Origin of the sequence: Peribacillus sp. NJ4 (genome assembly GCF_030348345.1) — a bacterium.
Lineage (GTDB): Bacteria > Bacillota > Bacilli > Bacillales > DSM-1321 > Peribacillus.
Window position 1 is genome coordinate 4,231,714 of the sequence record NZ_JAUCFQ010000001.1, and the last position, 115,343, is coordinate 4,347,056.

Consider the following 115,343-nt stretch of genomic DNA (forward strand, 5'->3'; position numbering starts at 1 on the left):
TTTTCAACTCGCGTCTTTATATCTGTCTGCCTCAGTAGCTCACTATACATCCATACCGTATAGCCCCAAATATTTTCCCAAAGTACAAGTTTCGAAATTTTAGTGGTTCCAGAAAATAAGCGAATGGCATCCGCACCAAAGCTGCTTAATATGGAATGTAGGGCGGAAGAGCTTTCCTTTTCCGTAACACTGCTCCACCTGTTATTTTTCAGCAAAAAATCCGGAAGCCACTGTTCATCTTCCGGATCATCCAAAACGCCAATGTCCTGAAGTGTGCCTTCCCAGATAAGCCGATGTTTGCTGAACATGTAAAATTGTGCCGTGACAAAAAAAGCATAACGTCTGAACCACATTGAAATTGCTATTCTTGCCGTTTCCGCCCCAGAGCGGGCTTGTGCATACTGAATCAGGTCTTCAACATGATTGAAGGTCTTGGAAACGTTGGCTTCATCTCGAAAGGATATGCGATATCCTTTCAGCGCTTTTTCAATAGTTGGTGAGAGGTTATGCATTAGCCAGCGCTTTCATATGACGTTGAGCGTATCGGCCTTTACCAAACGGGATGCACATGGGACTGCCAAAAATTGGATCAAAAGAAATTTGACATTCCATGCTGAATACATGCTGCACCAATTCAGGCGTAATGATATCCTCTGGCCGACCTTGAGCATGTATCGCTCCATCTTTAAGTGCCACCAGATTATCCGCATAACGGCAAGCTAAATTCAAATCATGAAGCACCATCACGATCGTTCTGTTCTCAAACTCATTCAAGTCGAACAATAAGTCCAAAATCTCGATTTGATGGGTCATATCAAGATATGTAGTCGGCTCATCCAACAAAATGATGTCCGTATCCTGAGCCAGCGTCATCGCTATCCATGCCCGTTGCTTCTGGCCTCCCGATAATTCATCGACTGCCTGATCCTTCAATTCGGTCAGGTTCGTTGCTTCAATTGCCTTTTGAACTTTTTCTTCATCCACGGAACTCCACTGTTTCAACCAACTTTGATAAGGATATCTTCCTTGTTTAACAAGTTGATAGACTGTAAGTCCTTCAGGAGCAACCGGCGATTGTGGAAGAATCGCCATCTTTCTTGCTACATCCTTCGATGACATGGTTGAAATCGCTTTGCCCTCGAGTAAAACTGAGCCGGATTGAGGTTTTAACAAGCGGGCAACCGACCTTAGAAGTGTTGATTTTCCACATCCATTAGCACCGATGAACACGGTGATCTCCCCATCGGGTATTTCTATATTCATATCATTTATTATTAATTTATCACCATAACCGAGCGATAAAGACTGTGTGTTAATAGCTGGTCGCATAAAAATACTCCCCTTTTAGTCTAATAATACCAGTTTAATGAAAATGATTCTCACTGTCAATCTAAAAAAAGAATATAAACCAAAAACTCCGTGGCCCATACCTCTCAAATGATTCATTAAAGTGAACACTCGATTAAAGATATGATGTTTCCTTTGGAAACATTAATGTTAAAAAATTTAGTCCAGTGTATTAACTTGCCCTACAAACGATTCAGTCCTTGCTCCCCCTCCGGGAAATCCTTTGTCGAAATCTCCTAACTAGATTGGGCGGAAAATAAAAAAGCCCTCCATTTGGAGAGCCTTTTATCCGACCAGCAGGCGATTTGTACAATGTGCCAGGGATTCATCTCTAATGAAGGTAAATAAATCCTGATTGATAAAAGGGACTAAACCTTCTGCGATGTTCCAGGCATTGACCTCTATTTGATAAAGGATTTCTGATTTTTCTGTACTGTATAGCTCCTCACTCAGTACAGCAAGATCGGGGTCTAGCGCGTGGCCCATCTCATGTGTGAGAATCACCCATGTATATTCTTCAAGCCTTTCAAGAGAGCCTAGGGAGCGTTCACACTGAATTTCGATATCTCTACTATATAAAGTGATGGTATGTCCTTTGGCAGAATATTTTCCCCCAACACATCGTTTATCAGGAAACTCCTTTTCGATGATTAACTCTAAAGAAGAATCATGGTGGCTTACAAACTCATTCATATTCAATGACTTCACTCTCTTTTTTTATAGTATAAATCCCATTATATTTCGGGGATGATCAAATCATTCATATTTTGGCGCAATACGGGAGTGGGTAGACGAATTACTTGATTTTCGGTAAAATGTTCCATTGCATATCGATGACAAGTAAAAAAGAAAATTTGCCGCTTTTCCGATACTTTTTTCAATAACTCAAGCATCCGTTTTGTCCTTTCCGCATCAAAATTGACGAAACTATCATCAATGATGAGAGGGAATGAATCATTTTCAAAAGTATGATCAGCAAGTGCAAGCCTTAGGGAAACATATATTTGCTCTGCTGTCCCGCGGCTGACCTCTTCAACCCTGAAACTCAAGCCATCACTGCGCTGTACCCAAATTCCTTCTCCCGACTGATCAAGGATGATTTTCCGATAGCTCCCATTCGTTAAAAAGGCAAAATGCCGCTCGGCATCAGCGATGACCTTCGGAAGGCGTTCCCTTTTATATCGGTCCAAAGTCTTATTCAATAAGCTTTTGGCTATTGCCAATTTCGTCCATTCCTTTGCTTCTTCGTTAAAAGCAGCTTTCTCTTCATAAAAACGATGAAGTAAGTCATCATGAATCCCTGAAGCTTCAAGCTGTTTTATCCTATGCTTCGCATCCGACTGCTTCTCTAATAAAAGTGATTTCACCTTTACAGAATCCTTCCGTTTCCGTTCCAAGTTTTCAAATGTATATGTGGTGATCCCTTGTTTTAAGTATGTTTGGATTTGTTCTGGCTGCATTCCGGATTGCCCAATTTGAATGATAATCAAATCAAGTTGTTTTTGTAAAGTGACTTTCTTTTCGGACAAGGCAGCGTCATGTCTGAACTCTTCCTCATCCCTGACCTTCGCTAACTTAAATAGCTGTTCCATTTCCGCATCAAGATAATCCTTTTCCATCGTCAGCTGCTCGATTTCGTTCGTCAAACGACTTTGTTCCTGCATCCATTGTGCTAGTTGAACGGAGAATTCAACCGTCTTATTCATTTCCCGTTTCAAAAGCCCAATCGCTTCCCGCCATGTTGATGGTTCAAAATCAATGCTGTGTGCAAAATGGAATAAAGCCTTCGATTTACCTTCAAACTCAGCATATAGAAATTGGTATCTCTTGATCGTTTCATATTTCCTGTCAACGGCTTCCTTCCATTTCTCAAGCAGTTCAAATACAGATTCAAGATTGAAATCAACTCCGGGATAAGAAAGGCCCCAACCGCTTAAAATGCCTCTCACCTCTTTATCCAATCGGTCCCTGCCAGCTTCCCATGCGGCATATTCCTGAATGGTCGATTCAAACGCTTCCTCCCTTTCTTCATATTTGAACCTTTCACTTTCAAGCCGCCTTTGAAGTCGTTGGTCCAGTTCAAGCAACTGTCCCATCGACTCTCCTTCACTCACTCTATTGGTTTCACTCCCAATTGTAGCCCTTTTCCTTTTCAGCTCATCCAATTGCCGGATATACCCGGACAATATATCATCTCCTTTGAAGAGAGACCTGGAAACCGCAAACAGAACAGCCATGGCCAGAAGTATAATTCCCACCAAAATCTGTTCACTGAAATAACTTCCGATCGCACCTACACATAGAAGGACCATCAAACTGCCATTCATTATACGTGCACGTTTGCGGTGATGCGCTGCCTTCTTCCTCTGTAATGCCAATTGCTTTTCAACTTCAAGTATTTGTTCATCAAGAATATGGCTTTTGGCTGCTTCAACTTCGGTGTTATGCTGCTTGGTGTATAAGGCTTCCAGTTCTTTTCTTTTTTCTTCTGGCATTATCTGGACCTTTATCTCCTTCAAGCGGGCTTCTGACGTTTCCAGACTTCCCTTTTGAAGTCCATATTTCTCATCAAGCTGTTTTTTATCATTTTGAAGTCGATGCTTTTCCCGCTCCGCCCTTTTGACCTTTTCCTTCATGAATGTACTGATATCAAGTTTTCTTATTTCATCATCAGAAACATCCAAGAATAATTCCTGTTTCACCTTTTCGATATTCTTTTCTTCCATCAGCCTTTCATGTTCCGCTTTTCTTATATCCAGCTCGAGCTTCTCCAGCAATGATCCTTGATCGATCGCATGTTCAATCTGCTCTTTATTTTCCTTGATGAACGGATTGATTTCGATTTCCGTGAGATTCCCCTCAAGTTTGGCCACTTTATCCGTCAATGCGGCCAGTTGGGCTTTCATGGGCATTCCGACTGCCTGTAACTGTTCAAGCCTTTTTAAACCATCAACAGGAAAACTCACATCCTTGATTTTACCAATTCCAGTTTCAAGTTTCCCCTGTTCTTCAACCAAGGGTTTAATTCGCAAAAAAGTATTCATGTTAACAAGTGTTTCTTCAATCTCTTGAATATCTTCCGTGATTTCAGAAAGGTCCTCCTTAAGCTTTGCCTCTTCCTGAAGTAATGACGTATACGACTGCTGTTCTTCTTCTGAAGCTTTTACTTTTTTCTGCAATTCCTTAAGTTCTTTTATTCTCACATTCAGCTGAGGTTTTTGGCCTGATGGCTTGAACCTTAAATCCAGCTCTTTTTGCAATTTCGTTTCTGCTTCAAGAAGTTTATCATTTCCAATCAACCCAGCGGAAAGAAGATATTTACTCATGGTCCCTTCACTTAGTGTATGTAAACCCTGCAGACCTTGAAGGTCGAAAGAAAAAATGGATTGGTAATAGTTTTTATCCACGCCATGGAGAATCTCATTCAGTTCTTCCTCGCCGCCAACCCTTCCATCTTCGAAGGTCAATTTCACATCTCCAGTAGCTTTTCCCTTCACTCGTTCAATAATGACTTCCCCATCTTTTTTTGTTATGAGACTAAGCCTTCCCCCATATTTGGCATGCATTTTAGGCTCGTAACGCGGTTCATTTTGAACCTTTGTTGGAAAACCAAAAAGCATACTATGAATGAAGGACATAATGGTTGACTTGCCTGATTCATTTTCCCCAAAGAATATCTGCAGCTGTTCCAATTCAGGAAAACGCTGATTTTCCAGTTTGCCGTAACCATAAACATGGAGGTCTTTAATAATCAAAGCCGTTCCTCCTCCCTACACTCATTTATTCGGTTCAAACACATGCAAAAGCCATCTTTCCGCTTCTTCCAAAAGCTCCCTCTGCTCTTTCAGCTCAATTGAATCAAGAAACCTTCTTGCACCCGGATGATTATAAAGCGGGGCCAGAGCAGCCTCCGTATCATCAAATTCAGAGGCAAGCATCGATACCTCAGCCATAAATGGCGATATCCTTTCATTGGACCTAAACATTGGCATGGACTGGATGACTTTTATTTTATACACCCATACAAACGATTCACCCTGCTCCTCTTCCTGCAAAATCCGGGTCAATTCCCCAAGATATTCCCCAAAAGCGTCTGCTGCGTCCCCAACATCCAGCTTCATTTCCAAAAGAAAGTTTCTCCCATCGAAACTCTTCTTTTCAATCACTTCCTTGCATTGCTTGAACAGGGCATCAAATCCACCATCCGCGGATATTTCAATTGTTTCACTTTCCCATATCACTTCCGAGGTTTCAATAAAGGTATGGCGCTTCGTGTCCCCGTCAAGTTCGACGAGCAGACACCCTTTAACGCCAGACTCCTTTCTGTTCCTGCCTTGAATGTTTCCTGGGTAAATCACTAGCGGATCTTCTGAAACTACCTGATGCTTATGGATATGGCCTAATGCCCAGTAATCAAAGTCTTTAGCAGCTAGTTCCTTCAATGAAAAAGGGGCGTATGGGCTATGTTCGGAATTGCCTTCCAAATTCCCATGAAGCAGACCAATATGATAATCAGCCCCTTCGGCTTTTATGTAGGTTTCAATCATTCTCTCCCTTACATGACGGCGTGGATAACTGAATCCATACAGGTGAACAGTCGTCCCACCGATTTTTTCAAACAGTTTCACTTCGGTTTGCCCTGAAAATACGTGGACATTATCCGGTAGCTCCACAGTAATCCATGAGCCGCTGAGATGATCATGATTACCATGGATGATATAGGCAGGGATCTGATGTCGCTGAAGTTTTTCCATTTCCCTTCGAAAGCGGACCTGTGTCCGGAGACTCCGATTTTCCCCATCAAACAGATCCCCCGATAACACGATAAAGTCAACCTGATGGGAAATTGCTTCATTAATGATATTTTGAAACGCTTTAAACGGGCTTTCCCTCAATTCCTTTAATATAGTTGAAGGCAAATCCTTCAACCCTGAGAAGGGACTATCCAAATGGAGATCCGCCGCATGAATGAACTTTACACCGCTCAAAAGTATCACCTCGATTTCTATAAACATTTCACATTTAATTTTACCATGAATAGAACATACTTTCCCATTCATTATTATTTTAATACGTCATCATGAAATCCAGTATGGGCAAATTCAACAGGAAAAAGACCGAATGGCGTGAACATTGTTCCATGCACGGCATTCGGTCTTTTTCATTAATTAAAAATATCCATACTTAAATAGCGTTCGCCATTATCCGGTGCAATGCATAATACCCTTTTTCCACTTCCAAGACGCCGAGCTTCCTGCAGGGCAGTCCAGACAGAAGCACCGCCTGAAGGTCCAATCAATATACCTTCCTTCGAAGCCATATCCTTCATGGTAGAAATGGCATCTTCATCAGCCGCTTGAACGATTTCATCAAATACCTCTGTATTTAAAATGCTTGGGATAAAACCCGGGCTCGTACCCACTAATTTATGAGGGCCAGGCTTTCCGCCCGAAAGAACAGGAGAACCCTTAGGCTCGACTACGACAACCCTTAAATCCGGCAGCTGTTCTTTTAATGCTTCACCTGTACCGGTTATCGTTCCTCCCGTTCCAGCAGTAGCGACAAACACATCCAGGTTTCCATCCATCTGATTTAGAATCTCGACTGCAGTCGTCACTCTGTGAATATCAGGGTTTGCTTGGTTTTCGAATTGCTGCGGAATAAAGCTATTGGGAATCTCCTCGGCGAGCTCCTCAGCTTTACGAATGGCTCCAGGCATCCGCTCTGATGCAGGGGTGAGGACAACTTCCGCTCCGTATGCCTTTAATATATTGATTCTTTCTTTTGACATATTATCCGGCATGACCATAATGGCCCGATAACCCTTTGCCGCGGCATTCATTGCAAGCCCAATGCCTGTATTTCCTGATGTTGGCTCTATGATCGTGGCCCCTGATTGAATGATTCCATCCAATTCAGCCTGCCTAATTAAGTTGAAGGCAGCCCGATCTTTTACACTGCGGCTCGGATTGAAATATTCAAGTTTCACAAATACTTCCGCGTCACCCTCCGCTGTTAAATGATTAATTCTGACAACAGGTGTATCTCCTATCAATTCCGTGATATTATTAACGACTCTTACTGTCATTCAAAAAAAACTCCCTTCGATCCATACACTATCCCTCAAGATTATTATATCATTTATGAATTTTCATTAAAGAGAGAATTCCTCTAGTATAAATAGGTTTTATTCTCATTCTAAAGGAAAAAAACTATAAAGTTTGTTCGGTATAGTTATTTTCCATCATTATTGAAGATATTCAGTTACTCTTCAATATTCTCAGTGTTAATACATTTCTCTCACATAATAATAGTCAAAATTAACAGATAATGATAAAATTTTTATAAAAGTACCTATCTTTAGACAGTAATATATTGAAAAGGGAGTTTTAAAAGTGAACAGAATATACAAATTAACCGTTTTTGAACCGTCAGGGGAAAAACTATTGGATGAATCATTTACAGCCGAGAATGATGAACAAGCAAAAGAATTGGGACAAAATCTATTGAATGAAAAAAACTATCAAGATCAAACACATCGCTGTACATCACCTTCAGGTGCACTATTACTTTTTCACCGCTGATTAATAATGGGAGCGCAATCATTTCAAACTAGATAGAGAAAGGCCGTCACAATAAAGTGACGGCCTTTCTCATTCATTTTCCGATGAAGTTCGGTTTTCTTTTTTCCACGAAAGCTTTTATTCCCTCTTGGTGATCCGCTGTTTGACGCATTTTCATTTGAGCGGCTTTTTCAATCTCAAGCATTTTAATTAATAGTGGGCGATTTTTTTCACTAAGGATCTTTTTCGTTTTTATCATGGCTTGAACCGGGCTTTGCAGCCACGCTTTCACTTTCTTCTCTACCGCATGTTCCAAGGTTCCGTCTGCCACTTCATGAATGAGGCCCTTTTCTTTAGCTTCGAGCGCTGTCAGCACTTTACCTTCCCAGATCAACTCTTTTGCACCTACTTCACCAAGACGACGCTCAAGGAAAAAGTGTCCGCCGCCATCAGGAATTAATCCAATTCCGATAAAATTCATTGCAATTTTACTATCCGAATCTGCAATAAGATGGTCGGTTGCAAGAGCTATACTCAATCCAAGCCCTGCAGCTGCACCATGAATGGCACTGATGGTTAGTTTAGGCATGAAATATAAGGTGGTGACCAATTCACTGATTCCATCCATCAGGACATCGAAAGCGTTTTCTTCGCCAGGCGAGAGCATCATCTTAATATCCCCGCCAGCGGAAAATGCTTTCCCATTTCCTTTTAAAACGACGACGTCCACTTCTTCATTCTCACTTACTTCCTTAAGTGCATAAATAAAGTCATGCAGCATTTGTGGATTCAAAGAATTCATGGCCTCAGGACGGTTCATTGCAACAGTAGCCGTCCGGTCCGAATATGTGACTAAAACAGTGCCTGCAGGTGATGTCGATTCAATACTCAATTTATTTCCTCCTCTTTCCTTCTATAACTCTATTATATATTTTTCATCCGTTATCAGAATAGGGCGAAAAGTTACAATTAAACAAACATACTATTTCTTGATATATTTATCCTGAAGCTGATCTCGCAAAGCCCTTTTCAAAAACTTCCCAACACCCGTTTTCGGAATATCATCCAAAAAGACCACTTCATCCGGCAGCCACCATTTTGCAAACTGCGGCTTTAAAAATTCGATGATTTCTTCTTGAGACACTTGTCCCTTGTATGCGTCCTTCAAAACAACACAGGCAATCGGTCGTTCCTGCCATTTTTCGTGAGGCACTGCAATCACTGCCGCCTCAAATATTCCTTCATGGGCCATTAATGCATTCTCTATATCTACGGAAGAAATCCACTCACCCCCGCTTTTAATCAAGTCTTTAGTCCGGTCGACGATTTTCACGAATCCTTCTTCATCAATCGTGACAACATCCCCGGTATACAGCCAGCCATCTTTAAACGTATCCCCTGACCGCTCATCCTTAAAATATTCATTCGCTATCCAAGGACCCCTGATTAGTAATTCGCCCATTTCTTTTCCATCAGGTTTTACTTCGCCTTCCTGACCGATCACTTTAATTTCAATCATTGGCGAGACAAGCCCCTGCTTAGCCTTCAACTCATAAAGTTCTTCTTCAGGGAGGTCTTCCTGATAGCTTTTTGGTTTGGAAACAAAAACGAGCGGGCTTGTTTCAGTCATTCCATAGGCATGCAGGAATGGTATCCCATACTTTTGTTCAAATGTTTTAATCATGCTTTTCGGGGCAGCCGACCCTCCGCATAAAACAGCGCGAATACTGCTCGTATCATGGCTGCCTTCTTCTAGCTCCTTCAATAATCCCATCCATATCGTCGGAACCCCTGCTGCAATTGTGACCTTCTCCGTTTCTATAAGTTCAGCCAAAATCTTTGGGGTGAAATAAGGTCCCGGCAAAACCATCTTAGTGCCAAACCAAACACTGGCAAAAGGCATGCCCCAAGCATTTACATGAAACATGGGCACTACAGGAAGGGCCACATCACGTTCACTTAAAGCTGTAGAATCGGCAAGCCCCAGTGCAATCGCATGCAACAAAATTCCGCGATGTGAATAAACCACCCCTTTTGGATTCCCGGTCGTGGCGGAAGTATAACATATGCCGGCAGGAGCATTTTCATCCAAGGCTTGAATGAATGGCTGTTTCGGATTCCCTTCGGCTAATAGTTTTTCATAATGATAAATAGGTGAAAGGGTCGTTTCAGGCAGCTCATCTTTATCCGTCATTATGATATATCCTTCCACCGTCGTTAACTCATCTTTAATCGCTTCCAACAGGGGGATGACATCCGGATCTATCAGTAATAATCGATCTTCCGCACTATTGACGATATAAGAAACATGTTGAGGGGACAGGCGCATATTAATTGTATGTAGGACAGCACCATGACAAGGAATCGCAAAATAAGCTTCTAAATGACGATGATGGTTCCAAGCGAGCGTTCCAATACGGTCACCTGTTTTAATACCGAATTTTTCAAGGTTACTAGTCAGCCTTCTTGTACGCTCAGCAATCTCAGCATATGTAAAAGTGTGAATTCCACCATCCGTACGCGAAACTACCTCTTTCTTCGGAAAATATTTTTCAGCCCTCTCAATGATTTGAGTCATGATCAATGGTGTATCCATCATTACAATCTCCCCCTTATATTGAAAACGTCTTCATTATATATTCGACCAGAAAAAAAATAATCCTTTTTCCCTAGGTGCGTTTTACGATTATTTTGAATTTGGGGTTATCTTGAAGATATTTCAAATAAAAAAAGGATCTAAACCAGATCCCTTTTTTTGATATTCTATTTGCCTGATTTCTTAGAATGCGGAAGCTCGTCAATGTTCCGTTTTAGGATTATCCATTCGTCCATCTGGCTTAGAAATATAAACCATCATTAGTCCTTATCCAAAAAAACAAAATCTACTTCCTGTAATGACTCTACCTTCGATCCATGGAAAGCTCTTTTAAATAGAGTAAGGATTCTTCTGCATAGGTATAAATTAAATCGATTGCGGGATAACCTTTACTTGCTTGAAAAGGATCAGCGCCCGGTGCCATGCATTCCACTACAATATGTCCATTGAATCCAGATCGGTTAATACCGGATGTGATTTCCCCAAAATCAATATGCCCCCTACCCAGGGCTTGTCTATTGCTATCCGCTACATGGACGATTTCAAGATATTCTTTTGTTTTCAGGAATGGGGTTTCCAAATCTACTTCTTCAATATTCATATGATATGAATCCAATAGCATCCTTACCTTTGGACTTCCCACTTCCTGTACGAATCGCAAGGCATCTTCCCCACTGTTCACAAGGCAACTTTCGTACCTATTCAATGGTTCAATCACAAGTGTGATATTTAATTCACATGCCTTTCCCACTAATTCCTGAACTGAATCAACTGCCCATTTCCAGTCATCACCATTTAATCCCATTGGTGAAGTCTTTCCTACAGCGGAAGGACACACAACAAGATATTTCCCCTCTACCGCCTTCACTGCCTCCATCTGCCTTTTAAAATAGTCTATGGCTTTGCGACGATTTTCAATATGGGCATTAGCCAAGTCATGTGCTTGATTGGGCCAGGCTGAATCGCCTGTCAACCCTCCAATTTCCAAGGACAATTCTTTGGACAGATGTAAAATGTCTTTCCAGTCATAGTCGTTCACGGCTGCCCGTATTTCTATTGCATCATATCCTGTTCCTGACACGAATCGCATGATCTTATCTATAGGCATATCTCCAAAAATCCAGCTGCATATTGAAAATTTCATATCATTTACTCCTTATGCGGTTAGTAAGAACACTACCGAATTGTATCCCCTTCTCTCATTTAATTGTTCTAGATGGAACTGTCCTTGATCTTCAATAGGTGATAATAATGCTGATTTCACTTTCAGCGAATAACATGTGTTCCAGGTTGTTCAGCCTGCTTTAAACTTACTGGCATCCTTGTTTCTAGCGACCGTTTCGCGGCCCTAGCAATCCGCTCAGCTTGTAAACCGTCAAATCCATTACAACTCACCTCATGGTTCTCTAGGCATGCCGAGGCAAACTCCGTCACTTCATCCATATATGCCTGGGAATACCGTTCAAGGAAAAAGTGAAGCGGCTTTTCTTTCTTCACGTGATCATTTGTAGAGATTTCAACAGTTGTTGCTCTGTTGTTATTAACTTGTGCAGAGCCCTTATCCCCGAATATCTCAAGGCGCTGATCATATCCATAGACTGCACGACGACTGTTATCGATGACACCAAGTGCGCCATTTGCAAATTTCATCGTAATGACCGCGGTGTCAATGTCGCCTGCTTCACCGATGGCTGAATCCACAAGTACAGCTCCATATGCGAATACCTCGACAACTTCACTTCCCATTACGTACCGGGCCATATCAAAGTCATGGATGGTCATATCCATGAATAAACCGCCTGAATCCTTAATGTAATCCGCACTTGGCGGTTGAGGATCACGGGAAGTGATTCGCAGGATATGTGGTAATCCGATTTCACCTTCTTGAACAAGTTTACTAACCTTTCGAAAACTTGGATCAAAGCGACGATTAAAACCCACTTGAAGCTTTACGCCCGCCCTTTTTACTGCATTGAGTGCTTCTTCCGTTTCTTCGACCGAGAAGCTGACAGGCTTTTCACAGAAAATATGCTTTCCGGCTTCTGCCGCTTCTTTAATGATTGCTGCATGTGTATTAGTAGGCGAACATATGAATACCGCTTGAATCTCAGGATCATTCAGCAATTCATGGTAATCTGTTGTGAACACTTCGATTCGTTTCTCCATCGCCCATGGTTCTAGATGTTTGGCTGCAACATCAGAAACGCCTTTAATCCGGATTTCCTGAAGTCCCTTCAAATTATCTACATGTAATCTACCAATGCGTCCAGCACCAATAATTCCAACTGTCAGTGTCATTGACTCTCCTCCTGATTAAGCGCTTAACTTTAAATGCAAATCCACTGGGTCATAACCGGTGGAATATTTATTTCTATATACTTTTTATATTTTGTTTAAGTCTCTTACTGAATTACGTTCTATAAGTAATGGTGCAAGCATGATTCTATGTCCAGACCTGTTCGGTTGCTCAATCGACATCAACAGCTGGTTAATTGCGTAACATGCCAACTCATCAATTGGCTGAGCTATTGTCGTTAAACCTGGATCAGCTAATTCTGCATGTATGGTATTATCAAAGCCAATAACCGATATTTCATTCGGAATGAATACATTTTCCTTTCTGGCTTCATTCATGAAAATTGCTGCTATTAAATCGGTTGCAGCGAATATAGCAGTGGGTCTATCTTCTAACCGCAAAATTTCCTTGGCGGCCTTTCTTGCTTCTTCAATTTTCGATTTAGAGTGAATTACATGTTCTTCATTTAAACTGATCCCCTCATCGAGCAATGACTGTTTAAATCCCTCTAAACGCAAGCAACCGCTCGCCCTGTTTAATTCGGCAATCACTGCAACATGCCGATGCCCATTAGCCAATAAATACCGTCCGGCAAGATATCCGCCCCGAACATCATCCGTGGTGACAACATTGGTTTCGACGAAAGAGGGGTGGTCCACCGAAAACATCAAAAGTGGAATATTCCTGCTTTGAAGCTTCTTGAAAATCTTTCGATCCTTCGGTTCAGTGGCGATTATGATTCCATCCACCTGTTTTTTAATAAGAAGCTCTAAATAGTCATGTTCCCTTTCCAGTTGATAATCCGTACTGCATAAAATAATGGCATACCCGATTTCACGAGCATGGTTTTCCAATGCCCTGGCAACCTCAGCAAAAAAGGGATTTGAAATATCAGGGACAAGCACTCCGATAGTGAATGTTCTCTTACCTGTCAGCGCAGCTGCAACGGTGCTTGGGTGATATTCAAGTTCTTGCATGATTTCCGTTACCTTACTTCTCGTTTTATCGCTAATTCGGCCAGTATTATTGACCACCTTCGATACCGTGGCAATTGAAACGCCGGCTTTTTCTGCTACATCGTAAATCGTAGGCTGCTTCATGTGTTTTCAAAACTCCTCCAAATTATCCTTTACTTTATTTTAGCATGAAGGAATTTTACAGGTACTATAGATTTCCTTATTTTGAAATACTCTTTAAGAATTCCAATTTTTCTTCCGCATTTTTTATTGTTATGATGTCAATTCCGCTATCTAACCGCTTATCGACCTTATCCCCATTTATAGCTTTCAAGGCATTTTCAACACCTTGATAACCCATGTTATATGGACTCTGGGCTATGGTGCCAGTTAGTTTTCCTTCCAAAATGGATTCAACCGCTTCTTCGGTTCCATCAGTGCCAATGACTTTAATATCCAGTCCTTTAGCTTCAACGGCGCGTAAAACCCCCAATGCCATATCATCATTTGCTGCAAAAACTCCCTTAACATCTCCATTTTTTTGCAGAATATTTTCCATTACTGACATCGCTTTCGTTTTATCACTATCACCAGGTTGTTCTGCAACAACTTCCAGACCTGCCTCTTCAAGAGCTTCTTTTGCACCTTTTATCCGCGCATCCGTAGCCGGATTGCCAAGTGCTCCCGAAATTAAGACCACTTCATCTCCCTTCTGAAGCGTAGAAGCCAACAATTTCCCGCCTTGCAGACCTGCAGTTCTGTTTTCTGTACCGATAAAAGTCGTTTTCCCTTCAAAATCAGCATCTGAATCTATAAGTATCACAGGTACATTCTGCGCTGCGGTTTCTAACACCGGAACGACCGTATCCGGTTGCGAAGGTGCGACGACGATGGCGCCAGGTGACTGGTTTATTTGATCCTCAAGCATATTAACCTGCTGGATCACTTCCGACTCCGCAGAAGGACCTACCACTGATACCGTAACTCCAAGGTCCTTACCAGCAGCTTTGGCTCCTGCCTCAACATATTTCCAATAAGGGCTTGATAAGGTTTTTAAAACGACTGCGACACTTTCCTCTTCACTGCCGCCCGCTTTTTTATCCCCATCACCGCAGCCAGTCACTAACGCCATACACGATATCACTAATGCCGCTCCAAACCATTTTAGTTTCCCATTCATCCTGTTACCTCCAAGTTTCATATTTGAAATGAATTAACGATCGATCACCTTTTTTTTCCTTTGCGTTGTCGGAGTACGTCTACAAATACGGCTGCGATGATGACGAAACCGATTACTGCCATTTGGAAATCGGCAGGAACGTTCAGGAGGTTTAATCCATTTCGGAGCACAGCTATGATCATTGCACCTATCAATGTACCCCAAACAGTTCCGACACCTCCCATGAAGCTTGCTCCTCCAATGATGACTGCCGCTATTGCATCAAGTTCATATGATTGACCTGCGAGAGGGAAAGCGGAATTGACGCGTCCGACCATTACAAGCCCTGCAAGACCTGCCATTAAACCACTGATCGTATATACAATGATCAATACACGATCAACATTGATACCCGAGAGACGGGCCGCTTCTTTATTACCACCGATCGCATATATATAACGCCCTGTCTGGGTCCTTGTCAGGAATATATGAAAGATGATATATACCACTATTACTAACAGGAAGCTAACCGGAATGGGACCTACAAATTCACGCCCCAAAAATTGGATCAAATATGGAAAACCGGCAATCGGGGCTGCAGCCGTGATGATCAACGCGATTCCACGTGCAATGTTCATCGTCCCCAGTGTCGAAATGAACGGATGCGGCAAACGTAATTTCGTTAATAGCAGACCATTGAGTAAACCGAATCCAGCTCCTACGACCAGGCAGGCTAGCAGGCCCAAGATCGGACTGAATCCCATCGTGACTGAAACGATTCCCATAACCATGATGGAGACCGCAAGAATGGAACCTACAGATAAATCGATGCCGGCTGTTAAAATCGGAAGAAGCATACCGATTGCAAGTATGGCATTTATGGAGGACTGACGGGCTATATTCATGATATTGTTCAATGTCATGAACTTGTCCGACAAGAATGTCAGTACCGTCGTTAAAAGGATAAGACCAATTAATGGCCCGAACTTACTTACGTAAGTCTTAATGGTTCTACTTTGTTTCGGTAAATCATTCTCTGGTTTTTGCATGACTGCTTCATTCATAATTTCATCCCCCTGTTGCCGCTTTCATGATCCGTTCTTGAGAGGCTTCTCCTATCTCCAGGTCAGCGGTCATTTTCCCCTCACTCATCACTAAGACCCTATCACATATACCAAGGATTTCCGGGAGGTCCGAAGAAATCATCAGTACAATGGCACCGCCTTCAACCAACTGATTCATTAAGCGATAAACTTCAACCTTTGCACCAACATCAATCCCTCTTGTAGGTTCATCAAAGATATAAACCTTTGCCTGTGTGCATAACCACTTGGCAATAACGACTTTTTGCTGATTTCCCCCGCTTAGATTTCTGGCATGAAGATCAATATTATTTGGACGCACCTTCAATTCCCTAATATAATTGTTTGCTTCTTCACGCAGACCTTTCAAATCAATGAGTCTGAATTTATTCGTGAATTTATTCATATTTGCCATGGCAATATTGAAATCAAGCGGCTGATCCAATAAGAGACCTTCGCTTTTCCTATCCTCCGTAATAAAAGCAATGCCTGCATCAATTGCATCCCTGGGTGATTTGATCCGAACCTCCTCCCCATGTATGTAGACCTTACCTTTTCCCCTATCATCTGCACTGAAAATGGCTCTTGCCAATTCTGTCCGTCCAGCTCCGACGAGTCCGGAGATTCCGACGATCTCACCGTGTCGGATTGAAAAGCTTACAGGTTCTTTGGTTCCGGCCACTACTATGTTTTCGACCTTGAACCCTTCACTGCCAAGCGTAAACGATTGCTTAGGATATTTTTCATCCAGCGCCCGGCCCACCATCAATTCGATCCAATGATCGGTTTCCGTTGTCTTGACCGGCAGCGTTTCAATTTTAAATCCGTCTCGAAGGATGGTAAGCCTATCACCCATTTGCCTGATCTCATCCAACCGATGGGAAATGAATAAAATCGCTATGCCCTTTTGAGTAAGTTGTTCTACACATCGATATAACTGCTCCACTTCCGTTCCGCTAAGGCTGGACGTGGGCTCGTCCATAATGATTAATTTCACATCTAGGGTAAGCGCTTTCGCAATTTCCACAAGTTGTTGCTGCCCGATTCCTAGCTCCCCCAATTGCTTATCTGCAAGTTCAGGGCTTTGACCAAGCATTTTCAAACAGCGTTTTGCTTCCTGACGCATTTCCTTTTGATTAAGTAAAGAGAATTTTCCGCCACGCTTCAATTCCCTTCCGAGGAATATATTTTCATATACCTTTAATTCAGGAATGACATTCAATTCTTGATAAATAGTCGCAATCCCTAGATTCATAGCATCAAGAGGTGTATCAAGTTGGACAGAATTACCTTCCCAAAAAATTTCTCCGGAATCTTTTTCGTATGCTCCCGTTAAAATTTTTATGAGTGTGGATTTGCCTGCACCATTTTCCCCTAGTAATACATGAACTTCACCTGCCATTACATCTAAATCAATTCCTTTTAAAACATGGTTTTGACCAAAACTTTTTTTAATCCCTTTCATTTCAAGGAGATTTCCTGAATGATTAATCATGGGCAACCTCTTTTCGTCATTTACCATCAAAGAAAGCGCTTTCCTAACTAAAGTATAATTTTTTTATATTTACTTTTCAATATATTTATTGAATATTTCGTATTTTCTGAATTATCATCACAGAGATAATGAATTAAGCTCAACCTTTTTTCCCGTTTGATAGGATTCACGTGCTGCAAATGCTATTTCAAGTGCCTTTATGCCATCGTCCACTGTTACACTTGGTATTCCCCTATCCTCAACTACCTGGAAAAAACTCGCGAGTTCCAAATGGTAGGCATCGGTAAAACGAGTTGGAAAATCGGGTAAGATATCATGCAGGTTACCCGATTTCGTTAAAATCTGTATATCATGATTTCGAAGATTCCCTATAAAGATCGACCCCTCCGTCCCAATGACCTCTCCACGGATATCGTAGCCATAATGGGCATTACGACTTGCCTCTGCATCTCCTGCAGCCCCAGATGAAAACTCCAAATAGGTAAGAGATTGATCAACATCTTGGTATTTTTCCATGAACGGGTATTTTAGGATTCTTCCATGAGCATGAACTGAAGTCACTTCGGAATTCATTAAGTACCGGGCAATATCAAAATCATGAATGGATACATCGACAAACATACCGCCGCTATGTTGGATAAACGCTTCATGGGGTGAATGTGGATCACGGGAAATACCGCGGAAGTAAATCGGATCACCTATATCACCGGCATTGATCCTATTTTTCGCTGCAACATAAGCGGGATCGAACCTGCGCATGAATCCCACCTGGCAAATGGTATTGTTATTTTCTATTATTCTTTTAATTTCATTTGCTTCACTTAAATCTATCGTAAGTGGTTTTTCGACAAATATGGACTTGCCTGCTTCTGACGCTTTTTTCAACAAATCAAAATGTGTGCTTGTAGGAGAAGCTATGATCATTACTCCGATAGTATCGTCTTTAAGGATATCCTCTGGGTCGGTCGTGAAAAATGGCACTTCCAATTCAGTTGCAACACGCTTTGCCGTCTCCATATCGACATCACATATTGCCGCAAGTTCTGCGTTTCTAATTCTTGTAACTACATTCACTGCATGCCAATAGCCAAGTCTTCCAAGTCCAAGTACAGCTGCTCGAATTTTTTTTGACATATTATTTTTTCTCCTTTTAGTTAACTTCCGTCAACACGGACTCTCTGTTCAATGATTGGTAACTTTTTTCAAGATAACGGGCCATTTGAAGCGAATGATCGACATTATAATCAGGGTTCTTCCCTTCTAAAATACAGTCATGGAAATGTTCAATCTGATTTAAATATTGATCATCTTTATATCTCTCAAAAAGGATTACATTACCATTATCATCTTTTACTGTTATTTTTCCGTGTTCATCATTCGATACGTCGGGTCGAAATGCAGAATCGACTGTAATGCATCCTTTAGGGCCAAAGATTTCATAACGATTAATAAATGGAAGTTCCAATGAAGCTGTAACTTCAGCAGTCCTTTTCTGAGCATCCAACAATAAACAGGTCGATGTCATGTCAACACCATTGCCTTGATTCATTTTGCCGCTCATTGTGATTTGAACAGGTTTAAAGCCAACGATTTGCGTAACTGCATGCAAGCCGTAACATCCGACATCTCTCATGGCCCCTCCCCCTAGTTCCGGTTTCAAACGAATATCCCCAGAGTCTTCAAGCATCCAGGAAAAATGCGCTTTAACATGGTTGTATTCCCCGATCTTGTCGGATTCAAGTAATTCCTTAACTCGTTTATGCTGACAATGAAACTGATACATGAAGGCTTCCATGAAGACAACATCATTTTCTCGGGCTGCTGTTTTAACAGCGTGCATATCGGCTTCCGTTAAAGCTGCTGGTTTTTCAAGAAGAACATGTTTTCCCTTTTTCATGGCCTTCACCGCCCATTCTGCATGAAGAGAGTTAGGTAAAGGGATATAGACTGCGTCAATAGATGAATCTTCAATAAGATGTTCATACTTTTCATAAATATAGGACGAATTGAATCGCTTAGCCTTTTCTAAGCTTTTCGATGCTACGGCTATTAACTCTGCACGGTTTGAACGGCTTATGGCTGGTAAAAATTCATCGAAGGCTATATTGGCAGCACTCACGATTCCCCAACGAATATTTCCCATCATTCACACTCCTCATATATTTTGGGAAAGCGCTTTCCTTTTTGCTATTGTAACTCACACATTTTCATTATTCAATTACATTTACAAAAATGTCAAAAATTATTTTTCAGAATTATCAGTCTAAATTATTTCAGTATAAAAAGCAATCTACTCTAAAGAAGATTAAAGAGACCACGACTTATTTTTTATGTTTCTTTCTAGAAAAAAGAGGAAATAGTAAAGATACAATTATATTTAGAGGGAGCTCATTTATGGTAAACAAAATAAACGAAGAACTAGAGGCTTATTGTGCGAGTGAATATTCAAAGTTATCACGGGTGATCGTCTGTGAACCTCGTCATATGGAAATCAGGGAGATCATTAACGAAACTCAAAAAGAGTTTCAAGAAGAAAATATCGATCAGGCACTTGCCTTGAAGCAGCACGCCCAATTTATAAAGGCTCTTGAACAAGAAGGGATTGAAGTCATAAAACTTCCGCCAGAATTTACATATCCAGAACAAGTCTTTACGAGAGATATCGGTTTCACTCTTGGCAATACCGTTTACGTTGCTGAGTTGGCAACAGGTATCAGGCAGGGTGAAGAACAAATATTGAAATCCTGGCTCGAAACGAATGGTATCTCATTTTTCAACCTCCTCAAAAATCATATTGAGGGCGGGGATGTCCTTATTGACGGAAAGACCATCTATATTGGAATCAGTGAAAGAACGGATGAATCATCCGTCAAGCATCTTCAAACCCTATTACCTGAATACGATATCATCGCGGTTCCTTTCATTGAAACATTCCTTCATTTAGATTGTGTTTTCAATATCATATCACCGACAGAGGCGCTTATTTTTCCAGAGTCCTTTACAAAAAAAGAGATGGATTTATTAGCTTCACGTTATGACATGATTGAAGTGACTAAAGAAGAACAATTCACATTAGGAACAAACGTGCTTTCGATTGGGAATAAAAAATTATTCAGTCTTCCATGTAATAAACAGGTAAATAGTGAGCTTTGTAAACGCGGATACGAAGTCATTGAAGTCGATATAAGCGAAATCATCAAGTCCGGTGGCTCTTTTCGTTGTTGCACAATGCCACTATTGAGGACAACGAATAAGAAGACTGACCCAGCCTGAGCAGAATGAAAGATACCCGACTTGTATTGAAGTCCGGTTTCTCAGGACAGTAGGCAAACTCGATCAAAATCGAGTTTACCTACTGTTTTTTTATGGCTTGAACAATTTGGACGTTGATTGGAAGTCTCGCACCTTCCGCTCCAATCAAATTAAAATTCAGATAGAAACCATACCTGAGGAGTTGAAGGTATTGCTTTGGGTTAAATATAATAAACGTGTTCTATCCCTAATATTTCCCTTTGAGCTTTTCTAATCTTGGATAATAAGTTTATGTAATCAACCTTTTCTGGTTCATTTAATCCGCATTTAATATGGCGTTTAGATACTAAAATAACTAAACCTTCAATGGGATATGCAACGTCTAGGTGAGCATGAAAATATTCAGATTCGACTATTACACCACCCTCGGCTTCTACTTCCCCACTTGTCAAAGCACAGCTTAAACATTTGACTTCAACCGTTTTTCCATTAGACAAAGTAATTTTCCTCATTTACCCCACCCCTTTAAAAGCTGACTATGTTAAATAACTCTGTTGATATTCGATTAGAGCACATGAGAGTTCTATAAATAACAAAGTACTTGGTCTAGAGGTTTTTGAAAGTACATGCATTGCCTATCTCTTCCTTTAATTAGTGCAGCAGTCTTAATATTATTTCAGAATCCTTTCTATTTAACTGTACATACTGGCTATGTTCATCCTTCGTCAATTCTACAATATTTTCATCGGGATTAACCCAAACATAATACACGGCTATTTTACTTTCGTTTTTTTCATCATTAAAATAAAAGATGAAGTCCGCCTTAGAATGATCCTTCTCCAATGCGAATTCTTCCCAATCAGCATTTTTTACTATTTCTTTTGTTTTTTCTGTTTTCCCCATTTCTATCTTTTCTTTATATGCTTCGAATTTGTAGTTTTTTCCTTCATATTTTTGAATGGAAATATGTTCTTGCTTTGTTGTACAACCTGCAGTTAACGTTATTGCTAATAGGCTAAGTGCAAGCAGGAATGGTTTCCTTTTCATTACATGCCACCTCCTCATACCTAAATGGATTAATTATCCAATATATTTCATTATACTAGTCCATTCAAAAGAGTTATAGAAATGTTTATTGATTTATTAGCAGCAAAAAAACCCTCAAGCTTTTGACTTGAGAGTTCCTTACCCCGGTATTCCTTGGGCAGATAGCCTGCATTCAACCAAACCAAACTGAAAATAGTTCCTCGTTGATACCCAGATTGTACATATAATAGATTCCGAAAACCGTGCTTATCACACCTGTCAATCGGATGAGTGAACGATTGACTTTTTTGGAAGAAGAACTTGTGACAAAGGGGATGCTTAAAATCGTCGTGAACAGAAGCATGCCTATACAAGTACCTACACCAAATATGATAATGTAGATTGCCCCCTGCCACGCTGCATCTATCGTACTCATAGTAAGAAGGACCATTGCAGCACTGCCGGCAAGTCCGTGGACGATTCCCACTAACATCGATTTCAGATAGGTAGCCCGTCCTGTATGGTCATGCTGCTCCGTTTGCTTCCAAGAAAAAATCGTCGTGATACCTAAATATACCAACATGATTCCCACAAGAAATTCCAATGACATTGCCCAAGCTTCCGGAATTTCGTTTTTCAAAAGGATCAGGATGACACCGAACACCAAAAGAGTAAGTGTATGGCCGATTCCCCAAAATACGCCTGCAAGTGAAGATTTCCATATTTTCTTGCTTTGGCTCGCAATCGTAGAAACGGCAATGATATGATCGGGTTCCAGGGCATGCTTTATGCCTAATGAAAATCCAATCGCTAAAACCAGCAATAAACTCATTTCCATAAAACCCCTCCTTTCCCTTTGCTAATATTTACGATAAAAGATTGCATCCTCCCGCAGGACCCTCCTTCGGAAGAGATCCTCACAAACAGAAAATACCTTTTCTATCTGTTGAGTTTGATTTGCTAATATCCGCAGTATCAAACCACGTATTGGCAGCCGGGAAAAACCTATTCTAACATTGCTTCTTAACGGGGAAAGCATTTCATCCAGTTCGTTAATGATTTCCCCGTCCACCTCTTCATGTATCAATAATAATGAGCCAAAATGACTGTATCCTTCCAATAAGAGCACAGAGTCCATCTCGTCTGAAGGATTCAGAAGCAAGTGGTCCATTATAAGCCTTTTACCATCATGGAACACGTTTAGTTTGGAGCGGATCCAATCATATGTAAATTCCGTCTTACTTTCTGACCATCCCGGTGTAAATATATCCGTCAGCAACAATCCCGCTCCACTTTCCATATGTATCGTCATATTCTGAATATATCGAGCAGATTCATAGGCAATTATAGGGTCCTGTACATAGGTAAGAAAACTCCTTTTTTTTAATACCAACTCGGTTTCCTGCAATGCCGGCTCACCCATCGTTTTGTATACCTTTGTCGCCGACTGTGTCGTCAACGTCATTGTAGCCCCTTCTTCCAAACAAAAGAGCTGATGGTACCTGTCCCCTCCTACATAGCCGCCCCCAACATGAATGAGAAAATAGGTAGGTGAAAGTTCATCAAGAAACACAGGACGGGACAATTTGAATGCCCCGTCATAATAAGTATCCTTCACTATTGTACGATCATTTTTCAGTACCGCTTTTAAGCGAATGCTGCCTGTCCAGCTCACTGCTCAAGTCCTATAAGAAATGCCTCTGACTTTATCCAGTTCACGACATCAGTCAATCCCTTTTCGTCTTTTAAGTTAGTAAAAAAGAAAGGTTTATCCCCTCGGGTCGTTAATGTATCCCTCTCCATCACTTCCAGACTTGCTCCTACATACGGGGCCAAGTCCGTTTTATTAATGATGAATAAATCCGATTTAATCATTCCCTGGCCACCTTTCCGGGGGATTTTCTCCCCTTGTGCGACATCAATGATATAGATGGAAAAGTCAACGAGTTCAGGGCTGAAGGTCGCGGCTAAATTATCACCGCCGCTCTCCACAAAAATCAAATCCAGTTCCGGATGGAGTTCCATCAATTCATCAATGGCTGCAAAGTTCATCGAAGCGTCCTCACGTATCGCTGTATGCGGACAGCCGCCGGTTTCCACACCGATGATGCGATTTTCAGGAAGTACACCATTTTTCATTAAAAACAGCGCATCTTCTTTTGTATATATATCATTCGTTACAACTGCCATGCTGAAGTCCTTTTCCATTACCCGTGTCAGCTTCTCGACAAGCATCGTTTTTCCGGCACCAACCGGGCCGCCTACACCTATTTTAACTACTTGTTTCATCTATATCGATTTACCTCCATATGAGGTAAATCTGTCACCTCTTTTCTGGTTAACTCATGAATAGTCTTACATGTAATTGCTCATGCCTCATTTGAGCGATTTCCAATCCCGGCAGTGTCCGTCCGAGTTCATCCTCCGGAAGTCCTTTAATGAATGCAACAGCTGTCTGGATAATATCATGTGTCCATAATAACAAGGATTGTCCAGCTGTCTGACCCAAAGGGATTCCTCTTACTGCATTTTGGATCAGCGAGGATACGCCTGCATACAAACAGGCATGAATGGCCATTTCTACGGTAATGTTCAGTTCGGTACATACAAGCGCAAATACAATGGCCGGATGTCCATAACATTGTTTTCCTTGGATTTTCTTCAAGTATGCAGATAACTCTTCGGACGGATATAAGTTCGAGCATAGTTTAGCCATCTGCTGTCCAATTCTTTTCGAGGCCTCCCTGGATTCCCGGGCCGAACATGCGGCATAAAGCTTCTCATCCAGATCCCATATTCCTTCAGCCCTATGACTACTTACGAATTCATATGCAAGCCGGCACCCCAGGCCATCTGTATAGGTTAAAGATTTTGTAATGTATACCTTCAAAAACGCCTTTAAAGAAGCTGCATCATGTACCTTCTCTTCTTGAATGTAGGTCTCCATCCCGAATGAATGGGAGAACGACCCAGAAGGAAAATTGGAATCACAAAGCTGGATCAACGGAAACAAACGTTCAATCATGTGAATGGCCGATGTGACGGAATGCCTGCTTCACCTTTCTCTTTTCACGGCGAAACGGTATATCCAGTTCCATTAAAAGCTCTTCCACCAGGTAATCATATTGAACAAGCATTTCATCGCCATCAAACTGGGCAGGTAAGTGGCGATTTCCCAATTGATGCGCTATATTGCCCATCTGCCCTAGGGTCGTAGGCATGATCGTCAAAATATCGTCATCTATCGTATTGATCACAATCATATTATTTTCATCCATATAAAGGATGTCCCCATCCATCAAATCCTTGTTCTCTTTAAGGCGTATCCCAATTTCATTTCCATGATCCGTTTTAACCCTTAGTATCCGTTTTCTTAATGCATCGCTTTCCAGATAAACCTTTTCCATATGCTTCGCCTTTTTTTCAATAAACTCTATATTTCCCAATACTTCTTCAACTATCATGCCATCACCTCAGAATAAAAAGTATCGTTGCGCCATCGGCAGGATTTCCGCTGGCTCACACGTAATTAAATCACCATCCACCGTCACTTCATATGTTTGCGGATCAACTTCTATAACGGGGGTCTCCCCGTTTAACTTCATATCTTTTTTTGTAAGATTGCGAACGTTCGAGACAGTCTTCACTATTTTTTTCAACCCAAGGTCATCATGAATTCCCGCTTCATATGACGCTTTTGACAGGAACGTAATCGACGTACTCGCAACGGCCTTTCCAAAACTTGCAAACATCGGGCGATATAACACGGGTTGCGGCGTTGGAATCGAGGCATTCGGATCTCCCATCATACTGTGCGCAATCATGCCCCCTTTTAGAATCATGTCCGGTTTAACCCCGAAAAAGGCAGGATCCCATAGCACCAAGTCCGCGAATTTCCCTTCTTCCACAGATCCGACGACATCAGAGATTCCATGTGTGATGGCAGGATTTATCGTATATTTTGCAACATAACGCTTAACACGGAAATTGTCTCCTTCCCCTGCCTCCTCCAACATTTTGCCACGCTGCTTTTTCATCTTATCGGCTGTCTGCCATGTCCGCAGGATAACTTCACCTACACGCCCCATCGCTTGGGAATCGGAGCTGATCATGCTAAAAACGCCCAGGTCATGCAGAATGTCTTCAGCGGCAATCGTCTCTTTTCTTATCCGGGAATCGGCAAAAGCGATATCTTCCGGAACGGATGGATCTAAATGATGGCATACCATCAGCATATCCAAATGCTCTTCCAACGTATTGATCGTGTATGGACGGGTAGGGTTCGTCGAGGACGGGAGAATATTGGGATAACTAGCCGCCTTGATGATATCAGGGGCATGTCCCCCGCCCGCTCCTTCGGTATGATATGTATGAATGACACGGCCGTCGATGGCTTTGATCGTATCCTCGACGAAACCACCTTCATTTAGCGTGTCGGAATGAATCGCCACTTGAACATCATATTCATCTGCCACTATTAAACTAGTATCGATCGCTGCAGCCGTCGTACCCCAATCTTCATGTAATTTCAACCCGATCGCACCAGCTTCTATTTGTTCAACAAGCGGTTCTTTGGCCGAGGAATTGCCTTTGCCTAAAAAACCAAGGTTCATAGGGAAATGATCTGCCGCTTCGAGCATTTTATGTATATTCCAAGCTCCCGGAGTACAAGTCGTGGCATTCGTTCCCGTTGCAGGTCCGGTTCCCCCGCCGATCATTGTCGTGATCCCGCTTGATAGTGCAGTCTCGATTTGCTGCGGGGCAATGAAATGGATGTGGGCGTCAATCCCTCCGGCAGTAACGATTTTTCCTTCAGCTGCAATTATTTCGGTAGCGGCTCCTATCACCATTGTCACCCCATCCATCAATAGGGGATTTCCCGCTTTTCCGATAGCTGCAATATTTCCATCTTTTACGCCGATATCCGCCTTATAAATGCCGGTATAATCGATGATGATCGCGTTGGTGAAAACAAGATCCATCACTTCATCTCTTGTAGCGGTTGGATGTTGCCCCATACCATCACGGATCACTTTACCCCCGCCAAATTTCACTTCATCACCGTACTTTGTAAAATCCTTTTCCACTTCTATGAAAAGCTCGGTATCTGCCAATCTGATTAAATCTCCTGTTGTCGGACCAAACATGTCGGCATATTGCTTACGTGACATTTCATGGCTCATATTTTCACTCCCTATCAAGCGGACCATTCGTTTTATTGCTTAATCCATAAACTTCCCTCTTGCCGCTGAATGGAACCAATTCGATTTCCTTCGCATCCCCCGGCTCAAAACGGACAGCAGTACCGGCAGGAATGTTCAGTCTTTTCCCAAAAGCATCCTCACGATTGAACTCCAGTCCAGGATTCACTTCATAAAAGTGAAAGTGTGAGCCAATCTGTATCGGACGGTCTCCCCTGTTGATGACAGTTATGACCGTTGGACTTTTTCCCTCGTTATATATGACCGGTTCTTTTTTCAAGATATATTCACCTGGTATCATGGGATTCCCCCTTTACTGAATCGGATTATGAACTGTCACAAGCTTTGTACCGTCCGGGAACGTCGCCTCAACTTGAATATCATGAATAATCTCTGGGATCCCTTCCATAACATCTTCACTTGAAAGAATCGTCCTTCCAAATTGCATCAATTCCGATACGGATTTCCCATCCCTGGCTCCTTCCACAATTTCATAGGTAATCAGGGCAATGGATTCGGGATAGTTCAATTTCAAGCCTCGATCTTTTCGCCTTCGTGCCAAATCTGCCGCCACTACAACCAATAACTTTTCCTGTTCTCTTGCTGTTAAACGCATACCCTCTCTCCTTTTACCAATCTATACCGTTAAATATCCCAAATACCTACCCCTTAAGTTCGGATGCAACTCTTTCAATGCATCGTTTCAATTAATCACCATTATCCGACCCAACATTCCGTTCCTTAACTTTACATAGATATGTAAGTTTACCTAACATTATTTTAATTATAATAAATTATCTGACAATTACAACCCTTAAAATGATATTAATTGTAAATTGATAAGGCTTCCCCTTTTGAAAAGGCTTATCTTAAATTTGATAATATTGAAATATCCTTGCTATAATTTCATGAGATAGACGTTTTGAAAAAAGGATTGAAAGGGGAATGTAAAATGAATTATGTAAAAAATCAGCTGACAGCCATGCGCAGCAATCTTTTAAAAGAAATAGAGGGTATCAATCCAGAATTTATGGATGTGCAGCCTGAGGGTTTTAATAATACGATCCATTGGCACCTTGGACATGTTCTTACTGCAGCGGAAAAATTTTTATTGAACTCCAACAGTGATTTGCCAGAGAATTACAGCCAGTTATTCGGATATGGATCAAAACCCGCCGACTGGACCGGGGATGTACCTTCCGTTGAAGTTTTAAAGCAACAACTGCAAGAACAACTTGGTCGACTTCTTGAAATTCCGGAAGAACGATTGACAGAAAAAGCTGCACAGCCTTTCAATGGAATGGAAACAGTTGGAGAATTCATTAATTTCGTAGTCCTGCACGAAGCCAATCATATAGGACAAATTCACGCAATGAAACTCTTCATTAAAAAATCAACTAACTGATCTATCCACAAGCTGTCACTCTGTTTTTCTTGAAAAATGAGTGACAGTTTTTTAGATTTAAGTCGGCAACTTACCAGTCAAATATGATGTTTTAATCACCAAAGTTTCCTGACATGTGAGTATGGGTGCGTTTACTCGTAAGTTTGAACCAAATACTCGTGATTTTGAGCGTTACTCGTGAGTTCCGGGCTTTTACTCGTGAGTTTCCGGCTTTTATTCGTGAGTTCGAGCGTTACTCGTGAGTTTCGAGCTTTTACTCGTGAGTTTCCGGCTTTTATTCGTGAGTTCGAGCGTTACTCGTGAGTTTCGAGCTTTTACTCGTGAGTTTCGAGCTTTTACTCGTGAGTTCCAGGCTTTTACTCGTGAGTTTCAAGCTTTTACTCGTAAGTTTGAACCAAATACTCGTGAGTTCGGGGCTTTTACTCGTGAATTGAGCATTACTCGTGAGTTTGGAAGCTTTTATGGGGCAAATCCATGCAATGCTGCGTGTGTTCGATGCTTCAACTTCAAGCCAATAAACAAATGAAAGCTCCCACTTTAAAGCAGGGGCTTTCATTTGTTCATTCTCTCCCAGTACAGCGAAGTAAACACCACTTCAAGTCATCTGATCGTAGTTATCCATATAATCACTGTATGCTTTTTCCGCAGCTGCTTCCGAAGAGAACAAAGCATCATCATCCTCAATCGTATGAAATGTATCGTTCAGGAATAAGGCTACTGCATTGGGATCTTTAGGATGCGGGACAATTTCCGCTGCCCTTATATTCGAAACGGTAGGAACATGGGGATTATTATAAATTACAAACACCTCGTCACCGACTTGTACTTCTTTCGCATTGATAATACCCATTGAATTCTTCCTTTCCATTACTGATTTTCCTTTAGTTTATGGAAAGTTGCTTAGAATTATTTATGAAAAATACCAGCCTTGCAAAGCGGCATAATGTGAATGAGGCCCCTTCCATATGAAGGAGCCCCACCATTCACTTAAGCATATTCATCTTCTGTAGAAAATCGATTGGATGCTGCTTCCGGAAAAATTCCCTAAGCATATAGGCAACACCATCTTGATCATTGGAGCGCGTCACCCATTTTGCCACTTTCCTTACTTCCTCATCCGCGTTGCCCATGGCAACACCCAGACCGGAACCCGCAATCATCTCCAAATCATCCAATCCATCTCCAATCGAGACGATTTCCGTTCTTTTCACCTCTAAATGATCAGCTAAATACAATACACCGCTCCATTTGGAAACGCCCTTTGGAACAATTGTTAGCTTATGGCCCGGATGTAGGATTGCATCCACCTCAGGGAACATTTCCTTTATCAATTTCAGCATTTCATTTTGATCACTTTTTTCTGAAAATATTATGTCCATTTTCGTCGGGGCCATCGGATTGTCAATAAGCTCTTCACTGATATCATCCACATAATTTTGAGCATAAATATTTTGATCATTCAAATACATAACCGTTTTGCCAAGCAAATTCTCCGGGAGGTTCACCCGATTGCCCAGCGAGTATTTTTCATGAATGAGCAAAATTTGGCATGTGGTCTTTTCAAGCATTTGCACGAGTTCTGCAGTCAGTTCTTCTGAAATTCTTTTTACCATAATGGGCTTTTCAATGGAAGCTCCGACAAACGCTCCTTGTTGAGCAACGATCATCGGATTTATTTTTAGGGCTTTGGCCACTTTTTTTGCTGAGTGATAGTTTCTTGATGTCACAAGTGCAACATGGACACCTTTTTGGTGTACATAATCGATTGCTTCTTTTGTCGATTTATTTAAACGTCCATTTGACTGGAGCAATGTCCCGTCGATATTGACCGCAAGTAGACGATATACCATGTTGATCTCCCCCATCTGTAATATCCTCTTTAAAATTTATGACTAAAATTTAGAGAGTAGAACAAATAGTAGTTCACACCCCTTTCATACGGTACATTTCGGAAAAAAAAAAACTCCCAACCATTATAGAAGGGAGTCTCCAACTGCTTATTGCTGTTGTTCAGGCAAGCCATATAAATCTTCAAGCGGCTTCATGATAATTTTATTGAGGTCTGCGATGACCATGCTCATACGCTGTTCAGCTTCCATCAATTGTGAAATGGTTGGATTTTGTTGGACAAGCTGTACCGTCTTTTGTGCTTGCTCAACCTCTTCTGGAGCAATCTCCTGTCCCATCATTTGCTTTTGCTGCAATGACATTTGAAGATTACGGAAGTTTTCAAACATTCCTTTTGTTGCTTCATCAGAATTTACAAGATCATATAAGCGTTGCAAGTCCGCATATTCATTACTTGCCCTAATCGCCTTTTCCATTTCATACGCTGCATCATATACGTTACTCATGTATTTCCCCTCCCGGTAATCATTGTATTCCTACACCTTTTCAACTATAACAAATCCGATTGCGAATTACACGTCATCCTATCAAAACAGTTACGAAACCTTGAAATAATCCGATGATTCCACCAAGTAAGGCCCCAAGGTATGTGATCATCGACAACTCCTTTTTAGTGATGGAAACGACCATGTCCTCAAGCCGGGACACCGAAAATGACGAAACTTGCTCTTCCACGATATCGTCCAGACGAAGCTTTTGGAAAAGCGGCTGAAAATGTTTGATTAAATACTCGGCACCTTTTTCCACGAAGATCGGGACACCCTTTTCCACAATGCTGTTCGAAAAATTGGCAGTCAATTCACGAACCGGCTTATTCATCATGCCAGCGAGAGGCATCATTTCTGCCGTTTTTTCTTTAATCAATTGTTTTATCATTTCCTTACCGATTATTCCCTCGATTTTCTCTACATCCCATTTTTCGAGATTTCCCCACTCTTTCACCATCATCACTGACAATATATCAATTGTTCGAGAGTGTTCTAAGAATTTAAGGATTTCCGGTTGGATCTTATCAATTAACTTTTCGTTTCCAATGAACATCTGAATTAAATTGATCAGCTTACCCCGTTCCTTGAAAAAATCATCCAACATATCTTCAAGACGGCTTTTGCCTTCTGCACTGTCAAAATACTCTTTTCCCTTTTTCACGATGAAACGTGACAAATCAGGAATCGAGTCGAGGGCTTTTTGCTGAATGTGAGACGGGACGATATCCTTCAGGCTCTTGCTCCGGTTCTCTTCCGACCATGTTTCATATTTACCAAGAATGAATGCTTGTAACCTCTGGTCTAACGTGAATGACGAATTCTTCATTCCCAATTGATCAAGCAATTGAGCTGCACTTTTTTCCGTGGACAATGCTTTCTTTACTTCTGCCTGAACAAAAATTTTCATATTCTGTAAAGAGGCTTCATTGATGACTTTGCTTTGAATGCTATCTGGGGTGATTAAATGATCAACCACCAATTTGCCTAACTGTTTGGCTAACTCATCCTGCCGCTTCGGAATCAACCCTGGTGTCAACGGCAGCTGTTTCCCGAAAATATAGATTGGTTTATAAGGTCTGAACAGCATTCTGATAGCTAATAAATTAGTGAAGCCACCTATTACAGCACCTACGACGACCATAAACAGTATCTTTACCCAAAACTCACCCATGAAATTTCTCCTTTTATTGCTTAAATAGAGGCTTGATGACACCTTCTAATTAAAAAAACATAGAATGTGTTATCCACATTTGCCCATCATTAAAGTATAAAAGGATATCAAACTTAGTGCAAACGGGGAATTATTATGAACCTTAACCATCAGAAAGTTTTCATTACGGTAAATCCCGCAGAGACTAGAAAGAAGGCGCTACTGTTTATCGAAGAAAAACTATTTGAGGAATGGGGCCTTCAATTTGGAGAACCCGTAACGATCATGGCTGGATGTCGTTCCGTTCCGGTACTTGTCCAGCCATTTCCATCATCCCAGCCTACATTGAAACTTTCATATGATATGAACCAAATTTTATCCTTACCTGTTTTTTCCGATCCAATCTCCGTCTCATACCATGCGGAGGGAAGGTCCATTAAAATAGGCCCATTCTTCGCTTCACTCATGAACCAGACTCCCTTGCAAGACGGGACATTCGGCGAGATGGAAAAATTTTATCAGGAAATGAAATCATATTGTAATCAGCAGGGCATCCCCTTCTATTTAGTAAAATTGCAGTCTCTTCAAGATGGAGTTGTGGAAGGCTACCTGCCAGGGCAAGATGGCTGGCAAACCTTGCCCCTCCCCATTCCTGATGTTTTTTATAACCGGATACATTCGCGCAAACTTGAGGAATCGCATTCTTTCAAGCTATTTAAAACTGAACTGGAGGAACGGTCAATACCGATGTTCAATGGAAGGTTCCTCTCCAAACATGATGTACATGAGCTGCTAATCTTAGAAGATGACCTGTTGCCAAATTTGCCAGAGACGATACTTTTTAACCAAAAGGAATCATTCTTGACATTTATAGAAAAGCATTCGGTAATCTACTTTAAACCCGCATCAGGCAGCCAAGGCAGGAATATTTGCAGATTAACGCAAGTGGCTGGAAAATGGAAAATCGAGCAATCCGGACATCTCCAGGATGTACATTTTGCTGATACGGATGAAAAGTTGTACGAAACCTTAAAAATATTTTCCAGAAAACAAGCCTTCATTCTTCAAAAAGGGATTTCCCTATTCGAAACCGATCAGAGAAAAGTTGATTTCCGCATACTTCTTCACCGGAACGATCAGCTTGAATGGAAAGTTTCATCAATGGTTGCCCGGATTGGGGACCCTGGTACTATCGTTTCCAATCTTGCACAAGGCGGATTGATGAAAAATGGGCCGGATTTTCTAAAGGAAGCATTTGACCTTCAGGACGCCAGCCGCATATATCAAAAGCTCGTACGGCTGGCTAACAACACTGCCCAGGCCTTGGTCGAAAACCATGACGATTCATTCGGTGAGCTAGGTATCGATTTAGCACTGGATACCAATACCCATCCATGGATAATCGAAGTGAATTCAAAACCTTCGAAAAAATTTCATGGCAACTATGAAACGTTTCGTCCATCAGTAAAATCCATCATAGATTTCATGCTTGCCCTTAACCGCGAAAACCATCGATAAAAGGAGTTGCTAGCACGTGTTAATAGGATTAATGGCCGCGTCGGATACACATGAAAACAACTACTTCACCGAAATAGCCAAAAACGCTAAATCATTTAATATGAAAGTTTGTAAATTCTCACCAGAAAATATTGATATGGATCTGAAAAAAGTGCGCGGCGAGCGTTTTGATGCCGAGAACGAAACTTGGATCACCACATCTTTTGATTTACCTGATTTTGTATATGATCGCTGTTTTCACGGATTAGTCCGTGAGTCTACGGAAACACGACACAAAATCGATTGGTTAAAAGAAAACTCGAATTTCTTAGGGCTGGGCCTTCCTGGTAAGTGGGAAGTGTACCAAATCCTAAAAAACCATCCACACCTACAGGCATTTTTTCCAGAGACCGTAAAAGTGACGACACCTGAAGATATTACCGGTCATTTGGAACGCCTGGATAAAATCATCATCAAACCTGAATTCGGTGCAGGTGGTACAGGAATCTATCTTCTTTCAAAAACCGAAGACGGGACCTTGGTATCCATGACGAAAAAGGGCACCAAATATGACCGCCAATTCTCCTCCAAATCTCAGCTTAACAAATGGCTGCAGCATTTATTAAATCGATACCGTTACCTCTGCCAGCCATATTTGGAACTTCGCAACCAAAATAACGAGCCATTCGATTTACGGATTTTACTTCAAAAAAACGAGAAGAATCAATGGATGGAACGGGGACGCGGAATTCGCACGGGACAAAAGGACGGAATTACCTCAAATCTTGCCACAGGCGGGGAAGCCATTTCATTGGATACTTTCAACAAAAGGAACCCGGAAACGTTTTCGAATGCTGTCGAACAAAAGATTCAGCATATCCTTCGCACCCTGCCCGTAAAAACCGAAGCTGTCTTTGAAAGGTTATTCGAGTTGGGGATTGATCTAGGCATCGATAAAAAAGGCCAAATATGGATAATGGATATTAACTCGAAGCCTGGAAGGAAAATCATTCAGGCACTTCAGCCGGAGACCATGAAAGATATTCATCGCGCACCGTTTCAATATAGCCAGTATTTAGCCGAACATCTTCAGAAAGCAGGTGAATAGAAAGTGAGAAAGACTTATCCTGCCGAAATTGCCGCTACCCCTGGCAATGTTCTCTACTATCCTTCAGAGCTTGGAGATTTGGCAGAGATTGAATTAATTTATTTCGGACGACATTCATGTCCTGCCATCGTCAAACAAAACCCGGCCGTCAATCAATCAATCGTCCTATCGGAAAGTCTTGCGGAATCGCTTATATTCGATCATACCGATATTCCCCTTCATTTATTCATATACGGCAAGAGCATCCATATCGGACCGCTTGTCGGAATCTTTTCCTCAGGATTCACCGGCCTTTCAAACAAACCATTAGGGGAGAGAACGGAATTTTTCGCAAAGCTCCTTTCGCTTAGCAGGACCACAGGCTGTATCCCCTTTGTTTTTGGAGAGAATGTAATCAATTGGGATGAGGAGACAATCAAAGGTTATGTGTTTGATAACGATGACTGGCACATTAATGAATTTCCTTTTCCTAATGTCATCTATGACCGTCTCCCAAACCGGTTGACGGAAAACCGCGATGGACCTAAAGAAGTGAAGCAGAAATTTCAAAAAGAATATACCATTCCATGGTATAATCCTGGTTTTTTCAATAAATGGGATGTAAATGAAAGGTTATGCGCAGATGAGCGGGCACTGCCTTATTTGCCGGAAACGTATCCATTTAAATCCATGTCCGTGGTGGAAACCCTTCTTTCCCATTACCGTCAAGTTTATATAAAGCCCATTCACGGCAGCCTCGGTCTAGGGATTCACCAAATTCTTTATGATAAGCATGAGGATGTTTACTATTGCCGCTATACAAATGAAGCAAAAGAAAATAAACTGCAAAAGTTTTCCACTTTGGAAGCCATTGTTAAACATATTTTTCACGACCGGCCGCTTGAGAACCTTATCGTGCAGCAGGGGATCCCATTAATTCGATCTGAAAAACGTCCAGTGGATTTCCGGGTCCATACGAACAAGGACAGTAATGGAAAATGGCAGGTGTCCGCGATTGCAGCAAAAATCGCTGGTGCCGGTAGCGTCACGACCCATATTAAAAGCGGGGGTGTCATCAAAACGGTCGCCGAATTGTTTGGAGATGACGATGAAGCGAAAGAAGTCGAACGAAAGCTATCGGAAGCCGCACTGATTCTAAGTGACAGTATAGAAAAGAACTTGGACGGCATCATTGCAGAAATAGGATTTGATTTTGGATTGGATAAAAAAGGGCAGGTTTGGATGTTTGAAGCCAATTCCAAACCTGGACGTTCCATCTTCTCCCATCCAAAACTCAAGGATTTCGAATTGCTGACCAGAAAGCTAAGCCTTGATTATGCCATTTACCTTACGGAACAGACGATTACGAAATCAATCAGTGTGCCGCGATGAACATTTTTTACGATATCCGCACTGAAAATTGGCACCACACTCATGAGAATGCGGATCTTTTCGCCGGGTCTGCCAAAGAGGAGATCAGCTATAAAAAGGACCATTCGAATCACCCCCTAATTCCTATCACCATATTCCCAGGTAACCGGATGCTTGTCGTCGGAATACTGACTGTTTCCAATCCCAAAAAGGAATCAGGTTTGGGTGGAAACCTGACCCTTTTTCGGGACCTATCCTTATATTTATTGAAACACGGGATTTTGACTTATGCATTCACAGGAAATGCCCTGCATTCCGAGTCGTTGAGAGGGTATGTTTTTTCCTCCACTTCAAACAAATGGATCGAGTGTAAGATGCCGCCCCCTGACATCGTCTATAACCGTATCCCATCGAGGGGCTATGAGGCTTCAGAAGAATTCCAGAGTCTCATCAACCACTTTAAAGAATATCGAATTAACCTTTTCAACCCTTGTTTTATAGATAAATATGTAATGTTCGAAGCATTAACGGAAGACGGGGCCCTCACCACTCACCTCCCCCCCACCATGATCCTGCGGAACAGCGATTGCTTGGATGCTTTCCTAGAAACCCACAGGCATATTTACCTTAAACCATGCAAAGGAAGCCAAGGGAAGGGCATTTATACCATCATCAAAAATCCTGATGGGACACTTTTTTTCAATAGCCTAAAGCATAGTGAGTCCTTTCCGGATTTCACTTCATTCTGGGAAACAAAAAAAAGGGATTTATTAAAAAGAAGCTACCTTGCTCAACAGGCGATCATACCGAAAAAAATTTTTGGTCATCGTTACGATTACCGGATTCTCGTCCATTATGAAAAAGGTTTTTATAAAGTGACCGGCAAAGCAGTAAGGATGTCACAAACTCAGGAAATCACCACCCACACTCCCCGAGGGGGTAAGCTTTTTCCTTATCAAGACCTGCAATCAAGAAGCTTAAATCAAAAATTAGCGAATATCGCCCAAAAATGCGGTGAGACTCTTTCGAAAAAAATCGGGTTTCTCGGAGAATTTTCCATTGATATAGGGGAAGATGAATCGGGTTCGCTCTTCATATACGAAGTGAACTCAAAGCCCATGCAGTTCGATGAAGAGGAAATTGAAGCTAACCGGCTTTTGCATTTAAAAAATCTTTTCATTGAATTGACTTTTTCCAACCTGACAATAAAATGACACCTCCAGCTGCCGTTTTACATTATAATGAAATGAAAGACAGCATATATGGAGGTTATACATATGATCACCCATTTTCAGTGGGCACCACTGCATAAGAATCTGCCAGGATGGAAAATTTCATTTTATTTCAAAAAGGAGGCAATCAAAGCCTTGTACCATAAAGATGGATCCATCGAATGGACAGCCAACCCACCTTCCGAAACAGATGAAACCCAACTCAAAAGCATGATCCATGACTTAATGGTCTACCATGTATATGATTGAGCCCTTTCCCCTTTTTCATTCATTAACCCTCTGAACGGAATAAAAATCCCTCCTTTGCCTAAACTAAAGAAAAAGCTAGGAGGGATTTATTTTGGATAAAGAAAAAATGACATTTTTGAAGGATACCGAATATGATGGCAAGGATTCCGTTTTCCTCGATATCGACCGAATCATCAATGAAGGAATGGCAGGCGGAAATGTGTATGAAGTCGCTAACCTTCAGAACATCGAGGAAGCACATGATTTTTATGATGAAACAGATCCCAATATCAATAAATAAACACTCGTGGGCTCTCTTTTTGGGGAGCTCCACTTAAAAAAAGTGAACTTTCGTTCATGCGTCATATTCCCCACTAACAAATGTTTTTTTATGAAAAGCACCCCCTCCATAAAAAAACAACTTCCCGGATGGAAGTTGTTTGAGTGCAAATTAAATATTACAACATGCTGTCTTCTTGCCTTTTTCCAATTCCCGCACTCTATCCCCCGTAGGCATTTGATATTATGCTAAAAGCATTAATATCTTTCAATATCTATTGTTAATTCAAATAGTTCCATTCTCACTGGCATTCAAAACATTTTCGTTTAATATCGAAGTTATGATATGCTCTGAATCCCATTCATGTCCAGATATCTCGATAAGGGGATAGCGATTCGGTAAAACGACTTGCTGGATTTCATGGACTGTATGCCCTTGATCATGTAAGCGTAAAATTTCACCTTGGAGGTTTTCCAAATAATCGAGTTTATTTCGAAACATTTCCTTTCCGTCAGGCACATGCCCAGCATGGCAGCAAAACACTTCCCCAAAGTCATATCGGAGTAATTTTTTTATGGAATCGATGATGATCGGGACAGACTCTTCCCGTAAGATAAGCTTTGTTTTTGGTGTTACGAAAAGGTCTCCAGAAAAGAGCATGCCAGTGCTGTGATTCAAATACACCATATGGTCCTTCGCATGACCAGGGGTAAAAATCGGCTCCCACGTTTGGGTGCGGGAATGAATGGCCTTGCCTAGCGGCTCAGCCTTAAAGGCGTCTCTTTTTCCCCAAAACATTTTACGATATTCAGGATATTCAGCATCCTTCGCACAAGCATCAACCGACATCGGATGAATGAATATCGGAACCTTTTTATGTTCCTTTATCCAGGCAGCGCCTCCCGTATGGTCCTCATGATAGTGCGTCAGGGCAACTGTTTCGAAGTCTGCGGACTCATAGAATGGAATAAGTCCTTCCAATAAAATCTGTGCGCCAGTATCTATCAATAGCCCATCCGTTAAAAAAACATAAACACTCATCCCCGACTTGACCCCGTCAGGAGTCCCGTGCACACAAACCACATCATTTACCGTCTTAATCTCTATCATGCATTTCCACCCCATCATTGTACAAAAATAGTTTTTTCTCCCTTTTTCACTTTATTATAATAAATGTATTATCTCTTTACCCTTTTGACAAGTAAATAATGGAATATCTGGATGTAAAAGACGGATTATTGACTAAGAGCCCTTTTGACAGGAATGGTTTTAATGAACCGCACGGAACATTATCGACAAAAAACCATCACCAAATCACAGAAACGATTGACATTGTGGAATTTTACAAATATTATAGATTATATTATAAAACTTGAAATATTCTAAAATAATAGTTTACTTATCAAGAGTGACGGAGGGATCAGGCCCTGTGATGTCCGGCAACCGCCCTTCGGGAACGGTGCCACTTCCTGCAGAATGTTTGCATTCTGAAAGATAAGACGAGATATAATTTCGCTGCCTCTTTCTGAATGATAGAGGCAGTTTTTTATGTTTAAGGGGGAAGGATCATGATTGAAATCCGTTCAGTCCGAAAGGAATACATCACGAAGAAAAACCGAGTTATCGGAGTGGATAACGTATCTTTAACCATTCAAAAAGGCGAAGTGTATGGAATTGTCGGCTACAGCGGAGCTGGAAAAAGCTCATTACTCCGCTGCTTGAATTTGCTTGAGCGTCCGACAGCCGGAAATATCATCATTGACGGCATTGATTTAACCTCTTTATCAAGTAAAGAGCTTCGTAAACAACGTCAAAAAATCGGAATGATATTTCAACACTTTTCCCTGGTCAGTTCAAAAACCGTTTATGAAAATGTCGCTTTCGCCTTAAAGGCCGCGCATCAATCGAAGGACGCCATCAGGTTACGTGTATTGGAATTGCTGGAAATCGTAGGGCTCAGTGATAAAAAAGATGTCTATCCGGCACAGCTTAGCGGTGGACAGAAGCAACGGGTCGGCATAGCCCGGGCCTTAGCAAATGACCCCACCGTACTGTTATGTGATGAAGCGACTTCAGCCCTTGATCCAACAACAACAAAAGCGATTTTACAGTTATTAAAAAAAATAAGCAGGGAGCTCGGGATCACCATCGTGTTGATTACACATGAAATGGAAGTGGTCAAAGAACTATGCCACCGAGTCGCCGTCATGCAGGATGGGCGGGTAATTGAAGAAGGTTCCGTTTATGAAATATTTTCACAGCCAAAGCAGGAGTTAACGAAGCAATTCATCAGCAGTGTATTGGATTTCGAACTTCCCTCACATTTGATTGAGGGAAGTAAAGGAACGATTATTAAAATTCAATTCGAAGGGCAAACCGCCGGTGAATCGATTCTCTCCGACGCTCTCCAATCCCATTCAGTAAAGGGGAATATCCTGCACGGTAAAATTGAGTATATTCAGGATGTCCCTTTAGGCATCTTGATCATTGAGTTAATCGGTGAGGCCGCTGAAATTCATTCGGCATTGGAATATATAAAAAATCGTTCCAGTTCTGCGGAGGTGTTAAAACATGTCATTTCTTGATTCCATCGTCAATATTTTACCTGATCTTAATAAAGCCTTTCTTGAAACGATTTATATGGTCGGCGTTTCCCTTGCGGTAGCCCTTTTGATAGGTTTACCACTTGGAGTATTGCTGTTTACGACAACCAGGAATTTATTCTTTGAAAATAGCGTCGTGAATCGATCACTCGGTTTCGCAGTCAATATTGTCCGTTCAATCCCGTTCATCATTCTCTTGGTCGCCCTCCTTCCTTTAACGGAACTGCTTACTGGATCGACGATAGGGCCAAGAGCGGCTTCTGTTTCCCTGTCCGTATCCGCGATACCTTTTTTTGCAAGGATCGTGGAATCGGCATTACGTGAAATAGACAAAGGAGTGATTGAAGCTGCAATTGCCGTGGGGGCCACTCCATGGATGATCATTAAGGATGTACTTCTTCCGGAGGCAAAACCGGGAATCATTCAGGGGCTGACATTAACGACCATTTCACTGATCGGTTACTCAGCAATGGCAGGGACAATCGGCGGAGGTGGAATTGGTGACCTGGCCATCAGGTACGGTTATTACCGTTATGACAACACGGTCATGATCACGACGATCGTCGTGTTGATCTGCCTTGTACAAATCATTCAAATGGTTGGTGACAAAGCCTCATACTTAGTTAACAAACGATAGAATCAGTCATTTTTTCAATGATTCAATACATATCATTTCAGGAGGAATTTCAAATGAAGAAAATAGCTTCGTTATTATCAGTCTGTGCACTTGCCCTTGGCTTGTCAGCTTGCGGAAGCGATGATGCATCCCCAAAAACTGAAGACAAAAAAGAATTGAAGATCGGGGCGACTACCGGGCCATACGCCGATATGGTTAAAGAAGCAATCCAGCCAGGTCTGGAAGATCTCGGTTACAAAATAGAGATCGTAGAGTTCACCGACTATATCCAGCCGAATAAGTCGCTTGGCAACAACTCAATCGACGCCAACCTATTCCAGCATAAAGTGTACATGGATAACTTCGCTAAAGAAAATGATCTAACGCTTTCCGACCTTATCATAGTTCCAACAGCACCAATGGGCATATACTCGAACAAATATAAATCGTTGAAAGAAATTAAAGACGGTACATCCCTTGCATTGCCCAATGATCCGGTTAACCTTGCACGTGCACTTAAAGTGCTGGTGGATGAAGAATTGATTGAGGTTGACCCAGATGTCGACCCTTTAAAAATATCTGAAAAGGATGTAACGGAAAATCCAAAAAACATCCAATTTAAGCCATTGGAATCCGCTCAATTGCCCCGCGCAACAGACAGTGTTGACCTATCAGCTGTCCCTGGTAATTTCGCTCTCGCAGCGAAAATGGACCTCCAGGATGCCCTTGTTTTAGAAAAGATGCCAGATATGTATCGAAACGTTGTTGCAGTGAATACAAAAGATGTAGACGCTCAATTTGCCAAGGATATTAAATCAGTAGTGGAATCCGCCCAGTTTGAAAAAGTGATTGATAGCAAATTTGCCGGATTCGGAAAACCAGATTGGATGAAATGATCAAATAATCGAGGCCTGCTTTCCCTTTTCAGGGAAACAGGCCTTTACATTAAGGAGAACGAATATGAATACCCTACTGGAAGTCCGCAGCGGCCCAGCCTATTATGCCTGTAAAGCTAATGTCCTTGAAACACTGGAAGCAAAACTGAGTAAAGCGAACATTCGTAAAGTGCTCGTTATTCATGGAAGAAAATCATGGAAAGTTGCTGAACCATTTTTTCCTTCTTTCGAAAATATTGAGACGATTTTTTTCACATACGACGGGGAATGCAGTGACCCGGAAATTGAACGCGTCAAGAAGTCAGCTCTTGAACAAGGTGTGGATGCATTAATCGGCATTGGAGGCGGTAAGCTGCTCGATCTCGCCAAATCGGCCGGAAACTCGCTTCAAAAGGAAATCATCCTCATTCCAACCCTGGCTTCCACCTGCGCTGCCTGGACACCGTTAAGTGTCATTTATGATGATAATGGTTCCTATGTCCGCTATGATATTCATGAAAAAAGCGCTTGGATGTTATTTATCGAACCGGGAATTCTATTGGATTCGCCTATTGGCTATTTACGGGCAGGAATCGGCGATACATTGGCGAAATGGTATGAGGGCAATGCACTGGTCGAAAAACTTGCCACAAAGTCCGTTTGTATTGAATTGGCACATATGGCCGCAAGGCAATGTCAGGAAGTATTATTGACATATGGCGAGGAAGCCCTAGCGGATTTGGAAAAGGGCAAATGGACAGACGCACTAAAGCGTGTAATTGAAACGAACATCATCACCAGTGGTCTAGTTGGCGGCTTTGGTGACCAGTACCTGCGCATTGCCGGTGCCCACTCCATTCATAATGGCATGACTTCCATTACGCAAACTCATCATTTACTTCACGGGGAAAAAGTGGCTTATGGCATTTTAGTCCAGCTTATGTTGGAAGGGAAATTCTCAGAAATAAAACAATTACTTCCATTCTACCAGGTGCTTAAACTGCCTATGACATTGTTTGATATTGGTCTGACGGTTGAACATAGGGCGGAACTTCAAGAGATTGCAGCCCACTCTGTCAAAGAAGGGGAAGGCATCCATCTTCTTTTCCCTGATATTAACCGGGAAAAAGTGACAGCAGCCATGGAAAACCTTGAAGTCCTCACAACCCACGCAAGCACATCCATGGACTGAAAAAGCGATGGGGTTTTTCCCCATCGCTTTTTAATACATAAAGGAATCAAATCATAACATTGCTTGTTTCAAATCACCCTTTTCTCTATGCACCTATCATTAAACATAATGTGGTGCCAATCCTTCAGTCTAATAAAAGAAGCTTTCATCAGACAGTCTGTTTCCATAATCGAAGGAGATCACTTTCATGTTGTCTGTGGATACCAGCTTTTCTATCAGCTGACTCTGGTCGGTTCTTTTCCCAATCCCAAATATCTTCGAGTGTTTCAGAAAGCGGACGGAATGTTAGTCCATTATTGATGGCTTTATTGTTATCAAAAGCCAAAAATCCATTCAAAGGTTCCTTGGCTCCTGGAAAAGGGAACTCTTCCGGTATCCATAAAGGCATCTCTCCCCACGGTTCGACTTTATTGTCCATCAAGAACTTTTCAGATACCCATGTAAAGGCAGCATTGCTTCTTGTCACCTTTTTACAGTCTTCAAGTAAACGACCCATAGTTAGAGTGTAATCCGGTCCCACGGCGTTATATGCACCTGTCATACTTTTTTCTATCATTTGTATGATCCATTGAGCTAAGTCCCTTGCATCGATAAATTGGATTGGACGGCCAGGGCGTCCCGGGGATAAAACTTCTCCCCCTTCCGCTATTCTCTTAAGCCAGTATGGCAAACGGTCAGTGTAATCATATGGACCTACTATTTGGCCAGCACGAATTGACAAGACTTTCCCCGGCAGTTCTTTTTCAGCTGCTTTTTCGCTCAATGATTTTAGCGGACCATAATATTCCCCGTATATCGGTCCAGCCGTTCCACGGGTGATTTCTTCTACTTTTTCATCATTTAGTGTATGAACCGCTCCATTTTCATCAATGCCCGGTTTGCTTGGATCCTTATAAACTGAGCAGCTTGAAATATATGTATAATGTTTAACCTGATTCAGTAATCTGCAAGATTTCTCTACAGTTCGAGGGATAAAACCCGATGTGTCAATGACTGCATCCCAATGTCTTTCCTTCAACATTTCCAGATCCCCGTCGCGGTCCCCTCTTAATTGTTCGATTTCGCCAAAAACATCAGGGTTGCTTCCACGATTAAAAAGTGTGACATCATGCCCTTTCTCAATCGCAGCTTTAACTAAATACCGGCCTATAAACCGTGTACCACCCAATATTAAAATGTTCATACAATCGCCTCCTCTTAAACGATATTCCATAAAGCATACGCAAAACCCTTGCCTAAAATTAACAATACTTTCAACTTTTCTTTCAACTCGCTTTTTAACCATGAATTTGCGTTACCGGAATGATTTGACCTTGTCAGGTGGTTTTTCTTAAAAACTAGTAATATTCTTAATCTTTTGCACTTTATTCTTTTTCGCTATAATGATATGGATATGAAGAAAGAAGGTGGAGACGATGCTTGAAAATCTTAAACAAAAATTCCCGAATACTATTACCAATAAAATGGATACTGATGAAATTTCTGAATATGTTTGGTTCGAAGACTCTAGAAGTATACTTGGGATTCCCCGTTCAGAAATCACAACAGAAGAAATCCGTTTATTGGAACTGCTATTTGCTCCTTCCATAAACCCAAATAACCCAAAAACGTATCAAGACGTATCATGGAAAACTTTTTTATCCGAACCGAATGCACCATTGCCCTTAACAAGCTGGGAGAATGTTCGATTCATTCATTTCAAGCTGACTCATGCTGATTTTTCCATCTCCGATTTTGAAGACGCCTTCCTCGCTTTCGTTCCATCTGACGCAGCATTGGTCTGGGAAAATGAAACGTCAGGAATCTTAATTGAAACGGACAAGGATGAATCTTTATCAAATAATGAACTAATCGCCATTTCTTCCACGCTTGAAAGTGACTTTTATGTAAAGACACGTATGTTCACCGGGCGCTTTCACCCTGTAAATCAAGACCTTCATCATCACAGGAACCAGGAGAAAAAATGTTTTGATTTGGCACAAGTGCATCTGCCGGATCTAAAGGTTGCTAATTTGGCAGACATCATCCCCCACTCATTAATAAATGACCCTTCCGTTACGAATGCAAGGTGGTATATCAATGAGATTCTCGGCAAGACCAAGCAGGATACTGAACTTATCAAAACGATCAAAACGTATATCGAATGTAATTCCAATGCCACCTATGCCGCCAAACAGCTTTATATACATCGGAACAGCTTACAATACCGGATAGATAAATTCTCTGAAAGAACTGGTCTCGATATTAGGAACTTTCGTCACGCCTTGACTGCGTACTTGATTCTTTTACTGAATGAATAATTTTCATTACAAACAGGGGTTTTTTTCCTTTTTTGTGCAATGTGCCCATACTTTTTTCTAAACTGATAGCTTAGACTATATTTAATTGGTACAAGTAATCAAGAGTTTAAAAGGGGGATTTTTCATGGCAGAGTTAGTATTAGATCATATATTCAAGATTTATGATAAAAAGGTGACAGCTGTTAAAGACTTCAACCTTCGTGTTGCCGATAAGGAATTCATAGTTTTTGTGGGACCTTCAGGCTGCGGCAAATCGACGACTTTACGGATGATTGCCGGACTGGAAGACATTTCCCAAGGGGATTTATTTATAGACGGCAAGCGAGTCAATGATGTCCCCCCTAAAGATCGTGATATTGCGATGGTTTTCCAGAACTATGCCTTATATCCACATATGTCAGTCTATGACAATATGGCATTTGGATTAAAGCTCCGGAAAACGCCAAAAGCGGAGATCAAGCAAAGGGTCAATGAAGCTGCAAGGATCCTCGGACTTGAAGAGCTGCTAAATAGGAAACCGAAAGCCCTTTCAGGTGGTCAGCGCCAGCGTGTGGCACTAGGCCGTGCAATTGTAAGGGATGCAAAAGTATTTTTAATGGATGAGCCATTATCCAACCTCGACGCAAAGCTGCGGGTTCAAATGCGTGCTGAAATCGCAAAACTACATAAACGGCTGGACACCACAACGATATATGTCACACATGACCAAACAGAGGCAATGACCATGGCGACACGCCTTGTCGTAATGAAAGATGGTATCATCCAACAGGTCGGTGCCCCAAAAGACGTTTACGAGAAACCCATAAACGTTTTTGTCGGCGGCTTCATCGGATCGCCTGCCATGAACTTCTTTACCGGAACATTAAAAGAAGGCATGTTTAAAATTGGCGAACAAACGCTTGAAATACCCGGATTGAAGATGAAAATGCTGCGTGATCAAGGATATGTCGGAAAAGAAATGATCCTTGGTATCCGTCCGGAGGATTTCCATAACGAAGGAGATTACTTCACGGAGTCCCCCAACAGTACATTCACAACCCAAATTGATGTAGCTGAACTCATGGGCGCGGAGATCATGCTTTACTCCACATTAGAGGGGCAGGACTTCGTCGCACGGGTAGATGCCAAGAATATTATCCAGGCAGGCGAGAACATAAAACTAGCCCTTGACATGAATAAAGCACACTTTTTTGATAAAGGGACCGAACATCGCATTTTAGTTGAAGAGGACGAACAAATGCAGGAAAGCATGAAGTTATCTGCCAATTAAACGTAAAAAGACCCGTTCATGAATGGGTCTTTTTTTCGTTTATTCAAATATTAAATAAGGGTCAAATCTATTCCTGGACCAATACCACTTCATCATGTCCGCATTCAGAGCATTTCATAAGATGCGGGCATTGGCCTTTTTGAAGGGATTGAGGGTATCCATCGTTCAGCTTAAGTGTGTCGATATCCATATAAGCACTGTAATCATCATCGTAATCCATGAATTTCCCTTTATCCTCAAGATTGCTGCTGCATTCCGGGCAATTTACATGAATTTTTCTTAGACCGTTGCAAAGCGGGCATAAAGACATTGTTATTCCTCCTGTTCCCGATACTTATGATCTCAGTATTTGTTGCTTTCATTATTTTAACACATGGAAACACCCTCCCTAAAACCGGCGGGAGGGCACTCCTATGGAATTATTTATTAACCATGTCAGCGGGATCGACCCATGCTTTGAATTCATCTTCCGTGAGGAACTCCAATTTCAAGGCCGCTTCTTTTAAGGTAGAGTTGTCCTTGAATGCAGTTTTGGCGATCTTGGCTGCTTTTTCATAACCAATATGCGGGTTCAATGCTGTTACCAACATAAGGGAGCGATCTACATTTTCTTTGATCTTATCTTCATTTGCAGTGATGCCAACCGCACAATTAATGTTAAAAGAGTGAATGCCTTCCGTCAATAATTTCACTGTTTGTAGGAAGTTATAGATGATGACTGGTTTGAATACGTTCAATTCAAAGTTACCTTGGCTTGCTGCAAATCCAATTGTAGCATCGTTACCAACGATTTGTGTCGCAATCATGGTAAGCGCTTCACTCTGTGTTGGATTGACTTTACCCGGCATGATGGAGCTGCCTGGCTCATTTTCAGGAATGGCTATTTCGCCGATTCCGCTTCTAGGACCACTTGCCAGCCATCTGACATCGTTCGCAATTTTCATTAAATCCGCTGCCAATGCTTTCAAAGCACCGTGTGCATAAACGATTTCGTTATGGCTTGTCAATGCATGGAACTTATTATCCGATGTGACGAAAGGATGTCCTGTATCTGCTGCAATTTGTTTTGCGGAAAGTCCCGGGAATTCTTTTTTTGTATTGATTCCGGTTCCTACTGCCGTTCCGCCTAGAGCCAGGTTCAATAATTTTTGGCTGCTTTCCTCAATCATCGCTAGATCTTTATCAAGCATCGCTTTCCAGCCAGAAATTTCTTGTCCTAATGTCAGTGGTGTTGCATCTTGAAGATGTGTCCGGCCAATCTTCACGACATCCCAAAACTCTTTTTCTTTTGAATCGAATGTATCACGAAGTGCTTTGATGGCAGGAACCAACTTTTCAGCGACCTCCATAAAGGCTGCAATATGCATGGCGGTCGGGAAAGTATCATTGGAGCTTTGTGCCTTGTTTACATCATCATTCGGGTGAAGTGTTTCCGATTCACCATTTTCTTTTAACCATTCATTCCCTTTGTTAGCGACCACTTCATTCACGTTCATATTACTTTGCGTCCCGCTTCCCGTTTGCCAAACTACAAGCGGGAAATGTTCATCAAGCGTACCTTCAAGGATTTCGCCGCAAATCTTAACGATGGCATTCTTTTTAACTTCTGAAAGATCACCGAGATCATAGTTCACCTTTGCCGCAGCTTGTTTAACGTATGCAAATGCACGAACCAATTCAATCGGCATTTTTTCATTACCGATTTTGAAATTGTTACGGCTTCTCTCGGTCTGTGCTCCCCAATATTTATCGGCAGGAACTTTCACTTCACCCATCGTATCTCGTTCGATTCTGTAATCCATGTGTTCTCCTCCTATGTTTGCACTATTCATCGAAGACCTTAAGTATATGAAATGAATAATGTCGTATTATTCTCTCTCCTTACATTGTACAAACTTTATTATTTTAAAGCAAAAATATCCGGCCAGGCCTCCCCTTTTTCTGAAAAATTCAATTAATTCATTCAACAGGATCATTCAGGATTATCCCTGACCACATGCAAATTCCGGATATTCTTTTTAGACACGTAAAGTGTTGACACCGCTAGGCTCCAATAGACCTAGTCATGAACATCGAAGCAATATCCATCAAACTTGTTCTTGACAGTATTTTGTATTTATAGTAAATTCAAAAGAAATTGAATAATCTAAACTCTTATCGAGAGAGGTATAGGGAATGGCCCGATGACACCTCAGCAACCTTCATTTGTTTCAAACCAATGAAAAGGTGCTAATTCCACAAGTTTGTGAACTTGGAAGATAAGAAGAATGACTCGTCCCTACTTAATCAAAGTCTTCTTCTTAAAGAAGACTTTTTTTATTTTATATAACTCAAAGGAGCAGTGAAAACTATGTACAAAACTGAAACATATCTTGCTCAATTAGGAAATCGCAGCGAAACGGCGACAGGAACAGTCAATCCGCCGGTATACTTTTCAACTGCTTTTCGCCACGAAGGAATCGGTCAATCGACTGGATTCGATTACACAAGGACAGGTAATCCTACACGCCAACTATTGGAACGATCCATCGCCGATCTGGAAAAAGGCGACCAAGGGTATGCCTGCAGTTCAGGAATGGCAGCCATTTCTACTATACTGGCCTTATTTAAATCAGGTGATGCATGGATTGTCAGCGAAGATCTTTATGGGGGTACATATCGTCTGTTAGAACAAGGTTTTAAGAAATGGGGGTTGCAGTGTGACTATGTGAACACTTGTTGTTTGGAGGATATCGAAAAAGCCATCACTCCTCACACGAAAGCCATCTTCATTGAAACTCCCACTAACCCTCTTATGCAGCAAACGGATATTAGCGCCGTTGCCGCATTGGCCAAACGATTTGATTTATTGTTAATCGTTGATAATACTTTTTACACGCCTCTTATTCAACAACCCATCCTGCTTGGAGCGGATATTGTGATTCACAGTGCTACCAAGTATCTCGGTGGTCATAATGATGTGCTGGCCGGACTGATCGTGGCCAGCGGCGCGGAATTATGTGATGCACTTGCCTTCCATCATAATGGTACTGGTGCTGTCTTGAGCCCCTTTGATTCTTGGCTGTTGATGCGCGGAATGAAAACCCTGGCATTGCGGATGGATCGTCATGAAAAGAATGCAAAGGTACTTGTAGATTACTTGTCGGAACATGATTGTGTTACGGACGTATTGTATCCCGGTAGGGGCGGCATGATTTCCTTCCGCATCATTGAAGAAGCGGCGGTCAACCCATTTTTACAATCACTCTCATTAATTTCGTTTGCAGAAAGCCTTGGTGGGGTCGAAAGCTTCATCACCTATCCTGCTACACAAACACATGCCGATATACCTCTTGAAGTCAGAACGGCCAATGGGGTTTGTAATCGCCTGCTTCGCTTCTCCGTCGGCATTGAGGACAGCGACGATTTGATTCAGGATTTACAGGAAGCATTCGCACACGTAAAAAGGGAGGCACTACGATGACCGATCATGATTTTAGCTTTGAAACCAAATTACTCCATAATCAACATAAATTCGATCCGGCAACAGGCGGTGTGAGCGTCCCCATTCAGCACGCTTCCACTTTCCATCAATCCGATATCGATCAATTCGGTAAATATGATTACAGCAGAAGCGGGAACCCAACTCGCGAAGCGCTGGAAGATATCATTGCCGAACTTGAGGAAGGCACACACGGTTTTGCCTTTTCATCAGGAATGGCAGCCATTTCAACAGCTTTCCTGCTGTTGTCTGCCGGAGACCATATCGTCATTTCCGAAGACGTGTACGGAGGAACGTTCAGGATGGTCACAAGTGTTTTGACACGTTTCAATATTGAGCATACTTTCGTTGATATGACGGATCTTGAAAGCATCAAAGCGGCCATTCAGCCAAATACGAGAGCCATATACATCGAAACGCCTTCAAATCCATTACTTAAAGTGACCGATATTAAAGCCGTTTGTGAAATCGCAAAAAAAGCCGGGGCCTTAAGTTTTGTTGATAATACATTCTTGACGCCAGCATTACAGAAACCACTGAATCTGGGCGCTGATGTTGTCCTTCATAGTGCGACGAAGTTTTTATCCGGACATAGTGATGTGGTAGCTGGACTTGCTGTAGTGAAAGATCCGGAATTGGCAGTAAGACTCGGTTCCCTCCAAAACTCCTTTGGAGCGATTCTTGGTGTCCAGGACGCCTGGCTAGTAATGAGAGGTCTGAAAACCTTGTCCGTTAGAATGGAGCACTCCCAAAAAGGGGCAGAAAAGATTGCCGCCTACTTAAAGAAGCAGCCCTTGGTTAAAAAAGTGTATTATCCCGGCCTAGCAGATCATCCACAGCACGCCATCCAGAAAGGCCAGTCACTTGGAGCCGGTGCGGTCCTATCATTTGAATTGGAAAGCGAAGAAGTCTTCCGCTCTTTCGTGAACACTGTCGAGCTTCCTGTTTTTGCCGTAAGCCTTGGAGCTGTCGAATCCATATTATCCTACCCGGCCAAAATGTCCCACGCTGCCATGCCTGCTGATGAAAGGGAAAAGCGGGGCATCACGAACAGCTTGCTTCGTCTCTCTGTCGGACTTGAAAATCCGGACGATTTAATCAAGGACTTCGATGCGGCCCTTGTAAATATTGCAAAAGGGGAAGCAATTGCTGCGAAATGAAAAAAGGAGGGGTGCCCCATATTTATGGGCACCCTTTTTGTTTGCATCATTTAAATTCTTGTTCAACCCATCCATAACAAAAGGCTAACGATTTCCCGATGGCCTTACTCTCATTTCTTCATATTATATTTATCCAGGAAGCGATCCACCCGTCCGCCCTTTTCAGCAAACTTCTGCTTTCCAGTATAAAAAGGGTGCGTATCCGAACTAATCTCCACTTTTAATAATGGATACGTTTGGCCGTCTTCCCATTCGATCGTTTCATTGGATGTTTTCGTGGAACCTGTCAAAAATTTATAACCGCTGTTGGTATCCATGAATACTACTTGTCGATAATCGGGATGAATTTCTTGTTTCACTATTATCACCTCATCGTTAGTATAGGTATATGTTAAACGTAATGATTACTATTATCAAGAATTGTGCTTGAAGGTGCCAATAACGGCACCTTCATTATAAGTTTAATCTTGATTATCCATACTTATTCAATTGTGTTTCAACCGGCCATCCCTTTATGCGGCCCAGCCTGCAGCTCATACATTTGATAGTACTTCCCTTTTAGTTCCATTAATTCTTCATGTGTACCTTGCTCAGCAATCCGCCCTTTATCCAGTACAAGAATTTGGTCGGCATTTTTAATCGTGGAGAGTCTATGTGCAATGATGAAGGTCGTTCTCCCTTTTTTCAGCACTTCCATTCCCTTCTGGATAATTGCCTCGGTTTCTGTGTCGATGCTTGCCGTCGCTTCATCCAAAATCAATATCGCCGGATTGAATGCAAGAGCACGTGCAAAAGAGATTAGCTGCCGCTGTCCAGAAGACAACGTTCCTCCTTTTTCAATCACAGGTTCATCCAGCCCTAAAGGAAGATGCTTCAGCACTTTGTCGCCCCCTACATCCCTTAATGATTTTTCAACCATTTCCCTTGTGATGCCTTTATGATTCAGACTGATATTGGAAGCAATGGTGCCAGTAAATAAATAGGGATCCTGGAGGACGATTCCCATATGCTCCCTAAGCGTTTGATGGGGAATATCCAAAATATTTCTTCCGTCAATTTTGATTTGCCCATCACTACTGTCATAAAAACGGAACAATAAATTCATTATGGAACTTTTTCCTGATCCAGTATGGCCAACTAAAGCGATCGTTTCCCCTTGTTTAGCTGAGAAGGAAATGTCCCTTAACACATATTCATTATCCTTATAGCCAAAAGAAACATTTTCGAATTGCACGTTTCCTTTGTATCTGGATATGTTTTCATCACTGACTGCCAATCCCTGCTCATCCAATAAACTGAATGCCCGCTCCCCTGCAACAAGTGCCTGTTCTAGGTTAGCGAACTGATTGACGATTCCGTGAAGCGGATGAAGCAGGCGGCTGATCAAATCAACAATTGCATACATCATCCCTAAAGAAATGGCTGAACTCGCTGTAAGGGAAATCCCCCCGAAATACCAGACGAATGCCACTAGCGCCAGAACTTTAATGACACCAATTAAGTTTCCACCCGTCAACGAATTCAAATGGAGCATTTTATTTTGATAGGAATAGTGCTCCCGGTTCAAATTTTCAAAAGATTGCTTCGTCTCCTTTTCACGTCCAAATGCCTGAATGATGCTCATTCCAGAAATGGATTCATTGATCATCCCATTAATATCGCTGACCCGTTCCCGAATGATGTGATTATATTTTGAGGCGAATTTACGGTATACCGTCGTCCAGATAACGATGATCGGAATGAGTAAAAGCCCAATGGTACCGACACGTGCATCCAGAATGAACAAAGCAATCAGAACGCCGAAGATATTAATCGTACTCGAGAAGAAGTTGGCGAGCACCGTTACATATAATTCCCGGATCGCTTCCGTATCATTAGTGACCCTGGCTACCACTTTTCCCGCTGGCATATTATCGAAATAGCGTATCGGTAAACGGGAAATATGCGTAAAAATATCATTTCGCATCTTTTGAATGATTCGGTTCGCCGCTTTCTGCAAATAAAAACTCTGCCCATATTGAAAAATGGAGGAAATGATGACAAGGCCAAAATAAAAAGCCACAAGCTTAAAAATTCGCGGAATTTCCGGTTGATAAAACCGCATCACTTCCTGACTGGTCAATTTAACCGCTTGCACCCGTTGCTCTTTCCCGTCTTTCTTGATGATCAACGATTGGTTCTCCAAGCTTCTTCGGCCATCCATAGGCACGGCTTCATCTACGAAGACAAATTGATTGCCAACCTGCAAAACGCGGACTTCCCTGCCTTTCATCTCACCTTCATTAAAGTAATCGGCCCGTTTATACCAATTTTCATCATACTTAACAGCATCTTTTCCTTTAACCGTTTCATACCAGGAAGATTCGATGCCAAGTATATGTGAATCGATGATTTTCTTGGCAATGAATGGACCCGTCAAATCGGCGGCTACCGAAAGTGCCAGCATGATCAGGGCGCCAATGATCAATTTTTTATATAGTGCAGCATAATTAAAAAGTTTCTTTACGACCTTCATGCCTTCACCTCCGTCCCTTGGTCAACCTGCTGTCGATCGTATTGCTCCCTATACCAGCCATTATTCTGCAGTAAATCTCCGTGAGTCCCCTCTTCGATGACCTCCCCGCTGTCCAACACGATAATCCTATCCGCGTGCTGAACGGCTGATAAGCGATGTGTTGTGATGATGGTCGTTTTCCCTGCCCGTTCATTTTGAATGTTTTCGATGATGGTCGTTTCCGTTTTCGCATCTACAGCGGATAAGGAATCATCCAATATAAGGATTTCCGGATTTTTGATCAGTGCCCTGGCAATCGAGATCCTCTGCTTTTGCCCTCCAGATAGAGCGACACCTTTCTCACCGACGAGTGTCTCAAGACGGTTAGGCAGCATCATTAAGTCCTTCTCAAAATCCGCAAGCCGGATAGCTTCAGCTAGTTCATCTTCTGTTGCATCCATTTTACCGAATAAGATATTTTCCCTAACAGACTTCGAGAATAAAAAATGGTCCTGTGGAACGTAACCGATCCAGTTACGAATATCTTCCAGATCCAGTTGCTCCAACGGAATTCCCGCCAAAGCAATTTCTCCTGTTCCTAGAGGATATTCCCGTAGCAATTGCTTCACGAATGTCGTTTTTCCACTTCCTGTTTTCCCGACGATACCCAATGTTTGACCACGCTCAAGCTGTACAGAAATATTGGATAGATTGACTACTGAAGAGGAAGGGTATGTAAAAAACACTTGATCGAATTCAATATTTTCCGGATTTGGAATACTCTCCAAACCCAATGGGTTCTTCACATCCGCTTCATATGAAAGGGTATCTTGAACACGATCCAGCGAAGCATTTCCCCTTTGCATGACATTGATCAGTTCACCCACCGCAATCATCGGCCAAATTAACATGCCTAGGTAAACATTGAACGAAACCAGTCCGCCAAGAGTTATGGCCTGTTGAAAAACAAGATAAGCCCCATAGCCCAAACCGATTAAATAACTGATTCCGATGATGATGCTGATCGTTGGATCAAAAAGGGCGTCGATTCTAGCCACGGCGAGATTTTTGCGATATACATCCTCCGTCATTTCATCAAATCGTTTTTCATCCTCCCGTTCCTGGACATAAGCCCGGATGACACGGATACCTGAAATGGATTCCAGGACCTTGTCATTTAAAGAACCGAAGGCAGCTTGTGCATCAGTAAAACGTTTGTAAATTTTTTTCACGTATATTTGCATCATCACTGCCATGATCGGAAGTGGCAGCACCGCCGCAATCGTCAACTGCCAGCTGATGGTGGCTCCCATCATGACCACAACCGTAATGGTGAACAGCACCGCATCAACTAGCGTCAATATCCCGAAACCAGCTGTGAGGGATATTGCCTTTAAATCATTGGTTGCCCTTGCCATTAAATCCCCTGTACGGTTTTTTTCATAAAAAGTCGGCGTCATTTTCAGCAAATGGCCCATAAATCCGGACCTTAGTTTTCGTTCGGCCAAGTTTCCGCCGCCGAATAACAGATAACTCCATAAGTACCCAAATAGGTAGCTGCCGCTCAGTACCAGAAGCAAATAAATAACGTATTTCATGACATCTTCCTGCGTCATGCTTCCACTGTTCATATCATCGATGGCATTCCCGACTAATTTTGGCGGGATCACCTCCAAGATATTCACTAGACATAGGAATAAAATGGCCAAGGTATAACGCCGCCACTGTTCTTTAAAGAACCAGGACAACTTTTTAAAAATCGCAAACATGAATTCCCCTCCCTTTTGTTCAAACCTTTCCCTTCGCTAACCGCTTTCTGGATCTCCGGGGTGCAGTAAGATTCCCAATTTCTTTTGTCTCATTTAAAATTCCTCCTATCTTTTATATGGAAAGGATGCTATTGCACCTGAATCCAAAATGCCAAAAAAGCCTCCGCCAATTAGCGGAAGCTTTTTTAGATGTGTAAGAACACATATAAAAGCGCAGGCCGCGAAAATTCCACAACCTGCGCTTAAAATGATGAATGAACACGTTCTCAATCCTTTGTCTAGAACGACAAAGTCTCAGGGCAGGCGGACGTATGATATTCGGTTGTAACATCCATATGCTTAACTGATTTAGTCATGACGTTCGCCTCCTTTTACATTGATTAATGGTAATTTTTAACTTATATTTAAAGATTACTACGTGTGTATATTTTTGTCAATTGTGACTTTTCTAGATTATTGATGGATAATCCTTTATTCTTATAAGAATGACGTAACCTAAGGAGGTTCAGCATATGCACTGGAGAAAATATATACTCCTGGCGGTTCCCTTTTTACTTTCATCCATTTTCATCTTATTTGCCGTACCGGTCCAATATAGACCGTTATCCTTCATTCCTGTGTTACTTTTCTGGATAGTTTATTATATTTTATTGTACAGGGAAAAGAAGAAGAAAAATAACTGATGACAAAAGAAAACCATCAAGGGCGTTGCAAATGTAACGCCCCTTTCTTGACGGCTCTGCATATAATGATCGAAAAACATTCGTGGTGATCGTATGTTCTCCCAATATGTGCAGAAGTTGTTAGGCAAAAACCCTGTCAAAACCAAACCCATCATCGATGCTGAAAGATATGACACGCTAAAATCCCATTTACAAAAAGAGCTATTTCAGCCTTTGGATGAGTCAAAAGTTTTTTTTCCGGAGGAAACCGCCCTTGTAAAAAGCATTCGTACCGAAACGGCTGCCTTGAACAGGAACAATATCACAAGAACACAAGCATATCTCGCCTTTTACAATCGTAATCCAGAGGTCCATTGGGCCTTTTTAGCACATATGGTTTCGAGGAATGGAGGATACCATATGACTGACTTGAAAAGTTCATCCATGACCCATCTTCTTGACAAAGCGGAACGGCAGAAATTTTTCCTGTTCCTTGAGCGCGCCAATTCAGCCATATTTGCCGATGCCTTCCCCCAGCTCCTTTTATATGAACTTTCTAAACAAAAAGCACTTCCAATAAGGAAATATTTACAGGTATTCCGCATTTCAAGATTCATGGCCCCGATTTGGGAATCTTTCATCGAAGAACCACATTCACCCCTTTTGACAACATCCCTCATCATTAATGAACAAAGAATGCTTCAGGAAAGGGTACTAAAACGTACCCGCCATGGTGAAATCCTCCGAAGGCTTGATTTTCAGCTTCAGGAATACTTAGGCTTCATGAATGTGATCTTCCCTTACGAAAACAAGCAAGACGGACTCCATTCCTTGACAGGCCTGACCGTTGAACGCTTTGCCGATCCGAAACAGCGTATAGAAACGGGAAAATTCTTATATGGGCTTCTTTTTCAGCATCCGGTTGTTTTTCGCGGTGTTAGCCAATTTACAAAAGAGGTCCCACACACGGGTTCCAGAGAGGATTACTGGAAAAAAATATATACCTCAGACCCAACCACGGCAAAAGATGCTAAAGTCTACAGCCCCACTCTTCATGATGCATGGGCAGATCAAATAGTCTTTCCTCTCCCTCCCATTGATTGGTTCTCGAATGAAAGCTTCATAGAAGATTTACGAAGCTCACCGATTACTAAAAAGGCGGACCTGACCAACAAGGTGCTCGAAAATGTCAAGCAGCTCAAGACCCTTAACGGAATGAAAGCCATTTTCTAGCATCAGGCCTCTTACTTTGAATATCCCATCCTCCATTTGGCAAGAATGGTTAGCAAAAAGAATGGGTGATTCAAATGAGAGGCATTGTACTATTGAATCCAAACTACAGATTCGGGGATTTACATACTAACGAAAGCTTTACAATCCAAAAGATCATGACGGACAAGTATAGGGACGAAATGAATATTTCCCCGGTCATACTGAATCCGTATCAAATCCATCCTTATTACACCATCCCGCATGAGCTTCTATTCAATTTACAGAAGCGAAAAACGGATCAAATCGATTGCCTGATACTTCACTCTATAGAAACGATTGAACGTTTCATCTATATTTACCCGGAAAAATGGCTTGAGCTATGCGGATATTTCAAAGAAATTATCAGTGTGGCGACTCTAACTCCCGTTAGGAAATCTGAAGCAAATTAATGCTTGAATAAAAAATCATGGTACTTAAGGCATTGTGAATGAATTCTCGAAGGTTTAAAGTCATTGATCGTTCATTCACCATGACCATCTCTCCAAGTACTTTGATTTGAGCATTCCTTTTTCACATGAGCAACTCTATAAAGCATCTCTCCTCTTGATTGCCGCCGTGCTGCTTCCCCCACTCTTTATCTATTAGAACCCCACCCAAATCATTTGTCATATAAATTTAAATAAATTTTCCCAATTGAGAGACTACTAGGAATTTTATAACTCTTAAACAATCTTTTGGAAATATAGATAAATTTACGGATAAAGCATAGAAAAATAAGTTAATTTTATATATCATTGGAGATAGGAATTTTCTTATTTTTTACTTTTACTAGAAAGGAATGTTAATCATGGCCAAAGAAAAAAAGAAAAAAACCCCAATTCCTTTCCGACTGAACTTTATGTTCTTTTTAATATTCATTTTATTTTCAAGCTTAATAATCCGGCTTGGCATCGTCCAAATCGTGTATGGGGATGATTACCTTCGCGAAGTCGACCGAACGGAAAACGATGTGGCCAATACTCCCGTTCCCCGTGGTAAGATGTATGACCGCAACTTGAATCCGGTCGTTGATAATGAGCCGCGGAACGCCATCACTTATACGAAATACCCGAATACGAAAGCGGCTGATATGGTGAAGACGGCGGAGGTCCTTGCTACCTTGATAGAAAAAGATACAAAAAAGGTAACACTGCCGGATAAAAAGGATTTTTGGATTTTAAAACATCCAAAAGAAGCCGAATCCTTGATTACCAAAGCCGAGAGGAAGAAAGTAATCGAAAAGAAACTGGAGCAAAAAGATTTATACAAACTTCAAATGGAACGGGTAACCGATGAAAATATCAAGAAATTCACCAAGGATGAGTTGGAAGTGATCGCCATCTTTCGGGAATTCAATAGTGGCTATGCCCTCGCACCGTCAATCGTGAAGAATAAAGATGTCACCACAAAAGAATTCGCCAGGGTTAGTGAACATTTGGATGAAATGCCCGGCGTGGATGTAACGACGGATTGGGAAAGGACATATAAGTATGACAAGACCCTCCGGTCGGTTCTAGGCAAAGTCTCTTCTTCCGAAGAAGGCATTCCCAGTGAAAATATTGACTATTATCTGGCACGCGACTATACCAGGAATGACCGGGTCGGAAAAAGTTATATCGAAAAACAATATGAAGATGTTCTGCGCGGTCAAAAGACGCGGATTGAAAATGTGCTGAGCAAAGGGGAAGTCCTCAAAACGAATACCCTCACTGAAGGGCAAAGCGGAAAAGACTTGATCCTGACAATTGATATGGAGCTGCAGCAAAAGGTTGAAAAAATCATCGAGAGCGAATTACGCAGAACTAAAGCTAGGGGAAATACCTACTTATTGGATCGTGCCTTCGTCGTTTTAATGGACCCGAATACAGGTGAAGTGCTTACGATGGCCGGTAGGCAATACGGACGTAACAGTGAAACAGGCTTAACCGAAATGAAAGATTTCGCCCTTGGAAACATTACTACCTCCTATACGATGGGGTCATCTGTTAAAGGGGCTACGGTCTACACGGGCTTTCAGACTGGAGCCATCTCACCAGGGACGGCGTTTCATGACCATCCACTTTACTTAGCTGGTGCAAATCCAAAAAAATCTTATAGCCCTTTAGGGTATGTAACGGATGTCTCCGCTTTAAAAAAATCGTCGAATGTCTATATGTTCATGACGGCGATCAGAATTGGCGGCGGGCATTATATCCCTCATCGACCGTTAGGAATCAACAGGGAAGCATATGCGATCATGCGAAATCATTTTGCTCAATTCGGATTGGGTGTCCGTACTGGCATCGACCTGCCTAATGAGTCTGTCGGATTTAAAGGCGTCGATACTTCAACAGACGGATTGCTGCTGGATTTATCGATTGGGCAGTATGATACATATACTCCAATGCAATTGGCACAATACGCATCGACGATTGCAAATGGCGGAAAAAGGCTTGAGCCACATATGGTCAAGGAAATCAGGAATCCATCCAACGAACACAATGAATTGGGCAGTGTCTTTAAAACAATGAGTCCTAAAGTGTTAAACGATTTAGGCGGGAAAGACGTTTGGATTCAGCGTGTCCAGGAAGGATTCAGGCAGGTTGCCCAGGAGCCAGGCGGGACAGCATATAAATATTTCGGCGGGAAGTCCTACCATGCGGCAGCAAAAACGGGTACTGCCGAGGCCTTTTACGACGGACCGCGGAGGAATCAATATAGCTCGCCAGTCCCGACTATCAATCTGACACTTGCAGGTTATGCACCTCACAATAATCCGGAAGTGGCATTCTCTGTCGTCGTGCCCTGGGTGTATCAAGGCAAGCCCTCTGATGATATTAACAAACGTATCGGGCGGGACGTAATGGACGCCTACTTTAAATTGAAGGAAAAAAGAGCAAAAGGTGAATCTGATGCAGATAAGGCAGTAGAAAGCACTCAATGATAATTACAAAAAGGCCTGCTCGATTACGAGCAGGCCTTTTTGTGATGCTCCATTTATTCCAGCTTTTGAACGAATTCCTTATATAGGGCCCTAAGTGCATCTCCCCTGCTGATGATGCCGACGACTTTATCATTTTTATCCACGACGGGGATTTTCTTGAAATGATGCTTGGAAAGTACCTTTATCAATTCATCTAACGGATCTTCGGGGGATAGCTTTGTAATTCTTTTATTTTTAACGATTTGTGAGACTTTATCATTCATCTTGGATGTAACCTTTTCATCCAATTCTTCACCAGGAAGAACCGTAATGTATGTGAAATACCCCATGATGGCTTCCTCGGCAGGTGTCAAATAACGAAGGATATCCCCGTCCGTCACCATTCCCAATAGCTTATCATGTTCATCCACGACCGGGACACCGCCCACTTTATTTTCGATTAAGATTCGCAGAATTTCCTTTAATGTAAAATCAGGACGGGCTACGTAGACTTCCTTTATCATGAAATCCTTAACTAACATATTACCACCCCTTTTTTAATTTGGACGTTCTGTATTTATCTCTCTTCTATTAATACCCTTACTAACTCTATTTAAAAACCCTTGCCGCCTGAACTGCCTTTTTCCAGCCATTATATAAACCCTTCCGTTCCTGTTCTTCCATCTCTGGTTCGAATTTCTTATCGACTGCCCATAGCTTTGAAATCTCTTCCTGACTTCCCCAATATCCGACCGCAAGCCCAGCTAAATACGCTGCACCTAACGCTGTCGTTTCACTAATAACCGGTCTTTCGACTGGTACATTCAAGAGGCCGCTTTGAAATTCCATCAAAAAGTTGTTTTTGACAACCCCGCCATCGACCCTCAAAGCCTTCAAGTTAATCCCTGAATCGACTTCCATCGCGCTAAGGACATCTTTTGTCTGGTAGGCCAACGCTTCCAATGTTGCCCGGACAAAATGCTCTTTCGATGTCCCCCTTGTTAGTCCGAATACAGCTCCCCTGACATCACTATCCCAATAAGGGGTACCTAATCCGACAAATGCGGGGACTACATAGACGCCATCGGCTGAAGTGACCCGCAAAGCATACTTTTCACTGTCTTTCGGGTCATGCAAGAGTTTCAATCCGTCCCTTAACCATTGTATTGCCGAACCTGCAACAAAAATACTGCCTTCCAATGCATATTCGACTTTTCCGTTCAGCCCCCATGCAATCGTGGTCAACAGACCATGCTCTGATTTCACTGCCTTTTCTCCTGTATTCATCAGCATAAAGCATCCGGTGCCGTACGTATTCTTAGCCATTCCTTTTTCAAAGCATTCTTGGCCGAACAAAGCTGCCTGTTGATCTCCAGCTGCCCCGGCAATCGGGATTTCGTGGCCAAAGAAATGGTGTGGCGCTGTTTTCCCGTATATCTCCGATGAAGAACGAACATCCGGCAGCATCGATTGCGGAACTTGAAGAATTTCCAGTAGCTCTTCGTCCCACTTCAAATCATGAATGTTATACATCAGCGTCCTTGACGCATTCGAATAATCGGTCACATGTGCTTTACCACCCGAAAGTTTCCATATCAGCCATGTATCGATCGTACCAAACAATAAGTCTCCGTTTTCAGCCTTTTCCCGTGCCCCATCTACATTGTCGAGAATCCATTTCACCTTTGTACCGGAAAAATAAGCATCAATCAACAAACCGGTTTTCCGCAAAAATAATTCATCGAGACCCTCATCCTTCAATTGTGCGCAGATTTCGCTTGTCTGCCGGGATTGCCAAACGATGGCATGATGAATCGGCTGACCTGTTCCCTTTTCCCATACCACGGTCGTCTCCCGTTGATTCGTGATGCCAATTCCAGCAATCTGTTCCGGTTTTACATTCATTTCCGATAGACAGGAAGCGATTACCGATAAAATGGAACCCCAAATTTCATTGGCATTGTGCTCCACCCATCCTGGATTCGGGAAATATTGGGTGAATTCCTTTTGGGCAATATGCAAAACTTCCCCGCTTTTATTAAATAAAATGGCCCGGGAACTTGTCGTTCCCTGGTCCAATGATAGTATGTAAGTTTCCATGGTTGTCTCCTCCTGCACTTAAGAAAAGGTTCATTTCAGCTTAAGTGTCATGCTGTTTTTTCTTTCTTCATTTTACTAGATATACCCGTGAAAACAAAAAATATATAAATTACGGCTGAAAAATTGAAAAATATTGGCAGGTTAAGAGTTTATCTTTTACAATGAAATTAAGGTCGATAGGAGGAATGGAAATTGAATAATCATGAAATAGATTTTAAGTTATATGGAGATGACATGCAGTTTGTTGAAGTGGAATTGGATCCTCAGGAAACCGTGATTGCCGAAGCTGGAAGTTTAATGATGATGGAAGATCAAATCAAGATGGAAACCATCTTTGGTGATGGGTCTTCAAATGGTGACAGCGGAATGATGGGTAAGCTATTCGGTGCCGGGAAACGGCTCCTTACTGGTGAGAGTCTTTTCATGACGGCTTTTACGAATGAAGGACGAGATAAAAAACACGTTTCATTCGCCTCGCCTTATCCAGGTAAAATCATTCCGATGGATTTAAGCGAGCTCGGCGGGAAAATCATTTGTCAAAAAGACGCTTTCCTGGCGGCAGCAAAAGGCGTTTCTGTCGGAATAGAGTTTCAGAGAAAAATAGGGGCAGGCTTCTTTGGCGGCGAAGGCTTCATCATGCAAAAACTTGAAGGAAATGGAATGACCTTCGTTCATGCCGGCGGCACGATCCATAAAAAAGAATTGTCTGCAGGAGAGGTCTTACGCGTCGATACAGGATGTTTAGTGGCAATGACTAGCGGGGTAGATTATAATATTGAAACTGTAAAAGGCGTGAAAACCGCTTTATTCGGAGGCGAAGGTTTATTCTTTGCAACATTAAAAGGACCCGGAACCGTTTGGGTGCAATCTTTGCCATTCAGCCGGCTTGCCAGCCGTGTATTTGCTGCAGCGCCGCAAAATGGAGGATCATCCGAAGAAGGCAGCGTAGCTAGAGGCTTATTCAATTTATTCAACGATAAATAAGAACCGGACCAATGGCTGCCCCATCATGGCAGTCATTGATCTCTTTTGAAAAGGATGGATAGCTAGATGCAGCTTGTTAAGTGGTCTTACATGAGAAGCTATAATATCAGGGCAATTTTTGATCAATTCCCGAATTCTCCTGTTATTTTCCGAAAAATAAGAGATTACTATTTTGTTTATACCGTTCACTGGACAGCTGCCGATGCCCCTATCGGTATAAAAGAGCTAGAAGAAATGGAACAGCTGCTAAACCGTGAGCTCGGAACTGAATTGCAATATCTTTATCGAAAAAAATGAGTTTACTCCTCGTATATCATTTTTCTTGTCATACCTCCATCGACGATAAGATCCGCACCCGTAACGAAATCATTTTCCGTTGCCGTCAAATAAAGACAGGCCCTTGCAATATCTTCCGGTTTGCCAACCCGATTGGAAAAATGCTGTTGATGATCTTTATCCCTCAGCGATTCATAATCACCCGTTTCAATCCACCCCGGAGAAATCGAATTGACCGTAATTTTCTCGTTGCCTAAAGAAGCAGCAAGTGCATGTGTCAGTGCTTTGATCCCACCTTTTGTCGCTGCATAGGATTCTGAATCCGGCTCAGACATTATTGCTCTAGTTGATGCTAAATTGATGATTGCACCCCCCGTTTCATTTTTTCGCATTGATTCTGCCGCCGCCCGGGAACAAAGGAAAACACTTCGCAAATTCGTATTCATCATATCGTCCCATTCCTCAATCGTCAGATCATAAAGCGATTTGAATGATGCCTTTCCCGCATTATTGATTAATATATCAATGGTCTTATATGTTTTTAGAGTTACATCCATCAAATGTCGGATGTCTGCTTCCTTACGAACATCCGTTTTAACGAACATGGCTTCATGACCATTACTTTTGAGCTCTTCCACATACAGAAGACCTTCCCGCTCGTCCAAATCTGCGAGAACGACTGAAGCTCCGCTTTCTGCATATCCTTTTGCCACACCTCTCCCTATACCATTCGAAGCGCCTGTAACAATCACCGTTTTATTAGTGAAACCCATTATTCCATCCCCACTTTCACAGCGTATTTTTCCCTATCATAATATCCAATTCGCTTCACTTCAAACAATTTTCCTTGACTGATCAACAAATCCTTTTCCTTATCATCAATAATCATCAGGACCCTTATATTTTTGCAGCTTCCTTAAAGTGATGTATGATAATAGAAACAACATGAATGAACCAGGGTGAAAGGCATCCGCTATTATCTTTCTTACAGTGTAAAAATTTATATTGGAGGAATGTAAAAATGGACTTATTAAAAAATGTGTTTTCTTTAGGATTAGGTGCTGCTGCTGCTACAAAAGAACAAATTGAAAAAGCAGTGGACTCTCTTGTAAAAAAAGGCGATATCAGTAAAGAAGACTCCAAGGTTCTTATTAAGCAATGGGTCGAAAAAGGGGAACAAGCCCAAAAGCAGCTGGATGATTCCGTCAAGGCCAAAGTCAACCAAGCGCTCAACGGCCTAAACTTGGCAACCAAAGAAGAAGTTCAGGAATTGGAGCGACGTATCGTAATTTTGGAGAAACAGAACCAAAATATACAATCGTGACAGGAGGTACTTGAATGTTTCGCAAGCGACTGAAACACGCACATCGTTACCAAGAAATCATTAATGCCTTCTTGAAAAATGGTTTTGGTTATTTCATCTATCGCCTGGGATTATCCGAGAACAAAGCGGCATCGAAACTCCAACCCGATGAAAACCTGAATCTCCGCTCAATTGGAGAGCGGCTGCATACGATATTACAAAGCTTGGGTCCTACATTCATTAAACTTGGTCAGATTGCTAGTACGAGGCGTGATTTCGTTCCGGACGAAATCGTCCGCGAACTTGAAAAGCTACAGGACCAGGTCAGCCCCTTTCCATTTGATAGGGTTCGCAAAATTGTCGAAGCCGAATTGGGTGATTCTTTGGAAAACATTTTTCTGGAATTCCATGAAAAACCACTGGCTACCGCTTCGATTGGGCAGGTCCATACGGCACGGCTTCCGTCACGGGAAGTCGTAGCAATCAAAGTGCAGCGGCCCGATATTCTGCCGACTGTGGAAACGGATTTGGAAATTCTCGATGATTTGGCAAGACTTATGGAAGCTCGGATATCTTGGGCAAGACGCTACCAAATCAGAAAAATGATTGATGAATTCGCTAAATCACTCCGCGCAGAACTCGATTATAATTCCGAAGGCCGAAACGGGGAAAGAATAGCCAAGCAATTCATCGATGATAAAGGGTTTAAGGTACCAAGGATCCATTGGGAGTATTCCACAAAAAGGGTCCTGACGATGGATTTCATTCAAGGAATTAAGATCAATCATTATAAACAGCTTGATGAAGAAGGTTATGACCGCCGGAAAATCGCGGAAAGGCTAGCGAATTCCATGCTTCAGCAAATATTGATCGATGGCTTTTACCACGGCGACCCCCACCCTGGCAATATCATCATTTTGCCAGGAAACGTCGTCGCACTCATGGATTTCGGAATGGTGGGACGACTGGAGGAAGAAACGAAGTATCAGTTCGCCTCGCTTGTCATCAACCTGAAACGCGGAAGCACCAATGGATTGATCAAGACGCTTTCAGATATGGGCCTTCTGACGGACGAAATCGATATGACCCCATTGAGGGGGGATATTGATGAACTGCGAAATAAATATTATGATATCCCATTGAGCCAAATCAGCTTAGGCGGAGCAGTCAATGACCTGTTCACGGTTGCCAATCGGCACCAAGTCCAAATTCCTCCCGAATTCACGATGCTCGGCAAGGCCCTGCTCACCATGGAGGCCATTGTCGAAGGATTAGATCCGAATTTCAGCATTATGAAAGCAGCTGAACCTTTTGGGGAAAGGCTTTTTAAGGAACGCTACAATCCAAAAAACATTGCGAAGAACGCCTGGAATCAATTCATCGAGTCTGCCGAAGCCATTGCCGAACTGCCCAAGGATATCAGGGAAGCAACAGGTATCATAAAAAAAGGGAAATTGCGGCTTGATATCAATATTCCCGAACTTCAAGTTTTTTTACATAAGCTTGATCAAATCTCGAACCGGCTGTCTTTCAGTATTATACTGCTTGCATTCAGCATAATCATGGTCGGTCTCATTATCGGTTCTGCAATAGGCGGGGAAACACTGATCCTATGGAAAATACCGGTTATCGAGATTGGATTTGTCGTTGCAACCCTGATGTTCTTACTCATGCTTTACACCATTTTCAGATCCGGAAAAATGTAAACTTACAAAAAAGGGAAAATCCTTTAATTAGGAGTTTCCCTTTTTCAAGATACCTTTCATTTGTTATTTATCCGACGGTCATATGAAACGGCATACGCACTGTGGCGAAAATGCAGGATTGGGTCCTCAGAACACTCAATTCCTTCAGGAATATTGGTTGGATCAAACAATAGATGATCCTCAGCATCTTCCAATTTATTAGAAATTTCCAAATGCCCGACCGTGATTACCTGTTTATCTTCCGACCAAGCTTTGGTTGGATCGTCAGCCGGGTCATTTTCCCCTCCTATTTGAATGTTCAACTTAAAGCCCACCGGACCTTGCTTGAGCCTCTCTTCCATTTCTTCATTCAAATATTCTGCCGAATGCTCGGCTACCTCTTTTTTTGCCAGCATACTAAGGCCGGCATCAGGTACCCACTCATACTTAATGGCCTGACGCTTCCCTTCCGCGTTAATGAAATAGAATGCATGAATGGAGTAATATTGACACGTTGAGAAACTGGCTGGAGAGCGCATTTCTTTAAGCATTTGCAGGCTTGCCTTGCTTTCAGGGTATTTCAACAGGATTTTGGCCAGCTCTTTCAGATTGGGGAAACCTTCTTTTGCAGATTTGAAAAAGCCCGCAATATCAACAAACGCTTCCGGTGTTTTTGCAAAGAATAGCGGAATGGTCACAGTAATAAGATCTGACACCTCTCCATTCGGCAATTGAAACTTCACGGCCATGCCCTTAACAGGGGAAATGGCATCAGGATGGCTTGGAATGGGCGAGCTATTTGAAAACCGAATGATCACTGGCACAGCTTCCTCCTGAAGATGCGAAGCCACCGTTAATGGGGACGCTTTTCCGTTTGGGGTAAAAACCCCCTCATACACATATCCCCTTGCATGCGCACGACGATACCCAGGGTATGTTCCAGCTACATTTTCAATCACATTAACTGCTTCACTGGCTAGTTTAGGTTTCAAATTTTTATCATTTTCCTCCATAACACAACACCCCATCTTTTCAATGTTAACTCATTGTTCACTAGTTATTACCTCTACCCATTAATCTACTTCCCTATTCAAATTAAACCCGCTCTATCACTTTTCTGATAACTGAACTTTTACAAAAAGAATAAAACGCCTGGAAAAAATCCAGGCGTTTTATCTTTTATTCAAATTATTCCCCCGATTAAAGGGTGTCCGATTGATTCGAAACGGTTTTAAAAAGTTTAATTGGCGATAACCTTAAGGTAAATAATAATCTCTATAAAATTCCGAATGTTCCCTTTCAAAATTGCCGGTAGCATTATCCCGCTGAGTTTATTTAAAATTCCAGTTAGGGAGCTACTGCCCATTTAAAAAGATTAACTGAATAGTGGGAAGTTCATTCAAATAAGGGTTACAAAAAAAATTGATTCAAAGACCTATATCAATAGAATATGAATTAAACATGAAGTCATTCAACATGAACTGCCGTGCCGTAAGCAATGATTTCACAAGTGTTTTACATGATCGCAGAGGTTTCCAGACGCATTGCGACTATTGCGTTCGCCCCTTTTCCTCTCGCTTCATCGACCATCCTGCCAATTGCTTTTTGTCTGGCTTCCTTCATCATTTCTGTATACTCAGTAATTTCACCGCCGACAATTGTCCGTAATCCCACGAGAATATCTTTTCCAATATGCTTCGATTGAACACAGTTTCCCTTAACAAGTCCCTTCAGTTCCGTAATTTCTTTACCAGGGACGGTATTAGTAGTCCCCCTTAAACCTTGAAAGATTCTCAATTGCTTTCGAATAAGTCTCCTGAGCTAAATCTTCAGCATTTTCGAGATTAAAGGTCAACTTCAGTAGATATTTAAGCAGAAAAGGATAGGAACCTTGAAACAATGCAGCCAACGCTCCATCATCTCCCTTTTTTGCCGCTTTAACCAGATCTCTTTCATCCATTTATTGTCACCACTCTCATATCCGTAACCTTTATACTTATTTGACGTTTAAGTTGATGATATCGTTCACGGGAAATAAAAAATTCTTTATTCCTGACTTATCTTTACCTCAGAAAGAATTACATGTGTAATAGTTGCCGCAAAAGGGATTGTCCGATTGATGAATTCCTCCACTTCTTCAAGGCTCTCACTGTGGATTTTCAGCATAAAGCAAGCCTGCCCGGCAATTCGATAACAAAAGTCAACATTCGGTAGCTTGGAGATATACTTTTTGAATTTCTCATATTCCCCATTTTTTATCGTTGCTTCCACGATGCACTCAATAGGAAAACCGATCTTTTTATGATCAATCTCGGCAACATACCCTTTAATGATCCCGAATGACTCCATTTGCCGTACCCGTTCTGTAACGGTAGGGGCGGAGAGGTTTACTTTCTTTGCCAACTCCCTCATGGAAATCCGGCTATTCAACCTTAATTCAGCAAGGATGCTTTGGTCTTTTTCATCTATTTTCATTTTAAAATTATTCCCCTCCTTTTCTTTATATTTATTCATTATTCAACCGGAATACTTTACAAACGGAATTAATATTCCTGTATTTTTATATTAGGATTATCTCAAAGGGGAGAAGTTCATGACAAGAATAAAAAAATCATCGATTGGATCCAGTCCGTTTCAAAGGTTATTTCATTCAGAAGTTATTTCGCATAAATGGTCGGACCTCTCAGATTGCGTATCTGCAGATGGGTTACTTTCGAAGGAGTTGAAGGAAAACGTCAGAAGGGTGTTGGCATACGGTAATGGCTGTTCATACTGTCAGGCCAAAGGGATTCCATTAAAGCCGGAAGAAACGAAAGAAAGCTATGCAATCGCCTTTGCGGAAGTATTCCTCATTCAACGTGAAAAAACGGAGGAAAAGTTTTTCCGAGTATTGAAGGAGGCATTCAGTGATGAAGAGATTTCTGAACTATTAGCATTCATTTGTTTTACAACGGCCCAGCAATATTTCGGTGCTTTGATGGATTTAAAATAACGCCAAAAAAAGGAACAGGCATCTCGCCTCGTTCCTTTTGTAAAAAACCTATGAACCCTTCAACCGTCCGAACCCATTTACCGGCATCAGTTGAAATTCCAGCTAGGATTTCGCACCATGATCCTCCATTTCATTGACCCTTGGAAGAATGGAGCGGGAAGGTACAGGAGATGTCAAAACTATGGAAGTATTCAGATGTCCATAAGGTATTAATCGATCTATTAGTAATCTCATGCTGTCCATATCAGCTAAAGCCGCTTTCAAAAAATATCCAACTGTTCCTGTTACACGATGGCACTCGATAATGTCTAAATCATTTTTCACTAATTGCTCAAAATCGGAAACAGAAACCTTAAGTTCACTGACTTGAATGAACACAAGTACACCTCTGCCTATTGCCAATGGTGAAACCCTTGCGCTGAAACCCTCAATGATCCCCTTTTCTTGCAAGCGATACATACGTTCAGAAATGCTTGGTCGACTGAGAGCCAATTTCTTCGATAGTTCACTAATCGTAATGCGTCCATTCATTTGTAAAAGTTCCAGTAACCTGACATCTATTTCATCCATGAAGCAACCGCCTTTCATAATGAAGGAATATAAGCTTATATTTCTTTAAAATGTTGTATGGAAAGCGAAAAATACATTCTTTTTTGTATGTAATTTTAACAGTTAATATTCTATCATTAAAATAATCAAATAGATAAAGAAAATTCAGAATTTACCAAAGGGAGGAACCTGCATTGACCTATACGAAAATCCCGGTTCGAAAAAACATCGAAGACATCAGCCCATATGTTTCCGGTAAGCCAATTGAAGAAGTGCAACGTGAACTAGGACTTGAAACGATTGTAAAATTGGCATCCAATGAGAATCCATTCGGTTGTTCAACCCTGGCAAAAGAAGCCATGCTTATCGAAATGGAGCAAACCTCCTTTTATCCTGAAGGTATGGCACCGTCATTAACTGAGAAGTTGGCAAGGAAATTGAATATCGATCAAGACCATATCATCTTAGGCAATGGATCTGATGAGGTAATACGTTTGTTAACAAGAACCTACATTCAACAAAATGATGAAGTCATCATGGCTGATGTTACTTTCCCTCGCTATGAAACGAATGTAGTGATAGATGGCGGTACACCGATAAAGATACCGCTTATTAATGGTGCACATGACCTGCAGGGTATGTACGATGCCATAACTGAAAAGACAAGAATGATATTTGTCTGTAATCCCAATAATCCGACAGGAACGATCGTTCAAAAAGAAAAGTTAAGATCTTTTATCGAGAAGGTGCCGAAACATATTTTACTGATCGTTGATGAAGCCTATTATGAGTATGTCGACGATGCAGAATATTTAGAAACTTTGCCACTGCTAAATAATCATTCAAATCTGGTCATCTTACGCACTTTTTCAAAGATTTATGGATTGGCTGCATTAAGGATTGGATATGGTTTAATGGATGCTTCCATCATACAAGAGCTAGTTAAAGTGAAAGAACCCTTCAATACGAATCGTTTAGCACAGGCTGCGGCCTTCGCTTCCCTCGACGACCATACATTTGTAGAGCAATGCGCCCGTAAAAATGCGGAAGGAAGAAGATATTTAGAAAACGAATTACGCGAGATGGGATTAGCTTTCTTCCCTTCACATGCCAACTTCTTGATGGTCAAATTGAACCATCCTGGCAGGGACGTTTTTGAGAAGCTATTAATTCAAGGTGTCATCATCCGTTCCGGTCATTTGTTAGGCTATGAAAATACTATCCGCGTGACCATCGGCACCCCACTTGAAAATGAAAGATTCATAACCTCCTTACAACATGTAATCAATAAAATGTCGACTACTTGAACTATCAATGAAGTTGCAGCTTGATTGTAATTATTAAAACATGAAAGATACGACATAGACGCCTTTGCCCATGTCGTATCTTTGACGTGAATTTATTTAACAAGATTCCTTTTCTATTATGGTCGTTTCCTGTTCATCCCCATTTTTAAATTTGAAGATCGAAATCGAGATTAATGCAGCCAGCACAATAAGGCAAGCAATGATACTGATTCGGTTCTGTTCACTAAACACGAACATGACACAAATGATGCTTAAGGTGATTACAGCAAATAATGTTACATATGGAAAGCCCCATAATTTAAAACTCGGAGCCTTAGGGTATGAATTGCGAAGTTTTAGCTGCGCTAAACAGATGCTAATCCATACAAGTGAGACCACAAAACCCGGAAACGCCATTAATAGAGTAAATGCCTTGTCCTGGGCAACGTAGGTAATCATGGAGCCGACGACCAATACAACGGCACTTAGTATTAAACTATACAAGGGAACTCCATTTTTCGATACATAAGAGAACGACTTTGGAGCTTCCCCTTCTGCAGCTAAAGAATGCAGCATCCGTGTACACCCATATATTCCAGAGTTAGCAGCAGATAATACGGCCGTAATTAAAATGAAGTTCATGATGTGTGCAGATCCCTGAAAACCGGACATTGATAATACTTGTACGAATGGACTTGCCTGGTCGCTAATTTCGTTCCAAGGAATCAGACCGCAGATTATAAGGATCGGTAAGGTGAAAAATAATACGACTCTCCAAATATAGTTTTTAATGACCTTCGGTAAGATGCGTTCTGCATCCTTCGCTTCCGTTACCGTCACCCCGATTAACTCAGAACCGCCATATGAGAACATGACGATCAGTAATGCCGAAAAGATGGACATCCACCCATTTGGGAAAAACCCTCCGTGCCCTGTGAAGTTTTGTAGATAATTTGATCCGCCGCTTGGGATGACCCCAAATAAAATACAGGCTCCCAAGATAATGAATACGATGATCATTGTAATTTTAATGCCAGCAAACCAAAATTCGAATTCGCCATAATGTTTAACATTCATCATGTTGACCCCAATGATCAAAGCAGCACACCCTAAACTTAATATCCATAGTGGGATTGCCGGGAGCCAATACTGCAAGAAGCTGCCTGCCACCACTACCTCAATGACACAAACGGACAGCCACATGAAACAATACATCCAACCTATGATGAAGGAACTTCGCTTTCCAAATGCTTTCTGAATGAAACCTTTCATATTCGTATTTGGATAGACGATTGCCATTTCCGCTATAGCTCCCATGACTACAAGAAGTAATAATCCTGCAAACATATAAGTGAAAATGACTCCTGGTCCTGCTAACGATATGGTTTCGGAACTTCCTTTAAAAATCCCAGTACCTATTGCCCCTCCCATTGCCATCATGCTGATATGCCGCGGCAATAATCTCTTTTGCAGTGATCCGCCATTTGATTCCATTACATTTGCCTCCTTTATTCCATAATTTCTCAGTATAATAAATCCAACTCATTTCAATCGTTGAATGGCGAATAGATAAATTATCTCATCAACCGTTATGGTTCAGGAGTGAAAGGGTGCAAAGCCTTTTTGAAAAATTTTCTCATACCACACCAAAGTAAAAATGATATCAATATACCATTAGTTTTACAAGAGGAATCATTACAGGCTATTACTGTTTTGACTTACGGCGGACCAATGACTAGGTTTCTAACTCCATTAAAATAAACCACTCTAATCGGGGACTACACCCGTAATCCCCACCAATTACCAGTTATCTTATTTATTAACAATGTGAATCGCATGTCCCAAAACTGCCTCCGCCGCTTCCATCCATCCCTCAGCCAAGGTTGGATGAGGGTGCACGCTGAGGGCTATATCTTCGACCCGAGCCGCCAGCTCAAGGGCGAGGACCCCTTCACCTATAAGGTTGGAAGCATCTGCACCAACCATATGCATTCCAAGCAATATGTGGCTTTCTGCATCCACGATCACTTCAGCAAATCCCTCTGTTTCATCCATTGCAAGCGCCCTTCCGTTGGCACTGAATGGGAATTTCCCGGTCTTGACACTGTATCCCTGTTGTTCAGCTTCTTCACGGCTTAAACCAACCCCTGCTATTTGTGGTTCCGAGAAAATCACATAGGGGACATAAGGAGAGTCAATCGCACTTGGCAACCCCCCTATTACTTCCGCTGCCACGATTCCCTGTTTGGACGCTCGATGGGCAAGAGCTGGACCAGGTGTAATGTCTCCGATGGCAAAGATATGCGGCACATTTGTACGGCATTCCATATCTACAGCTATATAGCCTTTTTCGCCAACCGTAACGCCAGCCCGATTCAGGCCAATCTCTTCAGTGTTAGGAATCCTGCCAATCGTAACCAGGGTCTTTTCGCTCACGACCACTTCCGCCCCCTGTTTTTCCGAGGAAACCTGAAGGTGTACATGACCATCCACTACACTCGCCTTTTCTACCCTCGAGGATGTTTTAATGTTCATCCCCAGCTTCTTGGCATTACGGGTAACTTCCTTGACCAGGTTTTCGGCGACCTGAGGGAGAATGCGGCTAGCCATCTCAATGATGGTCACTTTAGTACCTAACTTGGCAAAGGCCATACCCAATTCGATTCCGATATAGCCTCCGCCGATGATCGACAAGCTGGATGGGACTTCCTGCAGCTGCAAAGATGCTGTTGAATCCAAAATATATTCTCCATCGACCTTAATGAATGATGGAATATAAGGTCTGGACCCCGTCGCAATAATTGCCTGTTCAAACTTGTAAGTTTCAAAATCGCCATCGGTTTCGACTCCGATGCGGTCATCAGATAAAAAGGTTGCTTGACCTTTAACCACCGTCACTCCATTTTCTTTACACAAATGGGCAATACCTTGGTTTAACTGGGAAGTGATGCCCTCTTTCCAATCCTGCCAAATTCCCAAGTCCATTGTGGTTTTTTCTTGAGAAAGCCTGATACCCATTTTCCCTAAATCGTTAAGCCTTTGGTACTGATCAGCTGCGTGAATTAAAGCCTTCGAAGGAATACAGCCCCGATTTAGGCAAACCCCGCCCAGCCTATCCCTTTCAACCAGCACGACCGATTTCCCTAACTGTCCGAGACGGATAGCCGCAGCATATCCCCCCGGACCTCCTCCCATGATGATAACATCCGTCTCTACAGCAACTTCCCCTACTACCATTTATCTCATCTCCACAACTAAACGAATTGGATTTTCCAGCAGTTCCTTGATCCTGTTTGTAAAATGTACCGCTGTTACACCATCAATTAAACGATGATCGAAAGATAAAGACATATTCATCATTAAACGGATAACACCTTCCAAATCGCGAACGACCATGCGGTGTTCCATCTTATGCAACGCCAATATTGCCGCTTCCGGATAGTTAATGATCGGGGTGGCATGCAACCCTCCGATCGGTCCTACATTGCTTATGGTAAATGTGCTGCCTGTGATTTGATCTATGCTCAACTTCCCTTCCCTGGCTTGAGTTGCCAATTCCCTGATTTCATCAGCCAGTTGGAAAATGGTTTTTTGATCTGCATGTTTTATGACAGGAACAATGAGACCCTCTTTTGTATTTGTTGCAATCCCAATATGATAATAATTTTTCAGGATGATTTCATTGGTCTTTTCATCAATTGAAGCGTTTAAAGTTTTAAACTCCTTTAAGGCAATGACAATCGCTTTAACGAAAAATGGTAAAAAAGTCAATTTAATATCCTTAACATCGGAATACGCCTTTAATTGATTTTTAAATTCCTTCAATCGGTCCATTTCCAATTCATCTACATGGGTTACATGAGGAATGGTCGAAACCGACTTTACCATATGTTCAGCGATTTTTTTACGAATGCCCTTAAGCAGAATCCGCTCTTCCCACTCATTTTCCAATCCCTTTGCCTTGTCGGCATTCTTCATTGTGGCAGTATCTTGAAGAATCTTGTTATCGTTATTATAGACATTTTCCCGTGTAATCGAATGATTTTCTTTAAACTGCTTCAAGTCACTTTCGGTAATTCGCCCTGCAGGACCGGAGCCCTTAACCTGCTCGATATCAATCTTCATTTCCCTCGCCATTTGACGCACGAATGGGGTAGCCAACACACGCACTGCCTCAAGATGCGGCTTGCTTGTTATATGTCCTGCATTTACTTTTACATCACCTGATTGCACGGCCTGGATTTCTTCTTCACCCATGTCTGTTTCCGGAGCAGGCATACCGTTTTCTACTTGAATGGTGAATATGGTGGTTCCCACTTCCACGATATCCCCTTCGGTAAAAAATATCTTCTTGACCACTCCCGCTGCGGGAGCAGTCAATTCCGCATTGACTTTATCCGTTTGCACTTCAACAATGGGTTGGTCCTGTGTTACCGCATCCCCTTCTTTGATGAGCCATTGGATAATTTCCCCTTCATGCATCCCTTCCCCTACATCAGGAAGTTTGAATTCCAACATGCGTCTTCCTCCTTCTCCACCTTAATCATCAATTAAAATGATATCGTTTCGACTATTCCTTGTTTTACACGGTCAACAGTCGGTAAATAATGATCTTCTATTGTAAACGGCGGAACCGGTACATCAAATCCTGTTACACGCTTAATCGGCGCTTTCAGGTAAATAAGGGCTTCATCATTAATGATGGAGATAATCTCCGCACCTAATCCGGCAGTCTTGTGGGCTTCATGGACGATTAATGCACGACCTGTCTTTTTAATGGATTGCACGATCGTATCCCTATCTAAAGGGTATAGTGTTCGAAGATCGACCACTTCACACTTCCAGCCTTTTTCTTCTTCAATCTTTTTCGCGGCATTCAATGCCTCCCTCAACATGGCCCCCCATGCAAAAATGGTCAGGTCACTTCCCTCCTGGACCACTTTTGCTTGACCTATTGGTATTCGGTACATTTCGTCGGGAACTTCTTCCTTAAAAGCCCGATACAATTTGGTCGGTTCCAAAAAAATCACTGGATCAGGATCTTCGAGCGCTGAAATGAGCAGCCCTTTTGCGTCATATGGATTACTGGGTGCAACCACCTTTAAACCCGGAGTATGGGCAAAGAAGGTTTCGACACTTTCGGAATGAAGTTCAGGTCCCCTGATTCCGGCACCATATGGCGTACGGATTACGAGGGGCACCCCAAATTGCCCACGAGTACGATACCTCATACGGGCAGCATGGGAAACGAGTTGCTCGAAACCCGGGTAAATAAAGGCGAGAAACTGGATCTCCACTATGGGCAGCATTCCGTTAAGTGCTAAACCAATGGCAGAGCCGATGATTCCGGATTCAGCTAATGGCGTATCCACAACTCGATCTTTTCCATACTTCTCATAAAGCCCTTCCGTCGATCGGAAAACTCCGCCATTCACTCCAATATCCTCACCCAAGATCATCACGCGATCATCATGACCCAGCATTTGGTCCAGCGCTTCCGTAATAGCCTGGAGCATCGTTAAATTTTTTTCCATTATTTCTTCCCGCCTTTCCTTAAGATTTGGTTCAATTCCTGCTTCTGTTCCTTTAGATGCCATGACTCCTCGGCATATACATGGTTAAACATTTCGAGCGGGTCGGATTTCGGATACCCTTCGGCTTTTTGAAGGTGAGCATCAATCAGTTCGTTGAATTGCTTTAACGCCAATTCTTCCTGCTCTTCATTCCAGTAACCCTCTTTATTCAAATACTTACTAAGACGTGTTATCGGATCCCGGTTTTCCCTCCAGTACGTTGAAATTTCGTCCTGATCGCGATATATGTTCGGATTGTCTGCAGTAGTATGAGCACCATAGCGAAAGGTAACGGCTTCGATTAAAGTAGGTCCTTCCCCTTTATGGGCTCTTTCGACAGCCTCCTTTACAGTCAGCCATACTGCGAAAATATCATTTCCATCCACTCGCACCCCATGTATGTCATAAGCGGCAGCCCTTTGGGATATGGTTTTAGATGCTGATTGCTTTTCAAAAGGCACACTGATGGCGTAGCCATTATTTTGGCAGAAAAAGATTGTTGGGGTTTTATAAACGCCAGCAAAATTCAGTGCCTCATGAAAGTCCCCTTCAGAAGTGGCTCCATCACCAAAATAAGCAATACTAACATTCTGCTCGCCTTTAATCTTACTTGCCCAAGCCGTTCCAACCGCATGAACCATTTGAGTGGCAATGGGAACACTTGGGGGCAATATCCTTTTGCCTTCTGGACAAATCGAACCATCAAAATGCGCCATCCAGTATAGGAAAACACGGTATAATTCCTGACCATGAATGATTGCCGCTCCATGATCACGGTATGTGGGAAACATCCAATCCCCTGCCGACAATGCTAAAGCGCTTCCTACCTGGGATGCTTCCTGTCCTTCGAAAGGTGCATAAGTTCCAATCCTGCCTTGGCGCTGGAGATTAATTGATTTTCGATCAAATGTTCTGAGCAGGAGCATGCTTTCATACATCTTTAACATCAGTGATTTATCGATTTTTCCATCTATCGTTTCAATGATTTCCCCATCAGGAGTCAATACACGAAACATTTCCGGCTCAACTCCACTTGAATGCGCTTTCATTATTGGGTTTCCCGTCTTTTCCATTTCATTTCTCCCCTTAAGATAGATTTGTTTCGCAAACTTACCAAGGTTTTGAACAGTCATGAAATAACAGCCCAAAAAGTTTTCATTGGTCTTTTATGTCTGTGAATATATAATGTTTCATAAACTACATTTGCTTATATAAAAGGATAATACATCCAAGATTTTAATAATATGTTAAATGGAATGAATTTTTCGTATATTACCTTTATTTAGAATGTGTTTTCTTATACCTCACCTTCATTTTGAAATTAAGCACCATTAATGGAAAAATTTTATATAAAATCACCAGGTTACCGACAAATTGTTGGACTTGCTTCGATTGATTCAGGTCACCCATAAATGCAACAAATCAGTATCCAGCCCAAAAAGACCCATAATATATTTATGGGTCTTTTTTCATTTCATGATTGTTGGATGTCTTGCAACCACAGGCAAACAGCAGCTACCATAAGCGTAATCCATTATGTTTTTGCGGATTACCGCACCAATTTAGTTTCATTTCCTTTTCTCGCTTCACGGATATTAGAAAGATCTATTTTTCAAATGTTCCTTTCACGACCGCTTCACCGTCTTTGACCATGATCTGTCCCATCGCGATGACACTATTTATTTCTAAAGTTTGTTTCTTCATTATAATCAGATCGGCGTCTTTACCTACCGCAAGCTGTCCCTTTTTAGAGAGTTTTAAAATATTTGCCGGATTTTCCGTCACAACTCGTACGGCATCGGCAATTGCCACCCCATCCTCGAGGACCGCATCGACAACAGAATCATATAAGGACATGCATGTACCAATGTTCAATCCGCGCAGGTTGCCGCTGCCATCGAAGTCAGGCAGGCTTGCTTGTCCATCTGAAGTTAAAGTGATCTGCCCGATTTCAACACCTTCTTCCAGTGCCCTTTTTATTGCTGTACTTGCTTTAACCTCCCCTTCTTCAAGAAACTTCTTGATCGTACTTGTCGTGAAATCAATATACCCCCCTTTTTTTGCATATTCCATCCCCGCTTTGAATAAATGCGGATTTCGATTTATATGTGTAGGGTAAAACTGAGTGATTGGTATTTCCGTTGTCTCGACCACTTCTTCAATTACCTGCAAATGATCTCGACTATCGCCGACATGAATGTTGACGATACCGCTTTTCCCGGACAACAGACCTCCATTACGCGCCTGAGAGGCTAGTTTAGCAAGTTCAGCTGCAGTCGGCTGCGAAGAACGATGATCGGCAATGGCGATTTCGCCCACACCGATAATTTTATCCACTAGAATCAAATCATCTTCAATCTTGCCGGTTAACGTCTTGACTGGAACTTGATATGAACCTGTCTGAACGAAGCAGCTAATTCCTTCTTCTTCAAGCGCTCTGGCTTTAGCAAGCAGTGCTGGCATCGTCCTTGTCGTACCATCTGTTCCGATGACCCCTACCAATGTCGTTATACCCGCTAACGTGGCATCCGTTAATTGTATTTCAGGTGTCCTCGTCTTGAATCCTCCTTCACCGCCTCCGCCGATAATATGTACATGAGCATCTATAAAACCCGGAACCACGACTTGACCACTCGCATCAATCACTTCCAATTCAACGAAATTGGCAGGTACATCAATCTTGTCCTCAATGAAGCCAATTTGCTTTCCAACCAAGAGGATATCTTTTGGTCCCATATATTCCGGGCCATAAATCTCCCCATTTTTAATTAGTGTGAGCATTGTCCCTCTCCCTTCAAGAATTGAAATTTTCAAATAGGTTTCAAAATCATTTACACGGGTAAATATACAACATGACCCGCTAACAATTACATAAAAAAACCAAACATACTTGTTCGATTTTAAAAATTGTAGCTGAATTGACATCTTGATTATGCTTTTCCAAAAGTATAAAAACATAAAGGAGTAAACGACATGAATAAAGTGATTTCTTCTGACATTAAAACAAATAAAAGATTATCCATGCGACAAATCATGAACCTATATCAAGTTACGAAAGACTTTAAAGGGAATATATATTTTATCTGCAACCATAAATTGGTTGATGCCAAGAAACTTTCAACTTTTGTATCCTTTGTGCTCATTCTCCAAGAATGTGCAACCATGAAAGTCATACTTGAAGGCGAAAATGTACATGCCATGCTCGAAAAAGTACAGGCTATTTGTAAAGAAAATGATGAAAGTGCATTTGGTTTCCAATCGAACCAAACCGTTAACATTTAAATGATTCCAACAATTTCAGGATAAGAAGAGGGTGTATAGAATGAGAACCATTTTAATGGTCATAGGCGCAATCGTCGTAATCGGCATAATAGCAAATCTTATTTTTTAAGAATGATGAAAGACTGTCAAATGATTGACAGTCTTTTTTTGTGTAGATTTTTATTGGAAAGAGCGTGTGTTCCATACTCCCTTTTCAGAAAAATTACCACGGCACCTCCCAATCCCTCCATTTATTCAAACCATCCCGAATTTCTTTTCCTTTATCAATCCAATATTGCTTTCTTTGCTCCTCTTCTTCCTTTGTCTGTTGCTCCTCTTCTTCCTTTGCCTGTCGCTCAGCTATAAGTGCCTGTTGTTCAGCTATTAGCGGTCCGATATCTTGAGCTTTAAAGGATTGAGCCGCTTGATTCTGTAGAGCTTTCGACATTATTTTTTGAAAGATGAGTGCACTTCCCTGACTGCTGTGTGTCGTTAGGTAATTTTTTTCATCCGTCTTATCATATCCAGCCCATACAGCACCGACCAGTGAAGGTGAATAACCGATGAACCATTGATCTTTAACCCCTGAAATCCCTTCGATGGGCACTTGTGTGGAACCTGTTTTACCTGCTATTTCATAACCGGAAACAGCCGCGTTTTTAGCTGTGCCATATTCCACTGTACCAAGCAGCATCGCATTCATTTTATCGACGACGCTTTTAGAGGTTACTTTGGTGCTTTTCTCTTTCCAGGCCCCTACCTCTTTTCCATCGTTATTTTCTATTCTTACAATGGCATGAGTTTCCTCCCTTTCCCCATCGTTTGCAAATGCTGAAAAGGCTCCTGCCATCTGCAGCGGGGACACACCTTTCCTCATCCCTCCTAGAGCTAGCGACAGATTTCGATCATCCTTGTCATACGGAATCCCAAACCGCTCAAGTGAATCCAGCCCCTTATCGATGCCAATCTCATTCAATAGCCAAACCGTTGGTACATTCAAGGAATTCATCACCGCTTCATACATGGGTACTTCTCCTTTGTATTCACCGCTCAGGTTTGTTGGCTCATATTCACCGAAGCTCATTTTTTCATCCTTTAAAGGGTCAGTGATATCGTATCCCTCCTCAACCGCTGGAGTGTAAACGACAAGTGGTTTAATGGATGAACCCGGAGATCTTGACAGCTGGGTTGCCCGGTTATATCCCATGAATTGATGCTCACCTCTCCCACCGACTAGTGCCTTTATCCCGCCCGTTTCAGGATCAAGGAGGACTGACCCGCTTTGAACCATTTGCTCTGTACTCGTTCCAACTGGAAAATTGGCTTCATTCGCATACACGGATTCTGTAGCCTGCTGCATGGATTGATCCAGTGTAGTGTAAATTTTATAGCCCTTTGAAAGCAGTTCCTCAAGCTTAATTCCATATTTACTCGATGCTTCCGATAAAACATGATCAACATAATATGGATACTTACCTCTTAATGGATCGGTTTCCTTCTCCCCCATAAGAAGTGTCACCGAATCTTTTTTTGCGGCTGCTTCTTCATCTTTCGTCAAATAACCATGTTCCGCCATTCTGGAAAGAACCAAATCACGCCGTTTCACTGCTCCGTCCAAATTCTTATATGGATCAAGTTTGGATGGTAGATTAATGACACCCGCCAGCAAGGCTCCCTCGGCAACGGTCAATTCAGAGACCTCTTTGGAAAAATAAATATTTGCAGCTTTTTTGATTCCCCATGCCCCATGGCCAAAATAAACTTGATTCAAATACATTTCCAGAATTTCATCTTTCGTATATTGATTTTCAACTTCCTGGGCTAGAAAAAACTCTCCTATCTTCCTCTTCAATGTTCGATCCGATTCCAGCATCGTGATTTTCACAAGCTGCTGGGTGAGCGTGCTCCCGCCTTCAACAACACTTCCAGCCTTCGCATTTTTAACCAAGGCTCGCAAGATCCCTTGATAATCTATACCGTGATGTTCATAAAAACGGTGATCCTCAATGGAAACCACCGCTTGTTTCATATGTTCCGGTATTTCATCTATCGCAACACCTTCGGATTTATTTGCCGTGATCGTACTGGCAAGATTCCCATCCAGATCATAGATTCCTGTCGGTTGCTGAAGATTATTTTCAAGATGGCTTATATCTGCACCCTGCCTGAAATACAAGAGTGAACCGGCGCCTAAAACCACAATCGCCAATATTATAATTAGAACTAATTTCACTAACCCTCTCATTTGTACCCCCATTTTCCCATCTGCGACATGTTTCATTAAAAATATTTTACCCTTTTTATTAAAGAAAACTCGTCGATTGACTAAAAGGCCGCAGCTCAGTCGCTTTTTCTTTTAACACTATACTCGCGTACCGGCTTCCTTGCTGATGATATTCCTTCCGAATGAAAAATAAAGCACGCCAACTAATTGAAGGACCAGGATTTCATCCAACCATTTTAACAATGCTCGTATCTATCCTTTACCCGTAATTGGCGATCTATATACCAATTAAAGGCGTGAAGCCATTTAAAAGTGGGTATAACACCTTAAAGACTTATAAATGGGAGAGATGATATTATGAAAGACGTAAAAAATATTGTCGTCGCTTTTGATGGAAATGAAGAGAGTACACAGGCCGTGGAATATGGAGCAACAATCAAAAAGGCATTTCCTGAAGCTGAACTGACCGTAGTCCATGTCCTAAATGATAAGGTTGAACAGAGTATCATGGGAAACGTCACAGCTCCTGGATTCGTACCCGCTGCAGGATTTTATGTCGATCCCGTCCAGACACATCCCGTCGTTGAAGTTGAACAGCGAGAACAAAAGGTAATTGACACCCCTTCCCCCATCGAGAATAGTGTTCGGAACGCAGAAAGTAATACGTTGAGATTGCTAAGTGAATGTCAAGTAAAGGGGAAATTCGAGATATTGGAAGGACATGCGCCAGATAGCATATGTGAATATGCAGAAAGAACTGCGGCCGACCTCATCGTCGTCGGCAATAGCTCTAAAAGCGGTTTGGAAAAATTCTTTCTTGGAAGTACAAGTAGTTCAATTGCGAAAAACGCCCCCTGTTCGGTATTCATTGCAAAATGAGATTGAGCCAGTTCGCCCTGTACGTATCGTTTGGTCATTCTCCGAAAAAAAGCCGGATTCTTGTAGAATCCGGCTTTCTTGTTAATAGGCTTTTTTCAGTAATACATTTGAAGCTGCCGAATATAACATCATCACCACAATGGCCGATAAAATAAAACTGATCAGCATATAAGTCCCATTATAAATGAATGAATAAACCGCTACTGGCTGTCCTTTTGGCGCTGCAGATCCAAAAAACACGATTCCAGAAGTGAAATGACAGAGAAACCTCAGGAAGCTGCCCAAAAACATGCCACCAATCCCGTATAATTTCGCTTTGGAACGCTTTTCCTCTTTATAGCTGTTTACAAACTTGTTCATGAATACACCGGATATCCCGACAACCATAAAGGCAAGATAATAATCAATGAAGCCTTGAATCGGTGTTCCGATCCATGCTGTACCACTTACAATCTGCAATAGTCCAAGTAACAATCCGGCTAACATCCCACCTTTTATGCCCCAACGATATGCCATCAGAAAAATAGGTACCATGGCTATTGAAATCGAACCCCCTTGAGGCCAGATTCTTGAAAAAATGAATCCAGAGACCATATCCAGTAATAAAGCCAATGAAGCAAAAATGGCGACCTCTGTCATGAATAACGTTTTATTTTTCATCATGCCACTCCTTTCTCCAAAAATGAAAAAGTGTCCATGAGTTCCCCCTGCCAATTTTGCGCAAAAAAAGCAACACCGGGGCGGTAATGGATGCCCAGTATTGCTTGTATCCAAAACCACATCCATACGCTAGTGCTAACTATCAGGTTCATAGGGTCTGAACTCAACCGTTCACTCTCAGCCTTTTTGGCTCCCCTTGTGGAAGTATTTATTTTTCGATCCTCGGTTAGAATATACTACTAGTTTCTTTAATTGACAACTAAAGAAATTGGATATGTCAACAACTTGTTATTCCCATTTTATGGAGATATTCTTTCTTATAAACAACTTCTTTACATACCTTCAATACATCTGCAATTAACCAAGTTAGATGGCTAAATACGACAATTTTTCTATAGACTCACTAAGGTTTGTTTTGATATCTTTATTAAGCCTAATTTACATTGGGGAGGGAATGGACATGGATAAACATTCGATTTCAGCTGAAAAAGGCGCCTACATAAGCATCGCCGCTTACATCTTCTTGTCTGCCCTTAAATTGTCATTTGGTTATTTCGGTGATTCTAAAGGACTTTGGGCAGATGGTTTAAATAATACGACCGATATCATCGCTTCCATAGCCGTATTGATTGGGTTGAAAATTTCGAAGAGACCTCCAGATGATAATCATTCATATGGACATTTACGGGCGGAAACCGTAGCCTCGTTGGTAGCTGCCTTCATCATGATCACCGTAGGCCTGCAGGTTGTATTCAGTGCTATAGAATCCTTCTTCCAGCAAGATTCAACAACCGTTCCCAATATGCTTACCGGTTATGTCGCCCTATTCTCTGCAATCTTCATGTACGGAATCTACCGTTATAACTTAGCATTAAGTAAAAAGATCAACAGCTCTTCCATCTACGCCGTTGCACAGGATAATCGTTCCGATGCCCTTGTCAGTGTTGGTGCTTTCATTGGAATCATCGGTACTAAGATGGGAATCCCTTGGCTTGATGCAATAGCTGCAGCAGTCGTGGGGATCATCATATGCAAAACGGCCTGGGATATCTTTCGGGATGCCTCCATCTCTTTAACCGATGGTTTCGACGAGCAGCTCCTGCAAAAGATCGGACAAACCATTATATTGACAGAAGGTGTTAAAGACATGAGTGAAATTAAGGCCCGTATGCACGGAAGTGAAATCCTGCTCGAAACTACTGTTCATGTTAACCCTCTTTTGACCGTCATCCAAGGTCACGATATTACGGTTAAAATCGAAGAGAATCTTTTGAAGGAATATAATATCCAGCATGTGATCGTTCATATCGAACCATATACATTTCATAAAAAAAGGTAACCGTCATTAACTTTACGGATACCTTTTTTTATTATTAATTCATGTAATCACTGTAATAAAACTGTGTCAAAAAAGGTATTTATCGATTGATTGACGAATATTTATCCAATTGACACATGTTAAAAGAACTCTAATCTGTTATCATAAAAGCAAGATGTAATTATTTTAATATTTTGTAATTTTTTTCTAATACATTAATTTCTGGGTCAAAAGTAAATTCATTTTCCTACAGTATGGAGGGCAAAATGGTATCTAATCGAGAAATGACCATTCACTTTTTATCTTCTCAAAAAAGCAGTATCATATCCAAATGGAAAGATGAGTTGCTGCATTTACCGGACGGATATATGGGATATTTTAAGGGAGAAGTGGAAAATATCTTTAATCTGCTAATGGATCAGCTTGGAAAATCGGATACTGACATAGACGATGTAATGAAGGTCGTAGGGGGAAAAATTGCGTCTGATCGAGTTAATAAGCAATTGGATATGGAAAATTTCTTTTCCACTGCAACCATCGGCAGATCCATCATCATTGAGCACGTTTTGAATTCCGAAGCACCCAAAGAAGAGATATCCGATCTAATTAAGCAAATAAACGTTTACTTCGATAAACTCATTCATTTTGCATTATCCCATTATACCGAATTGAAAACGACGGAACTAGAAGAACGCTATAATTTCATAAGCCCAAACCATAAAGACCGTTTGACGCTCCTTGGCCAAATGACCTCTAGCTTTGTCCATGAATTCCGAAATCCACTGACATCCATCATGGGATTCATACAATTGTTACAGGCAGAACAACCGGAAATAAAATACCTTGATATCATTTCAAAGGAATTGGATCAGCTCAATTATCGGATTACACAATTTCTTAATATTTCCAAAAAGGAAACCTCAACATCACCACCAGATCTATTTTCCATTGCTAAGCTAGTTAACGAGGTCATCGAATTTTTATATCCAAGCATTTTGGAAGTAAATGCTTCCATTACATGTAATATTGCCGATGATGCCGTAATTTCCGGTTCTGAAGAAGAATTCCGTCAGGTATTACTTAATATTATTTTAAATGCTCTTGATGTAGTTGCGGGGATGCCTTCCCCATCCATTTACATTTCAGGCTCTGAGTCACCACCCGGCATCCTTACCTTAAATATTTCCAACAATGGGCCGAAGATACCAGACGAGGTAATGCCGAATATTTTTGAACCATTCATCACCACAAAAAAAAGAGGAACGGGATTGGGACTATTCGTCTGTAAAGAAATCGTTTTAAAACATCAAGGAACCTTATCCTGCCACTCTACCGATTTCCTAACGACCTTTTCCATACAATTGAAAACTAAATAATGGATAAATATCCTTTTTTCCATGGTTTTTTAGTGTGAAATTTTTGACTGATTGACGCCCAGTTACTTATACTAATAGTTAGGTTCCACTACTAATCGAGGTGAATGATCCTATAGATTGAAAATAAAACCCTCATAATTTTCATACAAGATAATCGATCTTATTTTTCATCTAACATTTTATACATTAATATCATTTCATCCATTATCGGTTTTGGGAGGTGACTGGGATAATTAAGTCGTTCGGTACATCAGGCGATTCAATTAAGTCCCACACTAATTGGACATATTAAGTTTTTTATTAGTCATTATTTTAATCGCTTTAACTGCCTTTTTTGTAGCTTCGGAATTTTCGATCATAAGGGTCCGCAGCTCCAGGATCGATCAATTGATTGAAGAGGGAAGCAAAAAAGCGATTGCGGCCAAGAAGGTTACATCCGATCTTGATGAATACCTATCCGCCACTCAGCTTGGAATAACCGTTACTGCCCTTGGATTGGGGTGGCTAGGACAACCGACCATCCTCAAATTGGTTGGACCTTTATTCAATGCCTTGAATTTCCCTCAAGAAGTCACAAACATTCTGACATTTGTCATTTCATTTTCCCTGATAACGTTCCTGAATGTGGTTGTAGGTGAATTGGCTCCAAAGACGGTTGCCATCCAAAAGGCTGAGCAAGTGGCCTTGGCTATTGCCGGCCCGCTGATTTTTTTCCATAAGATTGCCTTTCCCTTCATCTGGATATTGAACCATTCTTCACGTTTCGTTGTCGGATTATTTGGCTTCAAACCTGCATCCGAAAGCGAAATAGCCCATACGGAAGAAGAATTGCGTTTCATCCTGTCGGATAGCTATAAAAGCGGAGAGATTAACCAGTCCGAATTTAAATATGTAAGCAACATCTTTGAATTCGATGACCGTATTGCCAAAGAAATCATGGTACCAAGGACAGAAATCATGACGATATCCAAAGATGAAACGGTACAGGAATTTGTCGATGTGGCCAAAATGGAGAAATACACTCGATATCCTGTTGTCGAAGGTGATAAAGACCATGTCATCGGCTTAGTGAACTTAAAGGAGGTTTTCTCGGATCTTATAAAGAATCGGGAAATCCATATCAAAGCGATTGAAAATTACACGCGTCCGATCATTCGGGTTATGGAAAATATACCCATTCATGATTTACTGTTGAAAATGCAAAAAGAACGCATTCATATGGCTATTTTGATGGATGAATACGGCGGTACTTCAGGACTTGTCACAGTTGAGGATATCCTCGAGGAAATCGTTGGGGAAATTCGTGATGAATTCGATATCGATGAAGTCGCATCGATCAGGAAAATCAAAGATGGACACTATATTTTAGACTCTAAACTTCTTGTAAAGGAAGTGAATGATTTACTTGGCATTCACTTGGAGGAAGATGATGTCGATACTATAGGCGGATGGGTCCTTACTGAAAATTATGATGTGAATGTAGGGGACATCATGGAAAAAGACGGATTCTGCTTTAAAGTGATTGAAATGGAAGATCACGCCATTCGTTCCATCGAGGTGACAAAAAAGGTCGTACAGCTTCCTCTGGAAGAAGACCTTCCCCAAGGATAATAATTAAAAACAGCCACGGAAAAGGTGATTTTACGTGGCTGTTTTTTGATGTAATCATTTATCGAAAAACCGTCCCATTTTTTTGACCGTTACGATTGGAGGTGTACTCTTTTTTTTCCAGATGATATAAAGCATGATAAGTATAAAGGAAAAACCAGCTACCGGAATAAGATAAGGTGCAGTTATTCCCCTGATTTGCTGCCAATTTTCGCCGAGGATCCTCCCTAAGGTCAGAAACAATATGGTCCAAGGTATGACAGCGGCAACCGTATAAAATATAAACTTCCATACGGACATCCTTGCAATTCCGGCAGGGATGGAAATGGCATGGCGAACAACGGGAATGAATCGTGCCGTAAAAACCACTCCTACCCCATAACGTTGAAACCACTCTTCAGCCATTACGATATGATTTTCTTTAATAAAAATATATTTTCCATACTTCAAGAGAAAGGGCCGTCCTCCATAATAACCAGCCCAATAGAGAAATAGTTGTGCCATCGTCCCACCTACCACACCAGCTAAGACAGCTCCCCAAAAATTCATTTGCCCTAGGCCGACCAAATAACCACCGTATCCAAGAACAAGCTCACTCGGGATGATTTCAACCATCAGCCCCAATAAAACCCCCATATACCCCATTTCTGCAAACCAATTCAATATCGTCATTATAAGCTGTGATATCATGCAATCGGACTCCCTTAACGCTAAATTTCAAATTGTTTGTCCTTCTATCCTATTTCAGCTCATAAGGTTCTATTCGATTTTTCATTTCCTGCTTCACCGTGTATCACTTTAGGAAAGCACAAAAAAAGACCAGCTGATATGTACCCCGGTCCCATTGCATCAATATTCTTTTAGCTCCCGTTTTTGGGAAAGTTGAGTAAAAGCAGCTGTGGTGAGTAAGGATGAATCGTTTTGTGAAACATTAGTGAAAATCTCTCGGCGTGATTTCGTTTTTTCAATATGAATCCCGAGATTCTTAAACTTGTTGATTATTTGATTATTCATGCTTACCCTCCCTTTCTGCTGTATCGTTATCCTTTAACTTCCCATTTAACGAAAGGATAAAACCCATTTAAACAATTCCATCAAAAAAACATTTTACACGGTGTCAATTTACTTGAATGGTTTGTAATTGGTGTTCATGCACTTCGTCTTTTTCTACATGTACCTGCACCTTATAGGTTCCCGATTCTTCGAATGATACCTTATTTAGATATGTCCCATTTCCATCTTCTTCAGCTTTGGTGAAATGACTCTCTTCGCTGCCTTCCTTCCACACTTCAAAATTCACATCAGCATTTGTCAGTGGCTTACCATCCAATTCTACGGTTGCTTCAAAGTTCGAACTGTTTCCTGCCTTTACAGGGTTACTTTGAAACTCGATTGATACATCCGTACTTGGATGAACCGATGCACCTTCACTTTCATGTTCTGGAACGACAACTTCTTTTTCAGGCATCACATGAAGGCCTTTGGCCGTTACATGGGAAACTACAATATATTTGCCTTGTTCTTCAAAAGTATGCATCACTTGATACACGCCACTTCCAGTATTCTTCGCTTCCAGCATTACCCGTTTATCCTGTCCGGACTTTCTCACTTCAAACAGTACCTCATCAGCTTCATTCACCAATTGACTTCCTTGTTTTACTGACGTTTCAAGAATGACTTCTTTGCCAGGCTCCACTTTCCCTTTAATGACGATTGAAGCATCCATCGAATCCGGAACAGCACTGTTCACTTCTTTATCCTCTGGCATTTCAGTCTCTTGACACCCAGCCAGCATAAATAACAACGCAGAACATATATAGAATTTTTTCATAAAAACTTCCCTTTACTATTTATTTAGACTAAAAATCTGTCCTTTTCATACTGCCCATCCTTTCCTTTTTTCAGATTTTTATACATAATTCAATATCAAATAGTTCGCATCACGGTGACTGAAGTCAGCATGGCCACCGCGATGATCGTTAAAAATGAATATAAAAAGATTGAAGTCCCTACAACGCTCAGTCCGCACAGCAGTACGCATCCGTCAATCAAAAAAATCAGCAAACCAACATTGAGCCCACTCTTCCTGGAAATGATCTGTGCCAACATATCCGTTCCGCCAGTAGAGGTTCCATAACGAAGCATCAAGCCGATTCCAAGTCCAATCAACCCTCCCCCAATTATCGCACTTACATAAATGGGAAGATTCCATCCGGTAACGGCATCGGAAAAAATATCGATGCATAAAGAGGAAAAAAGCAAGCCATGCAAGCTGTTCAGAAATAGTTTTTTTTCGAAGTACCAAGCATATATATATAATGGAATGCTGCTCAAAATCACACCCAGGCCTGTTGGAAGTCCCATATAGTAATGAAAGATCAGCCCAATCCCTATCATGCCCCCATCCAATAAATGATAAGGGATCAGAAAAAAATTGATTCCCACACCCACAAGCATGCTGCCGGCAATGATCGCTGCCATCCTTTCCATGATTTTCATGGCTGCCACCTCCTTTAATCTGAATTAAAACCTGTCCAGTTTTTATAGAATATGTTTATGCCATCCAAAAAATAATGAAAATGGCCATTTTTTTGAAGCAGTCTCCCAGTTTTCTGAATATTCTATAATATGATACAATAAATTAGAGAAAACAGTCAAAAATCGCTAATTATTAGCTCAAATTGATCCTTTACAAGCAATTTACCGGATTTAAGGAGCCCTAAGCTGTTTGACTGAATGACTAACTCTTTCTATAATGAAAGTATTTAAATTGATTAAATGAGGTGATTTGATGGGGCATTAAAGAATGTTCGTTTTGACGGACGGACGCTGCTTTGCGTAACGGATATGTGCATACTTTTGAAAAATGGCTGCACTCCTTCATACAGAAATTCTTCTATTTCCCGTCTACGCATCGCTAATCGGCATATACTATTATTCTCTTCATCACTTAAAAAAATGGGAGTTCAAGCGGCTGCACACTTATTTACCACAGCTATTTTGAATAAATCCCGAAAATATTCAGCACAGCAAAAAAAATATACTTGTATATTTTAAAAATGTAGGAGGTGGACTCCTTATTCGTCTCGAAGGCGAGTTAAGGGAGACTATTTGGACATAATAAACTTGGTTCTTATTGCCATTTTAATTGCTTTAACAGCATTTTTTGTAGCTACGGAGTTTGCGATTGTTAAAGTGAGAAGCACGAGGATCGATCAATTAATTGAAGAAGGAAAGCCGAATGCTCTTTCAGCAAAGAAGGTCATATCCAACCTAGATGAATACCTCTCGACATGCCAGCTTGGAATTACAGTTACCGCTCTTGGGCTTGGGGTGCTTGGGGAACCGACAGTTGAAAACATTTTGCACCCACTCTTAATTCAATTGAATCTTCCAGATTCCGCTTCACATGCACTCTCAGTTGCAATTGCCTTTTCTTTCATAACCTTCATACATGTGGTTATTGGAGAACTGGCACCGAAAACATTGGCGATTCAAAAAGCGGAGCAAGTAACTTTATTGGTTTCCAAACCTTTAATTGGTTTTAACAAAGTCATGTATCCTTTCATCTGGGTACTGAATGGCTCCGCAAGGACGCTTACAAAAATGCTAGGATTAAAAGCAGTTTCGGAACATGATTTGGCTCATACAGAAGAAGAGCTTCGTATCATTGTTTCCGAAAGCTACAAAAGTGGCGAAATTAACCAATCTGAGTTTAAATATGTGAATAAAATTTTTGAATTCGATGATCGGATTGCAAAAGAAATCATGGTTCCACGTACAGAGATTGCAACGGTATCCAAAGATGATACGATCCAACAGTTTTTCACCGTTATGGCGGAGGAGAACTTTACACGATACCCTGTCATCGATGGTGATAAAGATCATGTTATCGGAATGGTCAACATCAAAGAGCTATTCACTGAAATGATAGACAGGAACAATCAGGCAGCGTCAACGATCAACCGATATGTTCGTCCGATCATCCGTGTCATTGACAGTATCCCAATTCACGATTTACTTTTAAAAATGCAAAAGGAACGCATTCACATGGCTATCCTCATGGATGAATACGGCGGTACATCAGGATTGGTGACCGTTGAGGATATCCTTGAAGAAATCGTTGGCGATATCCGCGATGAATTCGACCTGGATGAAGTGCCGGATGTCCGCAAATTAAAAGAAGATCACTATATCATCGATGCCAAGGTATTAGTCAGTGAAGTGAATGATTTACTTGGATTGGATATCAACGATGAAGATATTGATACGATGGGCGGATGGATCCTTACCGAGAATTACGAGGCCAAACAAGGCGATATCCTGACTTATGGTCCCTATAACTTCAGGATAAAAGAAATGGAAGATCACCATATTTGTTATATTGAAATATATAAACCGGCAAAAGTCGTAAGCGAAGTAAAAGAATTCCCGATGATATCACAAACCGAAATCGTTTCATGATAATAACCCCCGCTCCTAATTGAAAATAGGAGCGGGGGTTATTTTTTTTCAACTGGTACATGAAATAATATAAACACATAATATATAAAATCTGCTGCATTTAGATTGAATGATAACATTAAGTATAGTTCTACCTTTATTGTTTCATACTGTTAGAAAAGCAATACTTTTTGAAGGAGTGAGGAATTATGAAACTCATAACCATCTGCCAGCACTGCAAAGGGAAAGGGAAAACCCGCTATCTGCAATTCTTTTCCCGGGACTGCAATCATTGCAACGGTCAAGGTAAAGCGGTAAAAGATATGTCCAATTTAAGAAATCAGGCAAAACACTTCTAATAATCTTTCATATTTTGAAGTTGGATTTGATGACACCTGCCCTCTTTAACGTATCATAAACAATCAGTATCGAAGGTCCAAGGAAAAGCCCAATGAAACCAAGCATTTTAAACCCTAAATAAAGACTGACCAACGATGCCAAAGGACTCAACCCCATATTTGCTGAATAGATTTTTGGTTCGATGGTCCTTCTTATGATGGTGATGACCAGGAACAGGATAATAAGGCCAATCCCTAGATGATGGTTTCCTTGCGCCCAAACAATTACTGCCCAAGGAACCAGTATAGATCCCGTCCCCAGGATAGGAAGAATGTCCACAACAACTATTAACAGTGCCAATGGGATCGTATACTTCACATTTAACAACCAAAGTCCTCCATAAGCCATGATGAACGTAATTAAACTCAACAGGATTTGTGCCTTGATGAAGCCAACTGCTGCCATACTTAAATCTTGATAAACTAGCGATATCTTTTGATAGGTGGATGTCTTCAAATAAAGGATTGCCTTTTTTCTTAACTTAGGCAATTCAAGACTAATTAAGAATAAAGCGATTAAATATATTAAAAAATCAATGAAAAACCCCGGAATGAGTGTAACGAACTGAACCATATCCTGAACAAAACCCTCAGTGAAACCTTCTAGAGCCATGACTCCCTTTTCCATCGTTTGTTCTATGGACTGAATGAGATTTGGCGGCAACGTTTGGGAATATTGTTCCCATTGCCTAATGACCGGCAATAACGCCGTCAAATACATTTCACGTATGAATCCAGGAAATTCTTCCGAATAGACAATGACCTTCTTGATTAAAACCGAAAAGGAAAAATAAGTGACACTCATAAGCCCGCCTACATATAAAACAAATGAAATCAATACTGCCCAAATCCGGTGCAGCTTTGCCGTTTCACCAATCATGCGGACCCATCCATCCAAAAGGATGGCAGTGAGTAATGCTAATATCAAAGCCCATGAATAGGGAATGACGATAAATATGCCTAAAAGGAAAATACCCCTCCAAAACCAGCGAAAAAAAACAGCGACATTCACTAAGTAAACCCTCCTTGCACTTCTTGTTCTCCTTATATTTATGAAACGGAGTCGTATATATTTCGCTTATACGTTTTATTTTCTCAATAAGGGGAAAAAGAGATATAAAGGGATGGAGGGATTGACATTGGATAATAAAGATAAAGAAAAGTGTGTTGAAGAGCGTAATGATAAATCCAAGGCATTCAAGGAAAATCAGGAAAAACAACTGGAACGTGATCAAGTAATCATGCCCATCGATGATTTACCAATTGATGAAATTAAATATGAACGACAAGAAGAACGAAATAAAAAAGAAACAAAACACCGCTCCACCAGCGAGAGGTTTTAATCAAAAACCAGCCCACTCAGAGGCTGGTTTTTGATTACAGGATATATTGAGCTTTCAGCTTCAAGTAGGTCTCTGCGCTATAAATTCCCTTAAATGCCCTTCATCTTAAGCTCCTCCTATTTCAACTTGAATTCAAGTAGAGCTCTTCTTTTCCCTTCTCACCTTAGTCTTTTCAAATTACCATTCCTTCCGGTTTAATTAACGGCAATCATTCTCACCATTGCATAGCATCCTTTTGAATGATGATTTTCTCCACCCCCTGTTTCCTCCAATCTGGCTTTTTATACTCGCACCTGAATTTCATGGGTACCCCAGAGTCCGTTATCCTTTCTGTTTCAGTAAGGTTCCTCTTGTCAGTTTGTATATGCTTCACCCATTTTTTCTTGATGATTCAGGGAGACTGGACTCTCCCTGAATTCTTTCATTCTGCGATTATCTTTCCCTTTTCTGGTTTGTTTCCAAAAATAAACATTGACTGAAATAAATGATTCTTTACAATAGACTTTTAAGAATTAAAGAATATAATGGACTGGTCGACCATTATAAAGGAGAATCATATGACGAACCCTACTCAATTATTTCATCAATATTTACAAGTATCCAGATCATTAGTCAGCAAAATGAATGAACAAATTACAGCCCTGGAAATTTACCATAATCAGTGGACAATATTGAATTATTTAAAGAACTGTGGATATTCCACAATACCTGATATTTGCAATTACCTGGATGTAGATGGTGTCATCATCACACGTTCGGTCAACAGCATGGAACAAAATAATATGATTAAACAGGTCCCTGGAAAAGATGAACAGGAAAAACGAATCGAACTGACTCCGCGGGGCAAAGAGGTACATACAAAATGCCTTAAGATTGCAGAAAAAATCGAAGGAAAAGCCCTGGAAGGCATTACTGAAGAAGAACAGGACTTATTTTTCCAGACGGTCCTTAAAATCCTCAATAATATAAGAAACTGAATGGGTATCTTATATTATTGTTGAATCAGTGAGAATCAGGGCCTTCCCATTGATCACTTTCGCATCAAGCTATAGCCATGCTTTTTTTAAAAGTCGGATTCCTTCTTCGATTTCCCTTTCGGTTAAACCACCGTACCCAATCAAAATAGTCGGCTCTTTTACCTTCTTTGAAAGATAAACCGAAGTTGGGTGGACTTTAACCCCAACACTGGCAGCCTTTTGAATGAGCTCTGACTCACTGCTGCCGTTTTTTACTTTTAATAGAATGTGCAATCCCGACTTTTCACCGATTACGGCTACACGATCATGAAAGCTCTCTTCAATTGCATTCAGCAACACCTTATTCTTTTTACGATAAATCGTTCGCATTTTATTCAGATGGCGTTCCCAATGTCCATTTTTCATAAAAAGACAGAGCGTTTCCTGAATCAGTCTGGAAACGGTCTGTTTGTATCCTATTAGCTTCTCCTTATATTGGCATGCCAACTCCTTGGGTAACACCATATACCCCACTCTGATTGATGGGATTAGCGACTTTGAAAACGTGCCTAGGTAAATGACCTTTCCATTTGTGTCCAACCCCTGCAAGGACGGAATCGGTTTACCTGTATGACGGAATTCCCCGTCATAATCATCCTCAATAATAAAACCACTTTTTTCCACTGCCCAATTCAACAATTCCACCCTTCTGGTTATCGGCATGATCATACCCGAAGGAAATTGATGGGAAGGAGTGACATAGGCAACATTCGCTGCACTCTCTTTCAAGGATTCCACACTCATTCCGCTTTCATCTAATGGAATGAATGCCATATCGGCCCCCTCCAACCCCAGTACCTCCCTAACCCGATGAAAGCCAGGGTCTTCCAGCCCAAATATCCGCTCATTTCCAAGAAGTAACCGCAGTAGATGGATGAAATACTGTGTACCTGCCCCAATGATGATTTGATCAGCGCCGCAGCGAACTCCTCTCGATTGAAATAGATAGGAAGAGATCTCAGTCCGGAGCCCCCATTCCCCTTGAGGATCACCGCTCATGAACATTTCCCTTTCATGTAGATACAACGTATTATTCAAGCATTTTTTCCACACAGCATGCGGGAAAGCATCCACATCGACCCGGCCATGATTATAATCGATCTTATTCCTTTCATGCAGAGGGCATTTCATCACCTCTGCAACATGCAACTGCTCATTCAAAGGTGAGATCGGTTCTAAATCGGCTACGTAAAAACCTTTCCTTAATTGACTTTCCACATACCCTTCTGCCATCAACTGCTGATAAGCCGTATCCACTGTATTCAGGCCTATACCTAAATGCACGGCTAATTTACGTTTAGAAGGCAGTTTCGTTCCTGCCTTTATTTGTCCATTCTGGATTTCCGTTTTAAAGTATTTATACAATTGGACATATAAGGCTACATCTTTATTCGTTTTATCTATGGTAAAAGTGATTTCAAACATTTGGTCCTCCTTAAAACTGGTTCCATAAATTATATCAGCTTTGGTCCTTATTGCAGGATCAGATTATTTTTATAATGAGGATATCAAACAAGAGGAGGATACTATGGAGCATATCGAATTATTCGGGAAACACGTGATACTCACCCCAATGATGGATCATCATATCGAACCGCTTTACGCCGCTTCCCTGTCATCTGAAATATGGAAATGGAGCGCTACAAAGATCTTGTCATATGAAGAGGCGATTTCCTATGTAAAGGAAGGAATTCGGGCAAGGGAACAGGAACTTCATCATCCGTTTGTCGTAATCGATCAGGCTAACGATGCGATAGTTGGCAGCACTAGCTTAAGAAATATTCAATTTGATAATCAATCTCTGGAAATCGGTGCGACTTGGTATCATCCCGACAAATGGCGAACAGCCATAAACACAGAATGTAAGTACCTGCTATTGAAGCATGCTTTTGAAAAGTGGCATATGAAACGGGTTGAATTCAGGACGGACGAATTGAACAAAAGATCACGTGCAGCAATAGCCAGGCTCGGCGCACTTGAAGAAGGCATTTTACGGATGGAGAAAAAACTGCAAGATGGAAGGATAAGGAATACGGTGGTTTACAGCATCCTCGAGCACGAATGGCCCTGTGTGAAAAAGAATTTGGAAGCTTTTTTGGAAAAATGAAGATGGAGAAAAAGAGTGCCGCTCATTTTGGACACTCTTTTTCTCTTGCTCTAATTTTCAGGTGAGTCTTTATGATCCGATTCAATCCTCGCTAAAGAATCCTTTTTACTTTTCGTTGATCGAATGAATATGAAAACGACAATTGCAAATAGAAGCGGCATTAGTAAAGCAAAAACAAGATAAATCATATCTCCAAAGAACAAGTTCATTCCCCCTAAGCAATTAGACCCAAACTTTTGTCTGTAAAGCTATTCCCTATAATTGATCATTGCTTAGTCTCCCGTTCCCATCAAATACTTTGTGACAAGCGGATCATATCCTGGCACTGAATCCCATTTTCATAAATGGCCTCGGTATAGTTAATATTAAAAAAATCGTGATCGATCCCAGTTATTCTAAAACCGCATTTTTGGTAAAGGGCAAGTTGTCCTATCCCCGAATTCCCAGTTCCGATTTCAATCGTTTTATATCCTTGTTCCCTTGCATGGCTTATGGCGTGTCCGATCAATTGTTTACCGATTCCTTTTCCATGGTGCCGTTCATCCACTGCGATGTTCATTATCTCTATCAGTTCAGGACCTTTTTGCAGCAAAACATAGACTCCAATCATTCGCTTATCCATCTCGGCAACAAAGCACGTCCCACTTCCCAAGTATGCTTCCACCAATTTCCTTGAAGGATCAGCCAAAAGCAACAAATGCATCGGCGGGGACTCCTCCCTCAATAATTCCCTTATCTCCATTTCCATTCAAACCCTTCTCATTTTAGTTCTTCTACAAGAAGTTCCATCAATTCTGATGCCGGAAGGTCCCTGATCAATTTATACCCCTGTCCTGCCCACAACGCCATCAATTCAGGATTGTTTTTTTGTCCTGCCGCTTTTCGCATATGCTTGGTCATGTGATGGATATAAGGATAGGCGGCTGGTGCAACGCTATCATATTCCGTTAAAAAATGATTCACCAGCCCGCGTGCCCTCCTGCCGCTGAAGGCGCGGGTAACAGAGGTATGAGTAAAGCGCGGATTTCCGAGAGCTGCCTTATGGACGGGACTTGCCCCGCTTTCGGGACAGCGTAGGAAAGCTGTTCCCAATTGTGCGGCTGTTGCTCCCGCTGCGAGCACGGCAGCGATATCCTTTCCATGCATCAACCCACCTGCCGCAATGATCGGTAACTTCAGTTCATTTTCAATCATCCGTATTAGAACTAAGAGACCATAATCGTCTTCTGAGCAGTTTTCAAAGCTTGCTCGATGCCCTCCTGCCTCAATCCCCTGGACACATAGAACATCGGCACCTGCACTTGCCGCCCTTTTTGCTTCCTGAAGGTTGGTCACTGTCACGGCAATATGGGAACCTGCACTTTGTAGCTCCCTGATTACATTTTCCGAAGGACAGCCAAACGTAAAACTGACGACAGCGACCCGAGCCTCCATTAATGCAGTTAGTTTATTTCCCCAATCATCATCATCACTATCGGCTTTTCCAACCTCAGCCCCTACACTCTCAGCGTCTTTTTTGATTTTTTCACCATAGGCAGATAATAACGTTTCATCCACCACTTCGTTGCCTGGCACAAATACATTCACACCAAAAGGGCGTTCGGTCAATTGACGAGTCTGCCCTATCTCGTCCTTCATCTCTTCTGCAGTCTTATAGCCAGCTGCGAGAAAGCCCAATCCTCCTGCATTGGATACGGAAGCCGCAAGCTTTGGAGTGGAGGCTCCTCCTGCCATCGGTGCTTGAATGATTGGATATTTCAGTAAATCTTTAAACATTCCACACAACTCCTTTTGATTTTTCTTCATGCCCTTATCATTTTTAAGTTTTCTTGGTATAATGATTGTCTGTAAGAGAAAAGTGTCTTAATGATCACCCTTTATATCTTGCAAATATAAAACATAGGTGGTAAATAAAAAATGGAAACAAAACCATATAGAGTATTACTTTATTATTTGTATGTACCTATCGAGAATCACGAAGAATTCGCAGCCGAGCATCTTGCGGCATGTAAAGCACTTGAATTGAAAGGCCGTATCCTGGTGGCATCAGAAGGTATCAACGGGACTGTTTCAGGTACGATCGAACAAACCAACCAATATATGGACATGATGAAAGCAGATCCCCGCTTTGCCGATATCGTGTTTAAAATAGATGAAGCCGATGGCCATGCTTTCAAAAAAATGCATGTTCGTCCACGCAATGAACTTGTCACGCTTCGTCTGGAAGATGACATCAACCCGAACCGGACGACAGGCCAATATTTGAGCCCGAAGGAATTCTTCGAGCAAATGCAAGATGAAAATACTATCGTCCTTGATGCCAGAAATGACTATGAATATGATCTAGGACATTTCAGGGGTGCAATCAAGCCGGAAATCACGAATTTCCGGGAACTTCCGGATTGGGTCCGTGAAAATAAACAAATGTTCGAAGGTAAAAAAATCCTTACGTACTGCACAGGCGGCATCCGCTGCGAGAAGTTCTCCGGCTGGCTTGTCGAAGAAGGCTTTGAGGATGTTAGCCAGCTGCATGGCGGCATCGCAACATACGGGAAGGATCCCGAAGTACAAGGCGACCTTTGGGATGGCCAAATGTATGTATTCGATGAAAGAATTGCCGTACCCATCAATCAAAAGGAACACGTCATTGTCGGACGCGATATTTATTCCGGGGAGCCTTGTGAACGCTATGTCAATTGCGCTAACCCTGAATGCAACAAGAAAATCCTTTGCAGTGAAGAGAACGAACACAAATATATGCGCAGCTGTACCCACGAATGCAGAGTGCATCCGCGTAACCGCTATGTAGTCGAGCATAACCTTTCTGAAGAAGAAGTGGCTGAGAGATTACAGCGAATTGAAGAAACCATTACAGCAAAATAATCAACCAAACCCGAATCAGCGGACATGATCCCTATTCGGGTTTTTTATTATATCCTCATAAATATTTCAATACATTTTGGCAATCAATAAACTTCCAAACTAACTACCCTAAAATTCAATCCTTACTCTTACTTCTATATCTAAATAGAAAAACCCTTTTTAAAACAAAAGAATTTAGCCCAAGTACTGCCGAAAAATGGCTCATATTTATATTTTATGAAAGATTCTTATATCATGAACACTTGTAGAAACAAGGAGGAAAAGTAAGCTAAGTGTATGTTATATTTTAATAAAAGGTATAAGTTGGGGGATTATTCGATGTATCAATTTCAACATGAATTCCAACGAAAAGAAAGGATTTTTAAGGCCTACATCTTTTTATTTATCTTAACGGCGTTAGTCAATATCGTTCTATTTTTGGTGGATACTAATTCAAGTTATCCGATGTTTCGTGGCAGTATGAGTTTATTTTTTTTCTGTACCATTCTATACTTCGGCTTACGAAGGAACACTTGGGCTGTGCTCATCATTAAATCTTTTGTATGGGTGCATCTATTCTTATTAATTATCGTCTTTCTTAGTTTTATTTAAATGAAAAAAGCGATTCCCCTATAGAAGAATCGCTCTTGCTTCATTAAATTTAATTCTCCTCTGAACTGACAACAATTCCGCAAGCTTGTCGATCGCCTGCATCACCAGTTTTCAAGGTATCTTCATCAGGTCCTTTTTCTCCATTGGCTTCATAACGGTCAGGGATATTGGCAAAGTTGTCTGGATTTGCATGTACGATGACAGCCAACTCCTCTTTCTTCAGTTGGTCCACTGTCATATTATCCAATGTTGCTGTATACTTCGCTGTCCCATCTTCTTTTACATAGAGAGGGGGCATGTCCCCTGCATGATTCGAGTGGGTTACATCAGTTGGATTGAAGTGCCCCCCCGCTGTAGTGAAAGGGCCATCCTTAGCATCCGCTTCACATGCTGCGTTTTCGTGAACATGGAATCCGTGATAGCCTGGCTCAAGGCCTTCCAAAGCGGTCTCGATCACTACAGCATTCTCTTCCGCGGTAAAGTTTACCGTACCAAGCGTTTTACCTTCTACATCTTTCATTTCCGCTTTAACCTGCGGATCAACCTCTGTTTGTGTTCCTTGTCCCATCGTATTCATGTCCTCGGCATTTTTGTCGGCCTGATTTGAATCATCAGCAGAATTACATCCATACAGTAAAAAGGCAGCACACATAGGAAGCACGAGTTTTTGTTTATAATTCATGATAAATTCCCTCACTCTCTTTATGTATATTCCTCTTATTACTTTCCACTATTATGGAAGAATAAACAGAAAGCGGGATAAATAGGAAAATAGATTACATCAGTGAGAGTGAGCCCCTTACTAAATACACAGACAAGAATTATACTTTATAGCTTAATGGGCTCAAATTTTACAAAGTGATGACACCGAAAGTAATGGCTGCGATCGTCATGATGATCGTTGACCCAAACGCCCATTTAAACAGGAATTTTTGATGATCCCCAAAATCCACGCCTACAAGACCAATCAATATGAATGTTGCAGGCACCAATGGCGATAATGGGAACCCTGTGGTCGAATGACCTAATAAAGCGGCCCTTCCGATTTCTACAGGGGCAATACCGAAGTTTGATGCCGTTTCACTTATGATTGGTAGAATGCCAAAGTAATAGGCATCAGGTGAGAATATGAACCCCATCGGAATACTCGTTAGCGCTACCACAAGCGGCAAATGTGCCCCAAGCCAATCCGGAATGACGGTTACGATTGAAGCTGCCATCGAGTCCATCATCTTTGTTTCTGTGAATACACCCGTAAATATTCCTGCAGCGAAAATGAGCGTACAGATCATCACGAAACTATTGGCATGACTTAAAATCCTTTCCTGTTGTTCTTGTGGGTTCGGAAAGTTAACGAATAATGCAATCGCAAAGGCGGAGGCAAATAGGATTTGAATTGGCAGCACTTCCATCACTAACAATACCATCAGTAGAATCGTCAAGAGCCAATTAAACCAAAATAACTTGGATGTTGCTTTAGGTGTGGTTTCGACAGCTGCAGCCTGTTCACTCATACCAGGTGGCATGGTCGTCTCCTTCGAACTGACTCCTAATCTCTCCCTTTCCTTTTTGCCAAGTACATATGCCGAAAAAAGAGTCCATATAAGCCCGCAAATCATGACCGGAATGAGAGGAAGGAATAACTCCGATACTTCAACTTGAAGGCTGGCGGCCGCTCTCACCAAAGGACCGCCCCATGGAATCATATTCATGACCCCAGCACCTAAACCAACGACACAGGCCAGTACGAGCCTGTTCATCCCTAATTTAATATAAAGCGGAAGCATGGCCGAAACGGTGATCATGAATGTGGAAGAACCGTCTCCATCCAAACCTACCAATATGGTTATAATGGCGGTTGCCATGACAACCTTTAGCGGATCGCCTTTTACAAAACTCAGTATTTTCGCGATCATCGGCTCGAATAATCCAACGTCAATCATTAAACCAAAATATAAAATAGCAAAAACGATCATGACTGCTGTCGGTGTAACCTTTAAAATACCTGCCACCATCATATCTCCCATTTCAGATGCAAACCCACCAATCAGGCCAAAAGCTATCGCTGTGAAGATAAAAGCGACGACAACCGATAGACGCTTTGTGATGACTAAGACCAGAAACGTTAAAATCATGCAAAATCCTAAAATAGTTAACATGCTGAAAACTCCTTTAATTTGAAAAACGAACGCTTTTCATTTTGTCTAATTTTTCTGAAAAATCAATATTTTCACATTATATCATTTGCACATTCATTAAAAAACCAGTTTTATCATCAAAAATCAAATTCGTTTAAAAAATCAACTGATTTCTGTATACTATTATTTAGGAACCCGAAGTTTTTTTCGGAGGAAAGAAGTGTTGTATGTAAAATGAATGCACATAAAGTAGCTAAACGGAATCTTTTCATCATGTGGTTCGCCAACTTCTTCATAGGCGGAAGCATGACGATGGTTCTTCCATTCATATCTTTATACATTGGAACATTCGGGGATTATTCGACTCAATACATCCAGCATTGGTCCGGATGGACATTTGGGATCACTTTTGTGACTGCCTTTTTATTTTCCCCCATTTGGGGACGGATTGGTGACCGGTATGGCAGAAAGAAAATCTTGATTGCCTGTGCCTTTGGGATGGGACTGTCCATTTTCTTGATGGGATTCGTTGAAAATGTTTGGCAGCTATTCGTCTTAAGGATGTTCACGGGAATTTTCACTGGCTTCATATCCATGTCACAGGCCTTCATATCAACGCAGACCCCGAAAGAAATTGCCGGACGCGTACTGGGGACACTGCAAACGGGTAATATAACTGGTTCACTTTTCGGGCCATTGCTTGGAGGCATTCTTGCAGACACACTCGGCTATTCAACCGCCTTTAAATTCACCTCCATCACCATTTTCATCTCTGGACTTCTTGTTTTTGCAACCAAGGAATATCAAATGGAACGGCAAAAGGGAACAAAGTCGAGCTATACAAGCAGGGAGGTTCTTTCGCATATCTTACGGAATCCGATCCTAGTGAATGTCATGCTCATTTCGACCCTTGTTCAAGTTGCCCACTTCAGCATCCAGCCCATTCTTTCTTTATACGTTGGCGAGCTGCATGGAACTTCCAATCTTGGATTTTATTCAGGTATCGCCTTTTCTGCAGCAGGCCTAGGGAATTTATTGATGGCGCGTCACTGGGGCAAGATAGGTGATCGGCATGGACATGTGAAGATTCTTGTGTTGCTTCTTTTTCTGACTGCACTTGTCTACTTGCCTGGTGCCTTCATCAATCATTTTTGGCAGCTTGTTTTTGTACGTTTCATACTCGGCATGGCCATAGGCGGCATCATCCCTGTTAGGATTGCCTACATTCGCCAGGAAGCGCCTGTCACAATGCAAGGGGAAGTACTTGGGTACAATACGAGTCTACGCTTTTTAGGCAATATCATCGGACCTGCAATGGGTGGAATGGTCGCCGGTTTCTATGGATTCTCCGCTGTATTCATCACGACCAGCACCTTGCTCCTCATCGCCGGACTTGTCCTCTATTTCGCGATGCACCGCAATCCGGAGTTGGCCAGATCACATTAATCGAAGGCCTGCTTTCAGAAGAATGCAGGCCTTTATATGTTTAATGCTCATAAAGCCGTAGTACTGGTTACCTCTCAACTGGTTTGTTTCGGTCAGATTCCGATAAAAAGTTAGAAGAAAAATCATTGGAAATAGCAGAAGGAAATCTTGTTACTGAAGTGAATGCGGTATTATCGAAGGAAAACCGAGAAAAAAGATTGGAAACGGATCACTTTCAAGCCTATCAGTGAATAACATGCAACCCTTGTAAAGATGGATTCAACAGAAAATGAATCAAACAAGCTAAATGTTACCGTTGGGGCTAACCACTTTAATATCTTCATCCCCACCCAGTAAACTGATAAGTATTTTTTCCGCACTTCAATTTTATGTTAAGATTATTTTAGGCAAATTTTATGAAAGTAAAAGACGCAAAGCCACGGGCCTAACCCAACAACTTAGTTGCCATGGCAGCCGGGCTGCCAAGATTTATCTCGAATTAGATCGCTTTATTATTTATTTCTTGCCCCTTTTTAATTTGCCTAAAATTAGAAAAAGGAGGGTTATATATGTTTTTTCCAACCATTTATTCAGCTACTACGGATGAGAGACACATAGTTAAAGATAAAAACACATGTGCTTGCGGCACAAGATATAATGTATTCGCAATGTTGTCCAGAAGCGACCTACGAAAGATCAGGTTCAAACATTATAAAGAAGTGACATGTCCAAAATGTAAATCCAGTATCAATGAAAAGGGATAGCCCCTTAACACAGGGCTCCTCACCACTTCCATGCATGGTGAAAAGGGAAAATCTCGTTCCGGTAAAAAAAGCCATTTTACCTCATGCCCATTGATATAAACCCTTTCGGGAATCCATTCGACTGGCATTATAAGCATGCGTGCCCTGTTTGTAGGCATAATGATAATCCTCCACCTCAATTGTGGTAACGCCCACCTCCATATGCATCGTCAAGGAAAGCTTCTTGATAATGGCTGTTCACTAGATAATGGTATGCCTCTTCCCAATAAGCAGTTGCGAATTCCCTTTCGACCGGTATCATCAAAAGCATCACAGCATCCCTTTAGTCATGATGATTTCTTAATATTCAAGTACAGTTGTTCTTTCATAGGATCCCATTCCGAGGCTTATTCTGCCTCTTTTTCAATCAGGTTTTAATGGGAAGGCGTAAACTCCACTTCCAGTTTCAATACAGCCCAATTTAAATGCGTCCATTGCCTTATTGGCTAAATGTAACATTCCAATTCACCACCAACGGAACCGACAACTGGATGCCCACCGCAATTCATCCCCCCATTTTGGGATAATCGTTTCATTCAGTTTCGGAAACCCTATCGAAGTGCTTTACAAAAAATGTTTACCGATTCATCGTATAGAAAGATCGAGGTTTCTTCAGCCTTGGTTTCCTCAATGATAGAACTGGCACTTCTTGCACCAAATCTTCCTTCTGAGCATACTACGTTCATTAGCCTGTATATGATAAGACATGAATAGCCCTCGATTTGTCGTTTAAAAGAAGGACTCATGCTATAATTTAGTGCGTTAAAAAAGAAAATTAACACACATAAAAGAAAGAAGGAGTGTTTCTTTGAATACATCTGCATACAAACAGGAATGGTTTGGCAACGTTCGAGGAGATGTTCTATCCGGAATTGTCGTTGCCTTGGCATTGATTCCAGAGGCGATTGCCTTTTCGATCATTGCTGGTGTTGACCCAATGGTTGGTCTATATGCCTCATTCTGCATTGCCATCGTCATCTCTTTTGTCGGCGGAAGGCCGGGAATGATATCGGCTGCCACTGGAGCAATGGCACTCGTCATGGTTGATCTTGTTAAAGATTACGGCTTGAACTATTTACTTGCTGCAACAATATTGACTGGATTGCTCCAAATTTTACTAGGGGTTTTCAAAATCGGGAAATTAATGAAGTTCATCCCAAAGCCAGTCATGACTGGTTTTGTGAATTCTTTAGCCATCTTGATTTTCACGGCACAGCTCACCCACTTCGTCGGCGAAACATGGATCATGTATGTCATGACAGCCGTTTCATTAGCTATCATTTATCTTTTTCCGCTGATCTCGAAAGTCATTCCTTCACCACTTGTCGCCATCATATTCATGACGATCGTTGCAGTTACTACGGGGGCTACGGTACGGACTGTTGGGGATATGGGGCAATTGACCGAAGCACTTCCGATGTTCATGCTTCCAGACATCCCTTTGACCTTCGAAACTTTGGCGATCATTTTCCCATATTCCATTGCCCTGGCGTTTGTGGGGTTGCTTGAATCGTTATTGACAGCTCAAATAGTCGATGGGATGACTGACACGGACAGTAATAAAAATAAGGAAGCCAAAGGCCAAGGGATTGCTAATATCATCGCCGGATGTTTTGGCGGCATGGCAGGATGTGCAATGATCGGTCAATCCGGTATCAATATTAAATCAGGAGGAAGGGGCCGGCTCTCCACTTTTGTAGCTGGCGCATTCCTTATGGTATTAATCGTGGTACTGAATGACGTCCTTATTAAAATACCGATGGCTGCACTTGTAGCAGTCATGATCATGGTTTCAATCGGGACATTTGACTGGTCTTCCCTAAAGAGGCTCAATAAGGCTCCAAGGACGGATGCAGCCGTGATGATCGTGACGGTCCTCATTGTCCTATATACGCATGACTTATCAAAAGGGGTATTTGCCGGAGTGCTCTTGAGCATGATTTTCTTCTCAGCTAAAATTTCTAAAGTGGCTGTTGAGAAAACGGAAGACATCCAAGCTAAGAAAATCACTTATCGTATCAGCGGACAAATATTTTTCGCTTCGGTCCAGGACTTTGTTTCGAAGTTCGATTTCAAAGAAAAAGCCGATGTAATCATCATCGATTTTTCCCACTCTAAAATATGGGATGCTTCTGCAGTCGGTGCTGTTGATACGGTTGCCCTAAAATATCAGCTACAAGGTACACCTGTCCAGGTGCAAGGCCTCGATGAGGAAAGTTCGTTATTGCTAGAAAAACTCGCCACATCAGAAAGTAAAATATCTTGAAGTAGTAAAACTCTGCTGAATAGAAACTTTTCAAACCGACAAAATAGATAACATGAAATATTTCCTTTTGAAAGGAGCGAAAAGCATGACATCCGAGCAGGATTATACGGCAGCAAATCTGTCACCAGATTTATTGAATGAACTGAAAAGCTTTGAAAGCAAACTTGGCGAGGAAGCCAATAAAGAACTGATTGTCATCGCCTATGAAAAAGAAAAGTAAACTTTGAATTAAGAAAAAAGACTCAAACACCTTTAAATGGATGGTTGAGTCTTTTTTTGCATGTACAGAAAAAGGATGCCCACGTTTTTAATGAGCACCCCTTTCCCTATATTATTTACTGAATACGCCCGTTAAGACCGGCACGATTTGTTTTTTACGCGATACAACGCCCTCTAAGACGGCGATGTTATTGTTTAATGAAACGTCATATGCTTTTTCCACTGCATTGGCTGCTTTACCAAGAGCCAAGGCAACAGAATCATTGGTCAGGATATCCGTTACTACGAATAGGAATAAATCCAATTCCTTCACAGCGATGACCTCTTCAATGGCTGCTTCTAGTTCGGCTTGCTTAGCAAGGACTTCGTTCGGATCAACAGCATTGACCTGGGCTATCTCCACTTTAGCCATGCCCATGGAGAATTCTTTTGCATCAAGAGTGATAAGCTGGGCAATCGTTTTGTCGCTCAAGTCAGCTCCCGCCTTCAACATTTCCAAACCATATGTTTCAGCGTTGACTCCCGCAATATCAGCCAGTTCCATAGCTGCTGCAACGTCTTGCTCCGTGCAGGTCGGCGATTTGAACAATAAAGAATCCGAAATGATGGCAGACAGCATAAGACCTGCGATCGCTTTAGGGATTTCAACGCCGTTTTCTTTATAGATTTTATTTAAAATGGTTGCCGTACAGCCAACTGGTTCCGCACGGTAATATAAAGGATCGCTTGTTTCAAAGTTAGCGATGCGGTGATGGTCGATAACTTCCAACACACGTACTTGGTCAATATCTTCAGCACTTTGCTGGCGTTCATTGTGATCGACCAGGATCACGCCATCAGCTTCCCCTGCCACCTTTTCCACAAGACGAGGAGCTTCGAATTTGAAGTGGTCCAACGCATATTGAGTTTCACCATTCACTTCACCTAGACGAACTGGTTCAGCGTTGATACCTAACTGCTTTTTCAGATCTGCATAAGCGATTGCTGAACAGATTGTGTCTGTATCCGGGTTTTTATGTCCAAAAACTAATACTTTTTCCAAGATTTTATCTCCTTTTTCATAAATATTTTTCCGCGAATCCCCTTATCGCAATTAAGGAGAGCCACCTTTACTATACACTTTATTTTAACACAAAATCCCCTAAATTCAGTGCTTGAATTACCCATTCCCCAATAAAATCTTTCATTCTTTCACCCTCTACCTTCGCTTTGTCAATAGATAAGGGTTGGTTTTTCTCAAATATATTAGTTGAATTATCATCGTATATGGCTTACGATAATATAAGCAGAAATACTAGATATTGATTACACAAACAACACTAATAACTATATATAGAATTTTTTGTAATCCAAGGTGCCAGCGATGGCTGAAAAGGGAATCCGGTGCGAACCCGGAACTGTCCCCGCAACTGTAAATGTGACGAAATGAGAAACCACTGTATAGCTCTCTATACGGGAAGGACTCAAAGTAGGATGATCATGAGTCAGGAGACCTGCCTTGAATTTTTCACGTTTCTTATTCTTCGGGGATTGAGATGATGAAACGATAGCATAATGGCTATTTTTTCATGGCTCTTTTATTCTATCGTTTGATCCGCTCAATTTATTGGGCGGTTTTTTTTTATTTTAGCGGAAGTTTACAAGGAGGATTATTAATGACTCAAACATATAACTCTACCATAAGTGAAAATGACACCGACACGAATTCCATCCAGCTTGAGATGTTATCGAAGGAATTCGAAGGCCGTCTCGATATGGAAAAGTTCAAAAAGCGTTTTACAAAATGGCTTGATCGCAAAAGTGACTCAACCGAAGAACAGGCATCAAAGAAACTGATTCAGCTCGCTCTTGAAAGTGTCGATATCGATGCTCCCGATTGGACGTTCGTTGCTGCAGCAGAACTGTTGAATGCGATGTATAGGGATGCACAATCCAATCGAGGTTATGAAGGCATGAGTTATGGCCCATTCTATGAACTGATCACGGAACTCTCCCAACTTTCAGAAGGCCAGCGTTACCCCATCTATAAATCAGAACTGCTCTCTTCTTATACGAAAGCGGAAATTGAGGAATTGGGTTCGGTGATCGACCCGGAAAAGGATAAATTATTTTCTTACATAGGCATCTACTTATTAAACGATCGCTACCTAGCCCGCCCAAAAAAGGACAAGGTCTACGAACTGCCCCAAGAGCGCTTCATGATCATCGCGATGGAAATCATGCGATTGGAAAAAACGGAGCACCGCCTGCAACTTATCAAAGAAGCTTACTGGGCAATGTCCAACCTTTATATGACTGTTGCGACACCTACACTCTCCAATGCAGGAAAAACGCATGGACAGTTAAGCTCTTGCTTTATCGACGCAATTGAAGATTCCATTGATGGTATCTACCTATCTAACTACGATGCCGCAAAAGTATCAAAATTCGGCGGCGGTGTCGGTCTTTACGTTGGTAAGATCCGCTCGCTTGGTTCCGATATCCGTGGTTTCTCTGGAAATAGTTCCGGCACGACTCCTTGGATTCGACTATTCAACCAGACAGCTGTCAGTGTCGATCAATTGGGGCAACGTAAGGGTGCCATCGCGATTTACTTGGATGCCTGGCATAAAGATATCATGAGCTTTCTTGATTTGAAGACGCAAAACGGGGATGACAGATTAAAAGCCCATGATATTTTTACGGGTGTATGCATTCCTGATTTATTCATGGAGGCTGTACGTGACAGAAAAGAATGGTATCTTTTCGATCCGCATACCGTCAAGCAAACCCTTGGATTCTCACTTGAAGACCTTTACGACGAGAAGAAAGGCGAAGGAAGCTTCAGGAATCATTATGCACTTGCTGTCGAGGCCGCAGAAAATGGTACGCTTCCAAACTATAGCTTTGAAAAGATCAATGCGATGGACATCATGAAAAGCATTATGATTTCTCAATTAGAAGAAGGCGTACCATACATGTTCTACCGCGATGAAGTGAACCGGAAGAATCCAAATAAACATAAAGGTATGATTTATTGTTCTAACCTTTGCACCGAGATTGCCCAAAACTTAAGCCCTTCGACGATCACGGATGAATACGAAACAGAAGATGGAGATGTCGTTGTTGTTCGTAAAAGCGGCGATTTCGTTGTCTGCAACCTTTCATCCATTAACTTGCCCCGTGCGGTGAGCAGCGATGTTTTGGAAAGGTTGATTCCCATTCAGATCCGGATGCTGGATAACGTAATCGATGTGAATAATCTTCCGGTCAAGCAAGCATCCATCTCGAACAAACGGTACCGGGCAATTGGTTTAGGAACGTTTGGATGGCATCATTTACTTGCCACACAGAATATTTATTGGGAATCGGATGAGGCTGTTGAATATGCCGATGCATTATACGAAAGGATCGCTTACTTAACGATCAAGGCATCCAATGAATTGGCTAAGGAAAAAGGAACGTACCCATATTTCGAAGGATCGGATTGGCATACAGGGGAATATTTCGAACTACGTGACTATACGGATCAAAAATGGATGGATTTAAAAGTAAACGTCCAGGAACACGGGACCCGTAATGGATATTTAATGGCCATTGCCCCCAATTCATCGACCGCCAAGATCGGTAATTCCACGGATGGGATCGATCCTTTGTATGAAATTGAATTTTACGAAGAAAAGAAAAACTTTAAATTCAAGGTGACCGCACCAGGCTTGACGCCAAATACGTATGAATATTATAAAAAGACCCGATTTAATTTGGATCAACTGGAAAGCATCAGGCAAAATGCTGCCCGCCAACGCCATATTGACCAAGCAATCAGCTTTAATCTGTATGTACACAACACAATCAAAGCCAAGGTCCTATTGGATATACATTTAACGGCTTGGGAATCCGGGTTGAAATCAACATATTATGTTCGTTCAACCTCTTCCGAATATGACAATGCCTGCGAAAGCTGTTCAAGTTAACGACGACCATAACCCAGTAATCTACTCTTAAAGGAGTTTTCACGAATGACAAATCATATCAAAAAGATCCGGATGCTGGAACCAACGCATCCAACTAAAGCGACAGGTGTTTTCAAAGGAGAAGCTTCAGGCTTTCTCCTTTGGAACGATATTCAGTATGAAAAATTCTATGATACCTATACTCAGCTCATCAATAACTTTTGGAAACCATCGAGCGTGAACATGATTCAGGATAAAAAGCAGTGGGGCGAATTGGACGAAGATATCCAGGACGCTTTTCTTGATATCCTTACGATGATTGCTGGAATGGACAGTCTACAAACGCCCACTTTAGTAGAAATCCTTCGGTACATCAAAGATCCGGCGGCAAAAGCTATCCTGGCCAATATGGCCCAGCAGGAATCCATCCATAATGAATCTTATTCCTATATCCTTGCTTCCCTGATCCCAGTAGGCAAGCAAAAACAGCTTTTCGACCGCATTAAAGAACATCCGGAAGTAATAAAGCGTAATCAACCGATCGTGGATGCCTATCAAACGTTCGTGGACGATCCAAGCCCCCAGCATTTATTCGAGGCACTGATCCATTCAACGAACCTCGAAGGGATTTATTTCTATTTGGCTTTCGCTTTCTATTATAATTTAGGACGCCAGAACCTTATGACCGGTTCGGCTACGATGATATCCTATATTCATCGCGATGAAATGGTCCATTTTGATTTCATTGGTATGCTCGTTCAAATCTTGATGTATGAATATCCTGAGTTAAATAATGAAGAAAACACGAAGTTCATTTATACAACGATTGAAAAAGCCGTCGAACTCGAAAAGGAATGGTCTGAATATATGCTTGAAGATATCCAAACCAAAGCCGATCTCGATTTGGAAGAATTCAATGAATACATCGAATATATCGCCAACAAACGGTTACGCATGCTAGGCCTTGAAAACTTGTATAAAGAATATAGCGAGAACCCGATGCCATGGATCAAAACGTTCGATGATGAATCCATCGGACTTACCAAAACCGATTTCTTCGAACAGAAGTCTAGGACATACAGTCAAGTAAATGCCAGCAATGGGTTCGATGAGCTATAAAGTTGCCATTGTCTATCATTCTGCCGGAGGCAATACAAAAGCGCTTGCTGAAGCCATCGCTTCCCTATTACCTAAATCTGAACTATATCGAATGAATGAATTCGATTTACGTACATTGCCGGATTACGATGCATTGATCGTTGGTACCTATACATGGGGAAACGGCGAGCTGCCTGCTAAATCAGCAGCACTTTATACAGAACTGGAGCAGCTGCCAATTGCTTCTCTTAAAACGGGAGTATTCGGAACTGGTGAAACCAACTACAATCATTTTTGTGGGGCGGTCGATTATTTCCGGGACATGTTATTTGCCAAGAGCCAGTTATTGGTGACATTGAAGATAGAACAAATGTATCAAGAATCGGACTTGTCCAGACTTCAAAAGTTCGCCTCGCTATTCCAGAACTGACTGAAAGGGGATATGCATTTTCGCATATCCCTTTCAGTTGTTTTTAAATAAACTTAGTTCCGTGTATCATAGCAAGGGTAAACATGAAGTATAATGAAGGAAAAAAGGAGATAAACATGTCTGATAATATAACTCAGTTCCTGCCTATCCTTTTTATGCTAGTGCTTGTCGTATTTGTTATATTCATTGTGTTTTACCTGACAGGACATTTTAAACGTTCAAAACGGATCGAAGAAAAATTGGACAGAGTATTAAAGGAAATGGCCGAAAAAAAAGAAGCATGAACGTGGCTTCCCTTACAAGGAAAAAAATAAAAAGACTCCAGAATCGGAGTCTTTTTTTATATGCGTTCAATTATTTTTGAACGTTAGCTGCTTGTGGTCCACGAGCGCCTTGCTCGATTTCGAAAGAAACTTCTTGGCCTTCTTCAAGCGTTTTGAAGCCTTCGCCTTGGATAGCTGAGAAATGTACGAATACGTCGTCTTGGCCTTCAACTTCGATGAAACCGAAACCTTTTTCTGCGTTAAACCATTTTACTTTACCTTGTACCATGATAGTTCCTCCTGTGTTTGGAAAAATCCATTTTATTACTATTTTTGGTTCTGGATAATGTTTCAAGAGGAATCCTATAACAGTAAATCCTTCTATCAAACTTATTCCGAACAAAAATAATTACTCATATTATATCATGGGAAATCCCAAAAAAACAAGATTATCACAGTAATTCAACCGACAAATTATCCTAAAATTCTACATTTTCCGCTTCTTGCTTTGACGAAAGCCTTCGTCCAATAAGTAGCGTTCCGCCTCTACTGGACTCTCGAAACACTCCTCCAGATTCGAACCTGAATACACGTTCCAAAGTTGGTCTTCCCTTTCAAGTGAAAGCTCTTGCTTTTCACGGCCAATCCATGTTCCTTCCAACCTAGCGAACTCGTTTTCCTCTTCCTCGATTTCAACAGGAGGTTCAGAAAGATATTCCATGCTTTTTTTGATCAGTTCTTTTAATTCCGCTTCATTATAGTCACGTATATTGATGAACCCTTTACGGTCAGTATCTTTTTTTCTCATATGGCCGGCGTAAACGAATCCATTTCCATTGGGATGCAAATGCTGAACGACGATCTTTTTCTCCTGGACACTTTCTGGATAATGGAAATTCACGCGTCCCAATGAAACGTCTTTTCGCTGTAATTCCGGAAAAGTTTCAATGATGCTCAATTTTTCTTCAAATGTTAACAAATTTCTTCCTCATTTCATTAGTTCATATTGTTTGTCGATTATAACACAGACTGATAAGAAACAATAATCTCCCTCTTCCATTATAATGTAATGAAAGGGAGTGATTTGATTGATCATGAAAACTCGGGACTTGGACTCCGATTATGGCCGGCAGCTTTATAAACTTCAAAAAGCATCCTATAAGGTGGAAGCGGATATGATCGGCTATGCCGATATCCCTCCATTATTGGAAACATATGAACATTTCATTCATTGTAATGAATCGTTCATCTGCTTTTTAAAGGGGGATTCCATAGCAGGGGCAATATCGTATACAAAGGAAAATAGGCTAATGCGTATTTGCCGAATGGTCGTCCACCCCGATTATTTTCGGCAGGGTATTGCGGATGCCCTGTTGACTGCTCTTCAATTACAAGGTGGATGGGATACGATATCCGTATCGACCGGTAAAATGAACCTGCCTGCTCGGAAGCTTTATGAAAAAAACGGCTTCACCCATAAAGAAGACATAGAGGCCGCACCTCTCTTTTTCATAAGCAGCTTCGAGAAACAGCATTCATTTTATGTACGTCACGACAAAAAGCATAATGAATGAAATGACGATGATTACCGCAACCCATAGCCATGCCAATGTCATATTCCCGGAGTCCATGGCGATATAAATCGCGGTTGGTATGGTTTGTGTCTGTCCGGGAATGTTTCCGGCAAACATGAGTGTCGCCCCGAATTCCCCCAACGCAC

The 115,343-nt window shown here is 41.6% G+C and carries 119 protein-coding genes and 5 riboswitches (2 of these 124 only partly in view); of the genes, 48 read left to right on the forward strand and 71 right to left on the reverse strand.

Features of this window, described 5'->3' with window-relative positions:
- The 6 genes from QUF94_RS21075 to cysK all read right to left on the reverse strand — a co-directional run.
- On the reverse strand, positions 1 to 512 hold the 5' portion of the coding sequence (locus QUF94_RS21075) for a (2Fe-2S)-binding protein (protein ID WP_289317547.1). Its footprint begins 187 nt before the window's first position; the window shows 512 of its 699 coding nt (coding positions 1-512); the start codon lies at positions 510 to 512; the stop codon falls past the left edge of the window.
- Complete coding sequence (locus tag QUF94_RS21080; protein WP_289317548.1) at positions 505 to 1,329, reverse strand: ABC transporter ATP-binding protein; 825 nt, start codon at positions 1,327 to 1,329, stop codon at positions 505 to 507. Before QUF94_RS21080 ends, QUF94_RS21075 begins: the two co-directional genes overlap by 8 nt.
- 303 nt (positions 1,330 to 1,632) lie before the next feature.
- Positions 1,633 to 2,040 (reverse strand): hypothetical protein, encoded by a 408-nt coding sequence (locus tag QUF94_RS21085; RefSeq protein ID WP_289317549.1) that lies wholly within the window; start codon positions 2,038 to 2,040, stop codon positions 1,633 to 1,635.
- A 41-nt stretch (positions 2,041 to 2,081) separates the two neighbouring features.
- Positions 2,082 to 5,102 (reverse strand): ATP-binding protein, encoded by a 3,021-nt coding sequence (locus QUF94_RS21090; RefSeq protein WP_289317550.1) that lies wholly within the window; start codon positions 5,100 to 5,102, stop codon positions 2,082 to 2,084.
- 21 nt (positions 5,103 to 5,123) lie between these two features.
- Positions 5,124 to 6,407 (reverse strand): metallophosphoesterase family protein, encoded by a 1,284-nt coding sequence (locus QUF94_RS21095; RefSeq protein WP_289317551.1) that lies wholly within the window; start codon positions 6,405 to 6,407, stop codon positions 5,124 to 5,126.
- Positions 6,408 to 6,511: 104 nt separating this feature from the next.
- Positions 6,512 to 7,435, reverse strand: a complete 924-nt coding sequence (gene cysK / locus QUF94_RS21100) for a cysteine synthase A (protein ID WP_289317552.1) — start codon at positions 7,433 to 7,435, stop codon at positions 6,512 to 6,514.
- Positions 7,436 to 7,742: 307 nt separating this feature from the next.
- Here cysK and QUF94_RS21105 point away from each other — a divergent pair, with 307 nt between their 5' ends.
- On the forward strand, positions 7,743 to 7,931 hold the full coding sequence (locus QUF94_RS21105) for a YhzD family protein (RefSeq protein ID WP_289317553.1): 189 nt from the start codon (positions 7,743 to 7,745) through the stop codon (positions 7,929 to 7,931).
- A gap of 73 nt (positions 7,932 to 8,004) precedes the next feature.
- Here the strand turns inward: QUF94_RS21105 and QUF94_RS21110 are convergent, their stop codons facing one another.
- The 10 genes from QUF94_RS21110 to QUF94_RS21155 all read right to left on the reverse strand — a co-directional run bounded on the left by QUF94_RS21110 (position 8,005) and on the right by QUF94_RS21155 (position 19,637).
- A complete protein-coding gene (locus tag QUF94_RS21110; RefSeq protein ID WP_421157026.1) occupies positions 8,005 to 8,796 on the reverse strand; it encodes an enoyl-CoA hydratase in 792 nt (263 codons plus the stop codon).
- A gap of 96 nt (positions 8,797 to 8,892) precedes the next feature.
- On the reverse strand, positions 8,893 to 10,509 hold the full coding sequence (locus QUF94_RS21115; RefSeq protein WP_289317555.1) for a long-chain fatty acid--CoA ligase: 1,617 nt from the start codon (positions 10,507 to 10,509) through the stop codon (positions 8,893 to 8,895).
- 301 nt (positions 10,510 to 10,810) lie between these two features.
- Positions 10,811 to 11,650 (reverse strand): sugar phosphate isomerase/epimerase family protein, encoded by an 840-nt coding sequence (locus QUF94_RS21120; protein ID WP_289317556.1) that lies wholly within the window; start codon positions 11,648 to 11,650, stop codon positions 10,811 to 10,813.
- Positions 11,651 to 11,772: 122 nt separating this feature from the next.
- Positions 11,773 to 12,804, reverse strand: a complete 1,032-nt coding sequence (gene iolG, locus QUF94_RS21125; RefSeq protein WP_289317557.1) for an inositol 2-dehydrogenase — start codon at positions 12,802 to 12,804, stop codon at positions 11,773 to 11,775.
- 84 nt (positions 12,805 to 12,888) lie between these two features.
- Positions 12,889 to 13,902 carry a LacI family DNA-binding transcriptional regulator gene (locus tag QUF94_RS21130; protein WP_289317558.1) on the reverse strand — a complete coding sequence of 338 codons (1,014 nt, stop codon included), beginning with the start codon at positions 13,900 to 13,902 and terminating at the stop codon, positions 12,889 to 12,891.
- 76 nt (positions 13,903 to 13,978) lie between these two features.
- Entirely contained in the window at positions 13,979 to 14,938 is a 960-nt protein-coding gene (locus QUF94_RS21135; RefSeq protein ID WP_289317559.1) for a sugar ABC transporter substrate-binding protein, read from the reverse strand.
- Between the two features lie 44 nt (positions 14,939 to 14,982).
- Complete coding sequence (locus QUF94_RS21140; protein ID WP_421157025.1) at positions 14,983 to 15,966, reverse strand: ABC transporter permease; 984 nt, start codon at positions 15,964 to 15,966, stop codon at positions 14,983 to 14,985.
- Between the two features lie 19 nt (positions 15,967 to 15,985).
- Positions 15,986 to 17,494, reverse strand: a complete 1,509-nt coding sequence (locus tag QUF94_RS21145; protein ID WP_289317560.1) for a sugar ABC transporter ATP-binding protein — start codon at positions 17,492 to 17,494, stop codon at positions 15,986 to 15,988.
- Positions 17,495 to 17,611: 117 nt separating this feature from the next.
- Complete coding sequence (locus tag QUF94_RS21150) at positions 17,612 to 18,628, reverse strand: Gfo/Idh/MocA family oxidoreductase (RefSeq protein ID WP_289317561.1); 1,017 nt, start codon at positions 18,626 to 18,628, stop codon at positions 17,612 to 17,614.
- 16 nt (positions 18,629 to 18,644) lie between these two features.
- Complete coding sequence (locus tag QUF94_RS21155; protein WP_289317562.1) at positions 18,645 to 19,637, reverse strand: Gfo/Idh/MocA family protein; 993 nt, start codon at positions 19,635 to 19,637, stop codon at positions 18,645 to 18,647.
- A 251-nt stretch (positions 19,638 to 19,888) separates the two neighbouring features.
- On the opposite strand from QUF94_RS21155, the gene QUF94_RS21160 reads away from it, so the two are divergent.
- A complete protein-coding gene (locus QUF94_RS21160) occupies positions 19,889 to 20,767 on the forward strand; it encodes a dimethylarginine dimethylaminohydrolase family protein (RefSeq protein ID WP_289317563.1) in 879 nt (292 codons plus the stop codon).
- Between the two features lie 200 nt (positions 20,768 to 20,967).
- Here QUF94_RS21160 and QUF94_RS21165 read toward each other — a convergent pair whose 3' ends face one another.
- The 10 genes from QUF94_RS21165 to QUF94_RS21210 all read right to left on the reverse strand — a co-directional run bounded on the left by QUF94_RS21165 (position 20,968) and on the right by QUF94_RS21210 (position 27,589).
- Positions 20,968 to 21,258, reverse strand: coding sequence for an HIT family protein (locus QUF94_RS21165; protein ID WP_353957802.1), 291 nt, complete (start codon positions 21,256 to 21,258; stop codon positions 20,968 to 20,970).
- A gap of 139 nt (positions 21,259 to 21,397) precedes the next feature.
- Complete coding sequence (locus QUF94_RS21170; RefSeq protein ID WP_289317564.1) at positions 21,398 to 21,793, reverse strand: hypothetical protein; 396 nt, start codon at positions 21,791 to 21,793, stop codon at positions 21,398 to 21,400.
- Positions 21,794 to 21,965: 172 nt separating this feature from the next.
- On the reverse strand, positions 21,966 to 22,610 hold the full coding sequence (locus QUF94_RS21175) for a HoxN/HupN/NixA family nickel/cobalt transporter (protein ID WP_289317565.1): 645 nt from the start codon (positions 22,608 to 22,610) through the stop codon (positions 21,966 to 21,968).
- A 21-nt stretch (positions 22,611 to 22,631) separates the two neighbouring features.
- The gene (locus QUF94_RS21180) at positions 22,632 to 23,447 is read right to left on the reverse strand and encodes an urease accessory protein UreD (protein ID WP_289317566.1); all 816 of its coding nucleotides are present in this window, start codon (positions 23,445 to 23,447) and stop codon (positions 22,632 to 22,634) included.
- Positions 23,444 to 24,061, reverse strand: a complete 618-nt coding sequence (gene ureG / locus QUF94_RS21185; RefSeq protein WP_289317567.1) for an urease accessory protein UreG — start codon at positions 24,059 to 24,061, stop codon at positions 23,444 to 23,446. The genes QUF94_RS21180 and ureG overlap by 4 nt, the downstream gene beginning before the upstream one ends.
- Before the next feature lie 49 nt (positions 24,062 to 24,110).
- The gene (locus QUF94_RS21190) at positions 24,111 to 24,797 is read right to left on the reverse strand and encodes an urease accessory protein UreF (RefSeq protein ID WP_289317568.1); all 687 of its coding nucleotides are present in this window, start codon (positions 24,795 to 24,797) and stop codon (positions 24,111 to 24,113) included.
- Positions 24,790 to 25,236, reverse strand: coding sequence for an urease accessory protein UreE (gene ureE / locus QUF94_RS21195; protein ID WP_289317569.1), 447 nt, complete (start codon positions 25,234 to 25,236; stop codon positions 24,790 to 24,792). The genes QUF94_RS21190 and ureE overlap by 8 nt, the downstream gene beginning before the upstream one ends.
- A gap of 9 nt (positions 25,237 to 25,245) precedes the next feature.
- On the reverse strand, positions 25,246 to 26,955 hold the full coding sequence (gene ureC, locus QUF94_RS21200) for an urease subunit alpha (protein WP_289317570.1): 1,710 nt from the start codon (positions 26,953 to 26,955) through the stop codon (positions 25,246 to 25,248).
- 4 nt (positions 26,956 to 26,959) lie between these two features.
- A complete protein-coding gene (locus tag QUF94_RS21205; protein WP_289317571.1) occupies positions 26,960 to 27,274 on the reverse strand; it encodes an urease subunit beta in 315 nt (104 codons plus the stop codon).
- A 12-nt stretch (positions 27,275 to 27,286) separates the two neighbouring features.
- The gene (locus tag QUF94_RS21210; RefSeq protein ID WP_289317572.1) at positions 27,287 to 27,589 is read right to left on the reverse strand and encodes an urease subunit gamma; all 303 of its coding nucleotides are present in this window, start codon (positions 27,587 to 27,589) and stop codon (positions 27,287 to 27,289) included.
- Positions 27,590 to 27,925: 336 nt separating this feature from the next.
- On the opposite strand from QUF94_RS21210, the gene QUF94_RS21215 reads away from it, so the two are divergent.
- On the forward strand, positions 27,926 to 28,378 hold the full coding sequence (locus tag QUF94_RS21215) for a DinB family protein (RefSeq protein WP_289317573.1): 453 nt from the start codon (positions 27,926 to 27,928) through the stop codon (positions 28,376 to 28,378).
- Between the two features lie 238 nt (positions 28,379 to 28,616).
- Positions 28,617 to 28,904: a hypothetical protein gene (locus QUF94_RS21220; RefSeq protein WP_289317574.1), complete on the forward strand. Its 288-nt coding sequence runs from the start codon at positions 28,617 to 28,619 to the stop codon at positions 28,902 to 28,904.
- A gap of 69 nt (positions 28,905 to 28,973) precedes the next feature.
- On the opposite strand, the gene QUF94_RS21225 is transcribed toward QUF94_RS21220, so the two are convergent.
- From QUF94_RS21225 to QUF94_RS21245, 5 genes are all read right to left on the reverse strand, one after another.
- A complete protein-coding gene (locus tag QUF94_RS21225) occupies positions 28,974 to 29,246 on the reverse strand; it encodes a transcriptional regulator SplA domain-containing protein (protein ID WP_353957803.1) in 273 nt (90 codons plus the stop codon).
- A gap of 115 nt (positions 29,247 to 29,361) precedes the next feature.
- Complete coding sequence (locus tag QUF94_RS21230) at positions 29,362 to 30,228, reverse strand: Cof-type HAD-IIB family hydrolase (RefSeq protein ID WP_289317575.1); 867 nt, start codon at positions 30,226 to 30,228, stop codon at positions 29,362 to 29,364.
- A gap of 147 nt (positions 30,229 to 30,375) precedes the next feature.
- Positions 30,376 to 30,732, reverse strand: a complete 357-nt coding sequence (locus tag QUF94_RS21235; protein WP_034314741.1) for a YlbF/YmcA family competence regulator — start codon at positions 30,730 to 30,732, stop codon at positions 30,376 to 30,378.
- Positions 30,733 to 30,805: 73 nt separating this feature from the next.
- Positions 30,806 to 31,945 carry a DUF445 domain-containing protein gene (locus QUF94_RS21240; protein ID WP_289317576.1) on the reverse strand — a complete coding sequence of 380 codons (1,140 nt, stop codon included), beginning with the start codon at positions 31,943 to 31,945 and terminating at the stop codon, positions 30,806 to 30,808.
- A gap of 239 nt (positions 31,946 to 32,184) precedes the next feature.
- Positions 32,185 to 32,391 carry a hypothetical protein gene (locus QUF94_RS21245; protein WP_289317577.1) on the reverse strand — a complete coding sequence of 69 codons (207 nt, stop codon included), beginning with the start codon at positions 32,389 to 32,391 and terminating at the stop codon, positions 32,185 to 32,187.
- Between QUF94_RS21245 and QUF94_RS21250 the strand changes: the two genes are divergently transcribed.
- From QUF94_RS21250 to QUF94_RS21275, 6 genes are all read left to right on the forward strand, one after another.
- Positions 32,390 to 33,442, forward strand: coding sequence for a YheC/YheD family endospore coat-associated protein (locus QUF94_RS21250; protein ID WP_289317578.1), 1,053 nt, complete (start codon positions 32,390 to 32,392; stop codon positions 33,440 to 33,442). The genes QUF94_RS21245 and QUF94_RS21250 overlap by 2 nt on opposite strands.
- 16 nt (positions 33,443 to 33,458) lie before the next feature.
- Positions 33,459 to 34,529: a YheC/YheD family endospore coat-associated protein gene (locus QUF94_RS21255; protein ID WP_289317579.1), complete on the forward strand. Its 1,071-nt coding sequence runs from the start codon at positions 33,459 to 33,461 to the stop codon at positions 34,527 to 34,529.
- A 3-nt stretch (positions 34,530 to 34,532) separates the two neighbouring features.
- Entirely contained in the window at positions 34,533 to 35,900 is a 1,368-nt protein-coding gene (locus QUF94_RS21260) for a YheC/YheD family endospore coat-associated protein (protein ID WP_289317580.1), read from the forward strand.
- Positions 35,897 to 37,093: a YheC/YheD family endospore coat-associated protein gene (locus QUF94_RS21265; RefSeq protein WP_289317581.1), complete on the forward strand. Its 1,197-nt coding sequence runs from the start codon at positions 35,897 to 35,899 to the stop codon at positions 37,091 to 37,093. Before QUF94_RS21260 ends, QUF94_RS21265 begins: the two co-directional genes overlap by 4 nt.
- Positions 37,094 to 37,156: 63 nt before the next feature.
- Positions 37,157 to 37,360 carry a YheE family protein gene (locus QUF94_RS21270; RefSeq protein WP_289317582.1) on the forward strand — a complete coding sequence of 68 codons (204 nt, stop codon included), beginning with the start codon at positions 37,157 to 37,159 and terminating at the stop codon, positions 37,358 to 37,360.
- Between the two features lie 91 nt (positions 37,361 to 37,451).
- Positions 37,452 to 37,640, forward strand: coding sequence for a hypothetical protein (locus tag QUF94_RS21275; protein WP_061461991.1), 189 nt, complete (start codon positions 37,452 to 37,454; stop codon positions 37,638 to 37,640).
- Positions 37,641 to 37,904: 264 nt separating this feature from the next.
- Here QUF94_RS21275 and QUF94_RS21280 read toward each other — a convergent pair whose 3' ends face one another.
- Entirely contained in the window at positions 37,905 to 38,729 is an 825-nt protein-coding gene (locus tag QUF94_RS21280; RefSeq protein ID WP_289317583.1) for an MBL fold metallo-hydrolase, read from the reverse strand.
- A 286-nt stretch (positions 38,730 to 39,015) separates the two neighbouring features.
- Positions 39,016 to 39,120: riboswitch (SAM riboswitch) on the forward strand.
- Positions 39,121 to 39,187: 67 nt separating this feature from the next.
- On the opposite strand from QUF94_RS21280, the gene QUF94_RS21285 reads away from it, so the two are divergent.
- The 4 genes from QUF94_RS21285 (at position 39,188) to QUF94_RS21300 (ending at position 42,905) form a co-directional block, all read left to right on the forward strand.
- Entirely contained in the window at positions 39,188 to 40,204 is a 1,017-nt protein-coding gene (locus QUF94_RS21285; RefSeq protein WP_289317584.1) for a methionine ABC transporter ATP-binding protein, read from the forward strand.
- Positions 40,191 to 40,859: a methionine ABC transporter permease gene (locus tag QUF94_RS21290; RefSeq protein WP_289317585.1), complete on the forward strand. Its 669-nt coding sequence runs from the start codon at positions 40,191 to 40,193 to the stop codon at positions 40,857 to 40,859. The genes QUF94_RS21285 and QUF94_RS21290 overlap by 14 nt, the downstream gene beginning before the upstream one ends.
- A gap of 53 nt (positions 40,860 to 40,912) precedes the next feature.
- Complete coding sequence (locus QUF94_RS21295) at positions 40,913 to 41,734, forward strand: MetQ/NlpA family ABC transporter substrate-binding protein (protein WP_289317586.1); 822 nt, start codon at positions 40,913 to 40,915, stop codon at positions 41,732 to 41,734.
- Positions 41,735 to 41,798: 64 nt separating this feature from the next.
- The gene (locus QUF94_RS21300) at positions 41,799 to 42,905 is read left to right on the forward strand and encodes an iron-containing alcohol dehydrogenase family protein (protein WP_289317587.1); all 1,107 of its coding nucleotides are present in this window, start codon (positions 41,799 to 41,801) and stop codon (positions 42,903 to 42,905) included.
- Between the two features lie 148 nt (positions 42,906 to 43,053).
- Here the strand turns inward: QUF94_RS21300 and QUF94_RS21305 are convergent, their stop codons facing one another.
- Complete coding sequence (locus tag QUF94_RS21305) at positions 43,054 to 44,088, reverse strand: NAD-dependent epimerase/dehydratase family protein (protein ID WP_289317588.1); 1,035 nt, start codon at positions 44,086 to 44,088, stop codon at positions 43,054 to 43,056.
- 232 nt (positions 44,089 to 44,320) lie between these two features.
- On the opposite strand from QUF94_RS21305, the gene QUF94_RS21310 reads away from it, so the two are divergent.
- Both QUF94_RS21310 and QUF94_RS21315 read left to right on the forward strand, forming a co-directional pair.
- Positions 44,321 to 45,205, forward strand: a complete 885-nt coding sequence (locus QUF94_RS21310) for a PucR family transcriptional regulator (protein WP_289317589.1) — start codon at positions 44,321 to 44,323, stop codon at positions 45,203 to 45,205.
- A 124-nt stretch (positions 45,206 to 45,329) separates the two neighbouring features.
- Positions 45,330 to 46,475 (forward strand): ABC transporter ATP-binding protein, encoded by a 1,146-nt coding sequence (locus QUF94_RS21315; protein ID WP_289317590.1) that lies wholly within the window; start codon positions 45,330 to 45,332, stop codon positions 46,473 to 46,475.
- A gap of 67 nt (positions 46,476 to 46,542) precedes the next feature.
- Here the strand turns inward: QUF94_RS21315 and QUF94_RS21320 are convergent, their stop codons facing one another.
- Together QUF94_RS21320 and fumC are read right to left on the reverse strand one after the other, a co-directional pair.
- Positions 46,543 to 46,785, reverse strand: a complete 243-nt coding sequence (locus tag QUF94_RS21320) for a hypothetical protein (RefSeq protein WP_289317591.1) — start codon at positions 46,783 to 46,785, stop codon at positions 46,543 to 46,545.
- A 109-nt stretch (positions 46,786 to 46,894) separates the two neighbouring features.
- A complete protein-coding gene (gene fumC, locus QUF94_RS21325; protein ID WP_289317592.1) occupies positions 46,895 to 48,277 on the reverse strand; it encodes a class II fumarate hydratase in 1,383 nt (460 codons plus the stop codon).
- 349 nt (positions 48,278 to 48,626) lie between these two features.
- Positions 48,627 to 48,740: riboswitch (SAM riboswitch) on the forward strand.
- Between the two features lie 85 nt (positions 48,741 to 48,825).
- On the opposite strand from fumC, the gene QUF94_RS21330 reads away from it, so the two are divergent.
- On the forward strand, positions 48,826 to 49,938 hold the full coding sequence (locus tag QUF94_RS21330) for a methionine biosynthesis PLP-dependent protein (RefSeq protein WP_289317593.1): 1,113 nt from the start codon (positions 48,826 to 48,828) through the stop codon (positions 49,936 to 49,938).
- On the forward strand, positions 49,935 to 51,116 hold the full coding sequence (gene metC / locus QUF94_RS21335; RefSeq protein WP_289317594.1) for a cystathionine beta-lyase: 1,182 nt from the start codon (positions 49,935 to 49,937) through the stop codon (positions 51,114 to 51,116). The genes QUF94_RS21330 and metC overlap by 4 nt, the downstream gene beginning before the upstream one ends.
- Positions 51,117 to 51,226: 110 nt before the next feature.
- Here the strand turns inward: metC and QUF94_RS21340 are convergent, their stop codons facing one another.
- The 3 genes from QUF94_RS21340 to QUF94_RS21350 all read right to left on the reverse strand — a co-directional run bounded on the left by QUF94_RS21340 (position 51,227) and on the right by QUF94_RS21350 (position 55,379).
- Entirely contained in the window at positions 51,227 to 51,475 is a 249-nt protein-coding gene (locus QUF94_RS21340; RefSeq protein ID WP_061461980.1) for a type B 50S ribosomal protein L31, read from the reverse strand.
- 137 nt (positions 51,476 to 51,612) lie between these two features.
- Complete coding sequence (locus QUF94_RS21345; RefSeq protein WP_289317595.1) at positions 51,613 to 53,631, reverse strand: ABC transporter ATP-binding protein; 2,019 nt, start codon at positions 53,629 to 53,631, stop codon at positions 51,613 to 51,615.
- Entirely contained in the window at positions 53,628 to 55,379 is a 1,752-nt protein-coding gene (locus QUF94_RS21350) for an ABC transporter ATP-binding protein (RefSeq protein WP_289317596.1), read from the reverse strand. Before QUF94_RS21350 ends, QUF94_RS21345 begins: the two co-directional genes overlap by 4 nt.
- Before the next feature lie 512 nt (positions 55,380 to 55,891).
- Here QUF94_RS21350 and QUF94_RS21355 point away from each other — a divergent pair.
- From QUF94_RS21355 to QUF94_RS21370, 4 genes are all read left to right on the forward strand, one after another.
- Positions 55,892 to 56,062 carry a hypothetical protein gene (locus QUF94_RS21355; protein ID WP_289317597.1) on the forward strand — a complete coding sequence of 57 codons (171 nt, stop codon included), beginning with the start codon at positions 55,892 to 55,894 and terminating at the stop codon, positions 56,060 to 56,062.
- Positions 56,063 to 56,170: 108 nt separating this feature from the next.
- Complete coding sequence (locus QUF94_RS21360) at positions 56,171 to 57,274, forward strand: DUF2515 family protein (RefSeq protein ID WP_289317598.1); 1,104 nt, start codon at positions 56,171 to 56,173, stop codon at positions 57,272 to 57,274.
- 74 nt (positions 57,275 to 57,348) lie between these two features.
- Positions 57,349 to 57,702, forward strand: coding sequence for a hypothetical protein (locus QUF94_RS21365; protein ID WP_289317599.1), 354 nt, complete (start codon positions 57,349 to 57,351; stop codon positions 57,700 to 57,702).
- A gap of 398 nt (positions 57,703 to 58,100) precedes the next feature.
- Entirely contained in the window at positions 58,101 to 60,215 is a 2,115-nt protein-coding gene (locus tag QUF94_RS21370; protein ID WP_289317600.1) for a peptidoglycan D,D-transpeptidase FtsI family protein, read from the forward strand.
- Positions 60,216 to 60,268: 53 nt separating this feature from the next.
- Here QUF94_RS21370 and QUF94_RS21375 read toward each other — a convergent pair whose 3' ends face one another.
- Together QUF94_RS21375 and glpK are read right to left on the reverse strand one after the other, a co-directional pair.
- Positions 60,269 to 60,736 (reverse strand): CBS domain-containing protein, encoded by a 468-nt coding sequence (locus tag QUF94_RS21375; RefSeq protein WP_289317601.1) that lies wholly within the window; start codon positions 60,734 to 60,736, stop codon positions 60,269 to 60,271.
- A 67-nt stretch (positions 60,737 to 60,803) separates the two neighbouring features.
- Positions 60,804 to 62,294, reverse strand: coding sequence for a glycerol kinase GlpK (gene glpK / locus QUF94_RS21380; RefSeq protein WP_289317602.1), 1,491 nt, complete (start codon positions 62,292 to 62,294; stop codon positions 60,804 to 60,806).
- A gap of 192 nt (positions 62,295 to 62,486) precedes the next feature.
- Between glpK and QUF94_RS21385 the strand changes: the two genes are divergently transcribed.
- Both QUF94_RS21385 and QUF94_RS21390 read left to right on the forward strand, forming a co-directional pair.
- The gene (locus QUF94_RS21385) at positions 62,487 to 63,278 is read left to right on the forward strand and encodes a TIGR00266 family protein (protein WP_289317603.1); all 792 of its coding nucleotides are present in this window, start codon (positions 62,487 to 62,489) and stop codon (positions 63,276 to 63,278) included.
- A gap of 66 nt (positions 63,279 to 63,344) precedes the next feature.
- Positions 63,345 to 63,575: a hypothetical protein gene (locus QUF94_RS21390; protein WP_289317604.1), complete on the forward strand. Its 231-nt coding sequence runs from the start codon at positions 63,345 to 63,347 to the stop codon at positions 63,573 to 63,575.
- A gap of 2 nt (positions 63,576 to 63,577) precedes the next feature.
- Here the strand turns inward: QUF94_RS21390 and QUF94_RS21395 are convergent, their stop codons facing one another.
- Positions 63,578 to 64,327 (reverse strand): SDR family NAD(P)-dependent oxidoreductase, encoded by a 750-nt coding sequence (locus tag QUF94_RS21395; RefSeq protein WP_289317605.1) that lies wholly within the window; start codon positions 64,325 to 64,327, stop codon positions 63,578 to 63,580.
- A gap of 248 nt (positions 64,328 to 64,575) precedes the next feature.
- Between QUF94_RS21395 and QUF94_RS21400 the strand changes: the two genes are divergently transcribed.
- Positions 64,576 to 64,878 (forward strand): phasin family protein, encoded by a 303-nt coding sequence (locus tag QUF94_RS21400; protein WP_289317606.1) that lies wholly within the window; start codon positions 64,576 to 64,578, stop codon positions 64,876 to 64,878.
- A gap of 14 nt (positions 64,879 to 64,892) precedes the next feature.
- Positions 64,893 to 66,563: an ABC1 kinase family protein gene (locus tag QUF94_RS21405; RefSeq protein ID WP_289317607.1), complete on the forward strand. Its 1,671-nt coding sequence runs from the start codon at positions 64,893 to 64,895 to the stop codon at positions 66,561 to 66,563.
- A gap of 56 nt (positions 66,564 to 66,619) precedes the next feature.
- On the opposite strand, the gene QUF94_RS21410 is transcribed toward QUF94_RS21405, so the two are convergent.
- The 4 genes from QUF94_RS21410 to QUF94_RS21425 form a co-directional block, all read right to left on the reverse strand.
- Positions 66,620 to 67,555, reverse strand: coding sequence for a catalase family peroxidase (locus QUF94_RS21410; RefSeq protein ID WP_289317608.1), 936 nt, complete (start codon positions 67,553 to 67,555; stop codon positions 66,620 to 66,622).
- A gap of 502 nt (positions 67,556 to 68,057) precedes the next feature.
- Positions 68,058 to 68,333: a YbjQ family protein gene (locus tag QUF94_RS21415; RefSeq protein WP_289318461.1), complete on the reverse strand. Its 276-nt coding sequence runs from the start codon at positions 68,331 to 68,333 to the stop codon at positions 68,058 to 68,060.
- Positions 68,305 to 68,502, reverse strand: coding sequence for a sigma factor (locus tag QUF94_RS21420; protein WP_289317609.1), 198 nt, complete (start codon positions 68,500 to 68,502; stop codon positions 68,305 to 68,307). Before QUF94_RS21420 ends, QUF94_RS21415 begins: the two co-directional genes overlap by 29 nt.
- 86 nt (positions 68,503 to 68,588) lie before the next feature.
- A complete protein-coding gene (locus QUF94_RS21425; RefSeq protein ID WP_289317610.1) occupies positions 68,589 to 69,017 on the reverse strand; it encodes an Lrp/AsnC family transcriptional regulator in 429 nt (142 codons plus the stop codon).
- 118 nt (positions 69,018 to 69,135) lie between these two features.
- Between QUF94_RS21425 and QUF94_RS21430 the strand changes: the two genes are divergently transcribed.
- Complete coding sequence (locus QUF94_RS21430) at positions 69,136 to 69,534, forward strand: carboxymuconolactone decarboxylase family protein (protein ID WP_289317611.1); 399 nt, start codon at positions 69,136 to 69,138, stop codon at positions 69,532 to 69,534.
- 102 nt (positions 69,535 to 69,636) lie between these two features.
- Here the strand turns inward: QUF94_RS21430 and QUF94_RS21435 are convergent, their stop codons facing one another.
- Positions 69,637 to 70,104: an Lrp/AsnC family transcriptional regulator gene (locus QUF94_RS21435; protein WP_289317612.1), complete on the reverse strand. Its 468-nt coding sequence runs from the start codon at positions 70,102 to 70,104 to the stop codon at positions 69,637 to 69,639.
- 173 nt (positions 70,105 to 70,277) lie between these two features.
- On the opposite strand from QUF94_RS21435, the gene hisC reads away from it, so the two are divergent.
- Positions 70,278 to 71,390, forward strand: a complete 1,113-nt coding sequence (hisC, locus tag QUF94_RS21440; protein WP_289317613.1) for a histidinol-phosphate transaminase — start codon at positions 70,278 to 70,280, stop codon at positions 71,388 to 71,390.
- 96 nt (positions 71,391 to 71,486) lie between these two features.
- On the opposite strand, the gene QUF94_RS21445 is transcribed toward hisC, so the two are convergent.
- The 6 genes from QUF94_RS21445 to iadA all read right to left on the reverse strand — a co-directional run bounded on the left by QUF94_RS21445 (position 71,487) and on the right by iadA (position 79,723).
- Complete coding sequence (locus QUF94_RS21445) at positions 71,487 to 72,863, reverse strand: amino acid permease (protein ID WP_289317614.1); 1,377 nt, start codon at positions 72,861 to 72,863, stop codon at positions 71,487 to 71,489.
- Between the two features lie 318 nt (positions 72,864 to 73,181).
- Positions 73,182 to 74,606, reverse strand: a complete 1,425-nt coding sequence (gene lpdA, locus QUF94_RS21450) for a dihydrolipoyl dehydrogenase (protein ID WP_289317615.1) — start codon at positions 74,604 to 74,606, stop codon at positions 73,182 to 73,184.
- A complete protein-coding gene (locus tag QUF94_RS21455; protein WP_289317616.1) occupies positions 74,607 to 75,887 on the reverse strand; it encodes a dihydrolipoamide acetyltransferase family protein in 1,281 nt (426 codons plus the stop codon).
- Positions 75,888 to 75,919: 32 nt separating this feature from the next.
- Positions 75,920 to 76,903, reverse strand: a complete 984-nt coding sequence (locus tag QUF94_RS21460) for an alpha-ketoacid dehydrogenase subunit beta (protein ID WP_289317617.1) — start codon at positions 76,901 to 76,903, stop codon at positions 75,920 to 75,922.
- Positions 76,903 to 77,991, reverse strand: coding sequence for a pyruvate dehydrogenase (acetyl-transferring) E1 component subunit alpha (pdhA, locus tag QUF94_RS21465; RefSeq protein WP_289318462.1), 1,089 nt, complete (start codon positions 77,989 to 77,991; stop codon positions 76,903 to 76,905). The genes QUF94_RS21460 and pdhA overlap by 1 nt, the downstream gene beginning before the upstream one ends.
- 556 nt (positions 77,992 to 78,547) lie before the next feature.
- On the reverse strand, positions 78,548 to 79,723 hold the full coding sequence (gene iadA, locus QUF94_RS21470) for a beta-aspartyl-peptidase (protein WP_289317618.1): 1,176 nt from the start codon (positions 79,721 to 79,723) through the stop codon (positions 78,548 to 78,550).
- A gap of 192 nt (positions 79,724 to 79,915) precedes the next feature.
- Here iadA and QUF94_RS21475 point away from each other — a divergent pair, with 192 nt between their 5' ends.
- On the forward strand, positions 79,916 to 80,224 hold the full coding sequence (locus tag QUF94_RS21475) for a hypothetical protein (protein ID WP_289317619.1): 309 nt from the start codon (positions 79,916 to 79,918) through the stop codon (positions 80,222 to 80,224).
- 202 nt (positions 80,225 to 80,426) lie between these two features.
- Here the strand turns inward: QUF94_RS21475 and QUF94_RS21480 are convergent, their stop codons facing one another.
- Positions 80,427 to 82,484: a transglycosylase domain-containing protein gene (locus QUF94_RS21480; RefSeq protein WP_289317620.1), complete on the reverse strand. Its 2,058-nt coding sequence runs from the start codon at positions 82,482 to 82,484 to the stop codon at positions 80,427 to 80,429.
- A 300-nt stretch (positions 82,485 to 82,784) separates the two neighbouring features.
- Here QUF94_RS21480 and QUF94_RS21485 point away from each other — a divergent pair, with 300 nt between their 5' ends.
- On the forward strand, positions 82,785 to 83,306 hold the full coding sequence (locus QUF94_RS21485) for a universal stress protein (protein ID WP_289317621.1): 522 nt from the start codon (positions 82,785 to 82,787) through the stop codon (positions 83,304 to 83,306).
- Between the two features lie 81 nt (positions 83,307 to 83,387).
- Here QUF94_RS21485 and thiT read toward each other — a convergent pair whose 3' ends face one another.
- Positions 83,388 to 83,966 carry an energy-coupled thiamine transporter ThiT gene (gene thiT / locus QUF94_RS21490; protein ID WP_353957641.1) on the reverse strand — a complete coding sequence of 193 codons (579 nt, stop codon included), beginning with the start codon at positions 83,964 to 83,966 and terminating at the stop codon, positions 83,388 to 83,390.
- A gap of 104 nt (positions 83,967 to 84,070) precedes the next feature.
- Positions 84,071 to 84,173, reverse strand: a riboswitch (TPP riboswitch).
- Positions 84,174 to 84,420: 247 nt separating this feature from the next.
- Here thiT and QUF94_RS21495 point away from each other — a divergent pair.
- The 3 genes from QUF94_RS21495 to QUF94_RS21505 all read left to right on the forward strand — a co-directional run bounded on the left by QUF94_RS21495 (position 84,421) and on the right by QUF94_RS21505 (position 88,271).
- Positions 84,421 to 85,305, forward strand: a complete 885-nt coding sequence (locus QUF94_RS21495; protein WP_430101505.1) for a cation diffusion facilitator family transporter — start codon at positions 84,421 to 84,423, stop codon at positions 85,303 to 85,305.
- A 245-nt stretch (positions 85,306 to 85,550) separates the two neighbouring features.
- On the forward strand, positions 85,551 to 86,660 hold the full coding sequence (locus QUF94_RS21500; protein WP_289317624.1) for a histidine kinase N-terminal domain-containing protein: 1,110 nt from the start codon (positions 85,551 to 85,553) through the stop codon (positions 86,658 to 86,660).
- Between the two features lie 279 nt (positions 86,661 to 86,939).
- Positions 86,940 to 88,271, forward strand: coding sequence for a hemolysin family protein (locus tag QUF94_RS21505; RefSeq protein ID WP_289317625.1), 1,332 nt, complete (start codon positions 86,940 to 86,942; stop codon positions 88,269 to 88,271).
- A 54-nt stretch (positions 88,272 to 88,325) separates the two neighbouring features.
- Here the strand turns inward: QUF94_RS21505 and uptA are convergent, their stop codons facing one another.
- The 4 genes from uptA to QUF94_RS21525 all read right to left on the reverse strand — a co-directional run bounded on the left by uptA (position 88,326) and on the right by QUF94_RS21525 (position 90,767).
- A complete protein-coding gene (uptA, locus tag QUF94_RS21510; RefSeq protein ID WP_289318463.1) occupies positions 88,326 to 88,955 on the reverse strand; it encodes an undecaprenyl phosphate transporter UptA in 630 nt (209 codons plus the stop codon).
- Between the two features lie 162 nt (positions 88,956 to 89,117).
- On the reverse strand, positions 89,118 to 89,282 hold the full coding sequence (locus QUF94_RS21515) for an Lmo0850 family protein (protein WP_289317626.1): 165 nt from the start codon (positions 89,280 to 89,282) through the stop codon (positions 89,118 to 89,120).
- Between the two features lie 103 nt (positions 89,283 to 89,385).
- The gene (locus QUF94_RS21520) at positions 89,386 to 90,099 is read right to left on the reverse strand and encodes a FixH family protein (RefSeq protein WP_289317627.1); all 714 of its coding nucleotides are present in this window, start codon (positions 90,097 to 90,099) and stop codon (positions 89,386 to 89,388) included.
- Between the two features lie 95 nt (positions 90,100 to 90,194).
- Positions 90,195 to 90,767: a YitT family protein gene (locus QUF94_RS21525; protein ID WP_353957642.1), complete on the reverse strand. Its 573-nt coding sequence runs from the start codon at positions 90,765 to 90,767 to the stop codon at positions 90,195 to 90,197.
- 612 nt (positions 90,768 to 91,379) lie between these two features.
- On the opposite strand from QUF94_RS21525, the gene QUF94_RS21530 reads away from it, so the two are divergent.
- Positions 91,380 to 92,732, forward strand: a complete 1,353-nt coding sequence (locus tag QUF94_RS21530) for a hemolysin family protein (RefSeq protein WP_289317628.1) — start codon at positions 91,380 to 91,382, stop codon at positions 92,730 to 92,732.
- A 188-nt stretch (positions 92,733 to 92,920) separates the two neighbouring features.
- A complete protein-coding gene (locus QUF94_RS21535; protein ID WP_289317629.1) occupies positions 92,921 to 93,070 on the forward strand; it encodes a hypothetical protein in 150 nt (49 codons plus the stop codon).
- 7 nt (positions 93,071 to 93,077) lie between these two features.
- On the opposite strand, the gene ytvI is transcribed toward QUF94_RS21535, so the two are convergent.
- Entirely contained in the window at positions 93,078 to 94,121 is a 1,044-nt protein-coding gene (gene ytvI, locus QUF94_RS21540; RefSeq protein ID WP_289317630.1) for a sporulation integral membrane protein YtvI, read from the reverse strand.
- Positions 94,122 to 94,248: 127 nt separating this feature from the next.
- Between ytvI and QUF94_RS21545 the strand changes: the two genes are divergently transcribed.
- Both QUF94_RS21545 and QUF94_RS21550 read left to right on the forward strand, forming a co-directional pair.
- Entirely contained in the window at positions 94,249 to 94,452 is a 204-nt protein-coding gene (locus QUF94_RS21545; protein ID WP_289317631.1) for a hypothetical protein, read from the forward strand.
- Positions 94,453 to 95,009: 557 nt separating this feature from the next.
- On the forward strand, positions 95,010 to 95,429 hold the full coding sequence (locus QUF94_RS21550; protein WP_289317632.1) for a MarR family winged helix-turn-helix transcriptional regulator: 420 nt from the start codon (positions 95,010 to 95,012) through the stop codon (positions 95,427 to 95,429).
- A 69-nt stretch (positions 95,430 to 95,498) separates the two neighbouring features.
- On the opposite strand, the gene pdxR is transcribed toward QUF94_RS21550, so the two are convergent.
- Complete coding sequence (pdxR, locus tag QUF94_RS21555; RefSeq protein WP_289317633.1) at positions 95,499 to 96,893, reverse strand: MocR-like pyridoxine biosynthesis transcription factor PdxR; 1,395 nt, start codon at positions 96,891 to 96,893, stop codon at positions 95,499 to 95,501.
- A gap of 103 nt (positions 96,894 to 96,996) precedes the next feature.
- Between pdxR and QUF94_RS21560 the strand changes: the two genes are divergently transcribed.
- The gene (locus QUF94_RS21560; protein WP_289317634.1) at positions 96,997 to 97,575 is read left to right on the forward strand and encodes a GNAT family N-acetyltransferase; all 579 of its coding nucleotides are present in this window, start codon (positions 96,997 to 96,999) and stop codon (positions 97,573 to 97,575) included.
- Positions 97,576 to 97,625: 50 nt separating this feature from the next.
- Here the strand turns inward: QUF94_RS21560 and QUF94_RS21565 are convergent, their stop codons facing one another.
- The 3 genes from QUF94_RS21565 to QUF94_RS21575 form a co-directional block, all read right to left on the reverse strand.
- Positions 97,626 to 97,778, reverse strand: a complete 153-nt coding sequence (locus QUF94_RS21565; protein WP_289317635.1) for a hypothetical protein — start codon at positions 97,776 to 97,778, stop codon at positions 97,626 to 97,628.
- Positions 97,779 to 97,864: 86 nt separating this feature from the next.
- Positions 97,865 to 98,317, reverse strand: coding sequence for a GNAT family N-acetyltransferase (locus tag QUF94_RS21570; protein ID WP_289318465.1), 453 nt, complete (start codon positions 98,315 to 98,317; stop codon positions 97,865 to 97,867).
- Between the two features lie 17 nt (positions 98,318 to 98,334).
- The gene (locus QUF94_RS21575) at positions 98,335 to 99,351 is read right to left on the reverse strand and encodes a nitronate monooxygenase (protein ID WP_289317636.1); all 1,017 of its coding nucleotides are present in this window, start codon (positions 99,349 to 99,351) and stop codon (positions 98,335 to 98,337) included.
- A 141-nt stretch (positions 99,352 to 99,492) separates the two neighbouring features.
- Here QUF94_RS21575 and trhO point away from each other — a divergent pair, with 141 nt between their 5' ends.
- A complete protein-coding gene (trhO, locus tag QUF94_RS21580; RefSeq protein WP_289317637.1) occupies positions 99,493 to 100,458 on the forward strand; it encodes an oxygen-dependent tRNA uridine(34) hydroxylase TrhO in 966 nt (321 codons plus the stop codon).
- 640 nt (positions 100,459 to 101,098) lie between these two features.
- On the opposite strand, the gene QUF94_RS21585 is transcribed toward trhO, so the two are convergent.
- Together QUF94_RS21585 and QUF94_RS21590 are read right to left on the reverse strand one after the other, a co-directional pair.
- Entirely contained in the window at positions 101,099 to 101,731 is a 633-nt protein-coding gene (locus QUF94_RS21585) for a superoxide dismutase family protein (RefSeq protein WP_289317638.1), read from the reverse strand.
- Between the two features lie 169 nt (positions 101,732 to 101,900).
- On the reverse strand, positions 101,901 to 103,226 hold the full coding sequence (locus tag QUF94_RS21590; RefSeq protein WP_289318466.1) for a CitMHS family transporter: 1,326 nt from the start codon (positions 103,224 to 103,226) through the stop codon (positions 101,901 to 101,903).
- Here QUF94_RS21590 and QUF94_RS21595 point away from each other — a divergent pair, their 5' ends adjacent.
- Entirely contained in the window at positions 103,227 to 104,633 is a 1,407-nt protein-coding gene (locus QUF94_RS21595; RefSeq protein WP_289317639.1) for an MFS transporter, read from the forward strand.
- An 83-nt stretch (positions 104,634 to 104,716) separates the two neighbouring features.
- Positions 104,717 to 104,863, forward strand: coding sequence for a hypothetical protein (locus tag QUF94_RS21600; protein WP_289317640.1), 147 nt, complete (start codon positions 104,717 to 104,719; stop codon positions 104,861 to 104,863).
- A gap of 145 nt (positions 104,864 to 105,008) precedes the next feature.
- Positions 105,009 to 105,099: riboswitch (cyclic di-GMP riboswitch) on the forward strand.
- A 452-nt stretch (positions 105,100 to 105,551) separates the two neighbouring features.
- Here the strand turns inward: QUF94_RS21600 and QUF94_RS21605 are convergent.
- Together QUF94_RS21605 and QUF94_RS21610 are read right to left on the reverse strand one after the other, a co-directional pair.
- Positions 105,552 to 105,686: a hypothetical protein gene (locus QUF94_RS21605; protein WP_289317641.1), complete on the reverse strand. Its 135-nt coding sequence runs from the start codon at positions 105,684 to 105,686 to the stop codon at positions 105,552 to 105,554.
- A 280-nt stretch (positions 105,687 to 105,966) separates the two neighbouring features.
- Positions 105,967 to 106,101, reverse strand: a complete 135-nt coding sequence (locus tag QUF94_RS21610; RefSeq protein ID WP_289317642.1) for a hypothetical protein — start codon at positions 106,099 to 106,101, stop codon at positions 105,967 to 105,969.
- 122 nt (positions 106,102 to 106,223) lie between these two features.
- Between QUF94_RS21610 and QUF94_RS21615 the strand changes: the two genes are divergently transcribed.
- Complete coding sequence (locus QUF94_RS21615; protein WP_289317643.1) at positions 106,224 to 107,681, forward strand: SulP family inorganic anion transporter; 1,458 nt, start codon at positions 106,224 to 106,226, stop codon at positions 107,679 to 107,681.
- Between the two features lie 85 nt (positions 107,682 to 107,766).
- Positions 107,767 to 107,901 (forward strand): hypothetical protein, encoded by a 135-nt coding sequence (locus QUF94_RS21620; protein ID WP_289317644.1) that lies wholly within the window; start codon positions 107,767 to 107,769, stop codon positions 107,899 to 107,901.
- A 111-nt stretch (positions 107,902 to 108,012) separates the two neighbouring features.
- Here QUF94_RS21620 and QUF94_RS21625 read toward each other — a convergent pair whose 3' ends face one another.
- Complete coding sequence (locus tag QUF94_RS21625) at positions 108,013 to 108,942, reverse strand: manganese-dependent inorganic pyrophosphatase (RefSeq protein ID WP_289317645.1); 930 nt, start codon at positions 108,940 to 108,942, stop codon at positions 108,013 to 108,015.
- Positions 108,943 to 109,235: 293 nt separating this feature from the next.
- Positions 109,236 to 109,415: riboswitch (cobalamin riboswitch) on the forward strand.
- A 206-nt stretch (positions 109,416 to 109,621) separates the two neighbouring features.
- Here QUF94_RS21625 and QUF94_RS21630 point away from each other — a divergent pair.
- From QUF94_RS21630 to QUF94_RS21645, 4 genes are all read left to right on the forward strand, one after another.
- Positions 109,622 to 111,853: a ribonucleoside-diphosphate reductase subunit alpha gene (locus QUF94_RS21630; protein WP_483313693.1), complete on the forward strand. Its 2,232-nt coding sequence runs from the start codon at positions 109,622 to 109,624 to the stop codon at positions 111,851 to 111,853.
- Between the two features lie 45 nt (positions 111,854 to 111,898).
- On the forward strand, positions 111,899 to 112,951 hold the full coding sequence (locus QUF94_RS21635; RefSeq protein WP_289317647.1) for a ribonucleotide-diphosphate reductase subunit beta: 1,053 nt from the start codon (positions 111,899 to 111,901) through the stop codon (positions 112,949 to 112,951).
- A complete protein-coding gene (locus QUF94_RS21640; RefSeq protein ID WP_289317648.1) occupies positions 112,923 to 113,360 on the forward strand; it encodes a flavodoxin domain-containing protein in 438 nt (145 codons plus the stop codon). Before QUF94_RS21635 ends, QUF94_RS21640 begins: the two co-directional genes overlap by 29 nt.
- A 116-nt stretch (positions 113,361 to 113,476) precedes the next feature.
- On the forward strand, positions 113,477 to 113,644 hold the full coding sequence (locus tag QUF94_RS21645; RefSeq protein WP_289317649.1) for a hypothetical protein: 168 nt from the start codon (positions 113,477 to 113,479) through the stop codon (positions 113,642 to 113,644).
- A gap of 70 nt (positions 113,645 to 113,714) precedes the next feature.
- On the opposite strand, the gene QUF94_RS21650 is transcribed toward QUF94_RS21645, so the two are convergent.
- Positions 113,715 to 113,912 carry a cold-shock protein gene (locus QUF94_RS21650; RefSeq protein WP_028393295.1) on the reverse strand — a complete coding sequence of 66 codons (198 nt, stop codon included), beginning with the start codon at positions 113,910 to 113,912 and terminating at the stop codon, positions 113,715 to 113,717.
- 198 nt (positions 113,913 to 114,110) lie between these two features.
- Entirely contained in the window at positions 114,111 to 114,602 is a 492-nt protein-coding gene (locus QUF94_RS21655; protein WP_289317650.1) for a hypothetical protein, read from the reverse strand.
- Positions 114,603 to 114,717: 115 nt separating this feature from the next.
- Between QUF94_RS21655 and QUF94_RS21660 the strand changes: the two genes are divergently transcribed.
- Positions 114,718 to 115,197, forward strand: coding sequence for a GNAT family N-acetyltransferase (locus QUF94_RS21660; protein WP_289318467.1), 480 nt, complete (start codon positions 114,718 to 114,720; stop codon positions 115,195 to 115,197).
- Here the strand turns inward: QUF94_RS21660 and modB are convergent.
- Positions 115,159 to 115,343, reverse strand: partial view of a molybdate ABC transporter permease subunit gene (gene modB / locus QUF94_RS21665; protein ID WP_289317651.1) — the final stretch only. It continues 469 nt past the right edge of the window; the window shows 185 of its 654 coding nt (coding positions 470-654); its start codon lies beyond the right edge, outside the window; it ends in the stop codon at positions 115,159 to 115,161. The two genes, QUF94_RS21660 and modB, sit on opposite strands and share 39 nt — an antisense overlap.

Coding starts and splice junctions, on each gene's coding strand:
- QUF94_RS21080 (WP_289317548.1), bottom strand. CDS start 1,329: ATGCGACCAGCTATTAACACACAGTCTTTATCGCTCGGTTATGGTGAT.
- QUF94_RS21085 (WP_289317549.1), bottom strand. CDS start 2,040: ATGAATGAGTTTGTAAGCCACCATGATTCTTCTTTAGAGTTAATCATC.
- QUF94_RS21095 (WP_289317551.1), bottom strand. CDS start 6,407: ATGAATGGGAAAGTATGTTCTATTCATGGTAAAATTAAATGTGAAATG.
- cysK (WP_289317552.1), bottom strand. CDS start 7,435: ATGACAGTAAGAGTCGTTAATAATATCACGGAATTGATAGGAGATACA.
- QUF94_RS21115 (WP_289317555.1), bottom strand. CDS start 10,509: ATGATGGATACACCATTGATCATGACTCAAATCATTGAGAGGGCTGAA.
- QUF94_RS21120 (WP_289317556.1), bottom strand. CDS start 11,650: ATGAAATTTTCAATATGCAGCTGGATTTTTGGAGATATGCCTATAGAT.
- iolG (WP_289317557.1), bottom strand. CDS start 12,804: ATGACACTGACAGTTGGAATTATTGGTGCTGGACGCATTGGTAGATTA.
- QUF94_RS21130 (WP_289317558.1), bottom strand. CDS start 13,902: ATGAAGCAGCCTACGATTTACGATGTAGCAGAAAAAGCCGGCGTTTCA.
- QUF94_RS21135 (WP_289317559.1), bottom strand. CDS start 14,938: ATGAATGGGAAACTAAAATGGTTTGGAGCGGCATTAGTGATATCGTGT.
- QUF94_RS21140 (WP_421157025.1), bottom strand. CDS start 15,966: ATGCAAAAACCAGAGAATGATTTACCGAAACAAAGTAGAACCATTAAG.
- QUF94_RS21145 (WP_289317560.1), bottom strand. CDS start 17,494: ATGATTAATCATTCAGGAAATCTCCTTGAAATGAAAGGGATTAAAAAA.
- QUF94_RS21150 (WP_289317561.1), bottom strand. CDS start 18,628: ATGTCAAAAAAAATTCGAGCAGCTGTACTTGGACTTGGAAGACTTGGC.
- QUF94_RS21155 (WP_289317562.1), bottom strand. CDS start 19,637: ATGGGAAATATTCGTTGGGGAATCGTGAGTGCTGCCAATATAGCCTTC.
- QUF94_RS21160 (WP_289317563.1), top strand. CDS start 19,889: ATGGTAAACAAAATAAACGAAGAACTAGAGGCTTATTGTGCGAGTGAA.
- QUF94_RS21165 (WP_353957802.1), bottom strand. CDS start 21,258: ATGAGGAAAATTACTTTGTCTAATGGAAAAACGGTTGAAGTCAAATGT.
- QUF94_RS21170 (WP_289317564.1), bottom strand. CDS start 21,793: ATGAAAAGGAAACCATTCCTGCTTGCACTTAGCCTATTAGCAATAACG.
- QUF94_RS21175 (WP_289317565.1), bottom strand. CDS start 22,610: ATGGAAATGAGTTTATTGCTGGTTTTAGCGATTGGATTTTCATTAGGC.
- ureG (WP_289317567.1), bottom strand. CDS start 24,061: ATGAAACAAGTAGTTAAAATAGGTGTAGGCGGCCCGGTTGGTGCCGGA.
- QUF94_RS21190 (WP_289317568.1), bottom strand. CDS start 24,797: ATGATTGAACGTTTGTTTCCGTTGATCCAGCTTTGTGATTCCAATTTT.
- ureE (WP_289317569.1), bottom strand. CDS start 25,236: ATGATAGTTGAAGAAGTATTGGGAAATATAGAGTTTATTGAAAAAAAG.
- ureC (WP_289317570.1), bottom strand. CDS start 26,955: ATGAGCCATGAAATGTCACGTAAGCAATATGCCGACATGTTTGGTCCG.
- QUF94_RS21205 (WP_289317571.1), bottom strand. CDS start 27,274: ATGATACCAGGTGAATATATCTTGAAAAAAGAACCGGTCATATATAAC.
- QUF94_RS21210 (WP_289317572.1), bottom strand. CDS start 27,589: ATGCGTTTAACAGCAAGAGAACAGGAAAAGTTATTGGTTGTAGTGGCG.
- QUF94_RS21215 (WP_289317573.1), top strand. CDS start 27,926: ATGAATTATGTAAAAAATCAGCTGACAGCCATGCGCAGCAATCTTTTA.
- QUF94_RS21225 (WP_353957803.1), bottom strand. CDS start 29,246: ATGGAAAGGAAGAATTCAATGGGTATTATCAATGCGAAAGAAGTACAA.
- QUF94_RS21230 (WP_289317575.1), bottom strand. CDS start 30,228: ATGGTATATCGTCTACTTGCGGTCAATATCGACGGGACATTGCTCCAG.
- QUF94_RS21235 (WP_034314741.1), bottom strand. CDS start 30,732: ATGAGTAACGTATATGATGCAGCGTATGAAATGGAAAAGGCGATTAGG.
- QUF94_RS21240 (WP_289317576.1), bottom strand. CDS start 31,945: ATGGGTGAGTTTTGGGTAAAGATACTGTTTATGGTCGTCGTAGGTGCT.
- QUF94_RS21250 (WP_289317578.1), top strand. CDS start 32,390: ATGAACCAGACTCCCTTGCAAGACGGGACATTCGGCGAGATGGAAAAA.
- QUF94_RS21245 (WP_289317577.1), bottom strand. CDS start 32,391: ATGAGTGAAGCGAAGAATGGGCCTATTTTAATGGACCTTCCCTCCGCA.
- QUF94_RS21265 (WP_289317581.1), top strand. CDS start 35,897: ATGAACATTTTTTACGATATCCGCACTGAAAATTGGCACCACACTCAT.
- QUF94_RS21270 (WP_289317582.1), top strand. CDS start 37,157: ATGATCACCCATTTTCAGTGGGCACCACTGCATAAGAATCTGCCAGGA.
- QUF94_RS21280 (WP_289317583.1), bottom strand. CDS start 38,729: ATGATAGAGATTAAGACGGTAAATGATGTGGTTTGTGTGCACGGGACT.
- QUF94_RS21285 (WP_289317584.1), top strand. CDS start 39,188: ATGATTGAAATCCGTTCAGTCCGAAAGGAATACATCACGAAGAAAAAC.
- QUF94_RS21290 (WP_289317585.1), top strand. CDS start 40,191: ATGTCATTTCTTGATTCCATCGTCAATATTTTACCTGATCTTAATAAA.
- QUF94_RS21295 (WP_289317586.1), top strand. CDS start 40,913: ATGAAGAAAATAGCTTCGTTATTATCAGTCTGTGCACTTGCCCTTGGC.
- QUF94_RS21300 (WP_289317587.1), top strand. CDS start 41,799: ATGAATACCCTACTGGAAGTCCGCAGCGGCCCAGCCTATTATGCCTGT.
- QUF94_RS21305 (WP_289317588.1), bottom strand. CDS start 44,088: ATGAACATTTTAATATTGGGTGGTACACGGTTTATAGGCCGGTATTTA.
- QUF94_RS21310 (WP_289317589.1), top strand. CDS start 44,321: ATGCTTGAAAATCTTAAACAAAAATTCCCGAATACTATTACCAATAAA.
- QUF94_RS21315 (WP_289317590.1), top strand. CDS start 45,330: ATGGCAGAGTTAGTATTAGATCATATATTCAAGATTTATGATAAAAAG.
- QUF94_RS21320 (WP_289317591.1), bottom strand. CDS start 46,785: ATGTCTTTATGCCCGCTTTGCAACGGTCTAAGAAAAATTCATGTAAAT.
- fumC (WP_289317592.1), bottom strand. CDS start 48,277: ATGGATTACAGAATCGAACGAGATACGATGGGTGAAGTGAAAGTTCCT.
- QUF94_RS21330 (WP_289317593.1), top strand. CDS start 48,826: ATGTACAAAACTGAAACATATCTTGCTCAATTAGGAAATCGCAGCGAA.
- metC (WP_289317594.1), top strand. CDS start 49,935: ATGACCGATCATGATTTTAGCTTTGAAACCAAATTACTCCATAATCAA.
- QUF94_RS21345 (WP_289317595.1), bottom strand. CDS start 53,631: ATGAAGGTCGTAAAGAAACTTTTTAATTATGCTGCACTATATAAAAAA.
- QUF94_RS21350 (WP_289317596.1), bottom strand. CDS start 55,379: ATGTTTGCGATTTTTAAAAAGTTGTCCTGGTTCTTTAAAGAACAGTGG.
- QUF94_RS21355 (WP_289317597.1), top strand. CDS start 55,892: ATGCACTGGAGAAAATATATACTCCTGGCGGTTCCCTTTTTACTTTCA.
- QUF94_RS21365 (WP_289317599.1), top strand. CDS start 57,349: ATGAGAGGCATTGTACTATTGAATCCAAACTACAGATTCGGGGATTTA.
- QUF94_RS21370 (WP_289317600.1), top strand. CDS start 58,101: ATGGCCAAAGAAAAAAAGAAAAAAACCCCAATTCCTTTCCGACTGAAC.
- QUF94_RS21375 (WP_289317601.1), bottom strand. CDS start 60,736: ATGTTAGTTAAGGATTTCATGATAAAGGAAGTCTACGTAGCCCGTCCT.
- glpK (WP_289317602.1), bottom strand. CDS start 62,294: ATGGAAACTTACATACTATCATTGGACCAGGGAACGACAAGTTCCCGG.
- QUF94_RS21390 (WP_289317604.1), top strand. CDS start 63,345: ATGCAGCTTGTTAAGTGGTCTTACATGAGAAGCTATAATATCAGGGCA.
- QUF94_RS21395 (WP_289317605.1), bottom strand. CDS start 64,327: ATGGGTTTCACTAATAAAACGGTGATTGTTACAGGCGCTTCGAATGGT.
- QUF94_RS21400 (WP_289317606.1), top strand. CDS start 64,576: ATGGACTTATTAAAAAATGTGTTTTCTTTAGGATTAGGTGCTGCTGCT.
- QUF94_RS21405 (WP_289317607.1), top strand. CDS start 64,893: ATGTTTCGCAAGCGACTGAAACACGCACATCGTTACCAAGAAATCATT.
- QUF94_RS21410 (WP_289317608.1), bottom strand. CDS start 67,555: ATGGAGGAAAATGATAAAAATTTGAAACCTAAACTAGCCAGTGAAGCA.
- QUF94_RS21420 (WP_289317609.1), bottom strand. CDS start 68,502: ATGGATGAAAGAGATCTGGTTAAAGCGGCAAAAAAGGGAGATGATGGA.
- QUF94_RS21425 (WP_289317610.1), bottom strand. CDS start 69,017: ATGAAAATAGATGAAAAAGACCAAAGCATCCTTGCTGAATTAAGGTTG.
- QUF94_RS21430 (WP_289317611.1), top strand. CDS start 69,136: ATGACAAGAATAAAAAAATCATCGATTGGATCCAGTCCGTTTCAAAGG.
- QUF94_RS21435 (WP_289317612.1), bottom strand. CDS start 70,104: ATGGATGAAATAGATGTCAGGTTACTGGAACTTTTACAAATGAATGGA.
- QUF94_RS21445 (WP_289317614.1), bottom strand. CDS start 72,863: ATGGAATCAAATGGCGGATCACTGCAAAAGAGATTATTGCCGCGGCAT.
- lpdA (WP_289317615.1), bottom strand. CDS start 74,606: ATGGTAGTAGGGGAAGTTGCTGTAGAGACGGATGTTATCATCATGGGA.
- QUF94_RS21455 (WP_289317616.1), bottom strand. CDS start 75,887: ATGTTGGAATTCAAACTTCCTGATGTAGGGGAAGGGATGCATGAAGGG.
- QUF94_RS21460 (WP_289317617.1), bottom strand. CDS start 76,903: ATGGAAAAAAATTTAACGATGCTCCAGGCTATTACGGAAGCGCTGGAC.
- pdhA (WP_289318462.1), bottom strand. CDS start 77,991: ATGAAAGCGCATTCAAGTGGAGTTGAGCCGGAAATGTTTCGTGTATTG.
- iadA (WP_289317618.1), bottom strand. CDS start 79,723: ATGCTCACACTAATTAAAAATGGGGAGATTTATGGCCCGGAATATATG.
- QUF94_RS21475 (WP_289317619.1), top strand. CDS start 79,916: ATGAATAAAGTGATTTCTTCTGACATTAAAACAAATAAAAGATTATCC.
- QUF94_RS21480 (WP_289317620.1), bottom strand. CDS start 82,484: ATGAAACATGTCGCAGATGGGAAAATGGGGGTACAAATGAGAGGGTTA.
- QUF94_RS21485 (WP_289317621.1), top strand. CDS start 82,785: ATGAAAGACGTAAAAAATATTGTCGTCGCTTTTGATGGAAATGAAGAG.
- thiT (WP_353957641.1), bottom strand. CDS start 83,966: ATGAAAAATAAAACGTTATTCATGACAGAGGTCGCCATTTTTGCTTCA.
- QUF94_RS21495 (WP_430101505.1), top strand. CDS start 84,421: ATGGACATGGATAAACATTCGATTTCAGCTGAAAAAGGCGCCTACATA.
- QUF94_RS21500 (WP_289317624.1), top strand. CDS start 85,551: ATGGTATCTAATCGAGAAATGACCATTCACTTTTTATCTTCTCAAAAA.
- QUF94_RS21515 (WP_289317626.1), bottom strand. CDS start 89,282: ATGAATAATCAAATAATCAACAAGTTTAAGAATCTCGGGATTCATATT.
- QUF94_RS21520 (WP_289317627.1), bottom strand. CDS start 90,099: ATGAAAAAATTCTATATATGTTCTGCGTTGTTATTTATGCTGGCTGGG.
- QUF94_RS21525 (WP_353957642.1), bottom strand. CDS start 90,767: ATGAAAATCATGGAAAGGATGGCAGCGATCATTGCCGGCAGCATGCTT.
- QUF94_RS21535 (WP_289317629.1), top strand. CDS start 92,921: ATGAAACTCATAACCATCTGCCAGCACTGCAAAGGGAAAGGGAAAACC.
- QUF94_RS21550 (WP_289317632.1), top strand. CDS start 95,010: ATGACGAACCCTACTCAATTATTTCATCAATATTTACAAGTATCCAGA.
- pdxR (WP_289317633.1), bottom strand. CDS start 96,893: ATGTTTGAAATCACTTTTACCATAGATAAAACGAATAAAGATGTAGCC.
- QUF94_RS21560 (WP_289317634.1), top strand. CDS start 96,997: ATGGAGCATATCGAATTATTCGGGAAACACGTGATACTCACCCCAATG.
- QUF94_RS21570 (WP_289318465.1), bottom strand. CDS start 98,317: ATGGAGATAAGGGAATTATTGAGGGAGGAGTCCCCGCCGATGCATTTG.
- QUF94_RS21575 (WP_289317636.1), bottom strand. CDS start 99,351: ATGTTTAAAGATTTACTGAAATATCCAATCATTCAAGCACCGATGGCA.
- trhO (WP_289317637.1), top strand. CDS start 99,493: ATGGAAACAAAACCATATAGAGTATTACTTTATTATTTGTATGTACCT.
- QUF94_RS21585 (WP_289317638.1), bottom strand. CDS start 101,731: ATGAATTATAAACAAAAACTCGTGCTTCCTATGTGTGCTGCCTTTTTA.
- QUF94_RS21605 (WP_289317641.1), bottom strand. CDS start 105,686: ATGCTTTTGATGATACCGGTCGAAAGGGAATTCGCAACTGCTTATTGG.
- QUF94_RS21610 (WP_289317642.1), bottom strand. CDS start 106,101: ATGAACGTAGTATGCTCAGAAGGAAGATTTGGTGCAAGAAGTGCCAGT.
- QUF94_RS21620 (WP_289317644.1), top strand. CDS start 107,767: ATGACATCCGAGCAGGATTATACGGCAGCAAATCTGTCACCAGATTTA.
- QUF94_RS21630 (WP_483313693.1), top strand. CDS start 109,622: ATGTTATCGAAGGAATTCGAAGGCCGTCTCGATATGGAAAAGTTCAAA.
- QUF94_RS21635 (WP_289317647.1), top strand. CDS start 111,899: ATGACAAATCATATCAAAAAGATCCGGATGCTGGAACCAACGCATCCA.
- QUF94_RS21640 (WP_289317648.1), top strand. CDS start 112,923: ATGCCAGCAATGGGTTCGATGAGCTATAAAGTTGCCATTGTCTATCAT.
- QUF94_RS21645 (WP_289317649.1), top strand. CDS start 113,477: ATGTCTGATAATATAACTCAGTTCCTGCCTATCCTTTTTATGCTAGTG.
- QUF94_RS21650 (WP_028393295.1), bottom strand. CDS start 113,912: ATGGTACAAGGTAAAGTAAAATGGTTTAACGCAGAAAAAGGTTTCGGT.
- QUF94_RS21660 (WP_289318467.1), top strand. CDS start 114,718: ATGAAAACTCGGGACTTGGACTCCGATTATGGCCGGCAGCTTTATAAA.